Below are 115,343 nucleotides of genomic sequence, written 5' to 3' on the forward strand. Positions count from 1 at the left end.
TGAATTTAGGCGTCAGTTTGCGGCCTGACGGCCGGGGTCTTTCTAAATGTCTACGAAATGGGGTCTTGACCACCACGTGCTGCGGCCTTTTTTTATATGGAAAGTTAAAGTGAAGTAGTCTCTCGGGTTTGCTTCTCGGATCATAGAGTCTACAACTCGGTATATACATAGTACTAGCTCCTTGGTACTTTCCTCCTTTTTTCTGCCAGAACTCCCGACTATATTGCTTCTGCTCTTTCTTGCCTTTCTAGCAGGTGCCATAAAGGGATGGGAGTGAGATAGATTTATAAAGGATGTGAGCAGGTTAGGAGGTGGTGGTTTTCGTACATATAGTCTCGCTTGCTTTGGTTCTTTTCTTTTTCGACTGTGGTTTTTCTTCGATCGGCGTAAATCATGATCCGGGGAGGATAGCTGCTCAAGTCGTGACGGGCATGGAATTTTTGAGAGCCGGAGCTATGATTAAATTCAATGGTAACGTGAAAGGCTTGACGACGGCAGCAGGTATGTGGGTTGCTACAGCCATTGGTCTAATGTTCAGTGCAGGGATGTATGTCGCTGCGATCGTTGCCGCGGTTTTTTCGTACCTGACGTTAGACTTTCATAGACTTTTTCCTCGCTTGTTTTCTGTCACCAAGATTTCACATCCTACTGATGAGAGCATTGAAAGTGATGAGAGGCTAAAGCACTGTGATGATCACGATTTTTATCACGAAGATCACGATCGATGTTTCACGTGAAACGTTTTTCGTTAGCAGGAATTGGACGAATCTTGCAGAATTACATATATATAAATGAACCTGTAGAAAGCGTGTAGGGAAAAAGATTAGGTCAAAGGCAATTTTACAAACCGACCGGATGGGCAAGAAGAGTCCGTTAAGCAGTATGTACTATAGGGCTTCTGAAGCTTTTTTAAAAGTAGATGCATGCTGTCTCTAACGATGTAAGAGGAGGACCTATGTAAAAAGAGTAGGACTGGACTCACTTACGACGCCAATATGCCATTTTTCCTTAGCAGCAACAATCAAAGAACATATCCAATCTGTCATATCCGGACAATGGATGGGCGGGGGATACAAAATGTTTTTAGGAAGATTCTGTCGTTGATTGGACAGGACCTTTTTCAGTTTCAAGGACGTATTCAAAAAGTTGTTTTTCCGTACCAAGAATGCGGCGAGAAGCTGAAGAAAGAGGAGCGGAATGTAGGAGAGCTACATGAGGACCGGGATTTCAAAGGTGAACGCTACTTTCGTTGTAACGCAATATTTCAGGGTTACTTCGTGATCAAAAATGACTTTTTGAACACCTCTTCAAAGACTTTAAAATAGCACGGATGGAACGGGTAGAAGTGGGGGATTTTTCTATGGCAGTTAAAGATTCATTTTCTCGGATTTTTGGCTTGACGGACAAGACAGATAACGAAGAAATCAAACAAATACCAGTTGAGGAGATTGTACCGAATCCATATCAACCTCGTACTGTATTTGATGACGAGAAAATTGATGAGTTGTGTCAAACGATACGAACTCACGGGCTCATTCAACCGATTGTCGTGCGAGTTCGCGATGGTCGTTATGAATTGATTGCTGGGGAACGACGTTTGCGCGCAACTAGAAAATTGGGCATGGAGAGGATTCCTGCGATTGTCAAAGAGTTTAATGACTCGCAAACAGCCTCTATCGCATTGATTGAGAATTTGCAACGAGAAGGTTTGACAGCTATTGAAGAGGCAGTCGCATATCAAAAGCTGATTGATTTGCACAATCTGACACAAGAGAGTCTTGCTCAACGTTTGGGTAAAGGACAATCGACAATCGCAAACAAACTGCGCTTGCTCCATTTACCGCAAGAAATTCAAGATGCATTGTTGTCCAGACAAGTAACAGAGCGGCATGCAAGGGCTCTGATTCCGTTAAAAGATCCAGAATTACAAAATAAAGTCCTGCTGGAGATTTTGGAGCGGGAATGGAATGTGAAACAGACAGAAGTGCGCGTAAAGCAGCTTCTAGAATTGGCTGAGAACCCTAAATCGGAAAAAGATGCGAAGCCTCGTTGGAAAGCATTTTCAAGAGATACGCGGATTGCGATTAATACCGTTCGGCAATCAATCGATATGGTGATCCAGACGGGCCTACCTGTAGAGACAGCGGAAGAAGACCATGATGAATTCTATCAATTCACCATTCGTATTCCGAAAAACAAGGAAGCAGGGAAATAAAAGTAGATGGTGACAAAAAAGGCGACAAGGTCGCCTTTCTTTTTGGGCAAATGCTGGTGATTTATTGGAAATGAGGCTTTCTGTACTGTTTAATTTCCAGAAATAGGCATTTTTCATGAAAAAGCTAGGAAAATCTCTATTTTCGGGACAAAAATCAGGCTTTTTTGTCTCATTATCTAAAAAAAACAGCGTACGACCAAGCTGCAAATCTGATAACATGGAGAGTACCAACCTGTGCATACTTGCAGCTTTACTCGTTAATCAATGAGGATAACCTTGCAGAGACTTTTTTCGTCTTATCATGTACAGGCCATGTAAAAGTTACTGGATGGCAACGAACGAAGGAATACGAGCAAATCGTAAATAGACTCGAATGACTAACTAGATGAGGATACAGAAGATGACTTTGAAAGACGTACTGGAGAGTGTACTGGTCAAGCCACAAGCTTTCCTACACGACAAAAAAGAGGTGGAGAAGTTGGGAAAAATCATTGCGGTTGCGAACCAGAAAGGCGGCGTCGGGAAAACGACTACGTCCGTCAATCTAAGTGCTTGTTTGGCCGCATTGGGGAAAAAGGTTCTGCTGGTTGATATTGATCCGCAAGGAAATGCAACCAGTGGGATCGGGGTGAATAAGGCAGATGTTAAGTACTGCATTTATGATGTCCTGATCAATGATATCAACCCCGTCGATGCGACTTTGCCAACTGAAATTGAAGGATTAATGATCATTCCTGCCACCATTCAATTGGCAGGTGCGGAAATCGAGCTGGTTCCTACGATTTCTCGTGAGGTTCGTCTGAAAAAGGCGCTGGAAGTAGTCAAGGACAAGTATGATTACGTCATCATCGATTGCCCGCCATCCTTAGGGATTTTGACCGTTAATTCTTTGACAGCATCTGATTCTGTCTTAATTCCAATCCAGTGTGAATACTATGCGCTAGAGGGATTAAGCCAACTGTTGAACACCATTCGTTTGGTCCAAAAACACTTAAATTCACAGCTTGCCATCGAAGGTGTCGTGTTGACGATGCTGGATGCACGTACGAATCTTGGTCTGCAAGTGATCGAAGAAGTGAAGAAGTATTTTCAGGACAAAGTATACAAGACAATTATTCCTCGAAATGTACGCTTGAGTGAAGCACCGTCACACGGACAAGCCATCATTACGTACGATCCACGCTCACGAGGAGCGGAAGTCTATACTGATTTGGCGAAGGAAGTGGTAGGGGTATGAGTAGAGGATTGGGAAAAGGGCTGAATGCGCTTATTACTTCCAATCTCATCGAAGAAGGGGAACAGGTAAAAGAGGTTTCCGTCAATGAGATTCGTCCTAACCCTTATCAGCCCCGGAAAGAATTCGAGCAATCAGCTATTGAGGAACTGGCGCAATCGATCAAAGAGCATGGAATCATCCAACCGCTAATTGTTCGGAAAAGCATCAAAGGCTACGAGCTGGTGGCTGGAGAAAGACGATTGCGTGCTGCAAAGGTAGCGGGGTTAAAAGAGGTTCCGGTAGTAGTAAAAGCGTACACCGATCAGCAATTAATGGAGATTGCCCTGATTGAGAACTTGCAGCGGGAAAATCTGAATCCACTGGAAGAGGCAGAGGCGTATGACAAGCTGATTTCTCACCATGATTATACGCAAGAACAGCTTGCACAAAAGATAGGGAAGAGTCGACCGCATGTAGCCAACATGCTGCGTTTGCTGCAACTGCCAGAGAAGATCCGAAAAATGGTCTCGGCAGCCGAACTATCCATGGGTCATTCGCGTGCTTTGCTTGGGGTAACGGATAAGAAAGTACAACAACAGCTTGCAAACGACGTGGTGGAAAAAGGATTGAGTGTTCGTCAGCTGGAAGAGCTTGTGAAGCAGCTCAATGTTTCACGTGAAACAAAAAAGAAAAAGCCAGCGAAAAACGAGCCAGTATTGATCGAGATGGAGGAACGGCTACGCAGTCGTTTTGGAACATCGGTCAAGATTAAAAAAGGATCGAAGCGCGGCAAGATCGAGATTGACTTCTATTCACAGGAAGACTTGGAGCGAATCATCGATATGCTGAATATAGAGAAGTAAGTCCAGGAGGTAGTCATGGCGATCATCTATTTGGATAACGCAGCTTCTACATGGCCCAAGCCGCCAGCAGTCAAAGAAATGATGGCGGAGGTCATCGAGGATTTTGCTGCAAATCCTGGCCGAGGTGGACATGCACTGGCGATGAAAGCGAGTAAAGCTGTGTTTCGGACACGGGTGCAAGTTTCGCGGTTGTTTGGGATTCAAAACCCGAATAACCTCTTTTTTTACCTCAATGCCACTCAAGCGCTTAATCAGGCGATAAAAGGATTCTTACAAGCAGGCGATCATGTTATTTCATCTTCAGTGGAGCATAATTCGGTAAGACGTCCCATCGAGTACATGCGCAAAAACAACCAAGTAGAAGCAACTTTTGTCGAGCCGAGAGAAGACCATCAATTCTATGTAGAGGATTTTGCCAAGGCAATTACGCCCGCGACGCGGTTAATCGTTGTGAGTCATGCTTCCAATTTGACAGGTGTCATCCTGCCTGTAGCCGAACTGGGGAAACTGGCAAAAGAGTACGGAATTACGTTTTTGGTGGATGCTTCTCAGTCTGCTGGTGTTTTGCCTATCGATGTAGAGGCAATGAAGATTGATATGCTTGCTTTTCCTGGGCACAAAGGGCTGTATGGGCCACAAGGTACAGGTGGTTTGTACGTGAGAAGTGATATTGATCTCGAGCCCTTGATTCATGGGGGGACAGGCAGTCAGTCTGAAGCGATCGATCAACCGACAACTCGTCCAGACCGATACGAAAGCGGGACACTCAATACGGTTGGGTTGGCAGGGCTGCAAGCAGGCGTTGATTTTGTCATGGAAAAAGGTGTGGACAACATCCGTCAACACGAATGGGAATTGGCGAAACAAGCAATCCTTGGATTGCAGCAGATAGAGGGTGTGCATGTCTACGGACCGGGGATTGAGATCGAACGTGTAGGCGTGGTTGCTTTTAATATTGGAGAGGTGGATGCAGCAGAGGTGTCGTTTATTCTGGATCAACAATATGGGATTGCGACTAGATCGGGTTTTCATTGTACGCCACTTGGTCACCAGACTGCCGGTACCGAACAACGTGGAGCGGTTCGAGCCAGCTTTGGAATTTTCAACTCAGAGAAAGATGTAGAAGCACTTCATAACGCTGTTCGGGAAATAGCAGCAGCGTTTGTGTAAGGGTAAGGCATCTGTAGGGGGACAGCGCAAGTGATCTTGCTGGGAACACTGGTCAACGCCGGAGCAATCATCTTAGGGGCATTGTTAGGCAGAATGTTGAAGCGAATTCCGGAGTCGATGCGACAAACCATCATGCAAGGAATTGCTCTGGCCGTATTCGTATTGGGCATTAAAATGTGCCTGGGTTCGGATAATTTTTTACTCGTGATTATCAGTATTGTGGTAGGAACAGTACTAGGTGAATGGATTGGGATTGAAAAAGGCTTAAACAATCTGGGGCACTGGCTAGAGAGGAAAGTTGGGGGGAGCCAAGGCAGTATCGCCACTGGTTTTATCACAGGGACGCTGGTGTACTGTATTGGAGCCATGGCTGTACTAGGTTCATTGGACAGTGGTTTGCGTAACAACCACGAAGTACTGTTTATGAAAGCAATGCTAGACGGATTCTCCGCGATCATTTTCGCATCAACGCTAGGAATCGGTGTCATCTTTTCAGCAGTGCCCGTGTTTTTATATCAAGGCATGATTGCGTTATTATCTACGAGTATTTACAGTGTGGTGAGCGAAACGATGCTGGATGCGATCCTGGTAGAAGTAACAGCGGTAGGTGGCTTGATGATTATTGCCATTGGCTTAAACGTTTTGGAGATCAAACAGATAAGGGTAGCCAACATGATGCCAGCATTAGTGATCGCAGCAGTAGGAGTTCCCTTTATCGATTGGATTTCAAAGCTGTTTTCATAGGTAGACAGAGGCTCTTCCTTCGGGAGGAGTCTTTTATTTTGAAAATCAACTATCATCGATAAAAATAGCATGCGATAATATGAGACAAAAACTTGATTTGCGAGCAAGGCTGGATAAGTGGGACGGGACAGTACAGCACGACAGCATGTTGGGGAGAGAATTTACTATGTTGGGTGTAATCGTCAATCCTGTTTCGGGCAATGGCACAGGGTTGAAAGTGTGGAGGAAAATTGAGCCGACGCTACGACGTCTAGGAGCGCCTTTTCATGTCAGGCTGACATCAGGAGAGGGGGAGGCCGAAAAATTATCAAAAGAGCTGATACAAAAAGAGGGAGTAAAAAAAATCATTGCTGTCGGAGGGGATGGAACGGTCCGAGGCGTGATAAACGGGATATACGAATCGAATCAAGAGTGTCGATTTGGATTGGTACCGGCTGGTTCCGGGAATGATTTCGCTCGCGGACATGGAATTCCGATGAAACCGTTACAGGCATTAGAGCGAATTTTGTCGGAAAAAGGGGAAAAGCGAATCGATCTGATTTTAATGAATGGAAAAGTAGCAGTGAATTCAATCGGGGCCGGATTCGATGCACAGGTAGCAAAGATAACGGATCAAGCTGTGTACAAAGCTTGGCTGAATCGGTACAAGCTAGGAGCACTCGCCTACATTATATCGGTGATTCGCGTCGTATGTACGTATCAGCCACGTGACATCGTAATAAACGTTGATGGTCATGAGGTTGGTTTAGAGGCTGTCTGGCTAGTCGTCGCTGCCAATATTCCGAATTACGGAGGCGGAATGCTGATTTGTCCCGATGCAATACCAGACGATGGCATTGCGGACATTTGCATAGTAAGTGGTGTGCGTCGACTCGGATTGTTAGCTGCTTTTCCGAAAATATTCACAGGAGCTCATCGTCATCATCCGGGTGTCCGTTTTTATAGGGGCAAGCAGGTAACGATACAAGCAGCAGGACAGCTGCCTGTTCATGCGGATGGAGAAAGCGTAGCGCCAACGCTGCTCAATGCTCAAGTGATCGAAAAGTGCCTGACGATTTATGTGTAAAAAAAATAGACCTGTCATCCGGTGAGGGAGAGAACAGATCAAAAAGAAAGTTTTCCAAAGAGGGATGGAACCTTTTGCAGAAAGAAACGGTCAATCATATAAGACACTATCGAATCGACTCGGCGTAGAAGCCAGTGTTACGGCTTTTGCCAGTCCGGAAGCTATGATATCTGCCATGTTCATGACGATGGAGAGACGGGTATTTTGAAGGACAAAATACTCCATGAAGCCTCCTACGTTGACAATCCCGGTAATGTGGAAGGAACCAACAGGAGGCAGCTCTTTTTTTACACCAGCCCCTGGTTTTAGTGGACCGTTCATCACATTGATGTTTCCAACGTGGCTAAATTGACCTAAACAGGCATCGACTGCAATGAGTGTAGCTGTTGGATGATTCACTTGGATGAGCTCTAATTTTTCTTTAAGATTCATAGCGTGTACAGGGTCCTCAAGCGTTCCGTACACTTGCAAAAAACGAGGTGACTGTGCGATGAGCTTGGTTCCTACTAATGGGCCTAGAGCATCCCCAGTAGAACGGTCTGTCCCAATACATACAATGACAAGGTCGTCATCGAACCGATTTAAGCGAAAGCGCTGGGCAAGGTGACCGGCGAGATGCTCGTCTGCGTTTTCACTGCGGTATTCCACTTTAAAAGGTGGCAAAGAATAATCCTTGCGATTATCGGATGTACTCATGGAAACCCCCACTCTTGCCGACTTGGCTTAAACCAACCTGTAAAAGGTTATATAAAAGTATTCACAGTATCGTACCGATATGACATTTTTATACCTGCTAATGGGAAAGTTACGTAGGTTTTGAAAACTCAGCGAGGCTGGCAAGCACGAAAGCGAACAGGTAAAATAAGAGGAGCCTATGGCAGTTTACGTGAAAGAGATAAGGGGGAGTGAAATGGGAGGAGAGACGGTGCTGATCGCGTTTGATTCCACGCAGCAAGCTTTGCGGGCAGAAATGCTGCTGGAGTACGAAGATATTGAGATCGATACAAGACCTACGCCAAAAGAAATAACGGCAGGCTGTGCCCTTTCCATTGAGTTCCCACTGTCGGATTACTCACGAGCGAAAGCGATCATGATGGAACAACAAGTGGTAATACGAGGATACTTCCGTCAGTTTTTTGGCCAGTATAGCGAGGTCGACGAAAAAGGGGAGCAGAAGGAGCGGGAGGAATGAATCAAGCTGGTTTTTTTGAAAGAATGTATGCCCAAGTATATGCGTATGTGACAGATGCAGATATGTGGGTAAATATAGGGATGGCTGTACTGAAAATCGCAGCGATCATCCTGTTATCGCGAATCGTCGTTTCCGTTGTGCAATCAGGCGTAAATAAAGTGTTCCAGCACCGCCACGGTAGCAAGATTCAAATGGATCAGCGCCGAGTGGACACGATGCGAGTGCTCGTCAATAATATCGTTCAGTACAGCATTTACTTTTTGGCGATTCTCATGATCTTGCAGCTGCTGGGCATTGATTTGCGCCCTGTTTTGGTAAGCGCAGGGGTACTGGGACTGGCAGTCGGTTTCGGAGCGCAAAGTCTCGTGCGTGATATCATTACGGGATTCTTCATTATTTTTGAGGACCAATTTGCCGTCGGAGACGTCGTAACGATCAACAATTTGACAGGCACGGTACAGGAGATTGGTCTGCGCATTACAAAGGTGCGAAGCTGGACGGGGGAGGTACACATCTTTCCAAACGGCACGATTAATCAAGTGACCAACTTTTCTTTGCAAAATACATTAGCCGTTGTCGACGTATCTGTAGCGTATGAAGAGGATCTAAACCAAGTGGAGTCTGTGCTCAAAGAAGTATTGGCATCGGCTCAAACAGAATTGACGGATATCGTAGCTGAGCCACAGATTTTGGGGGTACATGCACTGGGACCTTCCGAAGTCATCATCCGAGTTACGGCTGAGTGCAAGCCGAACACACATCACGGAGTCAATCGAAATTTGCGTGCGAAGATCAGAACGGAATTAACCAACCGAGGCATTCAAATTCCGTATCCAAAAATCGTCGCGGTGTCTGGAAAGGGAACAGTGTAGAGAGGAGAAAGAGAAATGGAGCGCAAGCAATTTGGACTGGGGGATGTCGTACAAATGAAAAAGCCACATCCATGTGGCACGAATGCGTGGAAGGTCATACGCATGGGTATGGATGTGCGAATCAAATGTACGGGTTGCGATCATAGTGTGATGATTGGACGACTAGAATTTGAACGTAAGCTGAAAAAGATACTGATTCGCGCGGAGGAAGAACCGCAAGCATAGACCATATTTCTTTGATCAACCCATCTGTCTTTTTCTACAATGCCTGTAAACGATGAGGCGATGCGCTTATATGCTTCAGGGAGCGGCTTTGTCGTTTTAGACGGGAGGGGTTCGATGAAAAAGATGAGTGTTCAATGGTTGCAATGGGTAGTAGTGCTTGCGCTTTTCCTACTTCCATCACAGGGAGTGTGGGCAAAGTCGGCAAACGACTGGGGAGTGAGAATATCCCCGGCTGACAAATCGGCGGAAATAGACCCGGATCAAATCATTACTCTGACGTTTTCGGGGCCGGTTTCGTTAAAAAATGGGCAAGAGCTCACCGACAAGTCTGGTCTCTCGATCATTTCGCTCACGGATGCGAAAAAAAAGAAGGTCCGTTTTACGGCGAAATGGAACAAAACAGATCGAAGCATGACGATTGATCCGGTAGGCAATCTGGAAGCAGGGGCATCCTATCGAGTTAGCTTGTTGGCAAATAAAGTGAAGGATCAGCGAGGCAATTTGAATCCTGAGCTGACCAGCACGTTTCAAACGAAAAAACCTGTGGATAATATCGCTCCACAAGCAGTCATGTTGCCCGGTCACGGGGCTAAAAATGTAAAGCTCCAGGATAAAGTGACACTCCAGTTTGCAGAAGAGATTGCTCTGGTTGGTGGTGGAGTGCTCTCCAGCAAAACGGCCGGGTCATTAGTTCGTGTGACAGATGAAAAAGGGACTATTGTTCCACATACAATTACATGGAACAAAAGCAAGCGGATGTTGTCTGTGAAGCCAAAAGGAAAATGGCAGCCACATTCGAGATATCAGGTAAGTCTCATTGCGGGTCTGGTAAAGGACACAGCAGGTAATGTAAATCAAGCGCAGTGGATAACTTTTCAGACTGGGTCGAAATAGGATGTGGGTAAAAAAAAGGATGCGCCTATATTGGCTGCATCCTTTTTTTCCTTTTGCACGATCAAATGTATCTCCCGGTGTTGGTACTGAGGTTATGACTGATCATTATCCCTAGGACGCATTGCCTTGGCTATGATCTATGTGGAATTGGAGAAGGTAAGGCTGCTGAGGATGCAAGCTTACCTTCAGATAGGCTGGATGGCAGCGGAGTAGGTTAGTCGCAGTCGCAACCTACGATAACGAGAAGGATGAACAAAACCAAGATCAGCGCGAAATCGTCGAAGCCGTTAAAGATACCCACTTGCTAACACCTCCTACCGTAGTTTCAATACTCATGCTATGTAGGAACCCACGACGAGGTATAGGCGGATGCCCCAGTTCCAAGGAAAATAAGTTATTCACAGCATATCCACAGAAAATGTGGACAACTTTTTGCGGAAAAAGAGAGTGTCCGCAAACGCTGTGGGGAATGAAAAGTTGTTAGCAAATACTTATCCACAGACTTATCCACAAAAGGGGATTTTCTCTGGATAAATCGACGGTTATTATTGAATATTTTAAAAATTTTTATTAGTAAGAAGGAATTTGGCAGGTGAAAATATAATTACACACTTATAATTTTGGCAAAAATAGATAGAAGAAAAGGGGCGATTGAGATTTGAAGAAGCAAGTATTTGCATCAGTTACGGCTTTGGCCATTGCATTGTCGACAGTATCCGTACCATTCATTCCTTACAGCACGCAGGCAGTAGCTTTTGCTGCTGAGAAGCCTTCTTATCAAACTCGCGCTGAGATTCCAGATGCGTACAAGTGGAAGCTGGATCATATTTATCCGACCGTTAAGGATTGGGAAAAGGATGTTGCTAAGGTTGAATCTTTGGCAAACGCTTTCACAAAGCACCAAGGTAAGCTGGGTACATCTTCTGCTGCGATGCAGGCTGCATTCGATGACTATGTTGAATTGATGCGCTTAAATGACAAAGCATACGTGTACGCAAACATGTCTCTCGATGTAAATTCCGCGAATCCTGATCTACAAAAGCTGGGAGACCGCGCTGAGAAAATGTACACGCTTGTCACGGAAAAAACCTCATGGGTACAGCCTGAAATCGTTGCGATTCCCGACGACAAGATAAAGAGCTTGCTGTCCAAAAAGGAGCTTGAGCCTTACAAGCTGTTTATCGAAGACATGCTGAGAACGAAACCATACGCACTCTCTGCGGATATGGAGCAGCTCTTGGCAAAATCGTCTCCGTTGGGCGGTGCGCCTACTAATATTTACAGCATGCTGTCCAAAGACGTGAGGTTCCCTAAAATCAAAGATGAGAAAGGCAAAGAAGTACAGTTAACTCGTGCCAATTTCATTTCCTATATGGAAAGCAAAGATCAAAATGTGCGCAGAGAAGCGTTCAAGGCGTATTATGGGGCTCTGATCGATTTCCAAGACTCGTTTGCATCGACGTTGGCTGCCAAAGTAAAGGGCGATAATTTCTACGCAGCGGTACGCAATTACGATTCTGCGCTGGAAGCAAGCCTGACGCCGAACAACGTACCGACGAAGGTGTATGATGAGCTCATTGACACGGTGAATGACAATCTGCCATTGCTGCATCGCTACATTGCTTTGAAAAAGAAAATGCTTGGCGTGAAGGAATTGCACATGTACGACATTTACGTGCCGATCGTTCCATCGGATGACAAATATATTTCCTTCGACGAAGGGAAGAAAATTGTCGTTGATGGATTACAGGTAATGGGTGATGACTATGTGAAGGCAATGTCTGAAGGCCTCGATGGCGGCTGGGTAGATGTCTATTCCACCGATGACAAGCGCACGGGTGCTTACCAATGGGGTGCTTATGATACACATCCATACGTCCTGTTGAACCACCAAGGTACACTCGATGATGTGTATACGATCGCCCATGAGATGGGACATGCCATGCAGTCCTATTACACGAACAAAAACCAGCCGTACATTTCGTCCAACTATCCAATCTTCACGGCAGAAGTGGCTTCTACCATGAATGAAACTCTGCTGTTCAAGAGCATGTACGCGAAGGCGAAGACAAAAGAAGAGAAGATGTATCTCTTGAATCACTATCTGGAAAACTTCCGTTCCACTCTGTTCCGTCAGACGCAGTTCGCGGAGTTTGAGAGAGCGATTCACGAGAAGGAGCAGGCTGGGGAATCTCTGAATGCGGAAGCGATCAAGAAGATTTACCTCGACATCAACAAAAAGTACTACGGAAAAGACATGGTTTCCGATGAGGAAATCGGTATGGAATGGGCACGTGTGAGCCATTTCTACAACTATAAATACTACGTCTATCAATACTCGACGAGCTTTGCCGCTGCACAAGCATTAGCGAAGCAAATCATGGATGAAGGTCAGCCGGCTGTGGATCGAGTTCGCAAAAACTTCCTCGAAGCGGGTAACTCTGCTCCGCCTATCGAGGTGCTGAAAGCAGCAGGTGTGGACATGTCCACGTCCCAGCCAATCGAGCAAGCGATGGAAATCTTTGAAGAGACATTGAATGAGCTGGAAAAGCTGGTAAACGAGAAGTAAAGAAGCAATAGAAAAACAGGCTCCCTTCCATTACGGATAGGAGCCTGTTTTTTTTGTATGTATCAATAGGCAATACCGACTCGCGCCTGTATGTATTCGGAACTGGAAAGCTGCTGATACGTAAACTCTGCCGTATCGGGAACGGAAATTTGCATCCCATCTACAGGCAACTGGTGAGCCTCGACCCGGTAAGTGCCTGTATACTCGCCATCAGGCAAATAGGTCGGACATACAATGGTCCAATCGAGTTCGGACTGTTCCAAGAGCGAGTATGCCTTGTGATGTTCCTCGGCAGCACGCGTCAATTTTTGTCTGGACTCACTGGATTGATAGCGGAGCAGGTCAGGAGAAACTCTGCTTTGCAAGATGCCAGCGGTGCCCACCGTAATAATGCGTGACACGCCTTCACGTTTCATTGCTTCAATAATATAGGGAGTTCCTTCAGATAACGTCGTCGCTTTATCTGTCCCGAGAGCGCTAATGACCGCGTCAACTCCACGCATGGCTGATGCAACATCTTTTTGATCGAGGACGTTTCCGGTCAGGACACGCACATTTTCATCAGTCAGATGAAGGAGCTTGTCTGCCGAGCGAACGAGAACGGTTATTTCATGCCCATCTTTTAATGCGTAGTCGAGGATACGGCTTCCTACGCGACCAGTGGCACCGAGAAGTAAGAGCTTCATTTTTGGAGTCACCTCATTTATGAAAATGTGGAGATGTTTCAAGGAACAAGTTTTTTTCAGTCTAGCATTTCTTTTTTTGTCCCACCACCTTAGGGTTTTTTATTTTATGAAACAATTATATGAAGTATAAGAGAGCGTGTAACATTACATAATCTTACAGTAATTTACACTTAAGGCGTTTTTGAAGATGTAATTGAAATATTTGGTAGAATAGAATAAACCGCTTGGGCAGCAGGAATTTAACGACGTACGAAGGCAGGTTGAAAAAACACAGAAGGAGGACAAAAATTCGAACGACGAACTGTAAAATTATTGTCAGTGCTTATGCATGGTAAGCCCTGATAAAAAAGTACAAGAGGCTCGCTGACTATTCAGTGTACAGAAGGGATCATTTTCAGATTAGATACGTGCCAGTGTAAAACTGGTACGTTTATTTTTTTGCTCTAAGAACAGAACGTATGATCTCCTTTTGATAACTTCCAAACTAGGAAAGTAGGTGAGAATTTGACGAGAGAGGAATGCAGAAAAATACTGCGACGGATTGCTTGGAACCTGAACTATCGAGAGAGAAAACGGCTGAGTAATGAGTGCCTGATCATGGACGACTTTGGCAAGCAACAAGGAACGATTGATAAGGACAATAGTCTTTATGTTGAGGAACTGTTACAGCAACTTTCTAGTGAAAAGGAAAGATACGTAATTCGAAAGGTTGTACTGGAAGGCTTCACAGCAAAAGAGGTCGGAGAAAGTTTACAAATGGGGGAAAGAGGCGTAAATCAATGCAAAAATCGGAGTCTAAAGAAACTACACAATTATGTAATTACGCATTCAGTTTAACGGTCGAGCAAGCAAAAGAGGGTGATAATGAGGCATTACTAAGAGTTTTGGAAGAGATGCAATCGGAAATTGACTCTCTAGCTGGTTTTCTTAAGCTCCCGAAAGAGGAGGGGATTCAAGAGATTACAGCGGAGTTTATTGAGAAAATCAGGGGATGAAAAATTTTCGCATTTTTTTCGTATAAGCTGTTCCGTTTTACCACTGTTTTTTTCCTAGATAGGTGAAGGCGACATTGACCGGTCAAAAACTGTTGCTTATCAAGTAAACTCAAAAAGGAGAATCATAATTATGGCAACGTATGGAGAACCAATAGCGAATAAAGGGAAGGATAAGTGGGATCTTTCGGAATTTAAAGGTAGAGATAGCGTGGATTTGCTTGCAAGAATGATTTATAGTGAGGCCGAAGGGGAAGAGTACGTAGGCAAACAAGGAGTTGCACATGTAGCTAAAAATAGAAAAGCTGATGGCCGATTTGGTGAAACTTATGAAGAGGTATTGTTGGCTGAAAGTCAATTTGAAGGTATGACAACGAAAAGGGCTCGGGAACCAGATTTAGGTTCTCAAGCGTGGAAGGAATCACTTTCTATCGCTTCGAATATGGCTAAACAGCATAATCCAATTGGTAATCGGCTATACTTCTTGCCTAATAAGCCTAAATCATCGAAAGCAAAAGATATCCTTCAACTTGGGAACCATTGGTTTTTCAATTATTAATTGAAGAAAATTATAAGGGAGTGTCGCCATACTACTTTGTAGTAGTCTGGTGACACTCCCTTTTTCATATACGAGTTGGTTAGATTTTATAACTGTTTCGATATTGTCAATTCTTCGTAAATATTAAAAGGGATTGCGAAATATTACTTAGTTCGTCACGCTTGTTTTCTTAAATGAAATATTTTTCATTTTAAATTTGCCATCTTTAAAATCATATTCAATGATTATGTTTCCTATATATTTCAAATAATCACCTTCCACACCAACAATGGCCTTTATTGTATGATTTGAGATTTCGTAATAAACAAGATTTCCATAACTAATTTCAGAAATGCTCTCAGGAAAAAGTTTGGACAATTTAATAGGGGTTTCCTCTAACTTTATATTTGAAATAGTTTCACCTATTTTTATTTCCACTTCAGTATCAGATATTATTTTTGTTGTGACATTGTTTTTGATGATATCTAATGGATTTTCTATATGATACTCAGTAAGGTTTTCAGGATTTACAATATGAATTGTTTTGTTAGAAAAACCAGTCCCATGGCCTTTACTTAAAATAATAACCAATTCTTTTTTTTGATCATTATTTAAATCTAAATAGTGCAATTCGGGTAAATCTTCAATCTTTGTAATGGTTTCCCAATTAAAAACCTTTTTAACCCCATTAATGCTTACTATTAAATCCTTATACATGTTGTTATTTTTATTTAAAGCATATAAGTAAATTTCTTCTTCAGGAATAGAAGCAATCATTTTGATGTCAGAGTTAATATCAACTGCCTTTTTGTTGTTATCCCAACTTACTTTAGAGCCTAAAGATTCCGCAATTAACTTAACTGGTACATAGACACGCCCATTAATGAATTGGGGATCCCAACCAGTCTTTTGTTCACCATTAAGATGAATAGATATTTTTTGTTGTACGGCATAACTATCATTAATCCAAAAACTAAAGAAAACTATTGGCAAAAGCGATAAAGTAATAAAAAACCTGATCTTTTTAGATAACATTTTACTCCTCCTCATTTCTCTGCTCGATTCCACATTGAACATGGTACGAAGAATTAGTCCAATCTAGTTGCCCTCCGCTCTCTGTTAAAGGTGCATTTAACTTTATTATACCTCGTATCAACACCGGGAATCCACTTGCTGTCAAAAAAGGTATTAACTACCTATATCTGTCGGCTCATGATAATGAAAAAAGGAAATGCTCAAACAAATGGACTTGTATGCTTAACCTATATGGATTAACCAATTACGAGGAATCTTGCTAAGTACATAGAGCTTCAAACTAAAGCGAAGTAAGCTTAACTAGGCATTTGGTCATTAGAGAATTACGATCTGTTAGAGTCCTACAAGGCTCCAGCAAAGGAGCAGGTGATTCGGGATATCGAGATATGTTGGATCGGGGTAAAGACGGAAGAGCGTGTGATAACTTATTTGATCCGACCCTGACGTTTACTATATTAATTCGTATTCATTGTTTCAAGTTAATGGCTGATTGGACGCAATGACAGAATGTGATAGACTATTTGAGTTGGATATTAAATGAACGAGGTGTATATAGATGGGTGCATCATGCGGGATTGTAGGTCTTCCTAACGTAGGAAAATCGACATTGTTTAATGCCATTACACAGGCGGGCGCGGAATCGGCTAACTACCCGTTCTGTACGATTGACCCGAACGTAGGGATCGTAGAGGTACCAGATCCGCGTCTGGAAAAGCTGACACAGATCGTTGTCCCAAACAAGGTAGTTCCAACTGCGTTTGAATTCGTAGACATTGCAGGCTTGGTAAAAGGTGCGAGCAGAGGCGAAGGACTTGGCAACCAGTTCCTTGGACACATCCGTGAAGTGGACGCGATTGCCCATGTAGTCCGTTGCTTTGAAGATGAGAACATCACTCACGTAGCAGGTCGCGTCGATCCTTTGAGCGATATCGAGACAATCAACCTGGAGCTGATTTTTGCTGACCTGGACTCTGTTGATCGTCGTATTGACCGCATTGCACGCAAAGTGAAATCCGGCGACAAGGAATCCAAACAAGAGCTGGACGTGCTGGAGAAATTGAAAGCAGCATTCGAAGAGGGTCAATCTGCTCGCAGTGTAGAACTCGATGACGAAGAGCGCAAATGGATTCGTGATTTGCATCTGCTGACAATCAAGCCAATGCTGTACGTGTGCAACGTAGCGGAAGACGGCATTAACGATGCAGACAACAACCCGCATGTGCAGACAGTTCGTCAGCATGCAGCGAGTGAAGGTGCAGAAGTGGTTGTCATCAGTGCGAAGGTAGAAGCAGAAATCGCTGAGCTCGAGGGCGAAGACAAAGAAATGTTCTTGGAAGAGCTGGGACTTTCTGAGTCTGGTCTCGACCGCTTGATTCGTGCTGCTTACAAACTGCTGGGATTGGTAACATACTTCACAGCTGGTGTACAAGAAGTACGCGCTTGGACCATCCGTCAGGGTACAAAGGCTCCAGGAGCGGCAGGCGTAATCCATACCGATTTCGAGCGCGGCTTCATTCGTGCGGAAGTGATTGCGTACGATGATCTGGTAGATGCTGGTTCTGTGGCAGCAGCGAGAGATCGCGGAAAGTACCGTCTTGAAGGGAAAGAGTACGTAGTGGCAGATGGAGATGTTATGCATTTCCGCTTCAACGTTTAGAACGAAATTCTTGATTCGGTATAGGCGTTTTGCTATAATACGATAATGCGAGTATTTATGGAGTGCATGTATTGTGCGTTTCGTTTTTAGCACTCGCTCCTTGCCCGTTTAGGGCCGCAAAGTCCATAAGGAGGTGAAAAGGTATGCGTCAATACGAAGTGATGTATGTATTGCGTCCAGACCTTGAAGAAGAGAAAGTAAAATCCAATGTAGCTCGTTACAGCGAAGTTGTAACTAACTATGGTGGAGAAATCTCCAAGCTTCAAGAAATGGGTAAACGTCGTCTTGCGTACGAAATCAACAAGTTCCGTGAAGGTTACTACGTTTTGATGAACTTCAAAGCGAACTCCGATGCTGTTGCGGAAGCTGAGCGTCTGATGAAAATCAATGACGACGTAATCCGCTTTATGTTTGTTCGTGATGAGAAGTAATCATTGTCGCGTTCAGAGGGGGAACCAAGATGAATAAAGTCATTCTCATCGGCAACCTGACGAAAGATCCAGAACTTCGCTACACGCCAAATGGCGTTGCCGTTGCTACTTTTACTGTGGCCGTGAATCGTCCCCGCACCAATCAAGCGGGTGAGAGAGAAACGGATTTCATTAATATTGTCGCTTGGCAAAAACTTGCCGATCTGTGCGCAAGCTACTTGCGTAAAGGTAGACAAGCAGCTATTGAAGGACGTATGCAAACACGCTCCTACGATAATAAAGAAGGTAAAAGAGTATATGTGACGGAAGTCGTTGCGGAGAACGTTCAATTTTTGGGCGGTCGAGGCAATGAAGCTGGCGGAGACAATTCAGGATACGATCCAGGTCCTGGCATGGGTGGCGGTAACAAACCATCCGGTCAAAGAAACAATGACTACGATCCGTTTGGTGATCCCTTCGCGAGTGCAGGCAAGCCGATCAACATTTCAGATGATGACTTGCCGTTCTAAGATCGTATAACTTTCACATTCCTACGAAGGAGGGACTATCATGGCACGCAAAGGACGTCCTAATAAGCGTCGTAAAGTATGCTTCTTTAAAGTGAACAAAATCAAGCACATCGATTATAAAGATGTTGATTTGCTGAAAAAGTTCATCAGCGAACGCGGCAAAATCTTGCCACGTCGTGTAACTGGTACTTCTGCGAAGTATCAACGTGCACTGACTATCGCGATCAAACGCGCTCGTCAAGTAGCACTGTTGCCTTACACGGCTGAATAATTTTCAAAAGCTATAAAAAGGGGGGCACAATTGCGTGGCCCTCTTTTTTCCATAGTTTTCTATGGAGAGTGTACATGAGACATGAATAATGAGGTGCTGACATGCCGTCCAAAACGAAACACTTGGCTGAAAATGCCCTTATGCTGGGTATCGCACTGGTGCTGCTGTTTCTCAGTACATATACCATACTGGGAGGACTCGTCAGTTTCTTGATACCTCTGCCGTTTATCCTTTTGGCAGTAAATCGAACAGTACCTAACATGGTGTGGATCTCCCTTGCCTTCACGTTTATCGGCTGGATCATTACTGGTCCGTTTGCGGCTACACTTGCTTTTTCAAGTGCGGTTTGGGGTTCAGTAATGGGGATTTTTTATACGAAAAAAGGAGCGGCTCTTCCGGCGATCGTGGCAGGGGCAGGCGTTGCCTTTTTGAGTGTTGTTTCGATGCTGGCGATCATGGCATTCGGAATGAACGTTGATTTTAATGCCATCATGCAAGAAGTTGCTAAGATGCGTCCAGCAATGGTGCCAAAAGAGCAGTTTGATCAGCTCCTTCAACTGGGCAAAATTGTCTTACCTACGAGTCTTGTCATGTTCAGCTTTTTATCAACCGCCATTATTCATGGATTGGCGAGTCTGATTGGACGACGTCTGCGCAGACCGATTCCGGCATTGAAGCCAATTCGGGAATGGAGCTTCCCTCGATCATTGCTTTATTACTACTTTATTGCGATGATTAGTCTTTTGCTGTTTGCCGAAAGCATGCAGGGCACGTTCTGGGAAATCGCCCTGATGAACCTGAAAGTCATGCTGGATGCTGTTTTTACCTTGCAGGGCTTGAGTTTTTGTCTATTTGCTGCCTATTTGTACGGCTGGAAGAGATTGACTCCTGTGCTCATTGTCTGTCTATTTATTTTTCCACCCCTAAGTACTATACTTAGTCTAGTAGGGATATTTGACCTAGGAATTCGTTTGCGTGAAAAACTGGAAACAAGAGTGAAGAGGGGCTGAGGAAATGCCCAAGTTCCTGTTAAAGCGTTGGTACGGGATGCACATGGTCCTGGCACTCAGCTTTAGCTTGCTGTTGTTGGGGATTTTGACCTTGTTCCATTGGATGTACGGGGCAATCGGCATGATTTGCTTGATTGGCTTGGTTCTTTACGCTCTTCAAGCAGAAAAGGGGTTCCAACGAGACTTGCGCCTGTACTTGGCGACGGTTACCCATCGTGTGAAGAAGGCGGGAGAAGGCGTTATCCAGGAACTGCCGATCGGAATTCTTTTATACAACGAGGAAAAGGCAATTGAGTGGGTAAACCCGTATATGACGCATATGTCCGGGGATGAAACCATGATCGGGAAAAGCCTCCAAGAGGTATTCCCCCAACTGGTTTGGAAGCCGGAGCAAAAACGGCTTGAGTTTACTTATAACGAGCGGGTATACGAGGTCATTGTGCGGTCCGATGAGCGCCTTTTGTATTTTAAGGACATTACGGACTTCAAAGAATTGACGACTCGTTACCATCGAGAAAAGGCTGCACTTGCCATCATTCACCTCGACAACTTGGACGAGGTTGGACAAGTCATGGATGATCAGAGCCGTACGCTGCTGTCTACAAGCGTAGCTGGTGTGATTACAGAGTGGGCCAACAAACATGGCATATATCTTCGCCGAATCACGGCCGACAAGTTTTTGGCTCTGATGGAACGGGAAGCACTTGATAAATTGGAAGAATCGCGATTTGACATTCTCGATGTAGTACGCGAGATGACGGCTGACAACAAAATTCCGATTACGCTTAGTATTGGGGTTGGAGCGGCCGCTACCACTTACATTGAGCTTGGACAAATGGCGCAATCCAGCTTGGATATCGCATTAGGGCGCGGTGGCGACCAGTGCGCTGTCAAGATTGGCAACAAGCTCACTTTCTATGGTGGGAAATCAAATGCGGTGGAAAAGCGGACACGTGTCCGGGCTCGTGTTATTGCACATGCTTTGCGTGATCTCATTCATGAGGCGGAGCACGTCATCGTCATGGGGCATAAACAGCCTGACATGGATTCCATCGGGGCATCACTTGGTGTATTGAAGGCTGTGCAGCTGCACAACAAAACGGCTTATATCGTCATGGACGAAGGCAATCATTCTGTCGAGCGTCTGATGAAGGAGATTTATGCCAATGAAGAGTTGGCTGAGACCTTTATTACGCCAGAACAGGCGATCCGACTCATCTCTGGTCGCACATTGCTGGTAGTCGTCGATACGCATCGACCATCGCTGGTGATTGAGCCGAAGCTGTTGACTGAAACGAGCCGAATTGTGGTGATCGACCACCATCGACGTTCGGAGGAGTTCATTGAGCCAGTACTCTTGTATCTGGAACCATATGCTTCTTCGACGGCCGAGCTCGTCACGGAGCTCTTGCAATACCAGAGCGAGCGATTGAACATTGACAATCTGATTGCGACGGCACTGTTAGCAGGGATTGTCGTGGATACCAAAAGCTTTGCCTTCCGCACAGGTTCACGGACCTTTGAAGCGGCGTCTTTCCTTCGTCGTAACGGGGCCGATACCGCGGCTGTCCAGCGTCTGTTGAAAGAAGATCTGGGACAGTATGTGAAGCGGGCAAAAATCATCATGAACACGGAAACGTACCGCGACAACATGGCGATTGCCATAGGAGACCCGTCCGAGGATTACACGCAAGTACAGGTGGCACAAGCTGCTGAGCAGCTGCTTACTTTGTCAGGTATCCAGGCGTCGTTTGTTGTTGCAGAGCGATCCGATGATACGATCTTGATCAGCGGACGTTCACTGGGCGACATCAATGTTCAGTCCATCATGGAACTTCTGGGTGGAGGCGGTCACCTCACTGGTGCTGCCACACAAATTCAAGGCATATCAATTAAAGAAGCTACACGTCGCTTAAAAGAAGCGATTGACTCGGTCGTATAGGCCAAAATATAAAGGGGGAAACGATGATGAAAGTCATTTTTCTTCAAGATGTAAAAGGCCAAGGGAAAAAAGGCGAAATCAAGGATTTGTCAGAGGGCTATGTACGCAACTTCTTGCTGCCAAAGAAGCTGGTAAAAGAAGCGACAGATAGCAACGTGAAAACGCTCGACGCTCAAAAGCGCAGCGAAGATAAGCGCAAGGAGCAAGAAAAGCTGGATGCTCAGGAGCTGGGCAAAAAGCTGGAAGAGCTGACAGTGAAAGTAGCAGGAAAAGCAGGCGAAGGCGGACGACTGTTCGGTGCAATTTCCAGCAAACAAGTAGCGCAAGCGCTGGAAGATCAGTTTAAAATCAAAGTAGACAAGCGTAAGCTCGAAATGGATGCAATCCGTGCTTTGGGCGTGACGCAAATCAAAGTAAAACTGCACAACGAAGTTACCGTGACTCTGAAAGTACACGTTGTGGAAGAATAATGTCTCAATTGTGGGGGGTGTGACGTGAGCGACCTGTTTTTGGATCGTGTGCCGCCACAGAACAAGGAAGCGGAACAATCGGTACTGGGTGCCGTGTTCTTGTCTAAGGAAGCTTTAATCACGGCCATTGAGATTCTCCGCCCGGAGGATTTTTACAAGACAGCGCATCAGCGCATCTTTCAAACGATGGTGGACCTGTATGAAAAAGGCGAACCTGTCGATCTGGTTACGGTTACAGCGGATCTACAGGACCACAAGCTGCTGGATGAAGTCGGCGGGGTTACGTATCTCACGGAAATTGCCAGCTCAGTTCCAACGGCTGCCAACATCGAATACTACGCAAAAATTGTAGAAGAAAAATCGCTGCTTCGGCGATTGATTCATACAGCTACCAAGATTGCCAATGACGGATACTCCCGTGAGGATGATGTCACGCAGATCATCGCAGATGCGGAGAAGTACATTATGGAGATCGGTCAAAATCGCAACAGTGGCGGTTTTACACCGATTCGTGATGCCCTTCTGGAAACGTACGAGCGGATTGAGTTTTTGAGTCAGCGACGCGGTGATATTACAGGGATTTCTACGGGATATACGGACTTGGACAAGATGACTGCAGGCTTGCAGCGCAGTGACCTGATTATCTTGGCAGCCCGTCCTTCTGTAGGGAAAACGGCTTTTGCCTTGAATCTCGCGCAAAACGTAGCAGCTCGTGCGGGTGAGACCGTAGCTATCTTCTCATTAGAGATGGGTGCTTCTCAGCTCGTACAGCGTATGATATGTGCGGAGGGCAATCTGGATGCGTCCCGGATGCGTTCGGGTACACTGGAGGAAGACGATTGGCAAAAGCTGACGATGGCAATCGGTACGCTGGCAAAAGCGCCGATTTACATCGACGATTCACCAGGGGTTACTGTACAGGACATCCGGGCGAAATGCCGTCGCCTTCAAACAGAGAAGGGCTTGGGTCTGATCCTGATCGATTACCTTCAGCTGATTCATGGACGAGGCAAAGGAGATAACCGTCAGCAGGAAGTATCTGAGATCTCTCGTACGCTAAAAGGGATCGCGCGTGAGCTGAACGTGCCGGTTATCGCCTTGTCGCAGTTGAGCCGTGGTGTAGAGCAACGGCAGGACAAGCGACCGATGATGTCGGATATCCGTGAATCGGGGTCGATTGAGCAGGACGCCGATATCGTTGCCTTCTTGTATCGTGATGACTACTATGACAAGGAAACAGAAAACAAGAATGTCATCGAAGTCATTATCGCCAAACAGCGTAACGGCCCAACCGGAACGGTGGAGTTGGCGTTCTTGAAAGAATTCAACAAATTCGTTAACCTGGATCATCGCTTTCGAAATCAAGCAGGTTAATAGTTGGAATGGACGAAAAGTCGGAGAAATTCCGGCTTTTTTTTCTATATTGAATTGCCGAACATATCAACAATTAAGTATATGAATGTTCGTATTTAGCGTTGACATGGGGAGTCTCGTTTAGTAAACTTAGATTGTTTCAGGCCCGGAAAGACATGATAATATCAGGAGGTGTTTTTCGATGTCAACAGTCGTTGTCGTCGGAACCCAGTGGGGCGATGAAGGTAAAGGTAAAATTACAGACTATCTAGCTGAAAGTGCAGAGGTAGTGGCTCGTTATCAAGGCGGTAACAACGCAGGCCATACCATTATTTTTGATGGTAACAAGTATAAGCTGCATTTGATTCCATCCGGAATTTTTTATAGTGACAAGACCTGCGTAATCGGAAACGGTATGGTAATCGATCCGAAGGCATTGGTAAAAGAGCTGGACTACATTCACAGCTTCGGTTTTTCTACAAGCAATTTGAAAATCAGTGATCGCGCGCATGTGATTCTGCCATACCACATCAAGCTGGATGGCGTAGAGGAAGATAGCCGCGGTGCTAACAAAATTGGTACGACCCGTAAAGGGATCGGACCTGCTTACATGGATAAAGCTGCTCGTATCGGTATTCGTATTGCTGATTTGTTGGACCGCGATGAGTTTGCTCGCAAGCTCGAGCGCAACCTGGCAGAGAAGAACATGCTGCTGGAGAAAATGTACAACACAACTGGCTTTGAGCTTCAAGAAATTCTGGATGAATACTTGGCTCTGGCAGAAATCATTCGTCCTTACGTAACCGATACATCTGTTGTCCTCAATGACTCCATTGATAACGGCAACCGCGTATTGTTCGAAGGCGCACAAGGCGTATTGCTCGATATTGACCAAGGTACGTATCCTTACGTAACGTCCTCCAACCCAATTGCGGGTGGCGTGACTATCGGTTCTGGTGTAGGACCAACCAAGATCCACCAAGTAATCGGGGTGGCAAAAGCTTACACAACACGTGTAGGTGACGGTCCGTTCCTGACTGAGCTGAATGATGCAACCGGCGACCATATTCGTGAGGTTGGTTTCGAATATGGTACAACAACAGGTCGTCCACGCCGCGTAGGCTGGTTCGACAGTGTAGTCGTTCGTCATGCTCGTCGTGTCAGCGGTATCACTGGTTTGGCGATCACCAAGCTGGATACATTGTCTGGCATTGAGACCCTGCGTATTTGCACAGCGTACAAATACAATGGAGAAATCATCGAGTCGTTCCCGGCGAACCTCAACCTGCTGGCGAAATGCGAGCCAGTTTATGAGGAGCTGCCAGGTTGGACAGAGGATATCACAGGCGTTCGCAATCTGAACGACTTGCCAGAAAACGCTCGTCACTACATTGAGCGCATCACGCAACTGACTGGTATTCCAATGTCGATCTTCTCTGTAGGACCAGATCGTGAGCAAACGGTCGTTGTTCGTGGCATTTACGGATAAGCTATTGACTATATAATAGAAGAAAGCTGTCGAGCAGTCGGCAGCTTTCTTTTTTTTTGCAAGGGACAGACACGAAACGAGACCCTCTGGGCATATGGATAGACATAGGGAGAAATGGAGAGGTGATCATGATGATGGGTTTTGGATTTGACCAAAAGGCCATGAAGCTGCTGGGCAAAAATGTACAGGTAAAGATGATCAATGGCGTCGTCATCAAGGGAACCATGACTCATTTCAACAATGGCTACCTTTGCTTTATCACGACATACAAACAACCAAATGACGCCGAGAAAACGAAAATACGCAGACTTGCGTTAAAAGACGTTACCTCGATGCAAGAGGTGTGAGTCACAGATGTTCATAACGAAATAAGCCATCTTTCCTAGACATTTAGGAAGATGGCTATATTTATTTTAGACCATGCCTCCATACGATCGGATGATCTCAGTCGCAAGATCACCTTGTTCCTCTGGTACGACTGCCGTTAACAAGACACTGCGGTTCAAATTGTCATCGCCTCGATCGGCCATGCCGCTGGCGTCTGGATCTACTGCGGCCATGACGCTTGCATCCCTGCCGCTTGGGAAGTCAGCTGCCAGTGTCAGGTTGCCCAAGCTGGGAAAATCTCCGGTTATAGGATTCAGGATCTGTTCATTTCCGTCACCAGGGAATTGTCCAATTCTGTCGATCTGAATGATGGAAAAACCAGCTTGTCGAAGTGCTTTTTCTGCCTTTTGGGCATCATCTTCGGTGTGAAATCCTGCAAGAATGTTACGTTCCTTCACGTATATCAGCCTCCAGATATGATAAATGCTACCAATTGTTTGTACATATAGTGACTCTGTGTCTATTTTTTTATTCGACAGCAATTTACACTTGATGTTGTCGTTAATCTTATGGTAAAGTCGACATAGTTGGTTTCTTTAGGCAATTTGGCAGATAAATGGAAACTAAATTATGGGATTTACGACCTAGTCAATAAATTAAAAATTTTCAGGAAATGGAACGAGCAAGTTGTATCTGTTTTCAGGAGGGACAAGTTATGCATTGGTCAGAATGGAAGGCCAAGCTGCAGGAACGGTCATCACGAATCGTTCGGGATTGCAGTGATCTGGCGAAACGTACAATGAAACGTACAAGCTCTTACATCCAGTCGCATAAAAAACAATCGCTTTCAATTGCGGCAGGTCTGGTTTTGACGATTGCTGCTGGAGCATCTGCACAATACTATTACACAAGCAATGTCAATTCGGTCTACCATGTCAGTGTGAACGGCAAAGAGATTGGCGTGGTAAATGATCCAAATGTGATACATAACTGGACAGCAACCAAGCTGGAAGAGGAAAAGGCAAAAACAGGCCTCAACCTGCAATTGGCTGACTATATTACATTTGAAGAAGAGCGTGAATTCAAGGCATCGTTCAATAATGATGCCGCTGTACAAGCTCTGGCATCCGTAGCGGATATCAAGGTTCAGGGCGTTAAGCTAATGATTGACGGCAAAGTAGTAGGTTACCTGCCAGACCAGCAATCGGCTGATCAAGTACTGGCTGAAGTGAAGCAAAAATATTCCGGAGTTCCTGCAACGACAGGGAAAAAGGCTGTTGTAGCAGCAGCATCCACAGTCCCAGTCAAACCAAATCCGGTAAAAGAAGTCGCATTTAAAGAAAACGTAGAGATGCAAAACGAAACAGTCGATGCATCTCAAATTTTGTCTGCCGATAAACTCGAGGAGTTGCTGGTAAAAGGCACCTTCAAGGATATGAAGCACACGGTCGTAGAAGGCGATTGCATCGGTTGCATCGCGAAGAAATACGGCATTACATCAAAAGATATTTACGCGAACAACCCAGGTGTTACGGAAAATACCGTCCTTCAATTAGGACAAGAAATCAATGTAACCGCAGTTCGTCCGCTGGTTACTGTACAAGTCAAAGAAGAAGTAGATCAACAAGAGGTCATTGCTTTTAATACCCAAATTAATAACAATGACAAGGTTCCTAAAGGCGAAACGAAGGTCGTACAAGAAGGTAAAAACGGCAGTAAAACAGTTAAGTACGAAGTTGTGAAAGAAAATGGACAAGTCGTTAGTCGCAAAGTCATCAAACAAGATGTAACAGTGCAGCCTGTAACCAAAATTATGGAGCGCGGTACAAAAGTTATCCCATCGCGCGGGACAGGCCGTTTGAGCTGGCCTGCTAGCGGGTATATCAGCAGCGGCTTCGGCAAGCGCTGGGGCAGCATGCATAAAGGAATTGATATTGCCGGTGCTGGTTCTGTCATGGCGGCAGACAATGGACGTGTCACCTTCGCTGGTTGGAATGGTGACTATGGAAAATCGGTAATCATCGACCACGGCAATGGAATGAAGACATTGTACGGTCACATGAGCAGCATTAATGTGAAAGTCGGCGATGTTGTTAGCCAAGGAAAGAAAATCGGCGTAAAGGGTTCTACTGGGCAATCGACCGGCGTCCACCTGCATTTTGAGGTTCTACAAAATGGACGAAATCAAAACCCGATTCGTTACTTAAAATAGACTAGCAATTTCTGGATAAGAAAGGGCAACTCTTAGGAGGGGCCCTTTTTTTGCTGGCAGGGATTGAATGCCAAGCCCTTCTTTACACGGCGCACATGGTGTATTGTAGAGGAATAGTAACAATCGAAGTGGAATCCTTGATAGGAAGTTCAAAAAGTCAGGTTCTCGCCATTTTCTCGGTGCTGAAAAGCTGACTTTTGACCGAACTATTTTTAGAAAAAGGAGGGCCCAGGATGGCAAAACTCCTCGTAGTTGACGATGAAAAACCGATTGCAGATATTTTGAAATTCACGTTTGAAAAAGAAGGATATCAGGTCGTATGCGCCTACGATGGTGATGAGGCACTTGTCGTGGTCAAGGATGAGAGACCGGATCTGATTTTACTGGACGTTATGCTTCCAGGCAGAGACGGAATGGACGTATGCCGAACCGTTCGCCAAACGTATGATGTTCCGATCATCATGCTGACTGCCAAAGACTCTGAATTGGATAAAGTACTCGGGCTGGAATTGGGCGCGGACGATTACGTAACGAAGCCATTTAGTACGCGTGAGCTGGTAGCCCGTGTAAAGGCCCATTTGCGCCGTAACCGCCCGAAAGTGGAAGAGAAGGATAGCCAGCATGTACTGCGTGTGCATGAGCTGGAAATCGATTTGAACTCGTATACCGTCGAAAAGGTGGGAGAAGCATTAGAGCTGACGCACCGTGAGTTTGAGCTGCTGGTGTATCTCGCTCGCCATCAGGGACAAGTATTGACGCGAGAGCATCTCTTGCAGTCGGTCTGGGGATTCGATTATTTTGGCGATGTGCGGACGGTAGATGTGACCATCCGTCGTTTGCGGGAAAAAATTGAGGATGATCCAAGCCAGCCGAAGTACATTATCACGCGGCGAGGTTTGGGCTATACATTACGCAATCCTGGCATGGGAGGCCAGCCTGGATGAGGCGGCTGTTCAAAACTGTTCAGTGGAAAATGGTCATCATTTACATGCTGTTGATTTTGCTAGCGATGCAATTTATTAGCGCCTACTTTGCCCGGGAAGTCGAGAGCTATTACATCAACAACTTTTCCGAGGCATTGAATGGACAAGCTAGTTTGTTAGCGAGTTTGCTGGAAAGCGATTTGCGCCCGCATGACGGGAAGGAATCCAACGCCGAACAAAACCGCCAGGACATCGATAACCTGATCAACAACCTGGTAAAAATCAATGGAGCAAATGTGCAGGTCATCGATCAGACAAGAACGGTGGTTGCGACGACAGAGGACAAAAGGACAATTGGACAGCGGACCTCGCAGCCTGAAGTGACGGTTGCCTTGCTCGGGACGCGCAGTGAATCGATGCGGATCGACCCGAAGACGGGGGCGCGGGTGAAAGTATTGGCATTACCTGTTAAGGGCGATCAGATCGTATACGGTGCGGTCTACATGATCGCTTCGATGGAAGGCACTTATGCCACGATTGGGAAAATGAACGGCATCTTGGGGACAGGTACGATGATTGCAATGGCCATTACGGCGGTGCTCGGGGTCGTGTTGGCCCGCACCATCACCAAGCCTGTGAAGGAGATGACCCGTCAGGCACGATTGGTGGCAGACGGGGATTTTAACAGTAGTGTACGTGTTTATAGCGATGATGAAATTGGCCAACTCGGTATGGCCTTTAATCATATGACCTTGCGTTTGCAGGAAGCGATCTTGCAGCAAGAGGAAGAGCGTGAGAAGCTTGCGGGAATTTTGAGCAATATGACGGATGGTGTTATTGCCGCTAACCGGAATGGACAGATCATCCTGTTCAATCGGGCTGCCGAAGATATGTTGCAGGTGACGATGGCTGACGTCCTTCTCAAGAGACGTACCTTGTATGATCTGTTGGGGCTGCCGCCAGAAGATGAGATGTCGCTCTATGCGCAGGAAGAACCGCTTATCATTGAGATGACGCTGCCGAATAAGGAAGAAGTAATCCTGCGTGTGACGTTTACGCCCTTGCAGCACGATAGCAAAAAAATGGGTGGGATCATCGCTGTCGTAGCCGATGTGACGGAGCAGCAACGACTGGAGCAGCAGCGCCGCGAATTCGTGGCAAATGTATCACATGAGCTGCGGACACCGCTGACGACCATTAAAAGCTATGTGGAAGCCCTGCTGGATGGTGCAGTGGAGGAGCCGGAGCTGTCCCAGCGGTTCTTGAAGGTTACGTCGTCGGAGACAGAGCGTATGATTCGCTTGGTAAACGATTTGTTGCAGCTATCGCGGTTTGATTCGCAGGGAGTTCGACTGCATTGCAAGGAAGCGGACATCAATCGATTGCTTCACTATGCTGCCGATCGTTTTTCCATGTTTAGTGAGCAACAGGAGATTCAGCTCAGTCTGGATTTGCCGAGCAAGCTTCCGCCGGTTTACATTGATCTGGATGCGATCAATCAAGTATTGGATAATCTTTTGTCCAATGCGATCAAGTATACCCCTCAAGGGGGCACCGTGGTTCTCATGGCAAGAGAGAACCACAAGCAAAAGCGGGTCCAAATCTCCATCACCGACACAGGAATCGGTATTCCCAGCCGCGATTTGAAGCGAATCTTTGAGCGTTTCTACCGCGTAGACAAGGCGCGTTCGCGTGGTCAGGGTGGAACAGGTCTGGGATTGGCGATTGCCCGCGAATTAGTACAGGCACACGGTGCAGATATCGAGATTACGAGTGAATGGAACGCGGGAACGACAGTCACGTTCTGGGTGCCATTTGCCCAAGGAGGAAAAACGGGATGAAGCGGATGCTGGAGCCTGCCAAGACCGTCTTACTCAATCTGCTAGTGCTTGCCAGCTTTGTTTTGACAGCGATGTTGTGGTCGAATCAGCCCAATCTTCAATTTATTGAACCGGCAGAGTACACGCAATCAAAGCCAGTTCAGGAAAAACAACTCGTAGAGCTCGTTACGCCGGAATCTGTTGTTTTTCACTATGGGGAAAATCGCCATACGAAAGCATCCGCAACCGATGCTCCTTACAGTTTGATCGTGCGAGAAATGTCGAAATGGATCTTCCTCGATTTTTCTCCGCTCACCATCTCGAATGAGAAATGGGAAGATATTGCCCGGGAAAAGATGGGTTTGGAAGTGCGCTTTCGGAGCACGGTTCCCTTGTCAATTGTAGGTCGGCTGGTAACCTTTCGGGATGAGTTTGACAACCGAATAAAAGGAATTGACCGATTGTGGTTGTACTACGAAAAGGACGAGGATGTCGTCTACGCGTTGTTTTTGTCGACTGAGGAAGGTCGAATGATGCGTTCTCGAACATCGATCAGCCCTAAGGATTTGCGAGAATCGTATTTGGCTTCTGGTGATTTAATGCCTGAGCAAATCATGAAAATCGTCAAACCAGAGCGAAGCTTCGTAGATTTGGAAGGACCTGCGCTGCTGTGGAGCACTTACTATTTGCCAAAGAATCAGTTGCGCATGCAGCAATTCCGCTACAGCTACGTACCTATTACGAATGAAAGACTAATCGAGTCCTACTTTATCGATCAGTCACTCGTCAGACAAATCATGGAGCGGGACAAAACGGTTATTTTTACAGATGGCAGCAGATCGATTCAATTAAGATCGGAGCAGCAGGCGTTCACGTTTACCGACCCGGCGTACCAACAACGGGATCAGGAGCTGTCTGATGAAGAAAAAGTACAGAGTGCCGTTACCTTCATGAACAAGCACTTGGGCTGGCTTGATGAGTACCATTTTGAACGAATCAAGAAGAGCTACAATGAAAAAGACCTGATCACATTCCGCCAGTATTTGGGGGCCTATCCCTTGATTAGTGATGGGGAGGCCAAGCAAATCGATACGATCCAAATTACCTCAGAAGCAGGCCAGGTTGTGACGATGAGTCGTTCGCAGTTGGATTTGGACAAGTATATCGATAATAAAGATTGGATGATCATGTCTGGTCCGGAGTTGTATCAATATATTCGTGATAAAAAACTGGCGGATACGGAAAAAATCACGAACGCTTATTTGGCTTACCATACCAAAGTAGGCGATGGATACGTGGATCTGATGCCAATCTGGGTTGTGGAATTGGCGAATCAGGCCAACCTGTATATTTCTGCGCATACCAAACAGGGAGGAGGGAAGGCGCATGGATTGGAGTAGGACCAAGACGATTCTAATCTGGGCCTTTCTTCTCCTCGATTTGTTTCTCCTGTATCAGGTGTATGTGACACGCATCAGCCTGTGGAATGACAAGGAAGTCGCGCAGAGCGAGAAATGGAATACAGAGCTGTACTTGAATCAGCAAAATATCACATTGGATACAGAAGTGCCGCAGGATACACCGGAAATGTCCAATTTGGATGCGGAGTATGTCGGAATTAATCCGATTTCCTTGCATGAGATATCAGGGCTTCAGGCGACGGTAGAAAAGATGGCGCTGGCTGCCAAGCTGAACCCGCCCATGCAGATTCGTGGTCAATTGAATCCTCAGGAGCTCTTGCGTCAAATTGGTCCAAGGCTGATTTATTCCGATCAATACGTAGCCGATCCGTATCAACCGAATCAAGCGCGGCTCTTATATTGGCAGGTCTATGATAAAATGCCAGTATTCGTCGCGCCGTTGGAAATGTATTTGGACAATGGAGCGATACTTGGCTACAGGCAGACCTTTTTCCACCTTCGCAAACAGCAGGGGGAACGACAGGTGATCTCTGGTTATGCGGCACTACGCTCTTTGGTGGACAAGCAAATCATTTCACCAGGGGAACGGATTGAGAATGTGAGCCTGGGTTATTACGGTTCTTACGATGCGGATATTCAGACGCTGGTGCCTGTATGGCGTGTGGTTCACGATGGCAAATGGCATTTTGTCAACGCGATTACAGGGGCTCTGGAGCGTCCGATGGTCACGCAGCGCTGAATAGATAGACAGCCTGGGAAAGATACGGGAAGAGGGATGTTCGGTGAGATTTAGTGTGTTGGCAAGCGGGAGTACGGGCAACGCCATTTATGTGGCTACAGACCGTATTTCCGTATTGATCGATGTAGGGATTACAGGAAAGCAGGCAGAAGCGGCACTGGAGACCATTGGTGTCAATCCAGCAGAGCTCAGCGCCATTCTCGTCACCCACGAGCACGTCGACCATATAAAAGGAGTGGGCGTCATGGCGCGGCGATATGGATTGCCGATTTACGCCAATGAAAAGACGTGGTCGGAGCTGGACGGGCAAATCGGGACGATCAAGGAAGATCAGCGACGCTTCTTTTCTGTGGGGGAAAAGAAAGAGTTAGAGGATTTGGGCATTGAGTCATTCGGAATCTCGCACGATGCCGCCGAGCCGATGGGCTTCTGTTTTTATCATGGCAAGAAAAAGCTCAGCGTCGCGACTGACCTGGGGTATGTTAGTGATCGTATTAAAGAGACGATTCGCGGAGCAGATGCGTATGTGTTCGAGTCGAATCACGACGTCGAGCTGCTGCGCATGTCTCAGTATCCTTGGAGCATCAAGCGACGTATCTTGAGTGATGTCGGGCACTTGTCCAATGAAGCGGCGGGCGATGCTTTGCTCGATTGTTTGACAGGTGGGGCAGAACGCGTGTACCTTGCCCACTTGAGTAAGGAAAACAACATGATTGATTTGGCCCGACTGACGGTCAAAAACATCTTGGAGGAACGGGGCCTGTCTGTTGGTGACGATGTGCATCTGCGCGATACGTACCCGGATCGACCTACCAAGCTGGAAGAGCTATAAGCTCGGTTTGATCCCCGCTTGACGACTGGCGATGCTCTCTGTGAGCTTCGTGTACGTATCGATATGGAAAGTTAACTGTGTATCGAGCTCATTCACTTTTTCAGTCAGCTCGTCATGTGTCAGCAGTCCTTTGGCTACGAGCAGCTCGATAAGGGCATGCAGGACAAGCGTATTGTGGTAGTCTACTTCCTGAAGGTCAGCCAGCTTGGCGATGAGGTGGACTTCTTTCAAGTCTATCAATCCTTTCTATTTGTTCTGGCAGAAAAAGCTTTTAATCTATCATATCCGTGCTCTCGGAGAAATATTCCGGGAGCTTTTTTTATTCCACAACCTTTCCATAATTCTCACGCCATTTTGCCGAAAGCAGGTCGTATACTAAGGGTGTCAAAAGGAAACAGACATCAACAAAATCAATCATGCACACCAAATAAGGCGCATGTCACTGTGTATACGAGCATGAAAAACCTGCAAAGCTAGTAATGGTGGAAGATAGAAAGGAGAGTATGAATCATGGGTTTTTATGATGATTTAACTCACGTGGAGCGAAAAAAACAACGCGGTTCTAACATTGGACGTATGGTCGTAACGTCTGTAACGTCCGCGGTAATTGGGGGGATGGTCGTCCTGCTCACGCTGCCGACGCTCTCCAATGCGGGATATATTAATATGGTTGAGCCTGGGACAGAAAATGCGATAAGCAGCAATACCTCCGCTTCTACCCTGTTTGCTAAGCCAGTATCTGTAAGTGTGGGATCGGGTACAGTAAATGCGGTGAAGCAAGTAGAAAATGCGATCGTTGGAGTAATCAACATCGGTCAGCGCAGAAACAGTTGGATGCAGAACTCGATGGATGTAGAGCAGGGCCAAGGCTCTGGTGTCATCTTTCAGAAAAAAGGCGGAAAAGCCTACATCGTTACCAACTACCACGTAATCGATAAGGCGCAAAAGCTGGAGGTCGCCCTGCCAACAGGTGAAAAAGTATCGGCAAAAGTGGTCGGCGCCGATGGTTACGCCGATCTGGCTGTACTGGAAATCGACGCCTCCAAGGTTACGGACGTTGCTGAGTTTGGTGATTCCTCTACCTTACAGGTGGGTGAGCCGGCCATTGCCATCGGGAACCCACTGGGCATGCAGTTCTCCCGGACCGTTACACAAGGCATCATCAGTTCCAAGGAACGCTCCATGCCCATGGACTTTAACGAAGATGGTCAGGACGACTGGGAGCTGGATGTCATTCAAACAGACGCAGCGATCAATCCTGGTAACAGCGGTGGTGCCCTCGTAAACATCGAGGGTCAGGTCATCGGGATTAACACCCTGAAAATTTCCAAAGCAGGTGTCGAAGGGTTAGGTTTTGCCCTCCCGATCAATGATGTCAAAGTGATCGTAGACCAGCTGATGGAAAAAGGCACGCTGGAACGTTCTTACCTCGGTGTGCAGCCACTCGACTTGGCTAATGTGCCGCGCTACGAATGGAAAGAAACCTTGAATCTGCCTGACAATGTGAATGCGGGCGTCGTCGTCCAAACGGAAGTAGGCAAATTCTCTCCTGCGGGTCAAGCAGGCTTGAGACAATTCGACGTCATTATCAAGCTGGATGACAAGAACATTTCCACCAGCGCTCAGCTGCGGAAGTATTTGACGATGAACAAAAAGCCGGGCGATACGATGGACGTTACGTTCTATCGTGACGGTATCCAGAAGACTGCCAAAGTGAAGCTGACCGCACCGCCACAGCAGTAAGAAGCACTGACCAAGCTATTTTGCGGGCAGGCATGTGAAGGAAACAAACTTTGACTAACGGGCAATTCCGGGATGCATTTTATCCCGTTTGCATATATGCAGTATCTTGAGTTCCCCCCTCTATCTATTTTTAAATAGATCCCTTCTTAGGAGCGCCGAGCTGATACGGCGCTCTCTTTTTTTGTTGGTTGACCGGACTTTGGTGGAGGAGAGAAAAAAGAAGAAAACGCTCAAGTTCTTGGGCTACCTGCTGGGAAGCGGTTCTGCCCAGCTCCATGGAAAAAGAGAAACCCGCGTCCAAAGTCGCGCAGCTACGCAGTGTCTCAGAGGTGGACGCTAAAGGCAGGTTTCACTTTTTCCATTGCGCTTCGGTTGGTATCCCAAAGACTTTCGCCGTTTTCTTCTTTTTTCTCTCTACAGCTTTTAACGGTCGGTCGAAGGTTAAAAAACAAAAGCTATAAAATACAGGCGTATGCTTGTAAACTCATCGATGACTTTTTGCCTGATTCATTTGTTTTGTTGCTGTTCTGGGGTAGAATAGGAAGCGACATTAATGAACGGAAAAGAGGCATTTGATATGGACATGAAGATGAAAAGCTTGCAAATAGAAGGCAAGGAAGTTGAGCTGTTGGCGGAGTATCCGGTGCGGTTTGCTTGCATGGAGCATTTGGAGCAGGAGCTGGATGATTACGTAAATGATTTTGAGGCGGCGCCGGATACGTATGCGGCACAGGCGATTGAGGGTGATGGAGTAGACAAGCGTTGCCGGGAATGTGGAGAGCCTGGGCAGATTGCGCTTTTGAAAGAGAAGGGAATGTAGGGTATGCAAATTTCGATTATTACGGTAGGGAAGCTGAAGGAGAAATATTTGCGTGAGGGCATTGATGAATACAGCAAGCGCTTGTCTGCTTACTGCAAGCTGCAAGTGATCGAGGTCAATGATGAAAAGGCGCCGGAAGAGATGAGCGCGGCGGAGATGGAGCAGGTGAAGCGCAAGGAAGGCGAGCGCATCCTGGCGCAGATCAAGCAGGATCAGTATGTGATTGCGCTGGCGATCGATGGTCAAATGTGGTCGTCGGAGAAGCTGTCTGCGGAGATGGACAAGCTGGCTTTGCATGGGCGCAGTCAGGTGGCGTTCGTGATTGGTGGGTCGCTGGGGTTGGCGGATCAGGTGTTGAAGCGGGCGGATGCGTTGTTGTCGTTTTCGAAGATGACGTTTCCGCATCAGTTGGTGCGGTTGGTGCTGCTGGAGCAGGTTTATCGGGCGTTTCGGATTAGTCGGGGGGAGCCTTATCATAAGTAAGCACAAAGTTGTCCTGAATTGAAGCGTCAAAGAACAACTCAATGTCCTTGACGCTTCTTTTTTCTGGTCTATTACCTGTGTTTACTGTGATTTTACTAATGATAGAGTGAAGTAAATCCTTTTGTTTTTCTGGGTCTAATTTTCAGTTTTTACAATTAATAACAACGCTACATGAATGAAGCCAATTGATCTTCTTGTAGGAGATATTTTTTATAGAGATAGTCTAGAAGACTCTTGTAGAAGATTGAATTAATCAGGGGGAACTAGAGGTAATTTCCAATAATATGTCGAACCTGTTATAAAGGCTAACTTCTTTTTAGAGGAGTGAACTCGTTGTTAGAGCAAAAAAACAATGACACTAAAACAAAATTAGGTGACATTTATCATTATTATATCGTTCTTCAACATTGTTTAGAGCTTCAAGAAAATGAAGTAATATTTGTTGAAAAGTATGGTGATATCTCTGTTGTATCAGATGATAACTCTAAGAATGTTGAAATAAAGCATCATGGTGGACAACATCACTTAAATAACCGTAATACAGATTTCTGGAATACACTTAGGAATTGGGTAAAATATCATCAAAACATGAGGCAATTTAAGAAGCTTATTTTATTTACTACTTCTGATTATTCTACAAAAAGTAGTTTAATGAATTGGAACGCTTCGAATGGCTTTGAGCGATTAAGGATTATTAAAGAGATTGGAGAAGATAAAAAATCAGCAGAAACAAGCTTCCGACCATTATTTGATGAGATTTTTTTATATGACGAACACATTATTCTTGAGGTGCTTGAAAAAGTTGAGTTGCATCTAAATCAAGTTAATATCACATCAATAGAAAAAAGCTTATTAAAAAGCCCATTTTTCAAGAGTATAAAAAGGCACGACAGACCCAATTTTATCATTTACCTAATGGGTTATATTCTAAGGTTGCCTGTTTCGGAGCCTCATAATTGGTCGATATCATGTGAGGAATTTGAATCGTTATCTTGTGAATTGCGGGATAGGTTCACTAGTACTTCATTACCCATGCAGTTACCACCTAACACACCAGAATTTCCAACCAATATGCAGGATTATCATGATAAAAGGTTCGTAAGAGAAATTAATGAAATACAATACAATTCAAAGGTTACATCAGCAATATCTAATTACTATAGAGCGCAGCAAACCATATATTATACATCTATTAACAATCCAATTTTCACTTTGGATTTAGGTGTTTTTAAACAAGAATTATCAGAAACATTAATGGAGAATAAATCATCATTGCTCGATAAATGTGATACAACCGATCCTGATGATATTATCAGTAAATCCAAAAAACACTATGATAAGGCAATGGAACTTCCAGCTACTAATTTCGGTACGATTAATCCTAATAGAGGCTATTTTCAAAAAGGCATTATCCATAAGATTGTTGAAGAAAGAGGACACTCATGGAACGTAACCAAATAGTACAACTAGATGGAGAGCAATACATTGACCATATTCAAAATATTTCCGTTAATCCCTTTTTTGCAAGTAGGTTAATTCATGCGTTTTATACCGGGTATAACCAGCCTGCTGCTCCTCTAAGTCTTATCTACATTATACTACCACTAATTTACTACCGCCCTTCAAGAAATCTATTAATAACAGCTAAGAACAGCAGCTCTTTACGGACTCTTTTTATTGATGATGCAGTTAAGGCTACTTCGCTTGGTGGGATACAAGAAAGATTATTGTATTTTGAGAGATATTCAAATCTTGGGCTTATTATTGCTGTGAATGAAGACAAACTCGACCTTACATCTGAAGGAATTACACTAAAGCGAAAAATTGATTATAAAGAGGTATTGAATAAAAGTGTTAAAGATTATATTCGGGCAGCACATTACTTAGGGCTATTATGCTCAAAAATGGAGTTAGCTAATATATTCCGAGTATTGGGGGTAACAGTTACTTGAATGCATTTATTAAATCTATAGTAGTTTTTAATGAAGATGGCGAAAAGCGTCATGTGGATTTAACAGATGGTTTAAATGTAATCACTGGTGACTCCAAGAGTGGCAAGAGTGCTTTGCTTGAAATTATAGATTATTGTTTTGGAAGTTCAAAATCTACCATACCGAAAGGTGAAGTAACAAAATTCAGTTCTCTTTATTCATTAATTATAAAATTTCCTCTGTATACCTTAATTATAGGCAGAAAACGGTTTGAGAATAATGGGCGGAGGCAAATGTATTTGTACAGAACCTCCGATGATATAATCCCAGCAGAACTGAATGTAAGTATATTTGAAGATGAAAATTTACTTAATCTAGAGCAAGCCAAATTAGAAATCGGATTAGCTTTCGGTGTAGTAATAGCTGATACTACAGATGATGTTAATGCAACAAAGAAAGAACCCCGTCCATCGGTGCGAAATATGACCTCTTATATGTTCCAACATCAAAACCTTGTTGCAAATAAATTCACCTTGTTTTACCGTTTTGAAGATTCAATTAAAAGAGATCAGGTAATAGGTCAATTTCCAATATTTGCGGGATGGGTAGATCAACAATACTATAATTATAAGATTGAACTAGATGAACTGTTAAAAAGGAAAAAACGAATTGAGAAATTTCAAGAATCATACAATCAAGCAATCGAAAAAGTTAAAGGAAAGCTGCTTAATACTTTTAAGAGATATTATATGTTGGTTGGAGAAAGGCTAGATGATAATATTTCTCTTCCAAGACTCCTAAGCTTAAGAAACCATCTCCCTGATTTCACTAGAGAAAGTTATCTTTCTGAGGAGAAAGAGCGTCGTTATAATGAACTGAAAAATCAGCGGGAGAACTTAAAACAGCAGAGGTACGATATTGAAGCATCCATTAGTAACTTAGAATTAAGTCACGGTTATGGAGAAAGCTATTCGTCTAACCTAAAGTCGTTGCAAGCAACTTTAAATCATTCTATGAATCACAATGATCATTATCATTGTCCTCTTTGTGGAAATGAAGTACCAGAAATCAATGCTAAGATTATCTCGCTACAGACTTCGAAGCAGTGGCTTAAAAAAGAGCTTGCAAGTGTGAAAGGGCATGGAAACGAGTTTTATTCACAGATTAATAAGTTAAATAGACAAAAAACTAGTATTAATGAAGCGATTAAAGAACTTAATGCTGAGATCACAAAAATTGAGAATATTACAGAGCGATTAAAAGAAACAAAGCGGTTAGATAATGAAGTTATATATGCGAGAGCTGCAATTGATCATGAATGTGACGCAATTGAGGAACAAATTCGTATTTTAAAAAACTCCAATGAAGGTTCGGATTCTAGGATCGAAGAACTTAACGCTTTAATCGACGGATATCATTTAGATGTTTACAAAGCCCAGGCTAAAACGTTTTTTAGGAAAAATATAAGCAGAATCATTGAAAAACTTGATTTTGAAGAAGAATTTAGACCAGCTGATGTGAATTTTCAATTAGAAACATTCGATTTGTATCATTATGAGAAAGATTCAAAATCAAGGGTTTATCTAAGCGAAATGGGGAGTGGAGCTAATTGGTTAGCATGCCATGTTAGTTTATTTTTAAGCTTCCTTCATTTTTTTGCAATTCAAGAAAAATCATCAATACCATCTATATTATTTTTAGACCAACCAAGTCAGGTTTATTTTCCTGAAAAAGCGTATGTAGATACGAAGGAAAAACCGCATGATTTCCAAAAGGTTGAACAAATCTACAAAACCATTTTGGAAGAAATAGATTTAATAGAGCAAACTGCTGGATTTAAACCTCAGGTCATTGTTACAGACCATGTCGGTGAACTAGATATAGAAGGATATGACTTCAAAGATTATCTCCGTAAGAATTGGAGAGGTAATGATAACAAGTTTATCTAACTATAGCTAGATTGGATTTGTGGAAGTCATGCGGCGTTAGTCAATTAACTATCAAATACAAAAAAATTAAATCCTCTTAATTTTTAAGGGGATTTAATTTTTGAAATATGGAATAACTCCTTACTTTAACCTGTTTAAAGGAAAAAACTTCACCAACTTGGATCGACTTTATTCTCCCACTCTTTTTTCCTCTGTTTTCTCTCCCATTCCCAAAACTGCTGTTTTTCTTTATTAGCTGCATCCTTATATTGCTTGTAATGACTTTGACTCATTTATATAGATATCTTTGGTTTCATATTAAGTAATTTCATAGCTTCTGTAGTTGTTATTATTCTGTTTACAACTATTGCTTGAAGGTGAGAGGGGGATTGGGTTTCTTTAAATATTCTGTAGTGGAGGTAAAGGGAAGCCCTATGTAGAAAAGATATACTATAACGTATTATTCGTGTCTATTGGATTGTTATTTCTGTAGGCATTTCCATCGACCTATTAATAAGTCTTTTTCAGACGTTACCTAAATTTATGCCAGTATGTATGTTATATTTAATGGAAACCTTAGTAAGGTCAAGTTATAAGCTAAAGACTTGATTTGGTGAATAAGATTGACAATATGACGATTGTCTTCGAAAGGGAGAAAAGCGTATGGAGTTGAAGGTTTACGATAAGTCAAGCTTTAATAATGATAAGTCTGCGAACTCTTTTTATACCTATATACAAAGCCAATTTGGTGACCGAGAAGGCTATTGTCTTTATAAAGAGCCGGACTATTATACAAATGCAGATATTCTCCCGACCTTTACGATAGTTGATAAAGATTATGGTGTAATAGTAATTAAAATATATGATCATTCATCGGATTCTCTAACGGAGATTAATGATAGATTTTGGGAAATTGATGGAGTAAAACATCATAGCGAAATAATACATTTCGAAGACTATTGCTATAAATTTGAAAATGATATAAACATGCCAACAAATGAAATATACTCTCAAATAGGTTTTTCAAAATTCATAGTGTTTCCCCAGATTAGTAAAGATGATATTAAAATTAATCTAAGAAGGAAGAATGTTAATATCTTATTCGAGGATTACAGAAGTTTTGATCTAAAGAAACATTTACATCCTGAAAAAATTGATGATGAAGATTGGAACAAATTAATAAGTGTAATTCAAAAAGCTAATGTGCTAAGTAAAGATGTAGGGTTTGCGCTTGAAAAACCCTTGACTAACTTAAGAGAAGCAATTGCCTTTAATAATCAAAAGATACATCAATTTGATGATACTCAGTTAGACGCAAGCTTAACAATAACGGACGAAGCTGAAAGAATAAGAGGACTAGCTGGTACTGGTAAAACAGTAATATTGGCAATAAAAGCAGCAAGATTACATCGGAAAAATCCAGATGCTAAAATTGTATATACATTTTCCACACATAGCTTGTATAACCAAGTAAGAAGACTTGTCTCCAAATATTACAAAAAAATTACAGGCGAAGAGCCAAATGATAATTTGAAAATTCTACATGCATGGGGCGGTAAAACAACAGGTGCAGGCTTGTATTATAATACATGTTTGAAGAATAATATAGTTGCTCACAGTGTCAACGACTTAAGATCATATGAAAATCCCTTCGCAGAGGCGTGTACCAGAGCTATTCATCACAATTTGATTGAAGAGTATGATTATATCTTAATTGATGAAGCACAGGATATGCCAATAGAATTTTTTAAACTAGTAGAAAAGATTACAAAAAAACCAAGTAAAATCATTTGGGCATATGATGAATTACAAACTACAAGTAATACAAGGATACCCGATACGAAAGAATTATACGGTGTCGACGAAGCAGGTAATCCTAAGGTACCATTGAGGGAAGAGTATGATTACATTTTAAAAAAATCATATAGAAACCATCAAAATGTCCTCATGCTTGCGTTTGCATTAGGCTTTGGATTGTATTCAAATGATGGGATTACTCAGATAATCAGGGACACTGAAACTTGGAACGCGCTAGGCTTTGATGTTAAGGATAATAGATTGGTTCCCGGTGAATATACTGAGATAAATAGACCTAAGGAAAATAGCCCAAACAACATTAATGAGCATTTTACGAAATTCGAAATAGTAAACTATCTAAATGCTGAAACAAAATCTCAAGAACTGCAAAACGTTGCAAATGAAATTATTAACCTAATAAAAGAAGAAAAAGTTAATCCACATGATATTATGGTTATTGATATGGGCAATAGACCCAAAAATAACCTTACCTATATTCAAAACATCCTTTATACGGAAGGAATCCCAAGTCTTATTCCCGGACTTGTTGATGGTGCAAAAGATTTTCTTATGGATGACTTTGTAACACTCACAACAGTTAGAAGGGCAAAAGGGAATGAAGTCCCGATTGTATTTGTTGTTGGTGCAGAGAAAATTTACGAGTATCGCAATGAGTATGAGAAAAGGATTCTCCGTAATATGATCTTTATTTCAACTACTCGTTCTAAAGGATGGCTTTTTATTAGCGCATCTGGTTCACATGCTAAAGCATTTGAAGAAGAGTATGGAAAGATTGTTTCTAGTATTCCCTACTACAAGTTCCCTTTCCCAACAAAAGAAATGTTGGAAAGAATTGAAAATCTGAATATGCTTTCAGTCAATAACAAGAAAGTAGAGGAACTGCAAAATGAAGCAGAAACTCTCGCAAAGATTGTTGAAAGTGGAAATCTAGGCATGCTGGAAATGTTTTTAGATGAGAAGACGAAGCAAAAAATACTTGAAGCTTTAACCAAAAGTAAGAAGTAGGAAAAATTATGAATATTATATACCAACAAATTGTCGATGATATAGATAAATGTATTCCTCTTCTGTTGAATCTAGGGTTAATAATTAACCCTAGATTCAACAAAGAAAAGCATTGTTCCTTCAGCAATATTGCAAGCAATCGAACCGATACGGGAATAGATACAGTAACTCCGTATGTAAATAAATTCCTCAGGCACATTGATCGTGGGGAATATCTTTTTATGCTATTTGATAAAAGTTTTATACAAATAAACTATGAATTTACAGTAATTGATAGTGAGGAAAAAGCTCGAAAGGGAAAAGAGAAAGTTGTTTCGAAAGCAAACCTAAGTTATTTCCCCAACCCTAGCTTGTCAACTGAGGACGTATTGGATAGTTTACAATCCCTAGAGGACGAAGAAGAGACAAATGATTTTTTGAATTTTTACTATGAATATAAAGAAGATTATCAGTATTCGTCTAATTATATGCGTTTAGACTATGACAATAGGAAAGAGAGTTTTACTGAGTTTATTCATCCACGTTGTCACCTTCATATAGGTATGAATAATAATTTCCGATTAGGTGTGAATAGAGTTCCCTTAGTATCTGAGTTTGTAGATTATGTTCTTTATACAAACTACATCGAGAAATGGGTGGAGTTACACTCAAAAGGAATAGAAGATTTTCCAAAGTATTTAATTGAGAAAGTGAAAAATAAAGAGGTCATTAGATTAACAGATAAAGAGATTTTATTAACGTCAAACGAACTTCTTCATTATTGCACACACATTTAAGATTAGACATACAAAATCGAACAACAAGAAGTAACTTTTTGAACTTTAACAAATGTAATCATATAAAGAATAAATTTCAAAAGGAAATAACCACTCCGATGATTTGGAGTGGCTTTGTCTTTATATGCAGATGTATATTTTATGGTTAAAGTGTACTTTGTGTTTAGGTACTATACGGTGAACCGTATCACAAGTGATGGTACACAAGATTAGGAAAGAAATTGTACTTGATAGTAGCTATGTCAGCAGATTAAGACGATAGTGTTAGTTGTCCGGCGAACAAAGTATATAAAATAAAGCTTTTGTTCGCCGCTGTTTTTGTTGAACTAGCGCTTTCCGTTACTTCAAAGGATTAGCTTTAAGTATTAGTTGTCACTAGCGAAGTTTGAGTTAAAAATCCCTTGGCTCCAGGATCGATAATATAGTTTTTTACAATGACGTAAAGGACCAATAACATACTGATTCCGACCAATAGTCGGTAACGTGATTTGGTGTTATTCAATGGATCGTAACCTTCTGTTTCAATTTTTGACAAGATGCTGTTCTTCCCGGGGTCAGCGCTCTTGTCAACTAAATGCAGAGGCTTAGGCTTCCAATGTCTTCAAAAAAGCAGATACATGATCTTTAATGTAATGAATATGCCGATTATCAGCTTCCAGTTTGCTCAACATAATCCCGCCTTCAAGCGCGGCCATAAGAAAAGAGGCTGCGCCATCTTGATCGATGCTCGATTTGAATTCCCCATTCGTTATGCCCTCATGCAAGATGTTCTTGATAAATGATATAAAGTCTCGCATGCGATTCTGGGTTTTCTCGCGCAGCAATGGATGCCCATCATCGTACTCAATGGCCGCGTTCATCACGGGGCAGCCTCCCACAAATGGAGGAGAGTCAACCACATTGCTGTACAGTTCAAACATACTGATCAGTTTTTCCATAGCAGATTGCCGAGAACTGACAGCTGCTACAAATTGCTCGAATACAGTGTCGGCGGCATATTCAAAGGCTTCCATCGCAATTTCATCCTTATTGACGAAATGTTTATAGATGCCCCCTTTCTGAATTCCCGTAGCATTTATGATTTCGTTGAGAGAGACACCAGCATATCCTTGAAGGTTAAAAAGCTCGGCTGATTTGCAAATGATGTGTCTTCGGGTTTGCTCACCTTTTTTCATATCCTTCACCTCCAGTTTGCATCATTCACTGAAATAGGAGTGATGTTTCGCTGCTTCGATAATTGGAATCAATTTCGTATCGTTTTTTTTCTGAAGTTGGTAAGTAAAATGCTCGATCATTTTTTGATTAATCCCGAGTCGTGGATAGTCTTCGATGATCTGCTGGAGAAGATCCTTTGGAAAAAGATCGACCCGAAAACCTGCATCAACCATAACCCCTAAATGTACCAGAGCAATCTCAGGTTGGTTTTTTTCTGCTTCGACCGTGGCGTGCAGTTCGACTGCTTTTTGTACGATTTCCGCTTTTTCGATTGGATAACCATGTTGAACCAAGAAATGGCAAGCCGCCTCTCCGCCCTCGATTTCAAAAGTACGCTCTCTGTCTGCAAATGGTTCAGTCAAGCCCAAGTCATGCATGATGGCACCTAGATATAGCAATTCCATGTCAATGTTCAGATCATTCTTCTGAGCGATCATATATCCAAAAGCATATGTTCTCATCAAATGATTGAATAGTGTTTGGGTTGAAAGTTCCCGCACATAATGAGTGGCATCAACCGACAGCTTGCTTTCTGGAACAATAAACAGTGAAGTCATGTATTACTCTCCTTTGTGTTAGAAAAATGTGTGCTTCTATGCTAACGTAAAAAGATACCGATCGGTCTCTTTTTACGTTAGCATACTTCTATTTCGTTTTCAATAGTTGCTGCCGCTAGCATCAATATTGCCGCCATACGCGTTAACTCTCGCTTACGTAATCATAATTTTCTTGCTGCAGCCAGCTATCATGCAACCATTTCTCAGTAACTCAAACTTCGCAGCTTTAAATAGGCAGATAAGCCTTGAGATAACTTGGCAAACCGGCAATCCATTGTTGAAGTTGACTTTGGATCAGTTTTGTAAGCTTCTTGTTAGCCTTTGTGGTTACTTCATTGATCAATTCAGAAGTTATTGCAAGGCTACCACCCAATATAAGGCGCTAACTTCATCGCAAAGCAAATAAAACAAACCTCCGAGTGTACGGTGGTAGATACTTTGTCGATGAAGCTATGCAAGCAGAATGTATCTGGAAAATACGATTGTCGTATGACTGACGAGCAGATTGTATGAAAGTCTTTGAAACTCCTTTTGCAAGCTTAACAAGGATTTAGCGCACTTAAAGAAGACTCCAGAATCGATGATCACACCAGCATTTCTTCCATCCCAAGACCCTCCCGGATTTGATCGGAAACAGTTTCATGAGGTGGCTCAATGCAGAAGCATTATATTTATATTGCAGTCATCAAACATCTATCTGGTCTTACTGTTACATGCTATGCGGTGAGCCGTATCATAAGTAACGGCAAGTATTTACAAGCATTAACAAAGTAGTTGCCTTGAACTAAAGTTCGTAATGATTAGATTTATATATTTAACTGGGTGGGTATGTTTAAAGGTATTAACTTTGTTTAATAATATTGGCGGTGTCAGTAATCGCGGCTGGGCACGGCATCTCGTCCAAGCACTTATATAAATTAAAAGTGAATACTGATTGATGGAGGAATCGATATGACGCCCAACTCGGAAAGCAAAGAGTTAGTAATAACGCGTGAGATTCATGCGCCACGCGAACTTGTATTCCAAGTATGGACTGAAGCAGAGCACCTGAAGCACTGGTGGGGGCCGAAAGGGTTTGAAATAAGTGTAAAGCATCTCGATTTTCGTGAGGGCGGATTTTTCCACTACAGTATGCAAGCTCCTGGTGGCAGTCAAATGTGGGGTAAATTTGTGTACCAGGAGATCAAGGCTCCCGAGAAGATTGTCTGGATCAACTGCTTTTCGGATGAGGCAGGAAACATTGTCAGGTCTCCATTCAGTGACTTGATCCCGCTCGAAATCCGAAATAAGGTAACGATGATCGATAATAATGGTACAACCCAAATAACCCTTTGCAGCCGACCGATCAATGCTACTGAAGAAGAGCGCAACTTCTTTGAGGGGATGTTCGATTCCATGAAGCAGGGCTTCGGGGGGACCTTTGATCAGCTTGAACAATATTTGTCGGAGGGGAGAAATAAAACTAGCTAAAGCGTCCAATCGGACGTCTTTTTTTTGTCCAAAGTTTAAGACTCAATGAGACTATTGCCCCTCTATTTTTGAGAATATCCTGATCTGATGCCGTTACCCGCTGTTTGAATATTAGCGGGTGCGGCATTTCTATTGTCCTAATATACCGAGAGTGATAATCGTTATCAATAATGGTAAAATAAACGAGAGCCCTCATCTGCTTCTGATCAAGAAGCTGCACAGGATGTACAACGATCGATCTTACGTATTACTGGCAAACGACTATTGAAATGAGGTATGCAACGTGAAAATCGATGTTAATCAGTTAGCGGAGCATTTGGCACACATTCCTTTTCAAGTAGAAGGAGTATATCGATATGCGAAAAATCCAGGTGTACCTTACGCTGAATATACAGATTCTTTTCCGGGGTTTGTGTTTCCACTTAAAGGGAAGGTACAATTTCAATTTAATGGAACGCCTTATATCTTTTCGCCAGGAAAAGTTGTGCATGGCGGTGCAAGAATGAAACTAGCTCAAAAAATGTTCGGTAACACAAACTGGGAATATATCCTTGTTTTATACCGGATATATAACTCAGAACTAGAAGAGACAAGCTTTTCCCATCAGCATTTTGAATTATCAACGGGTCAATCTCCTCGTCTGATTGAATTAATTATGCGCCTTTGGCATGTGTATAATCAGCCTGGTGGCATTTCGATGTTTCAGACCGAAATGCTGTTTCGTGATGTACTGAATGAAACCTTATTATGTGTTGTGAATAGGCAGAATAGCTGTGAATCACAAACTTTGTTCGAACGGGTATCTCATTATATTCATGAATACTATGATCAAAGCCTTACAATAGCATCGCTTGCAGAACAATATAACGTGAATCGAAATCGACTGTCTTATGTATTTAGAAGACACGCAGGTATGGGACCAGCGGAATACATATTAAAACATCGTATAAACGTGGCGCAAGAGATGCTATTTACAAGTGATGCGTCTGTACAACAAATTGCGCAAACGGTTGGAATTGCTGACCCGTTTTATTTTAGTAGAGTGTTCAAGAAACAACATGGTATCTCTCCTACTGAATATCGAGAGAAGTTCATCAATAATCCATGCTAATTTCAACAGGCATCCATTCTCATCTGAAAATTCCTTTTCTATACTAATGGCAAACGAAAGATAACATGATGTTGGAGGAATTTTCGTATGCAAAAAATGAAAGGCCTGCTAATCTCCATCCTATTAGTAGCAGGCATACTGGCAGGTTGTAATGAAACACCTGCTGAAAATAAAGGATCAACGACAGAAGGCGCATCTACAACAGCAGGTAAGGTAGATACAACTGAATGGCCAAGAACATTTAAGGATGCCTTAGGTAAAGAAATTGTTATTGAGAAAAAACCAGAGAATATTGCTTCATTATGGTATTTTTATCCTGAAATACTAGTTGCATTAGGTGAGTCGCCTGCTGCTTCTACTGAAAAAGAGTATCTATCTTCTTTAACCTATTTAAAAGGAAAGCTGGATTCTGCTGATGAATTAGGAGAAAAATTATCACCTAATATTGAAAAAATCCTATCGATAGAGCCTGACATTATTTTAGCAACTGAGAATCATGAAAAAATGTATGATTCACTAGGAAAGATTGCGCCAGTCATTACGTTAAAATCCAAGGACATCTATGACGATTGGCAATATGGACTCCGTACAGTAGCCGAGATTATTGGAAAAGAAGATGAAGCGGAAAAAGTCATTGAAAAAATGATGAAAGAAATTACAACTGGGCGCGAAGCATTAAAGTCGATTGAAGGAGAGTCAGTAGCTCTTATATTGTCGTGGGATGGAAAAACGTTTAATGTCCTAGGTGAAGGAAATCCGGTCTATATACTTGCGTTTGATAAAGAGAAGGGACTGGGACTTACACCAGACCATATATTTAAAGGTACGACTAATAAATTTACTACGTTTGAAGGAATATCAACTGTTGAAGCAGACCATATTTTCCTTATCGGTGACATTACCAAAAAGGAAAAATTAATGAATGACTTAAAACAAAGCAATGTGTGGAATAATCTCAATGCCGTTAAGAAAGGAAATGTTCATTTAATGGATACGTCCGCTATTACTGGTGGCCCATTAGCTATCGAATATGCTTTACAAAATATAACAAGTGCCTTGCGTAAGCTCTAAAAAGTCGAGAAAAATGAGGAGGGATTCACATGCATTACCAAGCTATTAATCTTAATGAGAAGCTATCTACATTCAACGATCTCTGGTCTCCGAAAGTCGTTGCTGAAATAAATGACTATCAATTTAAGCTCATTAAGATTGCTGGGGATTTTATGTGGCACGGGCATCAAGGGACGGATAAGGTATTTATTGTGCTCGAAGGTGAGATGTTCATTGCTTTTCGTGATGGCCAAGTGAAAATTTCCAAGGGTGAGATGTTTATTGTCCCGGGGGGAGCCGATCATAAGCCTTTCGCCGAAAAGGAATGCCATATCATGCTGGTGGAGCCTAGAGGCGTAATAAACACTGGCGGTACTGAGTCCGAATGAACAGCAGCCAATGCGAAAACTCTATTCATAGACACACAGCTAAAACTACTTTTGCTGGTATGAGATGTTCTGTGGCAGCTCCTTCTTACTTTTCGCCGATAGATCCGTTAAGGTGAGCCTTATCATATGTCAGATAAACTAAAGGGAGAACGGCCATATGGCGTTCTCCCTTTTGCTATTAAGCTTTAGCCCACCTCAGCCAGAGGCATACAATTCCAACAAAGTTTCCCATTCTCATAGTATGATTATATTGAGCTAAGATCGAACACGCAAAAAGGCGGGAGACAATGAACGAATTACAAAAAGAAGCGCTGGAAGAGATGAAAACGGCGATTCATAAATGGTTTGACGAACAGGAAACTCGAAAGAACGCAGGAGAAGTGGTCTTACGCACCACGCTGCAAGTAGGCATCTTTAACTTTGTCCAGCTGGATTATCGACCGGGCAGGACTAGGGTTGAAACTTCGAAGTCTGCGGGGAGTGCCGCAGGCAAAAAGTCGATGAAAGCCTCACCCTTTACGCGGGAGCAGATATTGTATGAGGTTCAGCCCCTGCTGGTGGAAATCGTAAGGGAGAGGCTGGACAAGCTGGAAACGTCGCCGTTGATCAACTACCGTTTTACCTTCCAAGGAACCTTCGCAACGGTGGACGGGCTGGTGGAATTAACGGTGCTGGAAACTGAATATGAAGAGAAAAAGCGGCAGCTTCTGGAGCGAATTCAGTCCTATATCGAGGAAAAGCTGGAGAAGGGCTCTAACCCGACAAACAGGCTGGAAACCTTCTTTTTGGCGCGTCATCTGCTGGATCCGCATTTGTTCCCCGAACCGGAAGCAGCAAAGACGATAGCTTTATTTGACCGGATTCAGGAGTTGAATAAAGGACAGGTTGAGGCTCTCGCGGAGCATCGAAGAGATATCATTTGGGCTTTGACCGACTGGGTCGAGAATGTATTTTTGCCGCGTTACTATGATGTCACCCGTTCCGAATACAGGAACAATGAGTATATGATCAAGCCGGATGCTGTTCTCGAGAATAAGGATGAGCCGAATCAGCCTATCGACCTTCTGTTGTACGGAGCGGTAATGATTATTCGTTACGGGCCGGACTTCAACAAAAATATGGGCCAGACTTTTCTGGAGCTGGCGAAGCAGCTTGGCAGCGGTAAAGCCGCGCGTATGCTGAAGGAGGGCAGTGACAGCTTCTCGCAAGAAGACGTCCATTTGCGCCATGAATTGGTCGAATGCAAAGCTAACGATGTTTTTTCCCTTTTCACAATCGTTATTCGCAAGGAAGAAGCCGGGGCGTATGAACGGGCGATTTCGTTTATTCTCTCCCTGCTCCGAAAGGACTTCCCGAAAAGCTACAAAATCAAGTTAAAATCCAGCGTGAAGGAGTATTTGCCCATCAAGGGGCTAGCCAAATCGGACACGCACCGTTTTTTTGCGAATGCTCTGGCTTATTCCGAGCTGCATCCTTTATTGGAGGAATACGCTCGTGAGGCGATGGAAGAGTATGAATGGTACGAGGATACAGATAGCGAAAGAAGCGTAATGCCGGGCAGTTATGCTGTGTTCGGGCTGGGGCTTTCGGCTGAGCGGTATTTTCCGCTTGTTGAAGCTTACATGGACCTTGTAGATGATGAGCATCAGCTGGTGCATGACAAGTTTACAGCCGTTTTTGCCGAAACCTATGGCATAACGGAACGCTCGACTCCCACCTTGATCGCCTGCCTGCTGCGCTCCCACGACTCGCTAAAGCTGAAGATTCAGCCGGAGCTGGAAAGCGATGACAAGCTGTCGCTATTCGTACAGCAAATAGAGACGCTGTCGGATGACGAGGTCGAGCGGGTACTGTACCCGATCTGGGGCAAGGTTGAGAAGCTGGCTGCATTGGCTCGCAAGGCGCAGGGGCCGCGCAAGGAGCTGATAATTCGTCTGCAAAAGGCGGCAGGTATAGCCTGATGGTGGCTCGGTGAAAGCGGCATTGATAAGTATGCTTTTGAGTGAAACGATCTTATTTTCATAATTACGCTTATAAGAAAGTGGGAGAAGAACATGTACATAAGCAAATGGTGGGGAGATTTAATTGGCGGTTCTGATGATTCGCTGGCATTAGTAGACTATTTGGAACAATTGGACTCAACGAATGTGACGCTCAATCAGATTTTAAAGGACTTGGGTCTGGATGTTCTGCTTTCCGAGGGAGACTTGAAAAGCGGCGGAAGTATTGGATTTGATATAAAAAATGCGAACGGCACGTTTCGAGCAGAACTTGATATTGCCTGCTCAGCTCTAATCGATCTTTCAGCCATTGTGTTGGAGTCTCAAAAATCAGGTTATGTCGATTTGCATGATTTGGATGAGGATAGGCAGCCGCGCAAACTTTATATAGATGCCTCCGAAGAAAAAAGGAACCTGCTTCGGGATGAATTGTACAAGTTTTCCCGTGATCCGCTGGCTTACGAATTAGCCGAGCTTGTTCCGGCCGATGATATGAGAGAGCTTGCGGAAAAGGCAAAAATGATCGCAGATGAGCTGGCACCGTTAAGCTGAGCCTTAAATAAGGGCAAGTTTTTGTTTTGGGTGGGCATAATAGATTCATTGTCTGTGAAAGGAAGGAGCTGCACGACAGGAAAATGGATCATCCCTATGTAATCTTACCTGAAGAACTAGCTCCCAATGGTATAGAGCATTGTGAAATTTGCGAACTATCCAAGCAGCGGAATCGTGTCATCTGGGGTGAAGGAAATCCGAAGGCTCCACTTATGATGGTTCTGGATAATCCCGGAGCCCGGGAGGATCGGGAAGGAAATTCGTTTCTATGCGGTACCCGAGAAACACTCCAATTCGGCATGAGAGAGGCGGGGATAGATGTAAACGATGTTTATGTCACCTATTTGCTAAAATGCCGACCGATGCGTGCCTACAATAAACCCGAGGCTAGAGCGGCGTGTCTCCCTCATCTACAGCTGCAGCTCTTTCAGAAGCAGCCGCTTGTATTATTTGGATTTGGTAATGTCGTAGCGGAAGCAATATTCACAGAAAAGGAGAGCATCAGTGTCAAGGAATTACGAGGCAGCTGGTATGAGTTTCAGGGTACACCCGTCAGCTTCACCTATCATCCGCTTGCAGTAAGAAGACGACCTAATCTACTTAGGTTCTTCGTAGAAGATTTGAAAGCTTTGAAGGAGAAGTGGAAGGAGATTCAACACGGCAGGATATAGATTGACGAATTGCCGTATCACAAGTAAAGGAAGGTTTTTACCGTTGTATTCAAAAAGGCCCCATAGTAGCAAGGGGCCTTAGCGTTGTTTATTCACATTACTGCTTTTTGGAACCAAACGTGCCTACTTCGTCTTCGTCGTATCAGAAGTTCTCTAAAACAATTTTTCCAATGGTCCGTCCAGATTCCAACTTCTCATGCGCGAAACGTAGGTTTGCTGCATTGATAGGCTCCAGTCGTTCGGTCAGCGTAGTCTTAATTTTTCCATCATCGATTAAGTCGGCCAGCTCATTCAACAATTCATGTTGTTTGATCATGTCATTGGTTTGAAGCAAGGACCGTGTAAACATGAACTCCCATACAAACGTTACACTTTTAGAAAACAGCAAGTCCATTTTCAAGCTCCCTGCCCAGGTAGCCTTATTTGCAGGAACGATAGCGCAAATTTTACCTTGGGGGACAATGACTTCCGCCATATTTTCAAGATGTTGAACAGTATCATTCAAGCAAAGGATATAATCTACGGTGTCAATACCAACTTCCTTGAGTTGAGGGAGAAAAGGGTTGTTGTGGTTTATGATAAAATCCGCACCGAGACCTCTAGCCCATTGAATTGATTCTGGACGTGAAGCAGTACCGATGACGGTCAAACCTGCTAATTTTGCAAGTTGAATAGCAATCGATCCTACTCCTCCAGCTGCACCGATAATCAGTATGGTTTTGTTTTTACCTGAATTTACGTTAATTCCTAAACGATCAAAAAGGCCCTCCCATGCAGTTATCGAGGTTAGCGGTAAAGCGGCAGCGGCAGCGAAATCCAAACTTCTCGGCATATTTCCCACAATTCGTTCATCAACCAAGTGAAATTCACTGTTACTGCCTGGTCGAGACACACTGCCTGCATAATAGACCTTGTCCCCGGGTTTAAATATTTGGCAGTCAGGGCCGACTTGTTCTACGATTCCAGCGGTATCCCAACCAAGAATTTTCGGTGAATCGGCTTCGTAGTTATGACTTTCGCGGACGCCTACGTCTGCAGGGTTGACGGAGATTGCTTTTACACGTACAAGCAAATCGCGGCCTGTAGGTTCCGGTTTATCCAAGTGCAGATCAACAAGGCTTTCCGGATTGGATATAGGGAGGTACTGGTAAGCACCGACAGCTTTCATCTTTTGGTGAGTATTCATGTGTATTCATCCTTTCTCAATAGGAAATGTTGTACAGTTGCATTGTAAATCGATTCAATTACTTTAAGTAAGTACGCATATTTTTATGGTATAGTATTAAAAATCAAACCATTGGGGGATAAGCTGATGGGAGACCGAAGAAATAAATATGGAGTGAGTCCGGATATGCAAGCATGTCCGGTTGAAACAACGCTGGATGTTATAGGTGGAAAGTGGAAGGGGATCATTCTCTATCAGCTCCTGAACGGAACGAGAAGATTCAATGAATTCAGGCGCCTCAATCCGGGAATCACGCAGTTTATGCTCACCTTGCAGTTAAGAGAGCTTGAACGGGATGGCATCATTCATCGTGAAATATATAAAGAGGTTCCTCCAAGAGTGGAATACTCCCTTACTGATTTCGGAAGGACTCTGGAACCGGTCATTATGTCAATGAAAGTATGGGGCGAGTCTTATAAAATGCGGCTTAATGAAAATCCAACGATACAAGAGGAAGAAAGTTAAAGGCAAGCTAAGCAGTAACCTAAGCAGTGGAGCGGGAAGGTTTGAGTAAATGTTCAGGGAGGGAATAGTTTAGTAAATAGATAGAATATTAAAGTGGGGAACATGATGAAAGCGATCTTAATCGACGATGAAGAGTTAGCATTAAATTATTTGGAGCATCAGTTATTAAATATCGGCGATTTTGAAATTGTTGGCAAGTTTACAGATCCGATGATCGGCAAACGAGAGATTGAAAAAAATGAGATTGATATTGTCTTTTTGGATATTCAAATACCAAAGCTAAACGGTATCGAGTTGGCCGAACAGCTTTTGGAAGTGAAACCTCAATTACAAATAGTTTTCGTCACCGCATATGAGAGATATGCAATTAAAGCATTTGAGCTGAACGCCCTTGACTATGTCTTAAAACCTGTTGGCAAGCAACGTCTGCAAAATACAATGAAACGAATTCAATCGATGATGGAGGAACATACGACCTTCTCCCTTCAGAAATCGGAGAATTTACAAATGAGTCTGTTTCAACAAGTAACGATTGTAGACGGAGGCCAGGAAATCCCACTTCGTTGGCGAACTGCCAAGGTGCAGCAGTTGTTCTTATATTTGGTTCAACACAGGGGAACAGCGGTTAATAAAACGGCGATCATTGAGTTGCTCTGGCCAGAGCTTGAACCGGAAAAAGCCTATCATCAATTGTATACGGCTATCTATCATATTCGCAAAACATTGGCACCAATTAGTAAATATTTCCAAATCAACAATACATCAGAAGGGTATAAGGTAAGACTAGAACAAACCATCTTGGATGTGGATCAGTTTGAGAGGTTTTTTCGTTCAGACTTATCCTTATCTGCGGAGACGATTGGTGAGTATGAACAAGCCATAGCTTTGTATAAAGGAGATTATTTGCAAGAGCATCATTACATATGGGCAGAAAGCGAGCGTCAAAGATTACAACTGCAATGGGTGCAAACCGCCGTGAAAATGGTGGATTGGTATTACGCCAATGGTGAATGGGACAAAGCCATTACGCTATGTTTGGACATTTGTCAGCGTAATCCGCTCGAGGAAGAAGCTTATTTTTTCCTTATGAAAATATTTGCTGACATGGGAAGGCACTCCTCGGTTCACAAGCAATATGATCAATTAACGAGTGTGTTGTGGAACGAATTGCAAGAACAGCCTAATCCGGCTATTACAGAATGGTATCAACTTTGGAAGCAGAAAAATAAGGAATAAACCAAGTGGCTTATTCCTTATTTTGGGATTCTGAAAGTGACGATCGTGCCTTGTTCAGGTGAGCTGTCAATCATTAATCCCTGGTTATATAGTTGTTTTAGTCGCCGTTCAATATTTCGCAGGCCTACGCTTGCTCTTTTTTTGCCATGCCTTGTTTGGCTGAAAAGATGATTCATATCTTCCTCTGTTATCCCTTCGCCATCGTCTTGGATCGAAACTTCGAAATACTCCTCTTTGTCTTTGATGTGAATCCAGAGTGTTCCCCCATTTGTGCGTTGCATTAAGCCGTGTTTGATTGCATTTTCGACTAGCGGTTGTATGGATAAGGGTGGTAAGCAAAAATCGAGATCAGGGTCCAGATCCCATTCCACTTGCAATCGATCGCCAAATCGTTGCTTCTCGATATACAAATAAGATCGAACAAGATCAAGTTCATCGTGAAGCGAAATAACGGGTTCAGAATTATGAAAGTCGAAGCTCAAACGCAAATAGTTGCTAAACTCTTCAAGCAGTGCCTGCATTTTCGTGAAGTCCTCGAGTCCCAAGGCGGCAATTGAGTTTAATGCGTTAAATAAAAAATGAGGTTCAATTTGTGATTGTAACCATGCTCCTTCCATACGCAAACGTTCATCGAAGGATATTTTAAACTCTGTTAAGGCTTTTACTCTCGCCTTTAATTCCCAAGCATCGACGGGTTTCTTAACATAGTCGTTCGCGCCTGCTTGAAAGCCGGCTACAATATCCTGGGAACGATTGCGCGCGGTCAAGAGCAGGACAGGCAGTTCTAAAACAGAGAATCGTTCCCGGATGATGCGTGTTAGTTCATAGCCGGATACATGAGGCATCATGACATCTGAGATGACCAGATCCACCGGTTTGCGTTCCAGTATGGACAGGGCTTGCTGAGCGCTGGTTGCCGTACTTACTTCATATTGATCTGATTCAAGCATTTTGCGAAGGATGTTCAGGTTAATACTGTCGTCATCCACAACGATAATTTTTGCTTTTCTATTCATAGAAGAAACCGTTTCTGTCGGCGCAGCGATTCGATCAGTCGTTGCAGCGGCCATTTCTAGCGAAGTCTGCATCCATGTCTGAGCGCTGCTTTCTTCTATTGGAACGGAATCAGTAGCTAGTGGGAGTGTAAAAGTAAAGGCAGAGCCTTTTCCCAGGGTGGACTGAACCGATAGAGTACCGCCGTGCAGCTCAACCAACTGTTTGGAAATATGTAAGCCAAGCCCGAATCCGCCACTTGCTCTGATTGAATTCAGTTCCGCTTGTTCGTAAGGTTGAAAAATGGTTTGCAGAGCCTTTTCCTCGATGCCAACCCCAGTATCCTCTACTTGGATATGCGCAAATCCGTTAGACGTTGTCGCGCGAATCGTGATGGTTCCTTCATCTGTAAATTTAATCGCATTATGCACCAAATTAAAAAGAATTTGAATCAGCCGGTTTTCATCTCCCCGAACAGAAGGAAACGAATCGTCTATATCCACTTTTAAAGCAATCGGTTTTCCGTCCAGCATCAGTTTCGCCATATCGAAAACACCAGCGAAGATTGACTGCAGGTTTAATTTTTTCTCATGAAGGCGAATGGTGTTCTCCTTTAATCGGGTTACGTCCAGCAAATCATCTAGCATGAGCGTTAGACGCCTGCTGACATGCAGGAGAATATCCAGACGCTTTTTGTGTTCTTCATGTAGGGGCGTATTTGTATCCTCGATAATGGCTTGTGTGATATTGATGATGCCATGTAATGGGTTTCTCAGTTCATGAGAAGTATTCACCAAAAACTCGTCCTTGCGCTTATCCTCTTGCTGTAATTTCTCAGCAAGATGCTTCGTTTCGGTCGTTGCCCGGAAAAATCGTCTAAACCAATATGCCGCAAAAGCAAGTACGGCAAAGATCAGATCGAAGGGGTAGTGAACAAATTCTATGCCTTTTATGGCATAAGTAATCGTCCAGATCACATTCACCCCTACAAACAAGCAAGCTAGCAGGAGAAATATAATGTCTTCCTTGTCCCGAATGGCTTTCCAGAGTATGTAGGCAGAAATAATGACGGATAGGAGCATCACGACAGAGAGCATTCTGCTCACCGCTAGGATAGTTCCAGCAGGTACGAAGAGGATGAACATGGCGTATAAGCTGCACAAGCCACCGAACCCTTGTAAAATCCTTCTGTTTAGATAAGCAGGAAGCAGATGATGAAACAAGGCAGGTATGAAGGCGACCGCACCAACATAGACGAGATACGTCAACTTAACTGTCCAATCATAGTCGAACTGCAACCAGACAAATAGTAACTTGTCATCGGCTGTTACCACAGTCAATATTCCACAAATCATGACCAAAGAGAAATATACCAAGCCTTTATTTCTGGCACCCAAGAAGTACAGGAGCAAGGCATATAAGCTATGGATCAGAAACACGACGAGTAATAATAGCTGCAAACTGATGGAGAGGATCGTCCGCATCTGTACAGCTTCTATCGTACCGAAGCGAATGGGTTTTGTGATTCCCCCTGCTCCGGCATCATTGGAAACATGGATAAGCAACTCTATTTGGCCTTGTTCTGGTGTCAGTTTGACAGTATACGGAATATTGCGTGCTTGATGCTCTATGAAGCTGGTTGCCGGTTGTCCCACCTGGGAGACTAATTTCCCATTGGCATAGACGGCCGAGGCAGTTCGAAGCTCATTGATCCTGAAACCAAGTGTCTGTTCCTGTTCCGGATCAAGCAAGATGCGTAGTCGATATGTGCCGAAGTGGAAGGAGTCCGGTATCCCCTGCTCATCAACAAATGCCTCATCCCACCGCTTGGGCACTTGGAGGTATGTCTGTCCCTCAGGTTTCTTCAGGCCGTTTCCCTCTATGAACTGAGAAGGGAAGAACTCCCACTCCCCATCCAACCGTAATGTTTGGTATCCCGAGAATTCCCACCCACGTAAATCAAGCACCCCTTGTACAGCGACTGGTTTTTCCGCGTAGTCAAAGGTGGTAAGAAAACTCATCCAGAGTAAGCGAACGGCTGTTACCACTAGTAGAGCAATAACGATCATTTTCGTCCATTTCCAGGCGACTGTTTTCATATCAATGATTACCCTCAATGAATAGTAGTAAGAAGATTGTTAGTTCCCAAATCCGAAAAATATCATTTTTCTCATAATGAATACTCTTCGACAAGATTGTCAGGACACCTCTTATAAAGAATATATCAGGGTAGAATTAGGAACGTTGTAGAGGTTATGTAGAGGTGGCCCTGTTAAGATGACATATTGGATGAGGTCTATTGAGAAATAGATAGTTTCAACAAAATATCCAGAATCCGAGGGGAGAGGAAGAAAGGGCTATAAAAAATTGCGAAGCTACGAAATTGGTGGAAGCGTCTCACTTGCGCTCATGCTTTTGTTGGCGCTAGTGCAAGCAGAAGGTGTGCAGGCTGTTGAGCCAATTAAGTGGTTACGTACAAGTTTGATACGTTTAGTAATGGTTATGGATGAGGGGTAAAATTTCCTAATTTAAAATAGGGAATCCAAAGGATTAGGAGCACTAGTTTGAGTTCTTTACTTATTCTATTGAAGAGTCCGATGCTTTGAGGAAAGGCGGTAAGCCCTATCAGCTTTCTGTCAGTTGAATACTGCAGCTTATGTGCCCCTGACATATGACATAGCAGATGAAAAAGTGAAAGTGAGGGGGCGATTCATATTGAGAGCATCGGAAGCGTAACACAAATCAAATCTCAGAAAGGAATGGATCTGCATGCTGAGCAACGGTATTAATCTACGGAAAATAGGGATGGTTTTCCTGATTTTTTCTCTTGTCTTCACCGGCATGGGGGCAAGCTTAGGAACACCCGTCAGCTATGCTGCTGAAGAAGAGACCTATTACGTCTCTAGCAGTGGCGATGACACCACAGGTGATGGAACCCGAGATCTTCCTTTTGCTACATTGTATACAGCCTATCAAAAGATTGGTAGCGCGGGGACTATATACGTTCTGGACAAGATCAACTTATTGGCCAGCACTACAAAAAAGTTCGATAAGAACAAGGTTGTTACGATCACCACGGCTCCTGAAGTCGGGGAGACTGCTGTGATTCAGCGTGACCCGGCTGGAGATGGCACTCTTTTAGATCTTAATCTGGGCCAGCTTACATTAAAAAATATTATTATTGACGGCAGCTACCAAGGGGGGAAAATGGCCCAAGGTAGAATTATTAACGTCTATGATGCAAAACTGATCATTGAAGAAGGCACTGTTTTACAGAATAGTTATTCAAACTTTCCGGGAAGCGCAATCTATCTCGGTCAGAGTACAGCGGTCTTACAAATGACTGGTGGAGTAATTACAGGCAATAAGAATAATAGTACAGGTGCGGTCTATCTTGGTGCTGGTACATTCAATATGACCGGTGGCCAAATCACTAACAATAGTGGCGGAGGAGTTGATCTCCAGGCGGGGAAATTCGCTCTTTCCGGCGATGCCACTATTACGGGGAATACAATAGTAGTTTCGGGCCAACCAAAAGCACGAAACGTTAATCTGCAAGGCAATACACTTCTTACGCTAAGCGGTGAGTTTACCGGAAAAGCGGGTATTACCGCGCAAAGCCGTATGACTGCTGGAAGCAAGTTTGGACAAGCCGACGCGGGCGATCTAGCGGGGCTGGAGAATCTGATTGCGGACGACAGTCCTCTTTTTGCAGTTTACGGTGCAAGTAATGATTTGTTGTGGAAAGCGCTACCGACAGTAACGTTTGAACAACCGTCCGGAGACAAGGTGTCCACTGGGAAACCGGAGTTCAAAGGAACGTCAACAGCGGGATCTAAGGTGACCGTTGAGATTAAAGACAAAGCTGGCATTGTAGTAGATACTCCAACAGTAACAGTTGATGCAGAAGGCAACTGGATATTTACACCAACCCGAGATTTGGAAGACGGTGAATACACAGTTGAGGTAACAGCTACGACAGACGAGGGCAAGTCAGCCAAAGCAACAAAGTCTATTACCGTAGATACAACACCAACCGAACCTGTTGTCGACAAATCGAAGCTGCAAGCAAAATCGGAAGAAATCAAGTCCGAGAACCTGAAGGCAGACGATTACACAAGCGAAAGCTGGGGAGAACTGCAAAACGCATTGCAAAAAGCGGATGCGGTTCTGGCATATCCAAATGCTACCCAACAAGAAGTAGACGAAGCGCTCTTGGCATTAACAAAGGCCAGAGAAGGCTTGGAAAAACCAGGCGTACCTACGCAAGGGCCAGGTGGGGTGAGTGAAGGCTTACTCTCTTGGGTTGATGTAGAACGCAGTGCTGTGCTTTCGGGAAACCAAATCGACCAATTAACAGACTTGGCAGATGGCGGAGTATGGATGCCTAGCGGTGCTACTTCCAATGATAATGTGCCTAACGCTCTGAATTTTAACAGCGGAATCCAAATTGACTCAAATAAAGGGTATTATACTCGCTCTTCCATTGATTTTAATAATAATGCTGCTACGGATCGGGAAATATTCTCTGTCCAGGCAAGTGACAAATATAGCGGATTTCCATGGGAGTTTGGAGGAAAACATACAGCTGCAGTTGTTTATGGAGCTAATAATGGAAAATCCATAAGTTCATATTTCGGTAGAAACGAAGGTAGCTTGAGCGCAGACGTCGGTGATTACCAATTAAAAAATGGAGCGATGTTAAACATCTGGAGTGCACCAAATGATTGGGCACTTTCGCTAAACGGAAAAGTATTACAGACGACAAACAGTAATACTCCCAACTTTGCATCTCCGATAACAAGCGGAAATAAACCTTATTATTTTGGTGCAGGTCATATGAGTCGCTTTTACGGGAAGATGTCTGAAACGATCCTTTATAACCGTAAATTGACTGATGAAGACCGAAACAAAGTCAACAGTTACCTTGCTTTAAAATACGGATTGACATTGAAAGATGAAAATAATGCTCCGATTGATTATGTGGCTAGCAATGGCTCAACAATGTGGAAAGCTAGCAACAACACTGGCTACGGCAACCGCATCACAGGGATCGGTCGTGATGAAGCAGGTGCTTTGTATCAAAAGCAATCGAAATCTCAGGTTGACGGTGCCAATGTCACGCTTGCAATAGGCAATGTGATTCAAGAGACGAATGCCCAGAATACCAAGACGATTGCTGAAGATAAATCATTCTTTGTTTTTAGCGATAACGGTGGAGACGTTACATTCGGGACTCCAATCACAAAAGATACAGAAAGTCTAAAACGTATTGGACGCACCTATAAAGTAGAGAAAACGAATTGGCAAGATACAGACATTACGCTGCACGTAGACAAAGTAGCAGGTGCTTCCGGGTGGCCTTTGTATCTTGTTGTTAGTGAGGATGAGCAATTCGATCAAAACGATGCATTCTATCCACTAACAGATGGCACAGCAACACTTAATAGTGCTGAATTTGCTAATGGCCATTATTTTACGATTGCCGCAACTGTACCCGTACCAACAGCTGCTACAATTGAGGAAACAGTAGCGGATGGCAATAAAATAACGGTGACGTTTGATCGAGGAGTAGAGTTAACCGATTTAACTGGATTTACAATCACAGTTGATGGTACAGCTGTAGAAAACGGTGGTCTCACTTTCAAAGTTGACGAAAACGATTCTACAAAGCTAGTGATCACCTTGCCAGCAGGTACGAATGTTTCCGATAAAGCAGTAAACATTTCTTATGATGGCTTGGGGAACTTAAAAGGTACAAACGGTGTTCCAGTAGATCCATTTAACAAAAATGTTGAGGATTCTGGGGCGACAATTACAATTACTGAACCAAGTGCCAATCCGGTCACTGTAACGAAGCCAGTGTTCAAAGGAACGTCAACAGCGGGATCTAAGGTGACCGTTGAGATTAAAGACAAAGCTGGCAATGTAGTAGATACTCCAACGGTAACAGTTGATGCAGAAGGCAACTGGGCGTTTACACCTACCCAAGATTTAAAAGATGGTGAATACACCGTTGAGGTAACAGCGACGACAATAGACGGCAAGTCAGCCAAGGCGACAAAGTCTATTACCGTAGATACAACACCAACCGAACCTGTCGTTGATAAATCGAAGCTGCAAGCCAAAGCAGATGAAATCAAGGCAGAGAACTTGACAGAAGAAGAGTACACAAGCGCGAGCTGGGCAGAACTGAAACAGGCGTTGGAAAAAGCGAATGCAGTGCTGGCTGATCCAAATGCAACCCAGCAAGAAGTAGACGAAGCGCTGGCGGCACTGACAAAGGCGAGAGACGGTTTGAAAAAACCAGACGAGCCTACGCCTGCTGTCGACAAAACCAAGCTGCAAGCCAAAGCAGATGAAATCAAGGCTGAGAACTTGCAGGAAGAAGAGTACACAAGCGCGAGCTGGGCAGAACTGAAACAGGCGTTGGAAAAAGCGAATGCAGTGCTGGCTGATCCAAATGCAACCCAGCAAGAAGTAGACGAAGCGCTGGCGGCACTGACAAAGGCGAGAGACGGTTTGAAAAAACCAGACGAGCCTACGCCTACCGTCGACAAAACGAAGCTACAAGCCAAAGCGGATGAAATCAAGGCTGAGAATTTGAAAGAAGAAGAGTACACAAGCGCGAGCTGGGCAGAACTGAAACAGGCATTGGAAAAAGCGGATGCAGTGCTGGCTGATCCAAATGCAACCCAGCAAGAAGTAGACGAAGCGCTCTCGGCATTGAAAAAGGCCAGAGAAGGTTTGAAAAAACCAAGCGTGCCTACGCCTACACCAACACCTACAGTCGACAAATCGAAATTGCAAGCAAAAGCGGACGAAATCCAATCCGAGAATCTTACGGGTGAAGACTACACAAGCGAGAGCTGGGAAGAACTGCAAAAAGCTTTGAGAAAAGCGGATGCAATACTGGCTGATCCAAATGCAACTCAAGAAGAAGTAGACAAAGCGCTCTCGGCATTGAAAAAGGCTAGAGAAGGGTTGAAAAAACCAGACGAGCCAACGCCAACGCCTACAGTCGACAAATCAAAGCTGCAAGCAAGAGTAGATGAAATCGACGATGAAGATTTGGATGAAGATGACTATACATCTTCAAGTTGGAGAAAGCTCGAAAAAGCATTGAAGCGAGCAAATGACGTACTGGAAGATCCTGACGCAACCCAAGACGAAGTAGACGAAGCACTGGCTGAGCTAAAAAAAGCAAGAAGAGATTTAGAATCTGTCGACGAACGAGACAGAGACCGGGATAAAGAACGGAAAAAAGACCGGGAAAGCACGAATCATGTTCAAAACCCGTTCTTTACTGGAGGCAGCTCCGGTAATGTAGAACCGAAGCCAAGTGAGCCAGCAAAAGAAGAAAACGACCAAACAGGCTACATGAACGGCTATCCAACCGGAAACTTCGATCCAAATCGCCAAGTGACCCGTGCAGAAATGGCTATGATCCTGGTAAACACAGGAATGGTCAAGACTACATCCGCAAGTGGAATGTTTATGGACGTAGCCGACCAACATTGGGCGGCAGATGCGATTAGAAGAGCGAATGAAGCAGGTCTGATGAACGGTTATGCAAATGGCACGTTCAATCCGGGAGGCGGAATCACGCGCGCGGAAATGGCGACCATTGTATACAAGCATCTGGGATTAAATGGAGACGGCATGCCGAACAACTTCTACGATGTACCAGCAGATCACTGGGCAACTCAGATTATTGCGGCAGTAAGTAAAGAAGGCTACATGGCCGGCTATCCAGATGGTACATTCCATCCCCAAAATACATTGACTCGAGCAGAAACGGTCACCATCATCAATCGTTTGCTGAACCATTCACAGTTAAGCACGGTAATAGGACAAAGCTGGCCGGATGTACCCCCAACCCATTGGGCGTACAAAGATATTGAAGCAGCAACCAAAAAGTAAAGGGAACTCTCTTCCCTAATCCAAAAGAAGACCGGAGTGCATATTTTATATGCTTCTCCGGTCTTTTTCGACTACTCACATATACTGCAATTCGGGAAATTCCCTTGCAGGTAGGAATCCCACAGGTTATTGATAAATTCAATATTAATCTTGTTTTCAAACGCCTTGGAAATGAGACCAAAGTCGTCCGACGCATACCCTGCCAGCTCTGAATTCTGGGTTATCCGAAAAGTTTGCTTGAACACAAATTCCCTAATTTCTCTGATCACGGTATTTTCAGAGGGGTCAATTTCATCAACTTTTTTGTAACTAGAACTCCATGCCGTATCAAATTCATCAGCGTCCCTAGCGTCTAATTCAGCCTCCCAATCAACATCTTTATGGAAGACATTCTCTAAAAAACTATCATGACTGATTATCGAAAGTATCTCATTCGCTGTTTTCAACGGAACCCTACCCCCTCCCATAATATACTAATGGGAATCACTTTGAAGGACAATGGGATCTCGGTCTTCGTCATCAAATTGGCCAAGTGTCTGCGTTAAAACGATCCTGAATGAGGGAAAGGTTGTGCTTGACATCATGAAGAAAAGCTAGAATAAACTATGGATATCTATTAGATCAATTCAGCGCGTAAAGCGGGAAAAAGGTGATCACCAAATGAGAGCAAACCGGATGGAAGCGTTCAGCGATGGCGTGCTGGCAATTATCATTACGATTATGGTATTAGAATTCAAAGTACCAGAAGGCCACGACTGGCATTCGTTAATCGAACTAAGTCCAAAAGTTCTTAGCTACATATTCAGTTTCATTTATATCGGCATCTACTGGAACAACCATCATCATCTGCTGCACATGGTTCGTACAATGAACGGGCGACTCATGTGGCTGAATTTGATATTGCTCTTCTGGCTATCCCTTATTCCGTTCACGACCGCGTGGATGGGGGAAAGCCAGTTTGCGCCCACTCCGATGGCATTGTACGGGATCATTCTTCTGCTTGCAGCGATTTCTTACAGGCTGCTTCAGCTCGCAATCATTAGCCAGCATTCTGGAGATTCTGCATTCGTAAAGTCAATGGGCAGGGACTGGAAGGTGAAAATATCTCCTGTTCTTTATTTGCTCGCGATATTAACCGCGTATGTGGGTCCATGGGTATCGGGCTTCTTTTATGTACTCGTTGCCGCGATCTGGGTCGTGCCGGAAAAGCGAATCGAGCATATTTTGAGAAGCGAATAATTGGACCTGAGAAAAGTATAGGAAACGAAAAGAAGTCTCCAAACGGGAGGCTACTTTTTTTTCAAGAGCTTGTCGTTACAGACCCAAAGATGAAAGGATGAGGGTGAAGGAAATGGAACAAGAGCTCGTTGCCTTAGCGTGCGGGGTATGCAAAGGAGTATCAGAGCGCATAAGAACGGAATGTGAGCTGTTTGATATTGCTGGCTTCGAAAATGATAGTATGGAATGGTCAGATTATGAAAACGAAGTTCCCCCGTTGGATGAGCGCCATTGGCTGCGTTCTAATCGCCCGCCTGAGCGAGGTCAGGTTAGAACGGTGAAGGTCTCCCATCCTTTCCATATGAGGATTGGCGAACCCTTTTGGATCATGTACACGCCGGTACTCTCCAGTTTTAATGGATGGGATTCGCATCCCGAAGAGATTGAACAATCTTCTTTTGTACGGTGTTCCATTGAACGTGTAATTGAGCGGAATGAGTTTAAAGCTTGGTTGTGCGTAAAGATTTTAGATGTATGGATGATTCAGGATTACAACAAGAGATTTCCGGAAAGAGACGGAAGGGAAGGTTATTTAGAGGGTTTTGAGATGTTTGGAGATCCTTACATATTCAACTACCAGAACTGTCTATTTATCAGTGCTGGTTCACAGGGGAATATCGGTGTATGGGGACTCGTAAAACGAATAGATGGTCAGTACCATATGTTCGTATATGGAGATTGGGACTTTCATACGAATAATGCTTATGGAGGAAACATCCTGCTACCTAAGGAGCGGATCGATGGATGGCTCAAGCAGGCGATGGAGAATAATCGTTTTGAAACGATTGATTAGTATTTGAGAGAGTGAAAGGAGCTGGCCGCCGCAGCTCCTTTCTTATTTTTTACAAATGCTTTAGGTATTTCCTGTAATTTTCCATGTCGTGCTATGATAAGCATGAGGTAGGAGTTTGAATATAGAGCTATAACGTAGGCCGAACGATTTTAGTACTGCTTAAAAATGAAAAACCATATGAAATGATGGGGCGATATGGATGAGAGCGTATATACAGGCAAACAAAAGTGGAGAATTCTACAATGTAAATGCATTTATTGCTTTTGAAGGTTTCGCTTCATTAGGATGGGAGATCATTAAGTTTCATGATGTTAATGAAATGAAAGAAAATAATCCAGAAGACATAGTAGTTGGCGGTATTGGCAACGTGAGAAGACGTCTTGAAAAATTAGGGATAGAAAGAAGCCAAAGAGAGATAGATTATCCAGATTCTTTGTCTAGTTATTTTGGCAGGAAAATATGGACTACAAGAATATAAAGATTTTATAGGATTGATTGAACAACATGAGGATACGAATATTTGGTGTTCGGAAATCGTTGATTTTGTGACGGAATGGCGTTGCTTTATACGATATGGAGAAATACTTGATGTCAGGCAGTATAAAGGTGCCTGGGATTCAAAATTAGATCTACGTGTTATAAAAAGTGCTGTTAAGGATTTTATTGATGCGCCAGCCGCATATGGTTTAGATTTTGGAATTGATCGAGATGGGAATATGAAGCTGTAGAGGTTAATGATGGTCATTCCTTAGGGACTTATGGAATCGCTCCTATAAACTATGCGAAGCTTCTTTCAGCCAGATGGTCAGAATTAACAGGGACTAAAGACTATTTAAAAAGCCTATAGTTTATGAGGCGAACTATGCCCGAGGAGGCAAAATAAAATCAAAAAGGCTGACTTTTCACAGTGCCTTGCCACCGGAATCGCCAGCCTATTGTGCAGATTATCCTACACCATCACGTTCTAACAAGGAATAAAAATTATCTCGGTCTTCGTCATCAAATTGGCCAAGTGTCCGTATCCTAACAAATTCATGTCCGCCATACATGCCAATTTCCTCACCGTATCCATTGTAGAGCGCGATCATATTGACATCCTGATTCAACTCTTCTCAAGCTTACATTAACTTTCCCCAGAATTATCATTTTTCTTCTTCTTGTTGCTAATCCATTTCCATATCCCAATCACAATCAAGATGATGAGTGCGATATGAATCGCTCCGATGTGAGCAAGGCTGCTCATTAGCGCCGTAAGAAAAGTCAAAGTCGTCCGCTCCTTTTTAGCAAAGTGTGTGTCAACTTTGGGAAACAAAGGGTGACGCTTGCAGATTATACAAGCTGGCATACTTTTGTTGTAAACGAATCAACTCGGTGTGGGTACCAAATTCAACGATTCTTCCTTGATCCAGTACCATGATTTGATCAGCATACTGAGCGGATGAGTAACGGTGGGAAATAAATATTCCCATTCGCTCTTTGGTCAACAGATTAAATGAATCAAATACTTCTTTTTCTGCCATAGGGTCCAGTGATGCACTTGGTTCGTCGAGAATATAGAGGTCTGCATTTCGGAGGAAAGCTCTAGCAATGGCGATGCGTTGCCACTGTCCGCCCGATAACTGAAGACCTTCTGTGAACCATTTTCCCAACTGAGTATCCAAACCTTGTTCAAAACCTTCTGCCAAGCTTCGCATGCCTGATTTTTCAAGTGCGTGATATAGCTTGTCATCCTGGTGAAGAAGAGAAAGATCACCGAACCCGACATTGTTACGAATAGACATCTCATACTGCATAAAATCTTGAAAGACGACCCCGATTTTTGCTCGAATCTGTTCCATATCAAAAGCGTTCAAGTCGGTTCCATTAATCAGTATTTGTCCTTCATAGTCTTTATATAACAAGGTAAGCAGTTTGACTAATGTCGTTTTACCGGACCCATTCTCGCCTACAATCGCCAGCGACTCTCCTTTTCTTATCTTGAAAGAGAGGTTTTGAAGAACGGGTCGTGCTGTTTCCGGGTATGTAAATGAAACATTGACGAACTCGATACTTTCAAGAACAAAAGGGTCGTTTTCTTGAGGAGTAGTGATAGCCACTTTCTGTAGTTTGACTGGATCAGACGAATTTCTTTCTAAAAAGAGGAACAGCTGTTCCACAAACATATTGTGCTGAGACAGTCCAATCAGGGAATGCATCAACGACTGCGACGTCGTTTGGGTTAAAGTAATCCCCTGAATATAACTAACCAAATTCCCTAGCAGAATCTCTTTCAGAAAAGCCGCTTTTATAGCGATAAAGCTCATAAAACCAATCATCGCAATCGTCAAACTTTCGAAAACAAGCGAGGTCTTCAAACGAATTGTGGCGATCTTTTTGTCTTCATAAAAAAACTGAGTGATCATATCGCGAAATTGTGTGATGAGATAGGAGCCAAGTTTATAAATTTGTACTTCCTTAAATGCACGATCGTGGGTTAATAAATGACTGATGTACCAGCCTCTTCTTTCCCTTTCAGCTCTACTCCAACGAATATAGAACTCCTGTTGACTTAATCGCAAATAGGAATAGAAGGAGATAAGCGGAAACAACACCAGAATGAAAACAACCCACCATTTCCAAAAGATGAGAAACAGCGAAGTAGAAACCAGAGAAATAACACCGGATACAATACTTAGAACCAGCTCAAAAATCTGATAGGGGCGGTAGCTGGTTTCTTGTTGGGCACGCTTTAGCTGATCTTGCACCTCTGCATTTTCAAAATCAGCTAACCCCATCGCATTCGCTTTATCCAACACCATTTCACGGAGACGATTTGATAGCAGGGATTGAAACAATCCTTCGACATAATTCTGAATGAGGGTAACGAGTTGTTTCACTAAAATGAAGGAAATGAAGAAAAGGAAGCTGATTACGACAGTATCCCCATCTTGGCTTATTCCACTGGAAACAGCGTTAACAAGTTCCTGGGTAACATACAGCATACCAACAGGGAACAGCCCTTGGAGTATATTCAGAATCACAATGGTGATAAAATATCCTTTTTGTACAGTCCAGAAAAGGCGAAAAATTTTCGGCCAGTTTCGAAAAGACTGGATGACAGTCTTTAGGGTAAACAAATCTTCTGTTGGTCCGTACATGTAGTCTCCCCTAACTCAGCTATTTAAGTAAGAAAATACAGTCCCATTCGGGTTCATCCAAACTCAGGCAGCTTAGTAAGACAAGTGCTACTCCTGCTGCACCGACCAACAATCCTGGCAGGTCCCGGAATTGTCCATGCTCAATGTCTTGAAATCCGTAAGCATGGTTATCGTTGAAAGTGCTCAGAATCTGGTTTACTAGTTTCTCGCGGTATGCTTCAAAAGCATCAGAGCTCGTGTCCATCATCATTCGTTGGAGCATCCAAAGTGTACCAGCATAGCCGTGACAAAACGTCGGGGATTCGAAACCGAGCGATTCCACTGATCGCTGAACAAGTGAGAGATAAGTTTGTTGAGCCAAAGACTGGAGCTCAGTGTCACCCAATGCTTGACCAGCTAGCCACAATACTCGTGCTATACTTGGTTCCCCGTAGCACCAAGATGCATTATAGGTAAAAGGGTTCTGCATCTGTCCGCATGTTTCTTCTTCAAAACTGATTCTCTCCGGCCAAATTGGCCCGTGCTCGTCTTCCGTTTTCCACTTCTCATAATAGGAACATAGCTTGCTAATGGCATCTCGTTGTCCCTCCACCTCTATTCCCTCTAATAAAGCAAGAGAGAGCAAGGCAAACGGACCGGCAATCCCGTGGGAAATTCCGAAATTAAAGTTGCCATTTGGGTATCGCTTTTTTTCAAATTCCAAAAACTGATTCTCACTTCTGATATGCCAGCCTGGAACACTCTCGCCATTAAAATGGATATTTTTAGTTAATTGTATAATATATGACAATACTTTGTTAAGGTTTTCTTTACATGCAGGGTGCTCTTTAAAGAAAAGAAGATATCGACCGATACCAGCTAATCCTTCTATTACATCGTAATCAGGGATGAATAAATCGTTCCCGATTCGCCCTCGAGCTTGGTCAATGAACCCATCAATCGCAGGCTGTATAAGAATATGCAGTTTTTCGATGAAGTTTTGATATCTGCCTCGATCACGGGCTAGAATAGAGGCGACCACGGGTGCTGCGGATAAACCACTCCACAGGGAAAACGAGTTAAACATATCTGCGTTAATCACGGTTTGTACATGTACCAAATAGTTATGTGCGACAACATCCCATTGCTCATCGGGGTACAGTCGATCCAATTCCGCATAAAAGAGGACGATGCCCATTGCACCGGAGGCAAGCGAGTCTGTACCGGGAAGAGGTTCGCCCAAGACCTCGTGAGGATATTGAAGCTTACGGGCTACTTGCTTTACTACGTGCTCAATATTTTTAATCAGCGTAGCGTTATGAATCGGTTGCCAGCTCTTTGTATTAGAAAGCATGCGCAGTCTCCTTTGTTTGACTTTCCTCTTGCAATAGGAAATATCGCAAGTTGTGCAGGGTATGGCGGGCCAAGGTCATCACTTTCCTTTCCTGTTCACGATCTATTCCAAGCAGCCTATTTACATGCAGATGGATGATACTGCCTATGATTTGCTCCTGCGAATTATACAGCTCCGATTGGGCTTTCAGTGAATGCATGACCGTGGAAAAGTTGTTGATCGCCTCTGATCTGACTTGGAAAAGCTGGTGGAGAACGGAACCACCCTCTAACAGTTTCAGCTCTTGCCAATCATTCGTGTAGCGTCCCGCTTTCAGGTAGAACTCTCTGTCTGTGCGGAAATCATCCAGGTAGGCTTTATACGAAATGATTTTGTTCAGGAAGCTCAGCTTTTCGTCGATCGAATGCAAGAATTGATGCAAAAGGTCGATGATGCTGATTACCGCAACCTTCTCCAATGGTATATTCATCTGCTTTGTACGATGCAGTTGTAGCCATTGAGCCACAACCATACTGTCCATAAAAAATAGCTCCTCAGCTAGGGGAATCAATTGAGGTCCACCATATCGTTCAATTTCAGGGTCATACGTATCGATAGTTGTTTTGGACAGGTAGCCTTGTTTTTGCATTTCATATGTCCATTGATACATTTCTGAGAAAATGGATTGCAGTCCTTCGGTGGATGCGGCTTGAAAACGCAGACGGATATGCGGTTTCGGATCGGTGTACCTCATGAAGAATACCTTTTGACAAGCCCCTTTTACGTGCATCGTTTCGCATAAAGACTGAAGTGGAAAGGCAATGAACTCATCCATTCTGGCTTCGTCACAGTAAAGCTTGTAGAATAGCCAATCACTGCCTGGCATTTTCAATCGTTCTTGATCAGAAATAAGTGCGCGGCGGGGGTGTACCCCTGTGGTCACAGAAACCGATTCGGTTGCAGATGCTTCGACGGGAGTATTTTTTACAAGTGGGAAGACACACTCCATATGAAAGACACCGTCTTCTCCTTCCACTACACAGTCCTTCAGCTCAGCACCTACTTCTGTCAGAATGAGAGCCTCACCAGATTTCAGCTTTTGAAGCTCCCGGATCAACTCAGCGAGATGTCTCTCACTTTTCAGATCGAGCAGCATCTTGTTGTCATGGTCGGTAATATACACGTAATCTGGAACTTGGTATTGTCGTTTCCAGATTTGCACGGCTTCCATCCAGTTTTCTTTCCCATCTTTTTTAGAAACAGACAATAGTTCAGGGTCAACATTCCACGTAGCTGGTGCCAGTACAATCTTTCCGTAACGCAGACGAGGTAGGACAGGAGCATGACGAAAGCTGCCCCAACTGAAAGGCATCCAATTTCGCTGCTTTGCTATCCCTAATTCGCACAGAAAACGATATACATTGGGAACAGAGCCTACGTAGTTAAGCATATGGCCTGTAACAGGAATGACTTCCTTATTCATGGATCGTGACTTTAAATAGAAGGAATCCGATGTAGCCCCTACAACCAAATCAGACAAGGGAATGTTTAAGGAGTGATGTTCGGAAGAGGGGACGCCGATCAAAATCTCGTATTTCCGCTTGCTCTTCGAAAGAACGACATTGGCGATTCTTCCGTGCCGTGGAAAGTAAACAACTTCAGCAAATATACTGTCCGGGTATGCCTTCTGGTGTTCCTGATTGATCTGCTCCAGCTTTTCTTCGAACGACTCTCCAAGCATGTCAGCGAATCGTCCAAAAGATTTGCCGGCCAACATGGATCCGGTATTTCCACCAATATGAATGGTGTAATCACCGTTATCCATGGCTTTTGCTGAAGGGGCAAACAGGGAGATATACAATTCCATCGAAAGCGGGACTTGCTCCCATTTTGGTGATACCGGTTCCAGCTTTTCGATCAGATCGTCTGTCAGTTCTATTTCCTTGCTTCCTGTCAAAAGCGAGTGGGACAACAATTGCAAAAGAACTTTTTCATTTATCTTGTCATGGCTAGAAGGGGTATAGTTTCTTTTGCTCATGGGATTTTCATAGGTGGCAGGAGCACCTAACCCCCTGTTTTCATCCAGCAAATCAAGCAAGGGAACTTCTCGTTCAAAACCGTATCGTTCAATAAAAGAGTCCCGATATTCCGCCAAATGAGGCCATCCAATATGATTGGGTGAAAGTCTCCACAGCAGTTCTGCTGCTTTGCTCAGATCCTTGGCAATCGATTTCGGAAGCGTCACTTGCTCTGTTGACAACGATAAATCTACCTGTAACTGCGAAGATGATGACTCTACCGATTTCATTTTGGAGAGTGTGGAGAGGAAATGTGTTTCTCCTTGGCCAATTTTTAGCTGGTCATAGGCGTTGATTTCCTGCCTGATCGACAGTAGTTGCTGGTACCGTTCATCAATCCCTTCAACACGCTCCAATACAGCCAGCAGATGATCAAACGGCGAGGAATGAGTGAGACGCGGGCGAAGGCTTGTGAACAGAAACTCATTTTTGACCAGCTGAAACAAAAAGGATTCAATTCGGTTGTCTTCCGTATCCGGGTACGATTGCTTAATGATTTGGAATAATTCCATAAACAAGATTGGTTCTGTTGCTTTTTGCAAGACGAGCGCAATCAATTCATTCATCGCAATCGAGACATTTTCTATTTGGTAGCCATTTTGATTTTGACCGTACCGCGTAATATACGGCAATGAAACCCGATTACCTACAACCTCATACATCGTGTTTGTCTGGACATAAAGCTGCTTGACCACATCCAGATTCTCTTCCAGAGATTGAACGATTTTCAGGAGCCATTCCATGTCAGGGCGGCTCCGTTTTTTATGCTGCTCCATTTTGTTTACGAGGAGATTGGTGTTTGTATCAAAATGCCCGCAGGCTATTCCGGAAAATAGCCCAAATGGCGTCGAACGCGTACTCATTCGGATTCCATATCGAAGTAAGCTCCTTGCAACTTGCTCAAGCTGCTCACGGTCAGACTGCTCCAGTTTGTTTAGTGATTCAAGCAACGAAGGACTGGCAACGGCTAGGCACTCACGAATGATGGATTGTTTTCTCGGATCGAGATTTTCCAGTTTCCAATCAGCTTGACATAACTCTAGGAACATATGTATAGGCAACAATGGCGTTCGAAGCATGAAAAAATCCATCGTTCGAAAAAAGGATCGGGATTCTTTCTTTGCGTGTTTTTTCACTTTTGACTGACGCTCCACCTTAGATCCCTCCTTTTGTAAATGGGGAAAGGATAGTAAATGCTGGTGAAAGAAACGTCTGGCACCAGGCATTTACTATCCATAAAACAGGGTCTGGCTGACCCAAGAAGATTGTGCTCCACATTGGTTTTTAGTTCGGTGCTATCCTATTTCTCGTCGGAGAATGGGCAACCTGGTGTGCACATAGCTGTACATACGCAAGTGCAAGTGCTTTTGCAAGTTACTCTGGTAACCCAACACAGTGCGGTTCTAATCGTGTTTGGTTCAGCACCATTAGTGCCTACTGCGTTTACTTGTACATCCAAATCAAACATGTCTTTGTTCATTATCCGGTTCCCCCAATTTTTAATAGTTTTTGATGAGTGAAAGAGCTGGCAATGTGGAGCACAAAGAGCAAAGGATAAAAGGGAAATATACCCAATTATTCCAAAATGATTAAAACAAAGGAATCGATAGAATTCAACATAATATTTTCAACATATTTCGATATGTCGTAAAATTTATAACAAAACATTGTTTTTTTGAAAAAATATACCATCGTTGATTTATGAAATTGGTCTAGACATATAAATTCCAAATATGGAGTGGGTGATCAGAGAACGAGTAATAGCCCTTGGTGGTATCTCAGTAAAGTTTTTTATGCAACGCGAAAGCTCGACAAAAGTGTTGTAAATAAGAACAAATTTTTAAAAGAACTACATGAATTTGTATTTCTATAAAGCTATTTCGTGACAAGACATAATCAAAAAATGTCGAATAATGAATGGAAGTATTACTCTTGAAAAAGATTAATCGAGTAATTTCGGGGTACTTTACCAGTAAGTTACACATTAAGAGGAATTCCACGAGAGAATTACCTACATGAATAGGTTACGTGGTTTCGTATTTATGTATATCTGGGTAGGAAGAAAGTAAGCTAGGCTTGGCTCCGAGCCGTATCATGAAATCAAAGGGGAAGATCCATCATGTCGAAAACAATCGTTGAGAAGCTGAACCTGCAAAAATATCAAAAAACGGCTGTCTTACATACACCGGAGGGTGAGGAGAGCTTAGCCGTACTTAAAGAAGCGGACCATGAGTTGAAAGACGTGCAATATGACATGATTTTTGCCTTCGTACTAGATATGAAGTCCTTGCAGGAGCTCATGATGAAGGTAATCGACCACAGCTATTTATTGGAGGGAGGGCTTCTATACGTTGCTTATCCCAAGAAAGGGAATAAAGTCTATCCGACTTATATCCATCGGGATGAATTATTCGATGGGTTAGGGGCCGATGAAGATGGCTATATCGGGACAAGCACGATCAAATTCAATCGAATGGTCGGTATGAATGAGGTGTTTACGGTTGTCGGGTTTAAAAATGAGAAAAAGAAGGCGGCAAAAGCTTCATCTAAACCGAGTCAATGCGTCGATGATTATATAGACTTTGTGCCGAAAATAGAAGAGGATTTACGCAATGCGCCAAAAGAGCTCACTTTTTACCAATCACTCACGCCCGGGTACCAAAAGGATTGGGCGCGGTATGTATATAGTGCTGTACAAGAGGGGACACGGACAAAGCGCCGAGCTGAAATGATTACAGTCTTGGCTGAGGGCTTTAAAAGCATCGATCTCTATCGCCGGGGTAAGTGAGGCGTTGTTTGAGGTTGTGAGGAAGCCTCCATAGAATGAAATACAAGAAGAGCCCGCGTCGAGCGTGGGCTCTTTGTTGCTTCCATGAACCGAGGCGGCCTTACCGGTGAAGCAGCCGCCGCAACGTATTAGGGCAGGAGCAGGAAGACGAAGCGATGTATGCTAGAGTGCTGGACGAAATCTATCGCCAGGTATACGGAAGTGACTAGGAGGGAGCGGTTTATTATGAGCCGTGGTCGGAGACGAGGAGTCACCTCTTTTTGCGCTTGCCCCCAGTGCAGGAGCAGCTTTCGTTGCCGGAGCTGGCTGGCATGTTCCGAGAAGCTTTTCTCCCTGATCTGACGATTGAGAACGAATATGTTTGCAAACTGTTTTATCGGCAGCTAAACGGCTATGTAAGGTTCAATTATGCCAACAGGCAAGAGGTTGCTGTCATGTACGAAGAGGATGTGCGAAGTGTAATTCAGAAACAAAGAGCAACACGTAGTGGCAATCACTCCTGTTGCTCCTTGTTGTATTTTTCCTTAAGAGAATCTATGATGTACACCCATCCAATCAGCCCACATAAAACAAACCCAAACGAATGCAGCGCTCCGTAAATCGGAATGAAATCATGTATGGTTAAAGAAAACATGTTTTTCAATAACGGATAGCAAATGGAAACGACGACAATCGTGTAGAAGGCCATGCAGGAAAGGACTAAAAAGAAGCTCGACTTATTCTGTACGGAGCCGTTTCTCAAGTAACCAAGCAGATAAGTAGTGTAAATCGCAATATTACAGGCGAACAAGGTGACGCCAATGTACTCAATCGGCTTCGAGAAAATAATTCCGACCGCGATCAAAATGGGTCCAATGATATCGACAGCAACGACCCAGGGATACCAGCTTTTCTTTGTCATGACTCGTCCCAGTAAACCGATAAAAATCGGAACGATTGCAGATGAGAAATGAAAGTGGACCGAACTCAGGGCGTGCGTTGTGGGCTTAGCCTGGAAGAGGTCAAATTGATACTGATAGAGAGTGAACCAAATGCCCCCGATAAAAAAGTAAACGAGCCCCGTGCCAATCGCGATTTCCTCTGTTCTTCCCTTGCGATTCACAATAACGGTCAGGCCATAGATGCCGAGCAGGAATGTGAAAAGTAGCCACCCGAGCGAGAGAGTCCCTGGTATGGCTGTACTTCCTAGCCCCCACGTTTTGCTGCCCATTACAGAGGCTAAGGCGAGAAGCGCTGCGGGATATTGAAGCAGCTTTAAAGCAGCATAAATAACCCGTTGATGTTTATTCTTTTCGTCATAGCGCAAAAGTAAAATCACAAGAGGTACAATGACGAAAGCCGCAAACATGAGAAATTTGTCGACAAGCTGCAATCGGAAGTAATCTAGAAAAAATATAAGAATGGTTATGATTCCACCGGGAATCGTCGCTACCATCAATGGTTTCATCAAATGCCCCCATAAAGTCATTTATGGATGTTCACTTCACATTTTTTATAGAGAAGTGCTTGTTTTAAGGTAGTTTAACACATTCTGTGAGGGCTATTTTTCGATAAATCATGAGTGAAGATCACCCCGGTTCCTTATCTTGGAACCGGGCTTTTTATGTTGTTTTCCAACGATTAGTAAAACTTATGATGACAATAATGAATTCCAATTGCTCGGGTTCTACTCACTATGGTAGCTTAAAGTAAATAATCATATAAGATTACTCGGAATTAATTTTTTCTCGTGTGAGGTGCATATCGTTGGTACTTAAGGTGACAGACAGTCCTTTCAGTCAGGAACAAGTAGAGCTCCTAAATCGGTTACTGCCTACGCTTTCGGAGGTGCAAAAGGTTTGGCTGAGCGGGTATCTTGCAGCTCTTCACAAAGTGGAAGCACCGATGGCCGCTGGGTTTCAAGCCACTTTAGCCGCGAATGGGCCAGTCATTTCCAAAGAGGTGACAGTACTTTTCGGTTCTCAGTCCGGGAACAGCCAAAAGCTGGCCAAGGTACTGACCGGAAAGCTTCAGGAGCACGGATTCCACGTAACTCTTTCCTCCATGAGCGACTTCAAGACGAATGCGTTGAAAAAAGTTGAAAACCTGCTTGTTGTGGTAAGCACGCACGGGGATGGTGAACCACCGGACAACGCCCTCTCTTTCCATGAATTCCTGCACAGCAAGAGAGCCCCGCAATTGGAGGGCCTGCGTTTTTCTGTGCTGGCATTGGGCGATACCTCTTATGAATTATTTTGCCAAACTGGCAAGGAGTTCGACAAGCGGTTGGAAGAGCTAGGCGGCAAGCGTCTTACTCCCCGGGTCGATTGCGATGTGGATTACGACGAGCAAGCCTCTGAATGGATGAATCAGGTCCTGGCTTCTCTCAGTGAAACTACGGCGACCCAAGTTGCTGCTGCAAGCGCATTCGTGGGCGGTGCAGTGATCGGGTCAGGGTCACTGACCGAATATTCACGATCCAATCCGTTTCAGGCTGTGGTCTTGGAGAACTTGAATCTGAACGGACGGGGATCGGATAAGGAAACCCGTCACTTGGAAATCTCCCTTGAGGGTTGCAATCTCGAGTATGAACCGGGTGACTGTTTGGGAATCTATCCTAAAAATCATCCTGGCCTTGTCCGTGAGCTGATTGACGCAATGGGCTGGAAGCCAGAAGAGCCTGTCCCGATTAACAAGAACGGGGAAGAGCTCCCGTTGGAAGAGGCCTTGTCCAGTCATTTTGAAATCACGCTTCTCACCAAGCCTCTCTTAGAACAAGCAGTAAAGCTATCATCAGGAAATGGTTTGCAGGAACTGCTTGCGGAAGGGCGAGAGCAAGAGCTTCGCGATTATGTTCGAAATCGCGATTTGCTAGATCTGGTGGAGGACTACGATTTGAAGGGTGTGCCTGCCAAAGATTTTGTCTCCGTACTTAGAAAGCTGCCGCCGCGTCTCTATTCGATCTCGAGCAGTTTGAAGTCCTACCCAGACGAAGTTCATCTGACAATTCGCAATGTTCACTATCAGGCTCATGGTCGAGATCGGTATGGCGTTTGTTCCAGCTATATCGCGGATCGTTTGGAGACGGGTGATACACTGCCAGTATTTGTACAGCATAACCCCAACTTTAAGCTTCCGGCTAACCCCGACATCCCATTGATCATGATCGGGCCTGGCACGGGTGTTGCTCCATTCCGTGCCTTTTTGGGGGAACGGGAGGAGCTTGGGGCGACGGGCAAGACATGGCTTTTCTTTGGCGATCAGCATTTCTCCACAGATTTTCTCTATCAGCTCGAATGGCAGCGTTGGCTCAAACAGGGCGTACTAACCCACATGGATGTCGCGTTCTCTCGGGATACAAGCGAAAAAGTGTATGTTCAGCACCGGATGCTTGAAAAGAGCAAGGAGCTGTACCAATGGCTGCAGGCTGGGGCGCATGTATACGTATGCGGAGACGAGAAGAAGATGGCGCACGACGTTCACGCAGCCCTAGTCACCGTTCTTCAAAAAGAGGGCGGACTTGATTCAGAGGAAGCCGTGGCGTATTTGAAACGGATGCAGCAGGAAAAACGCTATCAGCGAGATGTCTATTGAGTTTTGAGAAAGAATGAGAGGGGAGATTGAAACCATGTCAGAAAATCATTTGCTTTCGCCAAACAGTGCTCCTCACAGCGATGTAGAGGACATTAAACGCCGAAGCGATTACTTGCGGGGAAGTCTGGCGGAAACGCTGGAAGACAGAATTTCTGGGTCCATCCCTGAGGATGATAACCGCCTGATGAAATTTCATGGCAGCTACATGCAGGATGACCGGGATCTTCGGAACGAACGGAGCAAACAGAAGCTGGAGCCAGCCTATCAATTCATGGTGCGTGTGCGTGCCGCTGGTGGCGTTGTCACACCCGAGCAATGGCTTATGATGGACGATATCGCCCAGAAGTTTGCGAATGGAACGATTCGCCTGACGACTCGTCAGTCTTTTCAACTGCATGGCGTGATTAAGTGGAATATGAAGCAGGTGATTCAAGAAGTAAACGAGGCCTTGTTAAGTACACTGGCTGCGTGTGGGGACGTCAACCGCAACGTCATGTGCAACCCGAATCCGTACGAGTCGGAAGTTCATCAAGAGGTTTACGAATGGGCCAAAAAAATAAGCAATCATTTGGACCCCCGGACCCGCGCCTATCATGAAATCTGGCTGGATGAAGAAAAGGTCGTCGACAGTCGGGATGGGGTAGAGCAAGAACCGATTTACGGGCCTGTCTATTTGCCGCGCAAGTTTAAGATCGGCATCGCCGTTCCGCCTGCCAATGATGTTGACGTTTTTTCGCAGGATTTGGGCTTTATCGCCATTCATGAGGAAGGTCGACTGCTGGGCTTCAATGTTGCGGTCGGAGGCGGAATGGGAATGACCCACGGCGATCCCAAAACGTATCCGCAGGTGGCGCGGGTGATCGGTTTCGCCACACCGGAACAAGTATTGGATGTCGCCGAGAAAACGGTCATGATCCAGAGGGACTACGGAGATCGCGCGGTGCGGAAGCATGCTCGGTTTAAATATACAATCGACGACCGCGGTATCGAATGGTTTGTCCATGAACTGGAGCAGCGACTGGGCTGGGAGCTGGAGCAGGCACGCCCCTATCACTTCGAGCATAATGGCGATCGCTACGGCTGGGTAAAAGGGAGCGACGATAACTGGCATTTTACCCTTTTCATTCAGAATGGCCGTGTAAAAGACGAGGACAACTACCTCCTGAAGTCCGGCCTGCGGGAGATTGCCAAGGTGCATACAGGGGATTTCCGCCTGACGCCGAATCAAAATCTCCTCATTGGAAATGTCACCAGTGAAAAGAAACCGGAAATTGAACAGATCATTCAAGCATACGGGCTCACCGATGGAGCTGCTTATTCTGCACTGCGGAGAAACTCCATGGCTTGTGTTTCGTTGCCGACTTGCGGACTCGCGATGGCTGAGGCAGAGCGTTATTTGCCTACACTGCTGGATGAGATCGAGCTGATCTTGGATGAGGCGGGTTTGCGCGATGAGGAGATCGTCATTCGCATGACAGGGTGCCCAAATGGATGCGCAAGACCTGCACTCGCAGAAATCTCTTTTATTGGGAAGGCTGTCGGTAAATACAACATGTATTTGGGCGGCGGTTTCTCCGGCAATCGATTGAACAAGCTGTATCGTGAAAACATCGGAGAAAAAGAAATACTGAATGAACTGCGGCCGATCTTAAATCGGTATGCGAAGGAACGTGAGGAAGGGGAGCATTTCGGAGATTTCGTGATTCGGGCAGGGTATGTGAAAGAAGTCAAATCGGGCCTCGATTTTCATGAGTAGAACGCATAGCAATCAGGGATACACCCGCAATCAATGGAAATAAAAGAAGAGCCCGCGACAATGTGGGCTCTTTGTTGCTTGCATGTATTTTAGGCTTCTCGCAGCTGTTGAATCACTTCCGCAGCGAACTGATCTGTAAACCGGATGTGTCCATTTTCCTGTACGATCCGGCCTTCCTCCTTGCGACGATCCAGCCATTCGCTAATCCATCCCGGCGCATAGCCGCCTTGCCCGAATTCTCCGCCAAAGGCAATCATTTTCTCATAGACAGCCAGGTACTGTTCGCGAGTGGTATCCGGGTATGACTTTGTGTATAGCCAAAACTGCACATCATACATCAAATACGAGAATTCATCCGCATGAAAAGAAAAATAGCCTTTCTCCTCTACAATCCGTGTACAAATGCCGCGTATTTTCTGATCAATTTGTTCCACTTCCGACACGGGTGTGCACAGCTCCTCCAGCAAGGAAGAGAATTTCCCATGGGCTACTTTGTAAAGAGCCGCTTCCTTATCCTCCTCGGAGGTATCGTATTCTTCTTCGCTCACCAAGCCTCTGATAAACGCCTCGAAATTTTCAGCCAGGAAAGTAATCTCATAATCGTTTTCCTGATCGACGTGAATGACTTCGGGTTCACCATCCCTACCGCATTCCCGGTAATCCAGCATGACTAGGTCATGACCTGCTGAAGGACAATCGCAGATGACGACTCCAATGTCGGGATATCCCCATTCCTCAATCATAAACCGACTGCCAAGATCCCCACAGAGCGAATAGCTTTTCTCTCGGCCAATGCCTAGAATGCCTGTAATGGCAATGTGATCCTCAGCCCAGGAGGTAGGGTCCTCTGTTGGGAAGCATGTGTTTTTCGGAATGCCGCCATTCTGCTGCTTCATTAGTGCAAGATAGGAGGCAGGGAGCTTGTATCCCAGCTCTTCCTCGATCGAAGCGATCAGTTCATCAGTGGGTGGCGCGGATTGATATGCCTTTTTCGCGTACTCGCTGTCGTCCCAAAAGTCTTCAAGTGACATGTTCGAAAAAGGGACTTCCTCCGATGCGGAACCCTCAACGGCCGCTGCTCTTTTGGCAGCCATCCGAAGCTCCTGTCTTTGCTGCTTCTCCGCTTTTTGCAAGCTCCACCGTAACCATGATTCGGTGTTCTGATTACCGGTTTCTAACTTGTCTGAGGTACGGAATGACTGTCCCGCTTCTTCATATCTTTTCAAATGATAGAGGGCATAACCTACTCGAAAGTGCCAGACTGGGTCTTGTTGACCTGCTTCAGTAATTTTCTTTAATTGGTTGAGCGCTTCTTCATATAGACCCAAGTTGTTATAAGCTCTGCCCAGTCGGCTGACCGCCTCATACTCTCGCTTCTCCTCAGGAACGGCTATCAGCAAGTCCACAATTTTCTGGTGTTCGTCTTCTTCATGCCAGCAATTTAATTGCTCGATAAGTACCTGATCCATTGCAAACCTCCTAAACGATTCTTTTTCTTAGATGCCAGCCACGCAGATCTACCACCATCTACCAAAAGATTATGTATTCATATAAGATTAATTTATTTCGTGTTGTTTGTGCACATCTGTTCTTGAAGGGATTAACATTTAGGGGGCGTACAAGTTGAGCAAGGTGGATATTCATGACGTATGGTTCGATTTTGCCGCAGCCTTTGTGCAGAAAAAGAATGCTTTGGGCTGGAACACACTGACCTCGCAGGAACAAGAGATTGCCGCCTTATGGTTGTTGGAGGCTGATGTATATAACGGCGGGTTTTTGCAGTTTTTTTGCAACTGGGGAGAAGAGGCATATATCTACGCGGTACGGGCCTTACAAGCCATCGGGGCAGTCCATGCTCTTGAAATCGTCCAGTCGGGATATGCCTGCATCGAGCATCTATCGGAAGACGACCGCCTCACCCAACTCTGGGATATTCCACGGTTCCTTACCGAGGAGGAGGAAGAACGGCTGGATAAGCTTGATCAGAGCTTCTGGGAAGATCAGGATCGCATTGCAGAAGTTGCCCATCGATATTACGTACAGCAGCTAGAAGTACCTGCCCCATCATAAGGTGACGGGGGTGGGTGCTATCAAAGAAACTCGAATACCTATTCGACAGTTCTAACATCCTTTGACTGAAGCATAAGCAGCAGCTCTTGAATAGCGGGAGCGAGCTTATCATTCCCTCTCATAATCGCGGTGAAAACGGGAATGGCGTCTTTTAGCAGCAAGTAACTGAAGGAATAATAGCTGAAAAATGCTTCCTGCTCATAACCCCGTGGCTCCTCTTCTTCCCACCATAATTCATCGTCTTCCTCGTCCTCTGGCCACAAGTACTTTTCGTCCAATAGCTCGTTCATGGTCTCAACCGCATTTTGTGAATCCATTTCGTCCACGTTTATAGCAGAAGCTACAGCCAAGTACAACTGAATTTCCTGCGAAGAGACCTGCTCTGGTTTCTGTTTGGTAAGCTCTTGTAGGAGTATCAGCAGCACCCACGGCGTCGTCTGCCACAGGGTGCTTTGGTGCTCGATTAGATTGGCCAACTCCTCATATTGCCGGGTCTCTATCAGCTGCGGAATGTCCGTCCCTCTGCCGTAGGCTGTCGTCAAACGCTGCCATGGAATGCTGTTTGTCAGGTGGGTCAAAGAGTTCATCTCCATCTCTCCTTAGATATGAGATTAAGGTTTTAATGGGCTGCCAGGTTTTACCATTTGTAACGAAAAATTTATATGGTAAGCTCCTCACTGGTAACAACAAACCAAATCCTAAACCCCTGCAAGAAACTGAGGCAGGGCAATGGTTTTTACGTGTTCATCAGGCACTGTTTGCGGAATCCTCCCTTTTTTACCAACATTAAATAGTTATTAATCCTCTAATTATAATAGATAATTGAATCAATAAATAATTTCTATGATATAGTTATAGTTGTGAAAGGTAAGATGTTTTCGTAGCGTCTTGCAACGGGGCAAGGAGCTACTACTTCTTTTTTACAAAAACAGTAGATAAGGAAGGGTATTATGAGCTCCATACAGCAAAAAACAGACGTTATTTTGATTGGTGCAGGGGTCATGAGCGCAACTCTGGGAGCATTACTGAAAGAATTGGCACCTGAGTTGGAAATCAAAGTTTTTGAGAAACTCGCAAAAGCAGGCGAAGAAAGCTCTAACGAATGGAATAATGCGGGTACTGGACACGCGGCACTCTGTGAGCTGAACTATACATCCGAGAAAGCTGACGGATCTATAGATATTAGCAAAGCAATTAAAATCAATGAACATTTTCAGCTGTCCAGACAATTCTGGGCTTACCTTGTAAAAAACAATCTCATCCAAAATCCGCAAGACTTTATCATGCCAATACCTCATATGAGTATGGTGCAAGGCGAAAAGAATGTAAGCTTTTTGAAAAAGCGTTTTGAAGCGCTGGCAAACAATCCTCTCTTTCAAGGGATGGAATACTCCGATGACCCTGAAAAACTGAAGGAATGGATTCCGCTCATCATGGAAGGCCGGGCATCGAATGAACCAATAGCTGCAACCAAAATCGATTCCGGTACGGACGTCAATTTTGGTGCTTTGACACGTATGTTGTTTGAATACTTGAAGACGAAAGACGTCTCGATTAACTACAACCATGCTGTTGAGGATATCAAACGTACGAACGACGGTATGTGGAAATTGAAAGTGTACAATATGGGAACTGGTAACATCGAAGAGCATATTGCCAAATTCGTCTTTATCGGCGGTGGCGGCGGAAGCTTGCATCTGCTCCAAAAAACCGGTATTCCAGAGTCCAAGCATATCGGCGGTTTCCCGGTAAGCGGATTGTTCATGGTTTGTAAAAACCAGGAAGTGGTAGAGCAGCACCATGCAAAAGTGTACGGGAAAGCAAAGGTCGGCGCTCCTCCAATGTCGGTACCGCATCTGGATACCAGATACATCGACAACAAAAAATCCTTACTGTTTGGACCTTTTGCGGGATTCTCGCCAAAGTTCTTAAAAACAGGGTCCAATATGGATTTGATTACTTCCGTAAAACCGAACAACGTCATCACAATGTTGGCGGCAGGCGTAAAAGAAATGGCATTGACCAAATACCTGATCGAGCAAGTTATGCTATCACATGAAAAGCGCATGGAAGAACTACGGGAGTTCATTCCGAACGCGAAAAGCGAGGATTGGGATATCGTAGTAGCGGGCCAACGCGTGCAAGTAATCAAGGATACGCCAGCAGGAAAAGGTACTCTTCAATTTGGTACAGAAGTGGTTAGTGCCGCTGATGGCTCCGTAGCTGCATTGCTCGGCGCATCTCCGGGTGCTTCTACAGCTGTTCAGGTTATGCTTGAGGTATTAGAAAAATGCTTCCCACAACGTATGGCAGAGTGGGAACCGAAAATCAAAGAAATGATTCCTTCTTATGGTGTGTCGCTCATGCAAAACCAAGAGCTTCTCCGCGAGATTCAACGTTCGACAGACGAGGTGCTTGGTCTGAGCGAGAAGGAACTGGCTTATAGTTAATTAGTTAATAGCAATCTTACAGTGAACCTTCGATCCGTTTTTGGATTGGAGGTTCTTTTTTTCATACGAGGCTAAAGGACAAAATGCAAAAGGAAAGCAGAGTGAAGAGTGAAAAGCTTGAAAAAATAAAAGGAAATAAATATACTATACTTTGCTATGATATGTTGAAAATGATTATCATTAACAAAAAGAGGATAGGAATAGGAGACGCTTATTTATGAAAAAGAATAGCACTTATTTGTTCGCAGCACTTTCTTTCATTCTAGCAAGCTGCTTGTTCCTTACTGGCTGCGGTGCTGGTCAGGAACAAATGTCTAATGCCGATGACAATCAATCATCCGCACAGCGGGTCATTGAACACTATTCCGGTAAAACGACCATAAAAGGGGAGCCGAAGAAAATTGCAGTGCTTGATTATCGGCTGGCTGACTCTCTTTATGCTCTTGGCATCAAGCCCTATGCCATGACATCCTACCAGGGAGAAACGAACCTGGAATACATGGAGGGAAACCCGTTTGAAGGCGTGAAAAGTCTGGGAGATGACCCGAATCTGGAAGCGATTCTGGAGGCAGGACCCGATTTGATCATAGGCAGGGAAGTCCATGCTAAAATTTATGACGACGCATCGAAAATAGCTCCCACGATCATTTTACCAGACCAGGATGATTGGCGACTTGCTTTCCGTGAATTAGCGAGCATGCTTGGTAGGGAAAAGGAAGCTGACACATGGTTGGCACGCTATGATCAAAAAGCCGAGGAAGCCAAGAAAAAGCTGGCGAAAAAGGTTGGCAAAGACGAAACTGTGCTCTACATGCGGGTCATGGCAAAAGAATATCGAGTTCATGGCCCGAATCAACTGTTTGGCGCGACGCTTACCCGCGATTTGGGATTGAAGCCGCTCCCACAAGTTGAAACTATCAAAAAATTCGAAGCTATTTCCATGGAAAAATTGCCGGAGCTAAATCCAGATCATATTTTCATTCAGGTCGGAAATCCAGCCAAGGGTCCAGACAAAGAATCGGAAAAGAGATACGAAGAGTTGATCAACAGCGCTTTATGGCAGCAGTTAAAAGCAGTCAAAAACAATCAGGTATATGTCGTTCCTCACTGGATCATCAGTGATTTCCCCCACATCAAGGAGAAATCGATAGAGCTCGTTCTTGAAAAAATGAAAGCAGAGTAAGTCAGGGCCGCGTTCATTCGGCAAGCTAAGTTCATGCATAGATTCATATGGAAGCCACTCCGATGATTTGGGGTGGCTTTTTCTGTTTTCTGAAGGAGTGAACGACCTCTGACCGATTATGACTATTAATGATTGTTTTTGATTGAATTTGAATGTATAATCATAATCAATCCTGGTGCAACTAGGAGAAGGGAGGATACAATGCTAACCCCTGAACGTCATCAACTGATAGTAGCTTTAGTGAAAGAAAAAGATATTGTGCGCATTCATGAGCTTGTGGAAGCGACTGGGGCATCGGAATCGACGATCCGGCGAGATTTAAGCGAATTGGAAGAACAGCGCTTGCTTAAACGCGTGCACGGCGGGGCGTCTGTGCTACAGAGCAAAATCGAAGAGCCGACGGTTCTGGAAAAATCGGTCAAACATGAGCGGGAGAAACTGGCGATCGCCAAATATGCCGCCAGCTTGATAAAACCACACGACTCGATTTTCATCGATGCGGGAACCACGACGTATCAGATGCTGCCCTATTTACCTTACGACAACATCATGGTCGTTACCAACGGGGTGGACATTGCCCTTCAGCTTATCAAGCGAAACATCAGGACGATCCTGCTGGGCGGAGAATTGAAAGCGGCTACACTGTCGATGGTGGGGCGTGATGCGATCACTGCGCTCAGTCAATACCGATTCGACAAATGCTTTCTCGGGACCAACGGCATTGACCAGCATCACGGTCTGACCACACCTGACCCGGATGAGGCATACGTCAAGCAGCTGGCCTTGCAGTTTTCTGACGAGCGATTTGTCTTGTCCGACTCTGACAAGTTTTCCAGGGTCACCTTTGCCAAAGTGGGAGACCTGCAAGGCATCACGGTAATCACGGATGACGGTTTGAGCGAAGAGGAACAACAAATTTACGGCAGATTATCAACTCTTAAAGTGGTGAAAGCATGATTTACACAGTAACCCTGAACCCATCGATTGACTACCACTTGTGGATCACTGCTCTGTCGCAAGGAACCATTCATCAGGCGCAAAAAGAGTGGAAGGTCGCTGGCGGAAAAGGCATAAATGTATCAAAGGTTCTCCGCATACTTGGGGAAAACAGCACGGCGCTTGGGTTTGTCGGTGGGTTTACGGGAGCGTTTATTCAACAGCAAATCGAGCAAGCCGGCATCTCTCATGACTTGATCCAAATCGGACAGGATTCCAGAATCAATTTAAAAATAAAGGCGCAGACCGAAACGGATATCAGCGGAGTCTCACCGGACATCCCAGAGGAAGCGCTCCAAAGGCTGATGCAACAGATCGACAGCTTGCAGGAAGGTGATTATCTGGTACTCGCGGGAAGCGTGCCGAAAAGCTTGCCGTCTGATATGTATCAGACGATCATGAAGCGGCTGCGTGGCAAGGGCGTCCGTATCTTCCTCGACGCAAAAGGGAAAGCGCTTGAAACCGGTTTGTCGGAAGAGCCGTTTCTCATCAAGCCCAATCATCATGAGTTGGGGGAACTGTTTGGGGTGACGATTGCCACACCAGCAGAGGCGATCGACATGGCGCGTAAGTCTTTGCAAATGGGCGCACAGAACGTCATCGTGTCGATGGCTGGTCAGGGTGCTGTATTTGTCAATCGGCATGCGGCCTATGTCGCCCAGATTCCACAGCGCAAACCAGTCAATTCGATCGGTGCCGGAGACTCGATGGTTGCTGGGTTCCTTTATGGCTATAGGCAGGGAATGGATACGGAAGCCGCGTTTCGTTTTGCTGTGGCAGCGGGGAGTATGACTGCCCTCTCAGAAGGCTTCTGCACACATGAGAAGATACAAGCATTTCTTCCGGAAATTACAATAACCGCCATTTGATAAAGGGGGTTCAACGATGAATAACGAGATTCGCATTGCCGATTTGTTAAAAGCTGACACGATTCTATTCCCTCTGTCTGCTTCCACCAAGGAAGCAGTATTAGATGAGTTGATTGAAAAATTGGACGAGGCTGGACGGCTCAACAGCAGGGAAGAGATGAAGCAGGCCATTCTCGCGCGGGAGGCACAAGGCTCCACCGGAATTGGAGAAGGAATCGCCATCCCGCATGCCAAGACAGCAGCAGTCAAAACTCCCAGCATTGCATACGGCTTTTCCAAAGAGGGCGTTGATTTTGACTCGTTGGATAACCAAAAAGCACATCTTTTCTTCATGATTGCGGCTACTGAGAACGCCAACCAGGCCCATCTCGAAACACTGGCGTTGCTTTCTCAGATGCTCATGGACGAAGCCTTTCGTCAGGAGCTGACGCGTGCAGAAACGAAGGAACAGGTTCTCGAGATTATCACGCGCAAAGAAAAAGAAATCCAGGGCGAAAATGAAAGCGTTGTAGAGAACAAGGAACAAGAAGAGCAACAGAAGAGACAAGAGACCTCAGAGAAACATGTGACAAAAGTAGTCGCAGTAACCGCTTGCCCGACCGGGATCGCCCATACGTACATGGCGGCCGATGCACTGAAGAAAAAAGCAGCAGAGCTGGGGATTGCCATCAAGGTAGAGACAAACGGTTCCGGCGGTGTGAAAAACAAGCTCTCTTCGCAGGATATTGAGGAAGCGACAGCGGTGATTGTGGCTGCTGACAAGCAGGTGGAGATGGAACGCTTTGCTGGCAAGATCGTCATTGAAGTGCCAGTTGCGGAAGGGATACGCAATACCGAAGAACTGCTTCAGCGCGCAGTAGAGCAAAAGGGAAGCATCTACCGCGGAGGCGGGACCAGCTATCAGGACCATGTCCAAGAAGCAAAGGCGGAGAAAAAAGCGAAGCAGCCCGCTTTTTACAAGCACCTAATGAACGGCGTGTCCAACATGCTTCCGTTTGTCGTAGGCGGCGGGATTATCATTGCGCTGAGCTTTATGTTTGGGATCAAGGCAGTTGATCCAAACGATCCGTCCTTCCATCCGCTGGCCAAAGTCCTGATGGACATCGGCGGAGGGACTGCGTTCCAGCTGATGATCCCGGTATTGGCCGGGTTTATCGCCAAGAGCATCGCTGATCGCCCTGGTTTTGCTCCCGGTATGGTGGGAGGCTTGCTGGCGGCTACTTCCGGCTCGGGCTTCCTCGGAGGAATCATCGCAGGGTTCCTGGCCGGATATATTGTGGTCGGATTGAAAAAAGTGTTGGCTGGACTGCCCGAATCGTTAGAAGGCATCAAGCCGATGCTGTTGTATCCGCTGCTTGGGATTTTGCTTACAGGCTTTGTCATGGTATACGTCGTATCTGAACCGGTTGCCGCGGCCAATACTGCGCTGGGTGACTGGCTGAAAAACATGGGCACTGGTAACGCCGTTATCCTAGGTGTGATCTTGGGTGCAATGATGGCCTTTGATATGGGTGGCCCTGTCAACAAAGCAGCCTTTACGTTTGGGATTGCAATGATTGCCGAGGGCAACTTCACCCCTCACGCAGCGATTATGGCAGCCGGGATGACTCCGCCGCTCGGAATCGCTTTGGCGACTACGCTGTTCAAGAAGAAATTTACCATGGAAGAGCGGCAGGCGGGCAAAACGGCTTATGTCTTGGGGGCAACCTTCATCACTGAGGGGGCGATCCCGTTTGCCGCGGCTGATCCGACACGCGTCATTCCTTCGCTCGTAGTTGGCTCTGCGGTAGCTGGCGGGTTGTCGATGCTGTTTGGATGCACATTGCCTGCCCCCCATGGCGGAATATTCGTTTTGCCGGTAATCGGCAACTGGCCGCTTTACCTTGTTTCCATTCTTGCCGGAACAATCGTTACGGCACTCATGCTAAAAGTTTTGAAAAAAGATGCGGTAGAGTAAAAGGAGCTGGAACCAGATGTTGACCAATACTTTCACCATTCAAAATCCGACTGGACTGCACGCCCGTCCGGCAACGTTATTCGTACAAAAGGCTACTTCGTTTCCTTGTGAGGTAAACGTGATCAAGGGCACGAAAAAGATCAATGGCAAAAGCATCATGGGCTTGATGACACTGGGTGCGAAGATGGGGGAGCAAATCACCCTTGAAATCACTGGAGAACAGGCAGAGCAAGCAATGGAGGAGCTTGGCAAATTGCTCATGTCCGTTCACGGGTAACATGACAGGAAGCCCCCTCTGGACACCAGGGGGTGCGGCTTCGATAAGGAGCGATTGTAATGCTGCAAAAAGGGATCGCTGCAGCTCCCGGAATCGTGATTGGACGAGCTGTTGTACAAAAGGAAGAAATGGTTCGGTATGAACGACGCACCCTTGACCAAGATGAGGTGGCCGCAGAGCTTGCGCGATTTCAGGAAAGTGTGAGAGCGGCAGATATAGAGCTCGAGCAGGTCAAGAAGAAGGTCCGCCACGAGATGGGCGAAGAAGAAGCGAGAATCTTTGAAGCCCACCAGCTTTTTTTGCAGGACCCGGAGTTTATTGGTGCCATTGAGGAGAAGCTGGAAAGCGAAAGAGTGAATGCGGAAGCCGCTCTGGAGGAGGTTCGTGACAGCTTTGTCGCCATTTTTGAAAGCATGGACGACGAGTACATGCGCGAGCGGGCGGCGGATTTGCGCGATGTCAGCCAGCGCCTGCTAAAGAATCTGCTCGGCATACACGATCAGCTGCAAGCAGATTTCGCAGAGCCTGTGGTTCTGATTGTACACGATCTGACGCCATCCGATACGGCACAGTTGGACAGGGAAAAGGTAAAAGGATTCGCAACGAATATAGGCGGCCGCACGTCTCACTCCGCAATCATGGCACGCACCATGGAAATCCCGGCGGTGGTAGGCATGTCAGACATTACAGAGCAGCTGCAAACCGGGGATCTGGTCATCGTCGACGGACTTGAGGGCGAGGTACACATTCGACCGGACGAAGCTGTCGTCGCAGTCTATGAAGCCAAACAGCAGGCCTACTGGAAACAAAAAGAGGATTGGGCTCGTCTGGTTCATGAAGAAAGTGTTACCGCAGATGGGCACCGCGTGGAATTGGCAGCCAACATCGGGAATCCGCAGGACGCCGTGCAGGCCGTTGAAAACGGCGCCGAGGGGATCGGACTGTTTCGTACCGAATTTCTTTATATGGGACGAGAGCAGTTCCCCACGGAAGAAGAGCAGTTTGCGGCTTACAAAGCAGTTGCAGAGAACATGGGCAAGGATCGACCAGTTGTCATTCGAACATTGGACATCGGCGGGGACAAGGAGCTTTCCTACCTTGATCTGCCGAAAGAATTGAATCCGTTTCTAGGCTATCGAGCCATCCGGCTTTGCCTGGATCGCGTGGAACTGTTTAAGACGCAGTTGCGCGCTTTGCTCCGGGCAAGTATATACGGCAATATCAAGATCATGTATCCAATGATCGCCACTATAGCCGAGCTGCGTCGAGCGAACCAGATCCTGGACGAAGTGAAGGCAGAGCTGCGCACCCAAGACATTTTGTTTAACGATCATTTGGAAGTAGGAATCATGATCGAGGTGCCAGCAGCCGCGATGATCGCAGACCAGCTCGCCAAGGAAGCCGATTTCTTCAGCATCGGGACCAATGATTTGATTCAGTATGTGATGGCAGCGGACAGAATGAACGAGCAGGTCGCCTACTTGTACGATCCGTACCATCCCGCCATTTTACGGCTTGTGAATCAGGTAATCAAGGCGGCCCATCAGGAAGGCAAATGGGTAGGCATGTGCGGAGAAATGGCCGGGGAGGAATTGGCGATCCCGATTCTGCTCGGGTTGGGACTGGATGAATTCAGCATGAGTGCCACTTCCGTTCTCCGGGCCCGCCATTTGCTGAGAAAGCTGGATTACAAGTCGCTACAGGAAACAGCACAACACGTCCTCACTCTGGAGAGCGGCGAAGAGATCAGAGCCTTTATCAAAGAGGAAATTTTGAACAAGCTGTAATGGCCGGTATAGTTGGCAAAATAATAAGGCTCCGCCACGATGTGTGGCGGAGCCTTCATTCATCTAAAAAATCTCATACCAAACTACTCTACTACCGCCTCTAACGTCACATCCACCTTCACTGTCCGCGTGACGGACTCATCTTCCTTGGAAGTAATCGTCACATACAGCGTAACGGTCTCTTCCCCTTCGGCAGGTAGCTCCTTCAAAATCCCCTCATCGTCGATAAACGCCTCATCAGAGCTCTTCGTCACCTGATAAGTCACATCATCGCTCTCTTCCGGCAGGGCAAGCACTGGTTGATCCAGCTCTGTGGTGTTCGCAATCTCAAACTCGAATTGCTCCTCGGCTTCTTCAACTACCTTGGACAAGACTGCGTTTTTATCAGATGCCTTAATCATGAAGGATTTCCAAGCCTCGTATTCTTTTACAATCTGCTCACCCTTCGGCTTGCTTTGGTCTACACTTCGACCGACGAGCTTCAGCTTGTATTTGCCTGGATCGAGCTTCTTCGCTACTTGGCTACCATCGTAGTAAGTACCATCGAGATTAGAGAAGGTGATAGGGCCTGGCGCAATCAGCGCGTAATTGTTGAACACGGATGCGAGCGTACCGACGTATTTATCGTCCATGTCCCATACCTCAACAGAAATCTGGTTCACGTCTTTGGCTTGCAGCTCGGCTTCGAGTGTGAACGAATCCTCATTGCCATCACCATCAGGGGTGATTGTCGTATCGGACAGCTTCAGGTTGTCGAAACCGAAGTTGGTATCCTCACGCTTTTCTCCCACGTGTACAGCAAACGGCAGGCGCAGGTCAGGGTTGCCTTTCTCGCCTTTCAGCAGGACTTCGCCTTCATACACGCCGTCTTTTGCATCGGAGTCAACAGTCAGGCTGAGCTCAAATGTGGTCTCATCGCCTTTTTTAGCAGAGATGGAATCATCGGAGATTTCCACATTGATATCATCCACATCTGGCGTTTTGGAGTCCGGCTTGTACGGATCTGTCGTGACGGACGGATGCATGATCACTTTTGCATCGTACGAAACATCCTTCTTGGACAGGTTTTTCAGCTGGAGGGTTTTCGTGACGGTATTGCTGCCTGCCTTCAGCAAGCCAAAGGAAACGTTATCTGCATAGTACGGAATGGTCTTCGGCTCAAAATCTTCGCCCAAAATAGTGAGCTGCTCTACCGTTGTCAGAACAGCAGGTGTTTTCGATGCAGCGTAGCCGTTTACGCGGCCTGCACCTTGGGAGTACACATCGTACAGTGTGCCGTCTGGGCTATAGAGCGGTTTTGAGGTGTTCGCGAGCGCTGCCTTGATATCGGCAGGTGTCCAGTCCGGATGTGCCTGTTTCAGCAGCAGGGCAAGACCGGAAACGTGCGGAGCCGCCATGCTTGTACCGTTTAGACGGGCGTATGCCTTGTCGTACTTGGCGTTAGGGATCAGCTTGCTCCAAGATGGATAGCTGGACAGAACGGCTACACCTGGCGCAGCCAGATTCGGCTTGATGCTGTAGTCGTCGCCCATGATTGGACCGCGTGAGCTAAAGCTGGCGATGCGGTCGCCCGGATCATTTGTGCTTGGGTAGTTTCCTGAGAACGTAAACGTCAGTGTTTTCGCTTTTTCAGGGTCAGCCAGCAGCTCTTTTGCCAGTGTACGGCCTTCCAGACCCTTCATGTCAAAGGTAGGGATCGCTTCGATCTGGTCACCCAGGATCGTGTTGACATAGCCCTCGCGATCACGGATATCCAGGTCAGCTACGCCATCCCCGTCGGTGTCGTTACCGTTAAAGACCACGATAGCGACAGCACCAGCTTTTCGGGCGTTTTCGATTTTTTCCGTGAAGCCGAGAGTACCGCGGGAAACGAGAGCAACTTTGCCTTTTACATTTACCTTTTCAAAATCGCTGCGAGAGCCAAGGTTGGCGTAGACGACAGGCAGCGGTTTGGTTCCGATGATAGAGGCGAAGTTATCCTTTCTCACCTGCCATGCCATCACAGGGAATTCGTAATTGGCTCCGAATGACGAGGTTGCAGAGCCGTCATATTGCACGGTAGGGGAGTCTACCGCTGCAACTGTGATCGGCAGCCTCGCACCAGAAGGTGATCCCGCGGTGTAATAATGTCTGCCGCGTTCATCGTCGGCGGAGTTCCCACCCGATACAACCGTGATCACTCCAGAAAGTACCGCGTTATTTACAGCGATGGCATCTGGGGAGTCAGAGTTCTTCTCCATAGCGGCGCCAAGCGACAGGTTAATGACATCCATGCCGTCTTTTACCGCTTTTTCGATACCGTCGATGACCTGAGCGGAGCTTCCGCCTTCTCGGCCCAATACGCGGTAGACGTAGAGGTCTGCACCATAGGCAACCCCTTTTACCTGCACATCTGAGGTCCTGTTTTTGGCGCGTCCTACGATGGTGCCGGATACGTGAGTTCCATGGCTGGAGCCTTCATATCCTTTTCCATCGCGGTCATCCTCCACAGGGATTGGTGCTTCTTCATAAGGGTCCTTGTCATTGTCGAAGGAGTCATATCCGCCTTTATAAGCATCCTTGAGATCAGGGTGCTTGTAATCGACACCGGTATCGATGACGCCGACCTTCAATCCTTTCCCAGTCAGACCTTCCTTCCACATGTCGAGAACGCCAATTTGTTGGAGAGGGGCTTGATCCCATTTGGTGGACGATGCTTTCTCGCTGACAGCATCAATTTCGGGAAGCTCATAATACGTATTTTGATAAATGCGCTTTACCTGTGGCAGTTCAGCCAGCTCTTCCAACTCGTCGGCTGACACCGTTGCTTCCATTCCATTGAATACATGTTCAAACTTGCGCTTTACCTTCAGTTTGACCTTGTTGTCTTTTGCTTCATCGAGGAAGGATTCTTGCTCCTCCTCTACTTTTGCTCGTAATGATCTAACGGAAGATTCTGAACCTTCGCTATGTTTAGCTGTGATCGAAGGTTCACTTTGCAGCTCAATAATGACACTGACGTTTTTGCTGGAACTGGTGTTCAGCAGGGGGGAGATTTTCGAGATTTCGGAGCCAATCTCTACTTCCGCGTTGGTAAACTCGTTTACTTTTTCCCAATCCTGTTCGCTAAACTCCGCTGCTGCCAGTGCATTGTAAGGAAGGCCGCTCAGCATGAGTGATGCTGCAAGCGTAAGAGAAGCGAGAGTACGCATCTTCTTCATCAGTCCACTCTCCTTAAAAATTATGTATAAGACGATTTGCATAAGTATTTCTCTTCTCGTAAAACTACTCCTTTTATTGGCAAAAAACTATTTATCGAGCAAATTCGTCAAAAATAGACAAAATTAACTGTATTTTCAATCGAATAAAGAAGAATAAGGTAATTATTTGTTGTTTTTTGCCAAATCATTTTCTATATTTTTCATAAGACATAAGTCAGGAGAGGGTAATCGATGATCAAGTTGAAAGATATCGGGAGTTTCGAAGAGCTGCCAGAAATCGCAATGCATATTTATCAAGGAAATATCCCGGCTTTACAAGATGCGATTGCGGCCGGATGGGATATAGAAAAGGGCATCGTGCTTAGCAAATATACGACGCTAAGCCCGTTGGATCTGGCGATTTTATCAGAGAAGCTAGAAGTTGTTAAGCTGCTGGTAGAGCATGGCGTTAATTTGAATGTCAAAAATAATCCAGCTTTTTTGATGGCCGTACGCTATTGCACGGAAGAGCTCGTTCGTTATGTTGTAGCGCAAGGCGCCAAGCTGGACATGGTCAATCAGGTGCGCTCAAACGCTTATTCGGAGGCTTACTACGGCAACAAAAAGAACATCCCGCTTATTCAAGAGCTGGGACTGGATATAAGACTGCATGGCGGCGATGTATTGCGTAAAGCCGTGTCGGATCATGACCTTACGACCACGGCCTATTTGCTCGATCATGGGGTGGACATCAATTATAACAAACCGAATATGGTGTATCCGTATCAAGCGACCCCCTTAACAGTTGCCACTCGCTTGGGGAATGCCGCCATGGTCAAATATTTGGTTGAACGCGGTGCGGACGTCATGGTAGCAGAAAGGGGTGGCGAGCGGCCTTATACCATCGCGGTCAGCAATAAAGATACGGAGTTGGCTGCGTATTTGAAATCGCTGGAACCTGCCGAGCTGCATGATGTGGAGAACAGGAAGTACGAGCTGCAAAAATATAAACTGACTGAAGAACTGATTGGCTTCCTTACCGGAGAAAAGCTGCGTCTTGAGCTGGCGGAAAATGAGTATGATATTCGGTACATCGACTTTTTTACATTGACTGATACGATTGAAATGAAAATCGGTCGGCAAAAGCTGCTGCGTTTATCCGCCGAAATCGACAACTACTCACATCTGCATCTTGTGTGGAATCCGAAGAAAAAAGGTAGCATCGGCTGCTATGATGAGGAGCATAAGGAGTATGCGGACTTGTGCAGCTTTACAGAATTTATCGCGCATGCTGATGTGTACTTGATCAAGTTTATGGAGGGTGAGTTGTAAAAGAAGAACCAATAAACAGCAATCAGACAAGCCAGATGGCAGTATCCGATTGCTGTTCGTTATTGGCGAGAAATAGCGGGAGCTGCAAACGAAAGTTACCGCTTGTTCTCCCCGGGTTCCGTTGCACTTTTGACTGCCGGGTCGATTACGGGACTGTCCGTTATCACTGCGGGAGCTGGAGCAGGAGCAGGTATAACAACGCCCGGAACAGAAGGTTTGCTTTTTGGGTCGACTACGGGACTGCCCGTGTTCTGTTCGGGTGCCGGCTCGGGTTCTAAAGTAGGCGAGGCTTCGGAAGTTGAGGATTTACGTTCCGCAGAAGCGGGTTCCAAAGCGGTTCCCTTCCTATCCTCTTCCGGGTTATTTGCGGAAGCTACGGGATCCGCTTGAGAAGACAGCGGTTTGTTCTCTTCGTGTATCGCTATATTTCCGGATGCCGGAATGGAACTTGTTGAGTCTGGCGTTGTGGTTTCGGATTTTGTTGGGCTTAGTTTTAACATAACGCCCGTACCTATCGTAGCCAAAACGATAACCATCAAAAGCGAAATGCCCCATTTCTTGCTTCTTGTATCCATGATGGAAATCACCCTTTTCTTTAAGTCTAATCTGCTGTCGGAGAAGCTGGTGGAGAGTAAGCTTTGTTCCCGGGATTGCTTCTTTATCAGGCCAATAATGGCCTCTACATACTGCTGGCGATTGCTCATATCGGAATGCTTGATGACTTCCTCGTCACAAGAGAGCTCGCATTGAAGCGCAATTTCCCGGGCCATTCGATAGACAAACGGATTAAACCAATGAAGGGCGGCGGCAATAAGCACAAGTGTTTTGTAGCCCAAATCCCCGCGTTTTAAGTGAATCAGCTCATGCTTCAGGATGAACAGAAGCTCATCGGACGAGATATTTTCAGACGGAAGCAAGATGATAGGACGGGCAAAGCCGACTAGCATCGGGCTGGCAATGCCCGGATAGACCCGCAAATCCACTTTTCGGGTTATGTTCATGTTCGCTTGGACATCCTGCAACAGTCGTAGCGCTTGGTGGTCCGAGCATTCCATGCCCCAACGCTTCATCATGTGCAGAAAATGTTTGTGCCGTATGGCGTGGTAAGACAAGAACACGATAACTCCGCCAATCCAGAATCCTCCAGCCAGTACATACCAAGGTAATGCCGCCACATTTGCTGCTGAAGGAGTAATCCCCTGGTCAAGGGAGGTGTGGCCGACATTCTCCAGAACAGGGAGCAGCATTTCCAAGGAAACAACAGACGTGGGGAATTGGAAGCGAAACGGAATAATCAGACCGATGACAATGATCAGCCATGCATAGTAGCGCCCCTTGGCCGTAAAGTGGTTCTGCAAGAAGGGGGTAGCGGCTATATAGAGGAGACCGATTACCGACATGGCGATTGAGCATTCCAGCAATGCTATCAGAAAGGTTTGCATCGGTTATTCCCTTTGCTCCTTGGCCCATTTCAGCAGATCATCCAGTTCTTTTTCGCTGGGTTGTTTGCCGTTGTACAGTGTATGGACGAAGCTCAAAAAAGAATTCTCATGATATTGCTTCATAAAATGCTCCGTTTCTAAAGCAAGGTACTCCTCTTTTCCTACAAGCGGAAAATATGTGCGTTCTTTTCCATCCTTCTCTGTATGCAAAAAGCCTCGTTCCACCAAACGCAGCATAAGGGAAATCACTGTAGGAGCTTTCCATTGGCGTTCTTTTCCGAGTTGCTCCATCACCGTTGCAGTCGTAATGGGTGGCTCGTTTCCCCAGACTACCTTCATGATTTCAAATTCGGCATCAGGTAGCTTCTTCCCATTTTTCATTACACTCACTCCTTTTTTGACAGTTGTCTTATTTATATTTTACAATTGCCAAAAATCAGATGTCAACCTATTTTTTACAATTGACTAAAACGAAGGTCTGTAGGTCATTTTAATAAAAGTTTGTGACCTTTTCTCTCGTTGTCACGACTTATCAATTGGGAAATGCTAGAACGGAAGTGAGGAAATTACATGAAAAAAATGAATTCAATCTTGGCCTTGTTGATTGCAGCACCCTTGTTATGTAGCACAACGGTTTGGGCAAAAGACAAGAATGAGGTCAAGCTCACTACGCTCGTTTCGAGCTGATTTTGCAGGGAGAAGAAAAAGGGCAGCATCGGTCTGCCACGATCAAAATCGATGAAAAGTCAGGGGATTTGGTCTTATTCACTCATATTTCCTCGGTAGAGCAATCACAAAAACAACCATCAGATGAAATCGCCAAAGAAAGAGCCACAAAGTTCTTGAAAGAAATATGGGATGAGAAGTTTCACCGATACCAATTTACAGCTGTCAAGCCTGCCAACATCAACTTTTATTATGTGGTTGAAAAGGGAGAGGACGACCATGATGAAGGTGGCCCCCGATAATTTGGGGGATTTTGTCTTTTTTATTGACAGTAGAATTTATCCAATGGTAAGATCGTGAGCAATAAACGAAAGGAGGAGGATTCAAACATGTTCGCATACGTAATCAAGCCTAAAACAAACAATGTAGCGATAAAATCCAACTCCATAGGTATGCCTTTTGCGCAATTGCGCTGTTTAAGGGTGAGCCAACTCCGTTTCCCATAGACTGCGGATAACGCTCTTGTGATAACACAATAGCTCCAAGCGTAAAGGCTGCGATTCTATGCTGCGTTTTTTCATCCAGGAAGGACGAAATCAGCATGAAAGCGGCTTTTTCTATTGATAAGTAAAGAACGTATGTTCCTATAAAAAAATAAAGGTGGTCTTCTATTGAGCAACACGCCGATTAAATATTTCATCAATCCGGAAGTAAAAGTGGAAAACAATGCGGTAGAGGAGCTTCATCGACTTTTAGAGGTGAATGAAACAATTGAAACGCTGCAAAAGCATTCACCCGATTATTTTGACGATCCCAATACAGGGGTTTTGGAAGTAGCCATTACGCCCGATTTTCACAAAGGAAGCGGCATCCCTGTAGGCACGACGCTGTTTACACGCGGGTTTGTACTGCCGCAAGCGATTGGCAACGACATTAACTGCGGGATGCGTCTGTATGTCACGGATTTGCACGAGGAACAGATTCGCACAAATCTGGATGCCATTGAACGGAATGTGCGCCATGTTTTTTTCGAAGGGGGCCGCAATATTCCCATGACGCGGCATATGCGGGAAAAAATGTTCAAGGAAGGCCTAATCGGTATACTGGACAGCCACAAGGAAGCGAATGGCGAGGGAATTTGGCGTTATTACAACGAGAAGCAGCAGGAGCTGGATTTGAACCACGTCAATAAAATGGGGTCCTTTATCGCAGAATCGACGATTGGCCTCGATGACTTTCTCGGTCCTGCCGAGCTTTCTCGGGATGCACAAATCGGCTCGCTTGGCGGTGGGAATCATTTTTTTGAGATTCAGGTGGTCAAAAAAGTGCATCAGGGCTCTATCGCCAGTCAGTGGGGGCTGAAGGAAGGGCAAGTCGTCCTCATGATTCATACCGGTTCGGTTTCCATTGGTTATAACAGCGGTGCATGGATCAAAGAGATGCTGAAAAAGATGTACCCGACTTCCTTGAAGCATCCAGATAACGGCATGTATCCACTGCCTCTTTCGGAGCGTTCCCTGCCACAGTGGAAAATGTTTTGGAGTCTCCTGCACAATGCGGCGAACTTTGCATTTGCCAATCGCTTGATGCTGGGGCTGATGATGTACAAATCGATTTCCGATGTGTTGGGCGATTTTGAACACAGGTTGTTGTACGATGCGCCTCATAATTATTTGTGGGAGGAACAGCTCGAGCAGGTGGGTGGATTTTTGCATCGAAAAGGGTCGTGTACGGCAAAATCGGCCGAGCAAATGATGGGCACGCCGTTTCAGTATACGGGCGAACCTGTGTTTATCCCTGGTTCCATGGGCTCGCACAGCTTTATTTTGGCAGGGCTCGGCAATCGGGATAGCTTGTTTAGTGCAAGCCATGGCGCAGGTCGTGCACTTTCTCGCGGCGATGCTGTGAAAGTGGACGATGACAGATTTCGCGATTTTCTTGCCAACTTCCGCGTGATCAATCCGATTGACCCGAAGCGGGCGGACTTGCGTGGACGGAGCGATATTTTGAAGAAATGGGAAGAAGAGCTGAAAAAAGAGGCGCCGTATGCCTATAAAGATATTACTCCGGTAATTCAGTCGCATGTGGATCATGGGATGGCTGAGATTGTGGTCGAAGTGGCGCCGATTGCTACGGTGAAAGGCTAAAGGATAGGCGGAAGAGAACTCAGACATGGCCGACTGATTCTATTCAACTAGAAAAGTGGTAAATTGTATCGCTTTTTTAATTTTAGTAACAATCACAATGAGAGGACTTTAAAAGGATTAAAAAACCTATTGAATAAATTACTCTAATTGTAATTTTAAAATGAAAAGCTGAAAATATCCTTAGTACCTTTTGTTTTTGACTTAATTAATGTGAGATAATATGTTTAATATTTTGTTATATCAGGGTAAAGTTTACAATAAATTAAACTGGAATTTTCAAATTGGAGATGAGTATATTGAGTAGAATGGAATGGAGAAAACTTCTTAATGGAAATAGAATTAGGAAGTCAGAAACTCTATATGTTAAGAAACAACGAAATGAATTTGACAAAGATTATGAAAGGATTATTTATTCATCCTCGTTACGTCGATTACAAGATAAAGCACAAGTATTTCCTCTGCAGGAGAACGATTTTACAAGGACAAGACTGACCCATTCTTTAGAAGTAGCTTCATTAGGACAATCGATTGCTTGGGAGATTGGTATTTGGTTGTTGGAAGAAAAGAAAATCTTTAAAGATTTTTGGCAAGCAAAGGAACTAGCTTCTTTAGTTGAGGTGACATGTCTTGTACATGATTTAGGTAATCCTCCATTTGGTCATTATGGGGAAGACATTATTCGAAGTTGGTTCCAAAACTGGTTTGAAAGTGATACTTTTAAAGAAATACAGAAGAAGTACATTGATAATGGTGATGTCCCACTTAATAATCAACAAATGAATGATTTTAAATTTTTTGAGGGTAATGCTCAAGCAATTAGAATTTTATCTAAGCTCCAATTTTTAAATGATGAATATGGGGCAAACTTTACGCTAGGATCGTTAGCAACGCTAATGAAATATCCATGGTCATCTGATCATGAATATGCAACCAGCAAGAAGAAATTTGGTTATTTCTATTCAGAAAGAGAATTATTTGAGAAGTTGAAAAAAGAAGTTGGTATTGGTGAACAGCGGCACCCAGCAACCTATTTACTTGAAGCAGCAGACGATATTGCATATTTAACAGCAGATATTGAGGATGGAGTTAAAAAACGTGCTGTTCCATGGGAAGAGATATATTCTGGGACAATAAAAAAATTTTTCGGGGATAATTATCCAGATCATTTTACTAAATTAGAAGAACATAGGCTAAAAGCGATTAAAAATAAGGTGCCAAATAGGGAATTAGTAGGTGTCCAAAATTTTAAAGTTATGGCACAAGGAATTATGATTGAGGCAGTAATCGATTCCTTTAAAGAGAATTATGAAAGTATTATGGAGGGAAGCTTTAAAGGAGATTTATTAGAAAACTCTTCCGCAAAACAATTGAAAGAAGAATTGGTAAATATTTCAATAGAGTACTGCTATAAAAATACTGAAGTATTGACTCTTGAGTTAGTGGGAGATAGAGTTCTAAATGAATTATTGAATTTCTTTGTGGATGCCGTAGTTAAGATTGATAAAAAACCAAAAGCGAAATTGAGAGAGGAAAAAATACTTCACCTGGTTTCTGCTAACTTTAGACATATTCAAACGCTTAAAGAGGGTGGCCCCAAAATTGAAATAAATGAACTATCTTTATATATGAGGTTATTATTAGTAACAGATTTTATCTCAGGAATGACGGATTCTTATGCAGTTAATTTACATCAGCAGCTTTCAGGAATAAAGCTACCTTAAAATTTATATATAAAAGGTGATCGATCTTATGAACACCGAAATAACGATCAAACATGAAATATCATCATTACTCAAAAATTCGACTGAAGCAAACAATTTTATTAATCTACTGTCACAATTAGGTGAATTACTATTCTTTGGTGGATCTATAAGAGATTATTATATTAATAAAAAATATGAGTCTTTGCCTCGCGATTTTGATATAGCAATTAAATTTGATGTAAATAAATCTAGTCAGACAAGCGACGATCTCGAGTGTCTGATTAAAAGATATAGTCACAAAAAAAATCGATTCGGGGGATACAAGGTACAAGTTGAAAATGTAGAATTTGATATATGGGATATGCATAATACATGGGCTTTCCGAGAGAAGAAAGTACTTGCAAAAGAAGAGAATCTAATTAAAACTGTATACTTAAATATAGATGGCATTGTATACAATTATAATAAAAATATATTGTACTATGAGGAGATAAATAAATCGTTAGAGAACCAGTTAATCGATATTGTTTTGGAAGATAATCCGCAAAAGAAATTAAATCTTTTGCGAGCTATTATTTTTAAAAATAAATATTGCTTTCAATACTCGAATGAACTAATTGAAGAATTTAGAAAAGAGATTAGATTTAATTCTGATTTTGATAATGAGCTTTACCAACTTCAATTTACTCATTACAAAGAAGAACGTTTAAGTTTTGAAAAGATACATGAAGAAATAGGTTTATTAAAATAGGCAGTTTAATGAAGACAACAAATTACTTACCGAGCTTGTTGTCTTCATCTATAAAAAGCTGACTAATTAAAAACCAATGTAGGTTCTGATAAATAATTGAAAAATCGAGTAATAGTCTAATAGAGACCATTAAATTGGAAAATCCCTAAAGGTTTGTGAACTATATAATATTCCAAAAAATTATGACGTTCCTGTATTACAGAAAGTAGTACATACTGTTATTTCTTAAATTTAAGTTATGGAGGAATGCGAATGCAACTTAGTTTGTTTGATGAAAAAGAAATAAGGCTTCCATCGCGATATGAAGATTTAGACGAATCCTATAAAGGACGATTATCGCCTAATGAAAAGCTCTTATCCTTAATCAATCGTGCCCAGAAATCGATGCAAATTAATGGCGGGATTAGATTCCTTCCTATTTACGGTGAGAGCGGAGCAGGAAAAAGTTGTGCAGCGAGGGAAATTAGTACCCATATACCTAGTGTAAGAACCTTTGTACTTGAAAGAAAGGAAATAGAATCTAAGGATGAATTGATTAACAGAGTTGTATATGAAAGAGAGCGAAATGAGAGTAAAATCTTAGTAGCAGTAATTGATCAATATGAAGAAAACGTTGCAGATAGGGAAAAGATACCTACGAAATTTATTGAATATCTCAGTCTATTAGATAGAGGAGATTTTCGTTATATACCTATTGTTTTTCTTTGGTTAACAACGAGCAAGGAGTTTCAGAGTATGTTGCAAAATGCAACAAGTAGAAACAGGCGAATACTTCTAGAAGAAAACTTCACAATTATAGGTCCTTTAAAAGATGAATGGCCAAGAATAATAGAAGAAACTTTTTCATTTCATAATAACGAAAAAACTTTGGCGGATTTTGGAGTATTAAAGGAAGATCTTATTGATATTGGAAGAGATACTAATACAATAGGTGCTGCTATCGAGTCTGTAGGAAGTATACTTTCAGAAAACATTGATAATATACAGAATCTATCAGAATATCAAGTAATCATAATGTGGCCAGTGGCGGATAGTCTTAGGAATCAACGTGTAATGCAGTTCTCCAAAGCAAGAGAAGGCTATAAGCTTAACTGGGATTTCTGGTATAGTCAACTCAATGAAGAGGATAGGTCTCAACTCCCTCTTAAAGAGTTAAATAGAACTAGATTGTATTTTGATTTTAGAGTTATACCGGTAAGAGTAGCTGATTTACATAGGCTATGTATTAATTTAGATATTGAAGAAACATCCTTCGGTAAAACATATATCGATAGGTTTAAAAATACCCACTTTTATCATGTAGTTTCAGGTGGATGGGATACTTATGAGTATAATCCTGTAAAGGAAAGGGAATCAAAGAGATCTAAAGATGCTGAGGCTTGGTATAATACTGTAACCGAAAAATCAATACGTCTCGGTCAGCGTATTTCAAAAGTATTCAAAGAGTGTGGTTTTGATTCCTCGTATGAGGAGAGTATAAGTTCCAAATATAGTAGAGTGCGCGCTGACATCTTCATCAGAAGGCCAGGCACAACTAAAAGCCAAGTTATTATTGAGTTGAAAGCTTATTCTTCGGAAAATACAATGCCCTCAACAATAAAAGATGCTATCAAAGTGACGCTTAGAAGGCATGCGCAATTCGCTGGATTTTTACAAAGGCAATAGTAGTTGGTTCAATTAAGAGATATGTAAAATCTTAATATAAAAATTTAACAAAGGCTTCATCTCTTGGCTAAGACATCTTTTTGGAGCTAACGGTGTTAAGGGAATGGAATAATTTAAATCCCTAACATGTTGGTGTAGATAAAAGATAACTCTAACGGGGATGAAGTTTTTTGTTAACCAAAATACAGTATGTATCTTTAACTCGTTAAATCTAACACTAAAATTTGCGACCTTTTTACTAGCTGTAACGACTAATTTATGAAAGGGGGAATTTCCTAATAAATTTGTGGAGGGAATCATATGCGAAAATTGAAAAAGACTTTGGCTGTGCTGGTTGCAGCGACAATGTTGTCCAACACACCGGTTTGGGCAAAAGACGTGGACAACCCCAAACTCCCGAATCATGTGAAAGGAACGTATGAAGAAGTGCTAGATTCGGTGCCGCAATTAAAAGAATACGAGCAAACAGAAGTTACATTTAAAGAGAGTTGCTTCAGTAGTAAAACATTATCCGGGCGGAATATATGCTTCAGATCCTCCTGAAGAATGGGAGTACTTGGGCTCTGAAGAATCTGGTCATTGTACCATTAAGAAATACCAACAATGGGATGAAACACAAGTAGATGATCGTGGCAATCCAGTTTTTGACGTCGATCCAGAACGATTTAAAGCTTTTCTTAGAAGTAAGGGAGTACATGATGACGATTTTAAACTCATACTGGAATTAGCTTCATTCGTGCTGATCACCACCCTATAAGCCTCCAGATCTATGCAATCTCCTCTTTTTACAGACAGAGTGGAAATTATTGTTTACACTAGAATGATAATAGCAATGAATTTTTTTCCATTTACACATTACTTACTGGATGGTGATGACACTCATGAAAACTTCTCGCATTTCTCTATTTTTTCTTTCGCTGTGTTTTCTGTTACTCCTTGTCCCCGTGCAAGCTTTTGCAGATGACTTTGATGATTCCGGCCCGCTCCAATTCCGCTTGGATCATATCGAGTTGGATGATTCAAAAAATCCACCTTTGGCGTATGCCACTGTTTCCTGGGGAAATACCAGCCCGAGTGAAATTGAATATTTGGAAGCGACTCTCGATCTTTATAGTAAAAACGGGAAGAAAATCAGCCTGGCACCAGCTACTATAAAAAAAGATCTTGTGTTAGCAGGTGATAGTGAACTGAGTCTTATTGCAGATCTTCAATTCAAGCTCGTAAAAGACATTACGGATGCCTCTCAACTAGATGGAGCTTATATTCATGATCAGCTCTCTTATAGCCCGGGAAGACAGACGATTCCACAGGCTAATATCGAGACGAAACTGCTCTCTGCCTCCTATCGAGATAACAAGCTTCATGTGGGAGCTGCTGTATTCAACATAGGTGACGCAACTGCTACTAACTTCAAGTGGGATTATGTGATTGTAGGCTGGGGGGATAAACCACACCATGATTTCAAATACACAAACGATAGTGGCAAAAAGCATCCCGTCCTTAATGAATCACTGACATTGGAGCCAGGACGATTTGTCAAAGTATCCTTTGCTATCCCATTAGAAGGACCTGCTGTTCCATTGCCAGAAATAAAAGACATCTCCTTTAGGTTGGAAACGGATTACGGTCACTCAACGCCCCATCGAATTAATCGTCAGGAAATATTCGTCAATAACCAGAGGCTAGACTCAGATATTGTGGATGACTATGACACCATGTACGTACCGTTACGCGATCTAGCGGAAGCACTCGGAGCTACTGTGACCTGGGAGGAGCGTACTCAATCTGCTTTGGTTAAGAAAGGGAACACATCGATACTTACCTCAGTAGGAAACCCTTATTATTCGTTGAATGGGGATCAGGACAGTGTATTAAATCACGAACCAAGACTATATCAAAACACCACCTTTATCGTGCCTTTGCGATTCTTTTCCGGACTACTCGACAGCGAGGTCATCTATCATCGGATGTGGGCGAAAGAGCCAATTGAGCTAATTATCGTCATTCCAAGATCGAATTAAATACATTCATATCTAAAAGAATGCCCAGAAATAATCAGTCATATGGGACGAAAGCTGCTCCACACTTCTAGGCTTAGAGAGGGAAGGGTGTCACGACCCCTCGGTAATAACCTTTCAAACTACAATTGAGGAAATCGGCCTCTCAACCTTTTACGCTGAATACAAAGACAACATTGAGATGAATCGAGCGTATTTCGTGCTCAAGGCGTTAAACGGCTTCTGTTAAAAGAAACGGGATACCCGGGGAGGAAACCCATGGTGTATCTAAAAGAAAACATTAATATCAGTGCAGATCGTATTAATCAGACCAGAGAGATTTTAACCGATAATAATGCATTTTAATTCTTTGGCAGCTGCAATTAAGGCCTTTAATTTCAGTCCAAAATTGACGCTGTTTCTTTTTGTGAGGAAAATCTAAAACTGATTGGGTGCCTAGCCAACAACACATAAAGATCTAGAACAACCTTTGGCTAGATAAAAGGAGTAATAATAGCTGAAAGCCTCCAATCATAATTCGGAGGCTTTCTTCTTGTCGTATGGCTTGTAGAATATGTTTTTTTCAAAAAAACCGATCGAAGCCGATACGGATCACTGAGAAGGCGGTCCGTTCAATCCGTGAGTGTACGTAAGATCTCCTCGCCAAAACCATGCCTGAAGAAAATACAAAACGATTCCACATCCTCATCTTCCTCGATGGAAATGGTATACTCCCCTTCGTTCAGCAAGAGATACCTGCCCTCTTCCACAGCAAAAAAGCCTTTGCTCGTCTTGTAATGTGCCCTTCCATTACGAAATGTTTTAATGGAAAGCTGCCCATCCCCTGCCCAGTAAAATTGCTTGCTTTTTGCATGGAGAACATAGTTCCTGGAAGGCTTGTCGGTCATTTCACGATATCCTGTAGCGTCTTATCAATATGGGCAAAACGAAACTGGTACCCTTCACGCTCAAGCCTTTCTGGAATGACCCAGCGGCTTTTTAACACCAGCTCTGTTTCCGTTCCGATCATCATGGCCCCCATTTCCAGCATCCATTTGGGAGATGGCAGTCCGAAGCTCCGATTCATCACGTTGCGAAAATGCTGCATGAATTCACGGTTTGTGACGGGATGGGGAGAAGAACAATTGAAGACGCCGCTTAGGTCCGTTCGCTCTTTTAAAAAGAGAATGATCTGGAAGATATCTTCGACGTGAATCCAGCTAAAACGCTGGTTCCCAGACCCTTGTACACCCCCGAGTCCGAAGCGAACGAGGTTTTTGTATGGATCAATAACCCCGCCGTTTTCCCCCAGCACGATCGCCATGCGTAAGGCTACTTGTCTCGTATGCGGCAAATCAAAGGAAAAGAAGGCAGCTTCCCATTGCTTGGCGACATCAACAGAAAAGCCTGTTCCAATCTCCCCTCCTGCTTCCGTCATGGGACGATCCTCCGCATGCCTATAGATGGTGGCTGTGCTGGAATTGAGCCAGAGCGAAGGCGGGTTTTTGCAAGCCAAAACAGCATTGCCGAGTATGCGAGTGGTCTCTGTCCGAGATTTCAGGATTTCTTCTTTGTTTTTATCATGATAACGACAGTTGACGGATTTGCCTGCCAGGTTGATGAGCAGCTCTGAATCTTCCAAAGCTTCCACGATTTTCGCGTGATTGTCCCACGTTATATGAGGGGAAGTTCTTGCGATGATCGTTACTTCGTAGCCAAGTTGATTGAATTTGTCTGCCAGATACTTGCCGATAAAGCCAGTGCCGCCGGCCAGGATGACTTTCTTTTTCATAAGCTCAACTCGCTTCCTACGGTTTCGAATTTCTTACAATAATTGTAACATAATGCGAAGTAGCAGCAGTGAAAAAGCTCTTCACCCAAAATGGGGAGAGCTTTTCTTGGTTATTGGAGAGTGGAAAAGTCTTCGTGGAAATTTACTTTCAATATCGTGCTGTGTTTAGAAACAAAGTAGCGGGTAAATTCCCACTCATTTTCGCGCAGGTAATCCAGCGATGTCTGTGCAGTCATAAATTGATAGCCGGCGATATATCCCGTGAGGAACTCGCCCCAATTGTTATAGGCTTGTTGTGTTTGTTGAGCGGCTTGTAGCTTAAACTGTCTCGCTTCTTCTTTGCTGATATAGCCGTAGTCCCCTTTCCCACGACTTAAAAAGGAAGCCCAGGTGTAATCATAGGCGGCGATCCCTTCCGCCGGGAGCCTACGCAGATAGAATTGAACAACCTTCGCCTTGGCGATGCGTTCCTGATCGGATTCCAAGGAGTCGATATATTCCTTTCGCCCTGACTCCGACAAGGCAGCCATGAAATGGTGAAGCCGAGCAAACTCTTTTCGTACCCCTTCTGTCAGCATCCATGTCAATCTGGCTCTCTGGCTTGCTGCGTCCTTCATACCCCATTTGGTGTAGTTATCCTTTACATCTATTAAACGAGTGCCTGATCCGATCGTAATGGCTGCATGCATGCTGTAAGTAAATAAAGTAAATTGCTTTTCCTTCTTACTGGTAAAGATGAACATGTTTGAAAAGGTCACTCCTTGTTTTTCAGAATCGAGTGAGGAGGTATATCTTGTACAGGGAACGAAAGAAGACGCGATACAAGAGCAGAAGAATGATCCCATAGAAAGCAGCGGAAAACGGAGGCCACGAGAGCTTATGCTGCTTCGCATCGATCATATGATCGGTTACGAGATAGTTGGTATCGTATGTTGACTTAAGGCCAGGCTGCTGTAAAATCTCCTCTGCGTCATCCAGTACTTCTTCTGGTATTTCTTGTGTTTTGCCATGCTCGATCTCAAGCGTCTTGGTTTCATTCATCTTTACCGCTTGTTCTGCTGTAGCCAAGAGTATGACCGGTGATCCATCCAAGTGGCCAATGTACACCCAGGCTGAGGGGGCAACATTAGAGCCCTTTTTGGCGGCCGACATGTACGATTCATACGTAGTGGTGCTCTTTCCGTCTGCATCCGTTTGTTGATACTGAAAAATACCGAGAGGATGGGCATCTGTTATTCTGGTAGTGATGAATTGGTCAGGCTCCATTCGGTCGAATTCGTATGCCGATGTGATGTGCAGAGGTCCATTCACAACATGCTTAACGTAGGAGATGGGTCCCAATCCCGTATGATCCTCAAACGCCCCTGAGAAAAGAGAATGGAAAAGCACGATGAGGGCAAGGATCACCGTTGTAAAGATTACTTGAAAACGAAGAGCTTGCTTCGTTTGCGTATGCAAGCCTTTTCGTTCACCCAGTTCAGCAATCAGCGGTTGCAAGGTCAGCTCCCGTTCTTTTGCTGGCAGAGTCTTCGCCTGCTTTACCATGTCTGCACGAAGCTGCGTGAGCATGATAAGCGCCTGATAATCGTGTGGATTAGCTGCCAAAAGCTGCTGAAAAGTGGCTTTGGCCGAAGCGGCGTCACCCAGCTCCAATTGACACTTTCCAAGCAGGCTGAGTGCTTCAGCATGACTTGGGACCTGAGATAAGATGTATTCACATTCATTCCGAGCTTCGGTGAAGTGCTGATGGTTGTACCAGATATAGGCTCGAGCTACGTAGTTGTCGATATCGTCAGGCTGAAGGCAGATGATGCGGGTAAAAGCGTCTATCGCACCATCCATGTCACCGATGCGCTGGCAATACTCCCCTAGCAGTCGAAGCAAATCGGGATCATCGGCAAATAAACCAATAGCCGCGTTGAGTGAGCTGTCGGCCAGCTCCAGTTGATTTTCTTTCAGTGCTTGATAAGCTGCATCGCGATAAGACAAAAACAAATCATGATCGATATCGGTTGCTTGTAGCAAAGTGTCAAAACGCAATCCGGGCTCGTCTAGCTGTTTTCGATAATACGCACAAAATTCTTCCGAGTGGTCGTCCATATAGTAGGGTTTTTCAATGAGTTCTCGCCAATGAAAGCATTCCTCCAGCTTCACCCACACGCTTTTTGGCAAATGATGATGCTCTTCTAAAAAATCAAACAGGCGCTCACGTACGAGTCGACTCTTTTGGATATCCCAAACCAGGTCAGAATGGAGCAGCCTCGTCCAGTTTTCGGGATTGATTCTGGAGGGAAAGTCGTCGTACAAAGCTTGTACCTGCTCTAAAAAAATGTCGATTGAGTCCACCTGATCATCACGATCAAGTTGTTCGTGAACGTCGTCAATGGACAACACGCGCTGAATAGTCAGAGTGGGAACCTCTTCGTCTACTTCCTTTTCCTCTGGTGTAGAAGGATCGACCAGAATTGGCTCCATCTGCGGTTTTCTCTGCCCCTGCTTCGCCATTTTAATGGCCAGATCGTATGCTTCTCGCAGTTGTTGGTAGCCTTCCGGATCATCTTCCGGGTGATGCAGCTTTAGCTTTTTCGCATAGGCTTTTTTAATCGTCGAAATATCTTCGGTAGGATCAATGTCCAGTATCCTCCAAATATTCACAAGTCGTCACGCCACCTTTTACGTGTGATTCATCTGTTGTTTCATGATTATAATCTACTGAGGATAATTTTAACTATCATGGAAAAATAAAAAAGACACAGACCTTCTTTCCTTGTGAGAAGAAGATCCGCGTCTTGGAAGCCTTCAGTCAGCGGGCCGTATTAACAACAGAGCTGTATGGTATCGAGTATCTTTAATTTGAGATAACCGTCACTGAAGACGACGCTTTTCATAGGCTTTTTGTTACGATTTGGTGGTATGCTTTTTCACTTCAGGCAAGATTTTCGTTGCGATCAGTTCAATGTTTTTCGCAATTTTATCAAAAGGCACGCCGCCAAAGTCGATTTGCGCCATGAAGCGTTGTTGTCTGTACATTTCGTATTGGTACAGCATTTTTTCGATGATGACTTCAGGGCTGCCTACCATTAACGCATCACGATAATCGACAGACTGTGCAAACTGTTGCTTCGGATAGCCGCCGCCACGCAACGCGATAAACCCACCATTTAGATGCGGATAGAACTCGCGAAGCGCATCCGAAGTTTTGTCGGCTGTATAAAACAAGCTCGTTGTCGCTACTGGCAAGGTCGCTGGGTCAAAACCATTTTGCTTCGCAGCCTCCCGGTAAGCATCGACGGAGCCTTTGAAGTTGATGGCAGGACCTCCGAGTGTGGTCAGCATCATAGGTACGCCAGCTTGACCGGCTTTAATCGCGCTTGCAGGTGGTCCCCCTACTGCACGCCAGATGGGAAGACGCCCTTGCAAAGGCTGCGGCAGGATCGTAGCGTTTTGTAGCGGTGCACGAAACTGCCCTTCCCACGTTACGCGATCCTCGTTATTTAGCTTGAGAAGAAGGTCCATTTTCTCTTCAAACAATTCCTCATAGTCACGCACATCGTAGCCGAGGAGGCTATATGCTCCTACTCGGGAACCGCGTCCGGCAACAATTTCTGCCCGACCATTGGAGATCAGATCCAAGGTAGCGAAATCCTCATACACGCGGACCGGGTCGGATGTACTCAATACAGTGGCGGAGCTAGCGATTTTAATGTTTTTCGTAGCTTGTGCGATCGCACCCAGAATGACGGTATGCGCCTGCGTTGTAAAATACGTCTGGTGGCTTTCGCCGACAGCGAACACATCAAGTCCCGCTTCGTCTGCCAGCTTACTTGCTTCGATTAATTCCTTGATGCGCTGTTCAGAAGAAATCTTGGAGCCGGTGTGTGGATTCGGGACATGGTCGCCAATCGAATACAAGCCGAATTCAAGTCCCTTTTTGGTGTCGATACGATATTGTTCCATGTTGATTCACTCCTTTAGTCTATAGGTGTCAATTTCGCTTCAATTTCTGCACGGCGTTCTTCGAGGAATGGAGGTAGGTCTAAAGCTTTTCCGAGCTCCTCAACGGTTGAATCTACTGTGAAGCCAGGACCGTCTGTTGCGATTTCGAACAAAATGCCGTTTGACTCACGGAAATACAAGCTTTTGAAGTAGAATCGATCCACGATCCCTGTTGAGCGGTAACCGCGTTTTCGAACGGCGTCATCCCAGTATTGCAGCTCTTCATCGTTTTTCACGCGAATTGCCAAGTGATGAACACTTCCTCGACCTGGTTTTTCAGGGGCCCCCTCTTCCTGTTTGATGACAATTTCACCGAAGGATTTCCCTGGGATGGATTGATAAATGGCTTCTTGCTCTGGGCGCGATACTTCGTTATAACCGAATGTGTCTGTCAACAGACTGGCTAATTTGTCCAAGGAGCGGACGGTGATTTCAACCGTGCCGATTCCCAAGATGCGATGCTTTTCTTCGACCACGGATTCGTCCCATGGAGCCCAATTCGATGGAACTCCTTCGCCGTTGTTATTGATCAGGATCAGTCGCAGGCCTTCCGGGTCTTCAAAATGCAAAGCATCGCGGCCAGCGTACTTGGTAATGTCGCCATGGTGAACATTCAGTTGCTCAAAGCGCTTTTTCCAAAAGGTCAAGCTCTCCAGTGACGGAACGAGCAAGCCGATTCGAGTAATGGCGTTCGTGCCGCGTACGGTTTTTCCTACCATCGGCATTTCAAAAAATGACAACTCTGTTCCGGCGCTGCCTGTCAGATCTCCATAGAACAGGTGATACATCGACGGATCGTCCTGGTTGACGGTTTTCTTCACTCTGCGCAGTCCCAATACGTTTTGGTAAAAGTGATTATTCGATGGAGCATGTTTGGTTAACATAGATACATGGTGATGGCCTGGAATGGTGTACATGGTAGTTCCTCCTTGTTTACTTGACTAATCAAGTGATTGTTTAAAAAAAATTACACAGGCGGTAATTCTTTTTTTTGGCTATTCTTATGAACGCGTGTCATTAGGGAGTAAAGCGTTTTTTGTTCTTCTTCACTTAGTACCTCATCGAAGAAAGATGACTGAAATGCTAGCTGTTCAGGAAAGGCTTGTTCCAGTACGGCTTCCCCTTTTTCGGTTAGGCTAATCGTTTTCGTTTTCCAATCCTGCTTGCGTACAATGTAGCCCTCTTTTTCAAGTCTGACGAGCATCCGAGAAATACCACCTTGTGTAACGGTTACCTTCTCAGCTAACTCCGACTGAGTGAGAGGCTGGTAGATGCTAATTTGCATCAGGACATCGAATTGCGCTGTTGTTAAATCGAAGCGTTTG

At 44.5% G+C, this 115,343-nt stretch carries 100 protein-coding genes and 2 pseudogenes (1 of these 102 running past the window's edge); 72 read left to right on the plus strand and 30 right to left on the minus strand.

Going from position 1 to position 115,343, the window contains the following annotated elements; translation table 11 throughout:
* The first annotated feature begins 311 nt into the window (after window positions 1-311).
* The 7 genes from C7R91_RS21545 to C7R91_RS21580 all read left to right on the plus strand — a co-directional run bounded on the left by C7R91_RS21545 (window position 312) and on the right by C7R91_RS21580 (window position 7,274).
* Window positions 312-737 (plus strand): MgtC/SapB family protein, encoded by a 426-nt coding sequence (locus tag C7R91_RS21545; protein ID WP_236697871.1) that lies wholly within the window; start codon window positions 312-314, stop codon window positions 735-737.
* 623 nt (window positions 738-1,360) lie between these two features.
* The gene (noc, locus tag C7R91_RS21555; protein WP_047070289.1) at window positions 1,361-2,215 is read left to right on the plus strand and encodes a nucleoid occlusion protein; all 855 of its coding nucleotides are present in this window, start codon (window positions 1,361-1,363) and stop codon (window positions 2,213-2,215) included.
* Window positions 2,216-2,693: 478 nt separating this feature from the next.
* Complete coding sequence (locus tag C7R91_RS21560; RefSeq protein ID WP_015894094.1) at window positions 2,694-3,452, plus strand: ParA family protein; 759 nt, start codon at window positions 2,694-2,696, stop codon at window positions 3,450-3,452.
* A complete protein-coding gene (locus C7R91_RS21565) occupies window positions 3,449-4,294 on the plus strand; it encodes a ParB/RepB/Spo0J family partition protein (protein WP_047070288.1) in 846 nt (281 codons plus the stop codon). Before C7R91_RS21560 ends, C7R91_RS21565 begins: the two co-directional genes overlap by 4 nt.
* A gap of 15 nt (window positions 4,295-4,309) precedes the next feature.
* Entirely contained in the window at window positions 4,310-5,464 is a 1,155-nt protein-coding gene (locus tag C7R91_RS21570; RefSeq protein WP_047070287.1) for an aminotransferase class V-fold PLP-dependent enzyme, read from the plus strand.
* Window positions 5,465-5,494: 30 nt separating this feature from the next.
* Window positions 5,495-6,208, plus strand: coding sequence for a DUF554 domain-containing protein (locus C7R91_RS21575; RefSeq protein ID WP_047070286.1), 714 nt, complete (start codon window positions 5,495-5,497; stop codon window positions 6,206-6,208).
* Window positions 6,209-6,374: 166 nt separating this feature from the next.
* Complete coding sequence (locus C7R91_RS21580) at window positions 6,375-7,274, plus strand: diacylglycerol/lipid kinase family protein (protein ID WP_047070285.1); 900 nt, start codon at window positions 6,375-6,377, stop codon at window positions 7,272-7,274.
* 90 nt (window positions 7,275-7,364) lie between these two features.
* On the opposite strand, the gene yyaC is transcribed toward C7R91_RS21580, so the two are convergent.
* Window positions 7,365-7,970 (minus strand): spore protease YyaC, encoded by a 606-nt coding sequence (gene yyaC / locus C7R91_RS21585; protein WP_047070284.1) that lies wholly within the window; start codon window positions 7,968-7,970, stop codon window positions 7,365-7,367.
* A gap of 214 nt (window positions 7,971-8,184) precedes the next feature.
* Between yyaC and C7R91_RS21590 the strand changes: the two genes are divergently transcribed.
* The 4 genes from C7R91_RS21590 to C7R91_RS21605 all read left to right on the plus strand — a co-directional run bounded on the left by C7R91_RS21590 (window position 8,185) and on the right by C7R91_RS21605 (window position 10,457).
* A complete protein-coding gene (locus tag C7R91_RS21590; protein ID WP_047070283.1) occupies window positions 8,185-8,466 on the plus strand; it encodes a putative Se/S carrier protein in 282 nt (93 codons plus the stop codon).
* The gene (locus tag C7R91_RS21595) at window positions 8,463-9,338 is read left to right on the plus strand and encodes a mechanosensitive ion channel family protein (protein WP_047070282.1); all 876 of its coding nucleotides are present in this window, start codon (window positions 8,463-8,465) and stop codon (window positions 9,336-9,338) included. The genes C7R91_RS21590 and C7R91_RS21595 overlap by 4 nt, the downstream gene beginning before the upstream one ends.
* Before the next feature lie 15 nt (window positions 9,339-9,353).
* The gene (locus tag C7R91_RS21600; protein ID WP_007720174.1) at window positions 9,354-9,563 is read left to right on the plus strand and encodes a DUF951 domain-containing protein; all 210 of its coding nucleotides are present in this window, start codon (window positions 9,354-9,356) and stop codon (window positions 9,561-9,563) included.
* Between the two features lie 114 nt (window positions 9,564-9,677).
* Window positions 9,678-10,457 carry an Ig-like domain-containing domain gene (locus tag C7R91_RS21605; RefSeq protein WP_047070281.1) on the plus strand — a complete coding sequence of 260 codons (780 nt, stop codon included), beginning with the start codon at window positions 9,678-9,680 and terminating at the stop codon, window positions 10,455-10,457.
* A gap of 214 nt (window positions 10,458-10,671) precedes the next feature.
* Here C7R91_RS21605 and C7R91_RS21610 read toward each other — a convergent pair whose 3' ends face one another.
* The gene (locus tag C7R91_RS21610; protein ID WP_017246824.1) at window positions 10,672-10,758 is read right to left on the minus strand and encodes a YjcZ family sporulation protein; all 87 of its coding nucleotides are present in this window, start codon (window positions 10,756-10,758) and stop codon (window positions 10,672-10,674) included.
* Window positions 10,759-11,115: 357 nt separating this feature from the next.
* Here C7R91_RS21610 and pepF point away from each other — a divergent pair, with 357 nt between their 5' ends.
* Window positions 11,116-13,026: an oligoendopeptidase F gene (gene pepF, locus C7R91_RS21615; RefSeq protein ID WP_047070280.1), complete on the plus strand. Its 1,911-nt coding sequence runs from the start codon at window positions 11,116-11,118 to the stop codon at window positions 13,024-13,026.
* A gap of 62 nt (window positions 13,027-13,088) precedes the next feature.
* On the opposite strand, the gene C7R91_RS21620 is transcribed toward pepF, so the two are convergent.
* The gene (locus C7R91_RS21620; protein WP_047070279.1) at window positions 13,089-13,712 is read right to left on the minus strand and encodes an NAD(P)-dependent oxidoreductase; all 624 of its coding nucleotides are present in this window, start codon (window positions 13,710-13,712) and stop codon (window positions 13,089-13,091) included.
* A gap of 597 nt (window positions 13,713-14,309) precedes the next feature.
* Between C7R91_RS21620 and C7R91_RS29985 the strand changes: the two genes are divergently transcribed.
* The 3 genes from C7R91_RS29985 to C7R91_RS21630 all read left to right on the plus strand — a co-directional run bounded on the left by C7R91_RS29985 (window position 14,310) and on the right by C7R91_RS21630 (window position 15,263).
* Window positions 14,310-14,549 (plus strand): sigma factor-like helix-turn-helix DNA-binding protein, encoded by a 240-nt coding sequence (locus C7R91_RS29985; RefSeq protein WP_106786219.1) that lies wholly within the window; start codon window positions 14,310-14,312, stop codon window positions 14,547-14,549.
* Complete coding sequence (locus C7R91_RS29450; protein ID WP_047070278.1) at window positions 14,492-14,707, plus strand: hypothetical protein; 216 nt, start codon at window positions 14,492-14,494, stop codon at window positions 14,705-14,707. The genes C7R91_RS29985 and C7R91_RS29450 overlap by 58 nt, the downstream gene beginning before the upstream one ends.
* 130 nt (window positions 14,708-14,837) lie before the next feature.
* Complete coding sequence (locus C7R91_RS21630) at window positions 14,838-15,263, plus strand: cell wall hydrolase (protein WP_047070277.1); 426 nt, start codon at window positions 14,838-14,840, stop codon at window positions 15,261-15,263.
* Window positions 15,264-15,410: 147 nt separating this feature from the next.
* Here the strand turns inward: C7R91_RS21630 and C7R91_RS21635 are convergent, their stop codons facing one another.
* A complete protein-coding gene (locus tag C7R91_RS21635) occupies window positions 15,411-16,277 on the minus strand; it encodes a stalk domain-containing protein (RefSeq protein ID WP_047070276.1) in 867 nt (288 codons plus the stop codon).
* 556 nt (window positions 16,278-16,833) lie between these two features.
* Here C7R91_RS21635 and ychF point away from each other — a divergent pair.
* From ychF to C7R91_RS21685, 10 genes are all read left to right on the plus strand, one after another.
* A complete protein-coding gene (ychF, locus tag C7R91_RS21640) occupies window positions 16,834-17,934 on the plus strand; it encodes a redox-regulated ATPase YchF (RefSeq protein WP_047070275.1) in 1,101 nt (366 codons plus the stop codon).
* A gap of 143 nt (window positions 17,935-18,077) precedes the next feature.
* Window positions 18,078-18,365: a 30S ribosomal protein S6 gene (gene rpsF, locus C7R91_RS21645; RefSeq protein WP_047070274.1), complete on the plus strand. Its 288-nt coding sequence runs from the start codon at window positions 18,078-18,080 to the stop codon at window positions 18,363-18,365.
* 29 nt (window positions 18,366-18,394) lie between these two features.
* Entirely contained in the window at window positions 18,395-18,874 is a 480-nt protein-coding gene (locus tag C7R91_RS21650) for a single-stranded DNA-binding protein (protein WP_047070273.1), read from the plus strand.
* Window positions 18,875-18,914: 40 nt separating this feature from the next.
* Window positions 18,915-19,145, plus strand: coding sequence for a 30S ribosomal protein S18 (gene rpsR / locus C7R91_RS21655; RefSeq protein ID WP_005831740.1), 231 nt, complete (start codon window positions 18,915-18,917; stop codon window positions 19,143-19,145).
* 101 nt (window positions 19,146-19,246) lie between these two features.
* Entirely contained in the window at window positions 19,247-20,155 is a 909-nt protein-coding gene (locus tag C7R91_RS21660; protein ID WP_047070272.1) for a DUF2232 domain-containing protein, read from the plus strand.
* Window positions 20,156-20,159: 4 nt separating this feature from the next.
* Window positions 20,160-22,097, plus strand: coding sequence for a DHH family phosphoesterase (locus C7R91_RS21665; RefSeq protein ID WP_047070271.1), 1,938 nt, complete (start codon window positions 20,160-20,162; stop codon window positions 22,095-22,097).
* A 26-nt stretch (window positions 22,098-22,123) separates the two neighbouring features.
* Window positions 22,124-22,567 (plus strand): 50S ribosomal protein L9, encoded by a 444-nt coding sequence (gene rplI / locus C7R91_RS21670; protein ID WP_047070270.1) that lies wholly within the window; start codon window positions 22,124-22,126, stop codon window positions 22,565-22,567.
* Between the two features lie 24 nt (window positions 22,568-22,591).
* A complete protein-coding gene (gene dnaB / locus C7R91_RS21675) occupies window positions 22,592-23,941 on the plus strand; it encodes a replicative DNA helicase (protein ID WP_047070269.1) in 1,350 nt (449 codons plus the stop codon).
* Window positions 23,942-24,122: 181 nt separating this feature from the next.
* Complete coding sequence (locus C7R91_RS21680) at window positions 24,123-25,409, plus strand: adenylosuccinate synthase (RefSeq protein WP_047070268.1); 1,287 nt, start codon at window positions 24,123-24,125, stop codon at window positions 25,407-25,409.
* A gap of 131 nt (window positions 25,410-25,540) precedes the next feature.
* A complete protein-coding gene (locus C7R91_RS21685; RefSeq protein WP_007720197.1) occupies window positions 25,541-25,756 on the plus strand; it encodes a hypothetical protein in 216 nt (71 codons plus the stop codon).
* A 66-nt stretch (window positions 25,757-25,822) separates the two neighbouring features.
* On the opposite strand, the gene C7R91_RS21690 is transcribed toward C7R91_RS21685, so the two are convergent.
* Window positions 25,823-26,278: a hypothetical protein gene (locus C7R91_RS21690; RefSeq protein WP_083995087.1), complete on the minus strand. Its 456-nt coding sequence runs from the start codon at window positions 26,276-26,278 to the stop codon at window positions 25,823-25,825.
* Between the two features lie 173 nt (window positions 26,279-26,451).
* On the opposite strand from C7R91_RS21690, the gene C7R91_RS21695 reads away from it, so the two are divergent.
* From C7R91_RS21695 to C7R91_RS21720, 6 genes are all read left to right on the plus strand, one after another.
* Window positions 26,452-27,948 (plus strand): LysM peptidoglycan-binding domain-containing M23 family metallopeptidase, encoded by a 1,497-nt coding sequence (locus C7R91_RS21695; RefSeq protein WP_047070266.1) that lies wholly within the window; start codon window positions 26,452-26,454, stop codon window positions 27,946-27,948.
* A 233-nt stretch (window positions 27,949-28,181) separates the two neighbouring features.
* Window positions 28,182-28,892, plus strand: a complete 711-nt coding sequence (gene yycF / locus C7R91_RS21700; protein ID WP_047070265.1) for a response regulator YycF — start codon at window positions 28,182-28,184, stop codon at window positions 28,890-28,892.
* Window positions 28,889-30,712 carry a cell wall metabolism sensor histidine kinase WalK gene (walK, locus tag C7R91_RS21705; RefSeq protein ID WP_047070264.1) on the plus strand — a complete coding sequence of 608 codons (1,824 nt, stop codon included), beginning with the start codon at window positions 28,889-28,891 and terminating at the stop codon, window positions 30,710-30,712. Before yycF ends, walK begins: the two co-directional genes overlap by 4 nt.
* Entirely contained in the window at window positions 30,709-32,091 is a 1,383-nt protein-coding gene (locus C7R91_RS21710; RefSeq protein WP_047070263.1) for a YycH family regulatory protein, read from the plus strand. The genes walK and C7R91_RS21710 overlap by 4 nt, the downstream gene beginning before the upstream one ends.
* Window positions 32,078-32,851 carry a two-component system regulatory protein YycI gene (locus C7R91_RS21715; protein ID WP_047070262.1) on the plus strand — a complete coding sequence of 258 codons (774 nt, stop codon included), beginning with the start codon at window positions 32,078-32,080 and terminating at the stop codon, window positions 32,849-32,851. The genes C7R91_RS21710 and C7R91_RS21715 overlap by 14 nt, the downstream gene beginning before the upstream one ends.
* Window positions 32,852-32,894: 43 nt before the next feature.
* Window positions 32,895-33,683 (plus strand): MBL fold metallo-hydrolase, encoded by a 789-nt coding sequence (locus tag C7R91_RS21720; protein WP_047070261.1) that lies wholly within the window; start codon window positions 32,895-32,897, stop codon window positions 33,681-33,683.
* On the opposite strand, the gene C7R91_RS21725 is transcribed toward C7R91_RS21720, so the two are convergent.
* Window positions 33,678-33,914: a hypothetical protein gene (locus C7R91_RS21725; protein WP_047070260.1), complete on the minus strand. Its 237-nt coding sequence runs from the start codon at window positions 33,912-33,914 to the stop codon at window positions 33,678-33,680. The two genes, C7R91_RS21720 and C7R91_RS21725, sit on opposite strands and share 6 nt — an antisense overlap.
* Window positions 33,915-34,193: 279 nt before the next feature.
* On the opposite strand from C7R91_RS21725, the gene C7R91_RS21730 reads away from it, so the two are divergent.
* The 8 genes from C7R91_RS21730 to C7R91_RS21765 all read left to right on the plus strand — a co-directional run bounded on the left by C7R91_RS21730 (window position 34,194) and on the right by C7R91_RS21765 (window position 44,187).
* Window positions 34,194-35,426 (plus strand): S1C family serine protease, encoded by a 1,233-nt coding sequence (locus tag C7R91_RS21730; protein ID WP_047070259.1) that lies wholly within the window; start codon window positions 34,194-34,196, stop codon window positions 35,424-35,426.
* Window positions 35,427-35,979: 553 nt separating this feature from the next.
* Window positions 35,980-36,246, plus strand: coding sequence for a CxxH/CxxC protein (locus C7R91_RS21740; protein ID WP_232773731.1), 267 nt, complete (start codon window positions 35,980-35,982; stop codon window positions 36,244-36,246).
* A gap of 3 nt (window positions 36,247-36,249) precedes the next feature.
* On the plus strand, window positions 36,250-36,729 hold the full coding sequence (rlmH, locus tag C7R91_RS21745; protein WP_015894066.1) for a 23S rRNA (pseudouridine(1915)-N(3))-methyltransferase RlmH: 480 nt from the start codon (window positions 36,250-36,252) through the stop codon (window positions 36,727-36,729).
* A gap of 333 nt (window positions 36,730-37,062) precedes the next feature.
* A complete protein-coding gene (locus tag C7R91_RS21750; RefSeq protein ID WP_047070257.1) occupies window positions 37,063-38,190 on the plus strand; it encodes a hypothetical protein in 1,128 nt (375 codons plus the stop codon).
* The gene (locus tag C7R91_RS29165) at window positions 38,172-38,681 is read left to right on the plus strand and encodes a three component ABC system middle component (protein WP_047070256.1); all 510 of its coding nucleotides are present in this window, start codon (window positions 38,172-38,174) and stop codon (window positions 38,679-38,681) included. Before C7R91_RS21750 ends, C7R91_RS29165 begins: the two co-directional genes overlap by 19 nt.
* Entirely contained in the window at window positions 38,678-40,609 is a 1,932-nt protein-coding gene (locus tag C7R91_RS21755; protein ID WP_047070255.1) for a DUF3732 domain-containing protein, read from the plus strand. Before C7R91_RS29165 ends, C7R91_RS21755 begins: the two co-directional genes overlap by 4 nt.
* 642 nt (window positions 40,610-41,251) lie before the next feature.
* Window positions 41,252-43,411 carry a DEAD/DEAH box helicase gene (locus C7R91_RS21760; protein WP_047070254.1) on the plus strand — a complete coding sequence of 720 codons (2,160 nt, stop codon included), beginning with the start codon at window positions 41,252-41,254 and terminating at the stop codon, window positions 43,409-43,411.
* Window positions 43,412-43,419: 8 nt separating this feature from the next.
* On the plus strand, window positions 43,420-44,187 hold the full coding sequence (locus tag C7R91_RS21765) for a DUF2290 domain-containing protein (RefSeq protein ID WP_047070253.1): 768 nt from the start codon (window positions 43,420-43,422) through the stop codon (window positions 44,185-44,187).
* A 584-nt stretch (window positions 44,188-44,771) separates the two neighbouring features.
* Here the strand turns inward: C7R91_RS21765 and C7R91_RS21770 are convergent.
* From C7R91_RS21770 to C7R91_RS29790, 3 genes and pseudogenes are all read right to left on the minus strand, one after another.
* Complete coding sequence (locus tag C7R91_RS21770) at window positions 44,772-45,362, minus strand: TetR/AcrR family transcriptional regulator (RefSeq protein WP_047070252.1); 591 nt, start codon at window positions 45,360-45,362, stop codon at window positions 44,772-44,774.
* Between the two features lie 21 nt (window positions 45,363-45,383).
* Complete coding sequence (locus C7R91_RS21775; RefSeq protein WP_052773401.1) at window positions 45,384-45,959, minus strand: HD domain-containing protein; 576 nt, start codon at window positions 45,957-45,959, stop codon at window positions 45,384-45,386.
* Window positions 45,960-46,185: 226 nt separating this feature from the next.
* Window positions 46,186-46,538 (minus strand): annotated as a pseudogene (locus tag C7R91_RS29790) (IS4 family transposase); the annotation flags it as partial.
* A gap of 372 nt (window positions 46,539-46,910) precedes the next feature.
* Between C7R91_RS29790 and C7R91_RS21785 the strand changes: the two are divergent.
* The 7 genes from C7R91_RS21785 (at window position 46,911) to C7R91_RS21815 (ending at window position 53,202) form a co-directional block, all read left to right on the plus strand.
* On the plus strand, window positions 46,911-47,429 hold the full coding sequence (locus tag C7R91_RS21785) for an SRPBCC family protein (RefSeq protein ID WP_047070251.1): 519 nt from the start codon (window positions 46,911-46,913) through the stop codon (window positions 47,427-47,429).
* Window positions 47,430-47,712: 283 nt separating this feature from the next.
* On the plus strand, window positions 47,713-48,540 hold the full coding sequence (locus tag C7R91_RS21790) for a helix-turn-helix transcriptional regulator (RefSeq protein ID WP_047070250.1): 828 nt from the start codon (window positions 47,713-47,715) through the stop codon (window positions 48,538-48,540).
* Between the two features lie 87 nt (window positions 48,541-48,627).
* On the plus strand, window positions 48,628-49,611 hold the full coding sequence (locus tag C7R91_RS21795) for an ABC transporter substrate-binding protein (RefSeq protein ID WP_047070249.1): 984 nt from the start codon (window positions 48,628-48,630) through the stop codon (window positions 49,609-49,611).
* A 29-nt stretch (window positions 49,612-49,640) separates the two neighbouring features.
* Window positions 49,641-49,979, plus strand: a complete 339-nt coding sequence (locus C7R91_RS21800; protein WP_047070248.1) for a cupin domain-containing protein — start codon at window positions 49,641-49,643, stop codon at window positions 49,977-49,979.
* A gap of 287 nt (window positions 49,980-50,266) precedes the next feature.
* Window positions 50,267-51,940 (plus strand): DUF6138 family protein, encoded by a 1,674-nt coding sequence (locus tag C7R91_RS21805; RefSeq protein WP_047070247.1) that lies wholly within the window; start codon window positions 50,267-50,269, stop codon window positions 51,938-51,940.
* A gap of 93 nt (window positions 51,941-52,033) precedes the next feature.
* Complete coding sequence (locus C7R91_RS21810) at window positions 52,034-52,531, plus strand: imm68 putative immunity domain-containing protein (protein WP_047070246.1); 498 nt, start codon at window positions 52,034-52,036, stop codon at window positions 52,529-52,531.
* Window positions 52,532-52,614: 83 nt separating this feature from the next.
* On the plus strand, window positions 52,615-53,202 hold the full coding sequence (locus C7R91_RS21815; RefSeq protein WP_047070245.1) for a uracil-DNA glycosylase: 588 nt from the start codon (window positions 52,615-52,617) through the stop codon (window positions 53,200-53,202).
* 142 nt (window positions 53,203-53,344) lie between these two features.
* Here the strand turns inward: C7R91_RS21815 and C7R91_RS21820 are convergent, their stop codons facing one another.
* Window positions 53,345-54,388, minus strand: coding sequence for a zinc-binding alcohol dehydrogenase family protein (locus C7R91_RS21820; protein ID WP_047070244.1), 1,044 nt, complete (start codon window positions 54,386-54,388; stop codon window positions 53,345-53,347).
* Between the two features lie 126 nt (window positions 54,389-54,514).
* Here C7R91_RS21820 and C7R91_RS21825 point away from each other — a divergent pair, with 126 nt between their 5' ends.
* A complete protein-coding gene (locus C7R91_RS21825) occupies window positions 54,515-54,892 on the plus strand; it encodes a winged helix-turn-helix transcriptional regulator (RefSeq protein WP_047070243.1) in 378 nt (125 codons plus the stop codon).
* Between the two features lie 102 nt (window positions 54,893-54,994).
* The gene (locus C7R91_RS21830; protein WP_236697869.1) at window positions 54,995-56,128 is read left to right on the plus strand and encodes a response regulator; all 1,134 of its coding nucleotides are present in this window, start codon (window positions 54,995-54,997) and stop codon (window positions 56,126-56,128) included.
* A 17-nt stretch (window positions 56,129-56,145) separates the two neighbouring features.
* Here the strand turns inward: C7R91_RS21830 and C7R91_RS21835 are convergent, their stop codons facing one another.
* Window positions 56,146-59,220, minus strand: a complete 3,075-nt coding sequence (locus C7R91_RS21835; protein WP_047070241.1) for a hybrid sensor histidine kinase/response regulator — start codon at window positions 59,218-59,220, stop codon at window positions 56,146-56,148.
* Between the two features lie 670 nt (window positions 59,221-59,890).
* On the opposite strand from C7R91_RS21835, the gene C7R91_RS21840 reads away from it, so the two are divergent.
* Window positions 59,891-65,044 carry a DUF8202 domain-containing protein gene (locus C7R91_RS21840; RefSeq protein WP_106786220.1) on the plus strand — a complete coding sequence of 1,718 codons (5,154 nt, stop codon included), beginning with the start codon at window positions 59,891-59,893 and terminating at the stop codon, window positions 65,042-65,044.
* A 71-nt stretch (window positions 65,045-65,115) separates the two neighbouring features.
* Here the strand turns inward: C7R91_RS21840 and C7R91_RS21845 are convergent, their stop codons facing one another.
* Complete coding sequence (locus tag C7R91_RS21845) at window positions 65,116-65,490, minus strand: immunity protein PIM1 family protein (protein ID WP_047070240.1); 375 nt, start codon at window positions 65,488-65,490, stop codon at window positions 65,116-65,118.
* 214 nt (window positions 65,491-65,704) lie between these two features.
* Here C7R91_RS21845 and C7R91_RS21850 point away from each other — a divergent pair, with 214 nt between their 5' ends.
* The 4 genes from C7R91_RS21850 to C7R91_RS29995 all read left to right on the plus strand — a co-directional run bounded on the left by C7R91_RS21850 (window position 65,705) and on the right by C7R91_RS29995 (window position 67,843).
* On the plus strand, window positions 65,705-66,283 hold the full coding sequence (locus tag C7R91_RS21850; protein WP_047070239.1) for a TMEM175 family protein: 579 nt from the start codon (window positions 65,705-65,707) through the stop codon (window positions 66,281-66,283).
* Between the two features lie 112 nt (window positions 66,284-66,395).
* The gene (locus C7R91_RS21855) at window positions 66,396-67,115 is read left to right on the plus strand and encodes a hypothetical protein (protein WP_236697868.1); all 720 of its coding nucleotides are present in this window, start codon (window positions 66,396-66,398) and stop codon (window positions 67,113-67,115) included.
* Between the two features lie 199 nt (window positions 67,116-67,314).
* Complete coding sequence (locus C7R91_RS29990) at window positions 67,315-67,593, plus strand: hypothetical protein (protein ID WP_327957345.1); 279 nt, start codon at window positions 67,315-67,317, stop codon at window positions 67,591-67,593.
* 13 nt (window positions 67,594-67,606) lie between these two features.
* Window positions 67,607-67,843: an ATP-grasp domain-containing protein gene (locus tag C7R91_RS29995; RefSeq protein ID WP_330218231.1), complete on the plus strand. Its 237-nt coding sequence runs from the start codon at window positions 67,607-67,609 to the stop codon at window positions 67,841-67,843.
* 395 nt (window positions 67,844-68,238) lie between these two features.
* On the opposite strand, the gene C7R91_RS29455 is transcribed toward C7R91_RS29995, so the two are convergent.
* The 5 genes from C7R91_RS29455 to C7R91_RS30000 form a co-directional block, all read right to left on the minus strand.
* Window positions 68,239-68,379 (minus strand): hypothetical protein, encoded by a 141-nt coding sequence (locus C7R91_RS29455; RefSeq protein WP_160309982.1) that lies wholly within the window; start codon window positions 68,377-68,379, stop codon window positions 68,239-68,241.
* A 31-nt stretch (window positions 68,380-68,410) separates the two neighbouring features.
* The gene (locus C7R91_RS21865; protein ID WP_236697867.1) at window positions 68,411-70,135 is read right to left on the minus strand and encodes an ABC transporter ATP-binding protein; all 1,725 of its coding nucleotides are present in this window, start codon (window positions 70,133-70,135) and stop codon (window positions 68,411-68,413) included.
* A 136-nt stretch (window positions 70,136-70,271) separates the two neighbouring features.
* Complete coding sequence (locus C7R91_RS21870; protein ID WP_052773399.1) at window positions 70,272-71,585, minus strand: lanthionine synthetase C family protein; 1,314 nt, start codon at window positions 71,583-71,585, stop codon at window positions 70,272-70,274.
* The gene (locus tag C7R91_RS21875) at window positions 71,575-74,796 is read right to left on the minus strand and encodes a lantibiotic dehydratase (RefSeq protein ID WP_047070236.1); all 3,222 of its coding nucleotides are present in this window, start codon (window positions 74,794-74,796) and stop codon (window positions 71,575-71,577) included. The genes C7R91_RS21870 and C7R91_RS21875 overlap by 11 nt, the downstream gene beginning before the upstream one ends.
* Window positions 74,797-74,942: 146 nt before the next feature.
* Window positions 74,943-75,122, minus strand: coding sequence for an FDLD family class I lanthipeptide (locus C7R91_RS30000; RefSeq protein WP_201781907.1), 180 nt, complete (start codon window positions 75,120-75,122; stop codon window positions 74,943-74,945).
* 639 nt (window positions 75,123-75,761) lie between these two features.
* On the opposite strand from C7R91_RS30000, the gene C7R91_RS21880 reads away from it, so the two are divergent.
* Window positions 75,762-76,430, plus strand: a complete 669-nt coding sequence (locus C7R91_RS21880) for a YdeI/OmpD-associated family protein (protein WP_047070235.1) — start codon at window positions 75,762-75,764, stop codon at window positions 76,428-76,430.
* A gap of 493 nt (window positions 76,431-76,923) precedes the next feature.
* Here C7R91_RS21880 and C7R91_RS21890 read toward each other — a convergent pair whose 3' ends face one another.
* Entirely contained in the window at window positions 76,924-77,877 is a 954-nt protein-coding gene (locus C7R91_RS21890) for a YndJ family transporter (protein ID WP_047070234.1), read from the minus strand.
* 299 nt (window positions 77,878-78,176) lie between these two features.
* Between C7R91_RS21890 and C7R91_RS21895 the strand changes: the two genes are divergently transcribed.
* Complete coding sequence (locus C7R91_RS21895; RefSeq protein WP_047070233.1) at window positions 78,177-80,003, plus strand: assimilatory sulfite reductase (NADPH) flavoprotein subunit; 1,827 nt, start codon at window positions 78,177-78,179, stop codon at window positions 80,001-80,003.
* 34 nt (window positions 80,004-80,037) lie between these two features.
* Entirely contained in the window at window positions 80,038-81,759 is a 1,722-nt protein-coding gene (gene cysI / locus C7R91_RS21900; RefSeq protein ID WP_047070232.1) for an assimilatory sulfite reductase (NADPH) hemoprotein subunit, read from the plus strand.
* 89 nt (window positions 81,760-81,848) lie between these two features.
* Here cysI and C7R91_RS21905 read toward each other — a convergent pair whose 3' ends face one another.
* Window positions 81,849-83,228: an SMI1/KNR4 family protein gene (locus C7R91_RS21905; RefSeq protein ID WP_047070231.1), complete on the minus strand. Its 1,380-nt coding sequence runs from the start codon at window positions 83,226-83,228 to the stop codon at window positions 81,849-81,851.
* A 154-nt stretch (window positions 83,229-83,382) separates the two neighbouring features.
* Between C7R91_RS21905 and C7R91_RS21910 the strand changes: the two genes are divergently transcribed.
* On the plus strand, window positions 83,383-83,829 hold the full coding sequence (locus C7R91_RS21910; protein WP_047070230.1) for a DMP19 family protein: 447 nt from the start codon (window positions 83,383-83,385) through the stop codon (window positions 83,827-83,829).
* Window positions 83,830-83,867: 38 nt separating this feature from the next.
* Here the strand turns inward: C7R91_RS21910 and C7R91_RS21915 are convergent, their stop codons facing one another.
* Window positions 83,868-84,416, minus strand: coding sequence for a hypothetical protein (locus tag C7R91_RS21915; protein ID WP_047070229.1), 549 nt, complete (start codon window positions 84,414-84,416; stop codon window positions 83,868-83,870).
* A 363-nt stretch (window positions 84,417-84,779) separates the two neighbouring features.
* Between C7R91_RS21915 and C7R91_RS21920 the strand changes: the two genes are divergently transcribed.
* The 7 genes from C7R91_RS21920 (at window position 84,780) to ptsP (ending at window position 93,348) form a co-directional block, all read left to right on the plus strand.
* The gene (locus C7R91_RS21920) at window positions 84,780-86,279 is read left to right on the plus strand and encodes a malate:quinone oxidoreductase (protein WP_047070228.1); all 1,500 of its coding nucleotides are present in this window, start codon (window positions 84,780-84,782) and stop codon (window positions 86,277-86,279) included.
* Between the two features lie 217 nt (window positions 86,280-86,496).
* Window positions 86,497-87,462, plus strand: a complete 966-nt coding sequence (locus C7R91_RS21925) for an ABC transporter substrate-binding protein (protein WP_052773398.1) — start codon at window positions 86,497-86,499, stop codon at window positions 87,460-87,462.
* Window positions 87,463-87,663: 201 nt separating this feature from the next.
* Window positions 87,664-88,419 (plus strand): DeoR/GlpR family DNA-binding transcription regulator, encoded by a 756-nt coding sequence (locus C7R91_RS21930; RefSeq protein WP_047070227.1) that lies wholly within the window; start codon window positions 87,664-87,666, stop codon window positions 88,417-88,419.
* Window positions 88,416-89,327 (plus strand): 1-phosphofructokinase, encoded by a 912-nt coding sequence (pfkB, locus tag C7R91_RS21935; RefSeq protein WP_047070226.1) that lies wholly within the window; start codon window positions 88,416-88,418, stop codon window positions 89,325-89,327. Before C7R91_RS21930 ends, pfkB begins: the two co-directional genes overlap by 4 nt.
* Before the next feature lie 16 nt (window positions 89,328-89,343).
* Window positions 89,344-91,284 (plus strand): PTS fructose transporter subunit IIABC, encoded by a 1,941-nt coding sequence (locus C7R91_RS21940; protein WP_047070225.1) that lies wholly within the window; start codon window positions 89,344-89,346, stop codon window positions 91,282-91,284.
* A gap of 16 nt (window positions 91,285-91,300) precedes the next feature.
* Window positions 91,301-91,561, plus strand: coding sequence for an HPr family phosphocarrier protein (locus tag C7R91_RS21945; RefSeq protein WP_047070224.1), 261 nt, complete (start codon window positions 91,301-91,303; stop codon window positions 91,559-91,561).
* Between the two features lie 59 nt (window positions 91,562-91,620).
* Window positions 91,621-93,348 (plus strand): phosphoenolpyruvate--protein phosphotransferase, encoded by a 1,728-nt coding sequence (ptsP, locus tag C7R91_RS21950; RefSeq protein WP_047070223.1) that lies wholly within the window; start codon window positions 91,621-91,623, stop codon window positions 93,346-93,348.
* Between the two features lie 83 nt (window positions 93,349-93,431).
* On the opposite strand, the gene C7R91_RS21955 is transcribed toward ptsP, so the two are convergent.
* On the minus strand, window positions 93,432-96,548 hold the full coding sequence (locus C7R91_RS21955; RefSeq protein ID WP_047070222.1) for a S8 family serine peptidase: 3,117 nt from the start codon (window positions 96,546-96,548) through the stop codon (window positions 93,432-93,434).
* Window positions 96,549-96,779: 231 nt separating this feature from the next.
* Here C7R91_RS21955 and C7R91_RS21960 point away from each other — a divergent pair, with 231 nt between their 5' ends.
* Window positions 96,780-97,859, plus strand: a complete 1,080-nt coding sequence (locus tag C7R91_RS21960; RefSeq protein ID WP_047070221.1) for an ankyrin repeat domain-containing protein — start codon at window positions 96,780-96,782, stop codon at window positions 97,857-97,859.
* A gap of 95 nt (window positions 97,860-97,954) precedes the next feature.
* On the opposite strand, the gene C7R91_RS21965 is transcribed toward C7R91_RS21960, so the two are convergent.
* On the minus strand, window positions 97,955-99,301 hold the full coding sequence (locus tag C7R91_RS21965) for a M56 family metallopeptidase (protein WP_106786221.1): 1,347 nt from the start codon (window positions 99,299-99,301) through the stop codon (window positions 97,955-97,957).
* A gap of 3 nt (window positions 99,302-99,304) precedes the next feature.
* Window positions 99,305-99,682, minus strand: coding sequence for a BlaI/MecI/CopY family transcriptional regulator (locus tag C7R91_RS21970; protein ID WP_047070220.1), 378 nt, complete (start codon window positions 99,680-99,682; stop codon window positions 99,305-99,307).
* A gap of 308 nt (window positions 99,683-99,990) precedes the next feature.
* Here C7R91_RS21970 and C7R91_RS21975 point away from each other — a divergent pair, with 308 nt between their 5' ends.
* From C7R91_RS21975 to C7R91_RS22005, 7 genes are all read left to right on the plus strand, one after another.
* Complete coding sequence (locus tag C7R91_RS21975) at window positions 99,991-100,269, plus strand: YcdB/YcdC domain-containing protein (RefSeq protein ID WP_047070219.1); 279 nt, start codon at window positions 99,991-99,993, stop codon at window positions 100,267-100,269.
* A 369-nt stretch (window positions 100,270-100,638) separates the two neighbouring features.
* The gene (locus C7R91_RS21980) at window positions 100,639-102,114 is read left to right on the plus strand and encodes an RtcB family protein (RefSeq protein ID WP_047070218.1); all 1,476 of its coding nucleotides are present in this window, start codon (window positions 100,639-100,641) and stop codon (window positions 102,112-102,114) included.
* A gap of 305 nt (window positions 102,115-102,419) precedes the next feature.
* The gene (locus C7R91_RS21985) at window positions 102,420-103,835 is read left to right on the plus strand and encodes a deoxyguanosinetriphosphate triphosphohydrolase (RefSeq protein ID WP_106786224.1); all 1,416 of its coding nucleotides are present in this window, start codon (window positions 102,420-102,422) and stop codon (window positions 103,833-103,835) included.
* 28 nt (window positions 103,836-103,863) lie between these two features.
* A complete protein-coding gene (locus C7R91_RS21990; RefSeq protein WP_106786222.1) occupies window positions 103,864-104,568 on the plus strand; it encodes a hypothetical protein in 705 nt (234 codons plus the stop codon).
* Window positions 104,569-104,820: 252 nt separating this feature from the next.
* On the plus strand, window positions 104,821-106,233 hold the full coding sequence (locus tag C7R91_RS21995; protein WP_047070216.1) for an ATP-binding protein: 1,413 nt from the start codon (window positions 104,821-104,823) through the stop codon (window positions 106,231-106,233).
* A 300-nt stretch (window positions 106,234-106,533) separates the two neighbouring features.
* Window positions 106,534-106,776, plus strand: a complete 243-nt coding sequence (locus tag C7R91_RS22000) for a hypothetical protein (protein ID WP_047070215.1) — start codon at window positions 106,534-106,536, stop codon at window positions 106,774-106,776.
* Window positions 106,777-107,114: 338 nt separating this feature from the next.
* Window positions 107,115-108,254 carry a stalk domain-containing protein gene (locus tag C7R91_RS22005; protein WP_047070214.1) on the plus strand — a complete coding sequence of 380 codons (1,140 nt, stop codon included), beginning with the start codon at window positions 107,115-107,117 and terminating at the stop codon, window positions 108,252-108,254.
* Window positions 108,255-108,787: 533 nt separating this feature from the next.
* On the opposite strand, the pseudogene C7R91_RS22010 reads toward C7R91_RS22005, so the two are convergent.
* The 7 genes and pseudogenes from C7R91_RS22010 to C7R91_RS22040 all read right to left on the minus strand — a co-directional run.
* Window positions 108,788-109,138: pseudogene (locus C7R91_RS22010) on the minus strand (AraC family transcriptional regulator); the annotation flags it as partial.
* On the minus strand, window positions 109,135-110,022 hold the full coding sequence (locus C7R91_RS22015) for a TIGR01777 family oxidoreductase (RefSeq protein WP_047070213.1): 888 nt from the start codon (window positions 110,020-110,022) through the stop codon (window positions 109,135-109,137). The pseudogene C7R91_RS22010 and the gene C7R91_RS22015, both read right to left, overlap by 4 nt.
* 110 nt (window positions 110,023-110,132) lie before the next feature.
* Window positions 110,133-110,765 carry a DUF1266 domain-containing protein gene (locus C7R91_RS22020; RefSeq protein WP_047070212.1) on the minus strand — a complete coding sequence of 211 codons (633 nt, stop codon included), beginning with the start codon at window positions 110,763-110,765 and terminating at the stop codon, window positions 110,133-110,135.
* A gap of 25 nt (window positions 110,766-110,790) precedes the next feature.
* Window positions 110,791-112,677, minus strand: a complete 1,887-nt coding sequence (locus tag C7R91_RS22025) for a tetratricopeptide repeat protein (protein WP_047070211.1) — start codon at window positions 112,675-112,677, stop codon at window positions 110,791-110,793.
* 243 nt (window positions 112,678-112,920) lie between these two features.
* Entirely contained in the window at window positions 112,921-113,979 is a 1,059-nt protein-coding gene (locus C7R91_RS22030; protein ID WP_047070210.1) for an LLM class flavin-dependent oxidoreductase, read from the minus strand.
* A gap of 14 nt (window positions 113,980-113,993) precedes the next feature.
* Complete coding sequence (locus C7R91_RS22035; RefSeq protein WP_047070209.1) at window positions 113,994-114,935, minus strand: ring-cleaving dioxygenase; 942 nt, start codon at window positions 114,933-114,935, stop codon at window positions 113,994-113,996.
* A 50-nt stretch (window positions 114,936-114,985) separates the two neighbouring features.
* Window positions 114,986-115,343, minus strand: partial view of a MarR family winged helix-turn-helix transcriptional regulator gene (locus tag C7R91_RS22040; RefSeq protein ID WP_047070208.1) — the 3' portion only. It continues 86 nt past the right edge of the window; only the last 358 of its 444 coding nucleotides appear in the window; its start codon lies off the right edge, out of view; the stop codon is at window positions 114,986-114,988.

This window comes from Brevibacillus formosus (assembly GCF_003013405.1).
In the GTDB taxonomy this organism is placed as follows: domain Bacteria; phylum Bacillota; class Bacilli; order Brevibacillales; family Brevibacillaceae; genus Brevibacillus; species Brevibacillus formosus.

Bases quoted from the DNA above. Each gene is read 5' to 3' on its own strand.
- noc (WP_047070289.1), top strand. From the start codon at position 1,361: ATGGCAGTTAAAGATTCATTTTCTCGGATTTTTGGCTTGACGGACAAG.
- C7R91_RS21565 (WP_047070288.1), top strand. From the start codon at position 3,449: ATGAGTAGAGGATTGGGAAAAGGGCTGAATGCGCTTATTACTTCCAAT.
- C7R91_RS21570 (WP_047070287.1), top strand. From the start codon at position 4,310: ATGGCGATCATCTATTTGGATAACGCAGCTTCTACATGGCCCAAGCCG.
- C7R91_RS21580 (WP_047070285.1), top strand. From the start codon at position 6,375: ATGTTGGGTGTAATCGTCAATCCTGTTTCGGGCAATGGCACAGGGTTG.
- yyaC (WP_047070284.1), bottom strand. From the start codon at position 7,970: ATGAGTACATCCGATAATCGCAAGGATTATTCTTTGCCACCTTTTAAA.
- C7R91_RS21590 (WP_047070283.1), top strand. From the start codon at position 8,185: ATGGGAGGAGAGACGGTGCTGATCGCGTTTGATTCCACGCAGCAAGCT.
- C7R91_RS21595 (WP_047070282.1), top strand. From the start codon at position 8,463: ATGAATCAAGCTGGTTTTTTTGAAAGAATGTATGCCCAAGTATATGCG.
- C7R91_RS21600 (WP_007720174.1), top strand. From the start codon at position 9,354: ATGGAGCGCAAGCAATTTGGACTGGGGGATGTCGTACAAATGAAAAAG.
- C7R91_RS21605 (WP_047070281.1), top strand. From the start codon at position 9,678: ATGAAAAAGATGAGTGTTCAATGGTTGCAATGGGTAGTAGTGCTTGCG.
- C7R91_RS21620 (WP_047070279.1), bottom strand. From the start codon at position 13,712: ATGAAGCTCTTACTTCTCGGTGCCACTGGTCGCGTAGGAAGCCGTATC.
- C7R91_RS29985 (WP_106786219.1), top strand. From the start codon at position 14,310: ATGGACGACTTTGGCAAGCAACAAGGAACGATTGATAAGGACAATAGT.
- C7R91_RS29450 (WP_047070278.1), top strand. From the start codon at position 14,492: ATGCAAAAATCGGAGTCTAAAGAAACTACACAATTATGTAATTACGCA.
- C7R91_RS21630 (WP_047070277.1), top strand. From the start codon at position 14,838: ATGGCAACGTATGGAGAACCAATAGCGAATAAAGGGAAGGATAAGTGG.
- C7R91_RS21635 (WP_047070276.1), bottom strand. From the start codon at position 16,277: ATGTTATCTAAAAAGATCAGGTTTTTTATTACTTTATCGCTTTTGCCA.
- ychF (WP_047070275.1), top strand. From the start codon at position 16,834: ATGGGTGCATCATGCGGGATTGTAGGTCTTCCTAACGTAGGAAAATCG.
- rpsF (WP_047070274.1), top strand. From the start codon at position 18,078: ATGCGTCAATACGAAGTGATGTATGTATTGCGTCCAGACCTTGAAGAA.
- C7R91_RS21650 (WP_047070273.1), top strand. From the start codon at position 18,395: ATGAATAAAGTCATTCTCATCGGCAACCTGACGAAAGATCCAGAACTT.
- rpsR (WP_005831740.1), top strand. From the start codon at position 18,915: ATGGCACGCAAAGGACGTCCTAATAAGCGTCGTAAAGTATGCTTCTTT.
- C7R91_RS21660 (WP_047070272.1), top strand. From the start codon at position 19,247: ATGCCGTCCAAAACGAAACACTTGGCTGAAAATGCCCTTATGCTGGGT.
- C7R91_RS21665 (WP_047070271.1), top strand. From the start codon at position 20,160: ATGCCCAAGTTCCTGTTAAAGCGTTGGTACGGGATGCACATGGTCCTG.
- rplI (WP_047070270.1), top strand. From the start codon at position 22,124: ATGAAAGTCATTTTTCTTCAAGATGTAAAAGGCCAAGGGAAAAAAGGC.
- C7R91_RS21680 (WP_047070268.1), top strand. From the start codon at position 24,123: ATGTCAACAGTCGTTGTCGTCGGAACCCAGTGGGGCGATGAAGGTAAA.
- C7R91_RS21685 (WP_007720197.1), top strand. From the start codon at position 25,541: ATGATGGGTTTTGGATTTGACCAAAAGGCCATGAAGCTGCTGGGCAAA.
- C7R91_RS21695 (WP_047070266.1), top strand. From the start codon at position 26,452: ATGCATTGGTCAGAATGGAAGGCCAAGCTGCAGGAACGGTCATCACGA.
- yycF (WP_047070265.1), top strand. From the start codon at position 28,182: ATGGCAAAACTCCTCGTAGTTGACGATGAAAAACCGATTGCAGATATT.
- walK (WP_047070264.1), top strand. From the start codon at position 28,889: ATGAGGCGGCTGTTCAAAACTGTTCAGTGGAAAATGGTCATCATTTAC.
- C7R91_RS21710 (WP_047070263.1), top strand. From the start codon at position 30,709: ATGAAGCGGATGCTGGAGCCTGCCAAGACCGTCTTACTCAATCTGCTA.
- C7R91_RS21715 (WP_047070262.1), top strand. From the start codon at position 32,078: ATGGATTGGAGTAGGACCAAGACGATTCTAATCTGGGCCTTTCTTCTC.
- C7R91_RS21730 (WP_047070259.1), top strand. From the start codon at position 34,194: ATGGGTTTTTATGATGATTTAACTCACGTGGAGCGAAAAAAACAACGC.
- C7R91_RS21740 (WP_232773731.1), top strand. From the start codon at position 35,980: ATGAACGGAAAAGAGGCATTTGATATGGACATGAAGATGAAAAGCTTG.
- rlmH (WP_015894066.1), top strand. From the start codon at position 36,250: ATGCAAATTTCGATTATTACGGTAGGGAAGCTGAAGGAGAAATATTTG.
- C7R91_RS29165 (WP_047070256.1), top strand. From the start codon at position 38,172: ATGGAACGTAACCAAATAGTACAACTAGATGGAGAGCAATACATTGAC.
- C7R91_RS21760 (WP_047070254.1), top strand. From the start codon at position 41,252: ATGGAGTTGAAGGTTTACGATAAGTCAAGCTTTAATAATGATAAGTCT.
- C7R91_RS21765 (WP_047070253.1), top strand. From the start codon at position 43,420: ATGAATATTATATACCAACAAATTGTCGATGATATAGATAAATGTATT.
- C7R91_RS21770 (WP_047070252.1), bottom strand. From the start codon at position 45,362: ATGAAAAAAGGTGAGCAAACCCGAAGACACATCATTTGCAAATCAGCC.
- C7R91_RS21775 (WP_052773401.1), bottom strand. From the start codon at position 45,959: ATGACTTCACTGTTTATTGTTCCAGAAAGCAAGCTGTCGGTTGATGCC.
- C7R91_RS21785 (WP_047070251.1), top strand. From the start codon at position 46,911: ATGACGCCCAACTCGGAAAGCAAAGAGTTAGTAATAACGCGTGAGATT.
- C7R91_RS21795 (WP_047070249.1), top strand. From the start codon at position 48,628: ATGCAAAAAATGAAAGGCCTGCTAATCTCCATCCTATTAGTAGCAGGC.
- C7R91_RS21800 (WP_047070248.1), top strand. From the start codon at position 49,641: ATGCATTACCAAGCTATTAATCTTAATGAGAAGCTATCTACATTCAAC.
- C7R91_RS21805 (WP_047070247.1), top strand. From the start codon at position 50,267: ATGAACGAATTACAAAAAGAAGCGCTGGAAGAGATGAAAACGGCGATT.
- C7R91_RS21810 (WP_047070246.1), top strand. From the start codon at position 52,034: ATGTACATAAGCAAATGGTGGGGAGATTTAATTGGCGGTTCTGATGAT.
- C7R91_RS21815 (WP_047070245.1), top strand. From the start codon at position 52,615: ATGGATCATCCCTATGTAATCTTACCTGAAGAACTAGCTCCCAATGGT.
- C7R91_RS21820 (WP_047070244.1), bottom strand. From the start codon at position 54,388: ATGAATACTCACCAAAAGATGAAAGCTGTCGGTGCTTACCAGTACCTC.
- C7R91_RS21825 (WP_047070243.1), top strand. From the start codon at position 54,515: ATGGGAGACCGAAGAAATAAATATGGAGTGAGTCCGGATATGCAAGCA.
- C7R91_RS21830 (WP_236697869.1), top strand. From the start codon at position 54,995: ATGATGAAAGCGATCTTAATCGACGATGAAGAGTTAGCATTAAATTAT.
- C7R91_RS21835 (WP_047070241.1), bottom strand. From the start codon at position 59,220: ATGAAAACAGTCGCCTGGAAATGGACGAAAATGATCGTTATTGCTCTA.
- C7R91_RS21840 (WP_106786220.1), top strand. From the start codon at position 59,891: ATGCTGAGCAACGGTATTAATCTACGGAAAATAGGGATGGTTTTCCTG.
- C7R91_RS21850 (WP_047070239.1), top strand. From the start codon at position 65,705: ATGAGAGCAAACCGGATGGAAGCGTTCAGCGATGGCGTGCTGGCAATT.
- C7R91_RS21855 (WP_236697868.1), top strand. From the start codon at position 66,396: ATGGAACAAGAGCTCGTTGCCTTAGCGTGCGGGGTATGCAAAGGAGTA.
- C7R91_RS29990 (WP_327957345.1), top strand. From the start codon at position 67,315: ATGAGAGCGTATATACAGGCAAACAAAAGTGGAGAATTCTACAATGTA.
- C7R91_RS21870 (WP_052773399.1), bottom strand. From the start codon at position 71,585: ATGCTTTCTAATACAAAGAGCTGGCAACCGATTCATAACGCTACGCTG.
- C7R91_RS30000 (WP_201781907.1), bottom strand. From the start codon at position 75,122: ATGAACAAAGACATGTTTGATTTGGATGTACAAGTAAACGCAGTAGGC.
- C7R91_RS21880 (WP_047070235.1), top strand. From the start codon at position 75,762: ATGTCGAAAACAATCGTTGAGAAGCTGAACCTGCAAAAATATCAAAAA.
- C7R91_RS21890 (WP_047070234.1), bottom strand. From the start codon at position 77,877: ATGAAACCATTGATGGTAGCGACGATTCCCGGTGGAATCATAACCATT.
- cysI (WP_047070232.1), top strand. From the start codon at position 80,038: ATGTCAGAAAATCATTTGCTTTCGCCAAACAGTGCTCCTCACAGCGAT.
- C7R91_RS21905 (WP_047070231.1), bottom strand. From the start codon at position 83,228: ATGGATCAGGTACTTATCGAGCAATTAAATTGCTGGCATGAAGAAGAC.
- C7R91_RS21915 (WP_047070229.1), bottom strand. From the start codon at position 84,416: ATGAACTCTTTGACCCACCTGACAAACAGCATTCCATGGCAGCGTTTG.
- C7R91_RS21920 (WP_047070228.1), top strand. From the start codon at position 84,780: ATGAGCTCCATACAGCAAAAAACAGACGTTATTTTGATTGGTGCAGGG.
- C7R91_RS21925 (WP_052773398.1), top strand. From the start codon at position 86,497: ATGAAAAAGAATAGCACTTATTTGTTCGCAGCACTTTCTTTCATTCTA.
- C7R91_RS21930 (WP_047070227.1), top strand. From the start codon at position 87,664: ATGCTAACCCCTGAACGTCATCAACTGATAGTAGCTTTAGTGAAAGAA.
- pfkB (WP_047070226.1), top strand. From the start codon at position 88,416: ATGATTTACACAGTAACCCTGAACCCATCGATTGACTACCACTTGTGG.
- C7R91_RS21940 (WP_047070225.1), top strand. From the start codon at position 89,344: ATGAATAACGAGATTCGCATTGCCGATTTGTTAAAAGCTGACACGATT.
- C7R91_RS21945 (WP_047070224.1), top strand. From the start codon at position 91,301: ATGTTGACCAATACTTTCACCATTCAAAATCCGACTGGACTGCACGCC.
- ptsP (WP_047070223.1), top strand. From the start codon at position 91,621: ATGCTGCAAAAAGGGATCGCTGCAGCTCCCGGAATCGTGATTGGACGA.
- C7R91_RS21955 (WP_047070222.1), bottom strand. From the start codon at position 96,548: ATGAAGAAGATGCGTACTCTCGCTTCTCTTACGCTTGCAGCATCACTC.
- C7R91_RS21960 (WP_047070221.1), top strand. From the start codon at position 96,780: ATGATCAAGTTGAAAGATATCGGGAGTTTCGAAGAGCTGCCAGAAATC.
- C7R91_RS21965 (WP_106786221.1), bottom strand. From the start codon at position 99,301: ATGCAAACCTTTCTGATAGCATTGCTGGAATGCTCAATCGCCATGTCG.
- C7R91_RS21970 (WP_047070220.1), bottom strand. From the start codon at position 99,682: ATGAAAAATGGGAAGAAGCTACCTGATGCCGAATTTGAAATCATGAAG.
- C7R91_RS21985 (WP_106786224.1), top strand. From the start codon at position 102,420: ATGGAATGGAGAAAACTTCTTAATGGAAATAGAATTAGGAAGTCAGAA.
- C7R91_RS21990 (WP_106786222.1), top strand. From the start codon at position 103,864: ATGAACACCGAAATAACGATCAAACATGAAATATCATCATTACTCAAA.
- C7R91_RS21995 (WP_047070216.1), top strand. From the start codon at position 104,821: ATGCAACTTAGTTTGTTTGATGAAAAAGAAATAAGGCTTCCATCGCGA.
- C7R91_RS22000 (WP_047070215.1), top strand. From the start codon at position 106,534: ATGCGAAAATTGAAAAAGACTTTGGCTGTGCTGGTTGCAGCGACAATG.
- C7R91_RS22005 (WP_047070214.1), top strand. From the start codon at position 107,115: ATGAAAACTTCTCGCATTTCTCTATTTTTTCTTTCGCTGTGTTTTCTG.
- C7R91_RS22015 (WP_047070213.1), bottom strand. From the start codon at position 110,022: ATGAAAAAGAAAGTCATCCTGGCCGGCGGCACTGGCTTTATCGGCAAG.
- C7R91_RS22020 (WP_047070212.1), bottom strand. From the start codon at position 110,765: ATGTTCATCTTTACCAGTAAGAAGGAAAAGCAATTTACTTTATTTACT.
- C7R91_RS22030 (WP_047070210.1), bottom strand. From the start codon at position 113,979: ATGGAACAATATCGTATCGACACCAAAAAGGGACTTGAATTCGGCTTG.
- C7R91_RS22035 (WP_047070209.1), bottom strand. From the start codon at position 114,935: ATGTACACCATTCCAGGCCATCACCATGTATCTATGTTAACCAAACAT.